Here is a 114,237-nt window from a genome sequence, read left to right on the forward strand (position 1 = left end):
CGCTGCCGGCCTCCTGGACCATGCGCACGGCGCGCTCCATCACTTCGGGGGAATATCGGACTGATTTTTTCATGGTGGCTCCATTTTCTCAAATGTTGGAGCCTCCTTCAAACCCGGGGCGATTCAGGACGCCTTTAAAGTAATTTGACAGTGCTTCGGCGAGTGGTTCAGGTGCCCTTGGGTCCAAATATATGGAGTCAATAAGATGGTGACCATCTACGGGAACCTTGAGCCCGACGTCTTTCTGAGACTTGTCGATATCGGGACAATAGAGTAAGGCTCTCACCTCTTGCTCATGGTCGAATGCCTCCCGCTTGTGGAACAGAAGGTCTGCGGCTAAGGTTGGCTGCCACCCTGCGTTAAGTCCTTCAACTATTTCGCGCGTCTTCTTCCTTACCGCAGGCGTTTTTTCGTATTTCACATCTGCTAGCCGGCGCTTGTGTCCCTTGTTTTCTCTCACGAAGTTCGTCAGCACGCTCTTGAGCTTGTCGCGGGTGGTCTTGATCCGCACACCAAGATGGTCCGGAGAGTAGATTCTCCACATCGCGTCGGACATACTTTTCTTGCCCCAGCACTGAGCAAACATCGCGTACCCCCGCGAGTGCTTGACTCGTGTCTCATATGGATCATCCCATTTCGAAGGGTGGGAGAAGTGCAGTGAGCCATTCAGAATCTCTACGGCATGATGAAATCTAACGATGCGATACAAGCTGCCGCTTTTGGATTCTTTCATGCTGCTTTCCTCGAAGTTGATATGGCGGCAGGACCTGTGGGTCCTGCCCAGTGGGCTTATGGTTTAGCTGTAGAGCATAGCATCTTGCTCAAGTGAAAAATGCACAGATTCTCACCTGGCAATTTGCCAGCGCATAGAAGCGTCGCTTTAAGTGACGCTTCTCCTAATCAAGCTAGTTCGACTGCCTGCGCCAACATGGCATCGTTTACGTCGATGTAGCGCTGGGTTGTTGACATGTGCTTGTGCCCGGCCAGCGTCATCAAGACCTTAGCACTTACGCCTTTGTGGGCAAGGTTCGTGATGAATGTCCTACGTCCACTATGGCTGGTAGCGCCTTCAATGCCAGCAGCTGAATACAGTCGCGCAAATAGCTGGCAAAGCGAGTTGGCTGAAAACGCTGATCCTTTCTGGGATCGCAGCAGCGGCTTGCTTGTTTCGTGCAGTTTGAGTTTTGAAGTGCGCAGGTAGGACTGCAATGAATCTTTCAGCTTGGTGTTTAAAACGATGGTGCGGCCTTGCCGATCTTTGGTCTGCTCCGCTGTGAGCGCCACGAACGACTTCACTTCGCCCGTTGCGGAGTAGACGTCGCCAACAGTAAGCGCCGCGATTTCTTTAACGCGCAGGTGTAATGACCCAGTGAATTCCTGCTCAGGTGATAATATGGAAAGGAAATCACGTGAGCATGGTCATGGAAGAAGAAGTCAAGCGATGGACCGCGAAGCGCAAGGCAGCGCTGGTCACTGAAATCATTCAAGGTAAAACCACGGTCGCCGAGGCGAGTCGTGCCTTCGATATGCCACCTTCGGAAATCGAGGAATGGGTCGATGAAGCGAAGCGCGGCATGGAGAACGCATTGCGGGCCAAGCCATTGGACGTACGCGAGCAGTATGAGCGCCAGATCAAGGAACTCCAGTAGGCATACGGCGAGGCCATGCTTGAGCTGCGTGCGAGAAAAAATGTATGGTCCGCCCCTGATTTGCAAGTCTCGTTTTGATGGACGCGGACAGTTTGCCTAAATGTATCCGGCCTCTTGCAAGTGGGCTGCTGTTGCAGCCAGGGCACGATGAAATGCGCGCACAAGGTTTCTACAGATAAGGCGTCGGGCTCCGCAAGCTGCCTGCATCAAAACCGCCTTCTGTTCTTTGTACTGTCCCCCTTTTGATCACAGGTCGCCATAGTGCGCCGCGTTCTTTTGATTTGTCGCACAATGGCCTCTCTCGCACACGCCATCATGAACGCTCACTCTGACAAAAGGTGCGATCATGTCCACTCCCTTCGACAGTCACAAGTATGCCAAGCGCCTGATGGAGGCTGGCTTATCGCCGGCATTGGCCGATGTGCAGGCTGAAACCACCGCCGAGCTGATGAACGAACTGAGTCGGATTTCCACCAAGCTGGAAGAAGTGGACATCCGCACCAATGCGAGAATCGATCAATCCAGAGTCGAGCTGGAAGCAAAGATTGCAGAGAGCCGGGTTGAACTTGTACGTTGGGTGGTGGGCATCGCCCTTCTGCAATCGTCCTTTTTCACCGGTCTGGTGTTGAAGTTGATGCCTTGAGGAGGTTGATCATGTCCACTCCCCTCGACAGCCACAAGTATGCCAAGCGCTTGATGGAGGCTGGCATGTCGCCGGCCCTGGCAGACATTCAGGCGGAAACCACCGGCGAGCTCATGAACGAGCTAAATCGCATCTCGAGCAAACTGGAAGAAGTCGACGCCAAGAACAACGCGAAGATCGATCTGGTCGAAAGTAAATTGAATACAAAAATCGAGCAAGCCGAACTCCGGCTGGAAGCAAAGATTGCAGAATGCCGGGCCGGGGTCGTGCGTTGGGTGGTCGGCATCGCCATTCTGCAATCATCCTTGCTGACCGGCTTTATGCTGAAGCTGCTGCATTAGCGACTGGCTTGATCAAGTCCTCGCGCTTCACGCCCAGCCACATGGCGACGGCAGCGGCCACGAATACCGACGAGTAGATGCCGAAGCAAATACCGATGGTCAGCGCCATGGCGAAGTAGTGCAGCGTCGGGCCGCCGAGGAACAGCATCGACAGCACCATCATCTGCGTACAGCCGTGGGTGATGATGGTACGCGAGATGGTCGAGGTGATGGCGTTGTCGATCACCTCGTTCACCGAGGCTTTGCGCTGCTTGCGGAAGTTTTCGCGGATACGGTCGAAGATCACCACCGATTCATTCACTGAATATCCCAACACTGCCAGCACGCCCGCCAGCACGGTCAGCGAGAACTCCCACTGGAAGAAGGCAAAGAAACCCAGGATGATCACCACGTCGTGCAGGTTGGCGACAATCGCCGCCACCGCGAACTTCCATTCAAAACGCACGGCCAAGTAGATCATCACGCCGATCACCACCATCACCAGCGCGTTCAGGCCGTTCTGCGCCAGTTCGTCACCCACCTGCGGACCGACGAATTCCACCTTCTGCAAGGACACCAGCGCGGCACCGACGGCATCGTCGCAAGTCTGTGCCAGATGACCGCTCTCGGCTTTGCACAAGGCCTCGAACACCTGCGCCGACGCATCCTTGGGTGTGATGCCCTTCACCACCGGCAGACGCAGCATCACATCATGCGCGGTGCCGAAGCTGGTCGCCTCGGGCGGCTCGTAGCCGATGCCTTCCAGCGTGTGACGTATCCGTTCCAGATTCGCCGGCTGCTGGTAGCGCAGTTCCATCACGGTGCCGCCGGTGAACTCCACCGAATAATGCAGGCCGCGATGCAGCAGGAAGAACACGGCCGCAACAAAGGTCAGCGCCGAGATGAGGTTGAACACCAACGCATGCCGCATGAACGGGATGTCTTTTTTAATGCGGAAAAATTCCATGATCAGTTCCCCTTGCCTGGCGTCCAGACCGTGCCGATCGCAACCGATTGCAGTTTTTTCTTGCGGCCATACCAGAGGTTGACCACGCCGCGCGACACAAATACGGCAGAGAACATCGAGGTCAGAATGCCCAGCGTATGCACCACCGCAAAGCCGCGGATCGGACCGGAACCGAACACCCACAACGCCACACCGACGATCAGCGTGGTGACGTTGGAGTCGATAATCGTCGCCCATGCGCGGTCGAAACCGGCGGCAATCGCGGCCGGCGGTGTGGCGCCGCCGCGCAGCTCTTCGCGGATACGTTCGTTGATCAGCACGTTCGAGTCAATCGCCATCCCCAGCGCCAGCGCAATCGCGGCCATGCCCGGCAGGGTCAGGGTCGCCTGCATCAGTGACAAGATCGCCACCAGCAGCAGCAGGTTGACGGCCAGCGCAAACACGCTGAAGAAGCCGAAGATCATGTAGTAGGCAATCATGAACACGGCGATGGCGGCAAAGCCGTACATGGTCGAGTGCAGACCCTTGCTGATGTTCTCGGCGCCCAGCGCCGGACCGATGGTGCATTCCTCAATCACGTCCATCGGCGCAGACAGCGCACCGGAACGCAGCAGCAGCGCCAGCTCGGCGGCGCTCTCGGCATTGCCCATGCCGGTGATGTTGAAGCGGCTGCCCAGCTCTTCCGATATCACCGGCACCGACAGCACTTCGGGCTTGCCGGTTTTCTCGTACAGCACAATCGCCATGCGCTTGCCAACGTGGCCGGTGGTGACCTCGCGCATGCGCCGTCCACCGTCGCTATTGAGTTCCACGCTGACGGCCGGCTGGTTGTTGCCATCGACGCTGGCAACGGCGCTGGTGATGTAGTCGCCGGTCAGCGCCACCTCCTTGGACACCACGACCGGCGCGCCGCGCCCTACCGTCAGCAATTCGGAGTTGAATGGAATGGCGGATGACAGCTCGGTGCCGGGCGTGACGGCGTCATCAACCAGACGCACTTCCAGCGTCGCGGTACGGCCGATCACGGCGCGCGCGCGGGCCACGTCTTGCACGCCCGGTAGTTGCACCACGATGCGGTCCGGGCCCTGTTGCTGGATCACCGGTTCCGCCACGCCCAGCGCGTTGACGCGCCTGGACAGCGTCGTGATGTTTTGCTTGATGCCGTCGCTGATGGTTTGTGTCAGCGCGTCGGGCTTGAGGCTTACGTTCAGCTTGAGCTCACTGCCTTCGCCCGCGTCGACAAAGCTCAGCTCGCGCATCTGGCCGGACAGCACATCCCTGGCCCGCTGGCGGGTCGCGTCGTCGCGGAATTTGATTTCGATGGCGTTGCCCACACGTTCAATGCCGGCATGACGCACCTCCTTGTCGCGCAGCAGGGTGCGGGCCGCCGCTTGTATGCCCTGTATGCGCTTGTTCAGCACGGCCTTGGTGTCGACCTGCATCAGGAAGTGCACACCGCCACGCAAGTCGAGGCCGAGATACATCGGCAGCGCGCGCAGGTGTTGCATCCATTTCGGTGTATCCGCTTGCAGGTTCAGCGATACCAGATAATCCGGGTTGGCGGGATCGGCGTTCAGGCCCCGCTCCAGTACCGACTTGGCGCGGAACTGGAGGTCCGGCGTGGCAAAGCGGGCATATACCGAGGCGTAGGTGGCGCCGCCGTCAAAGCTCACGCCGTCGTTGGCGATGCCGGCCTGGGTCAGCACATCGGCGACCCTGGCGCTCACCGCCGGCGCCAGCTTGACAGTGGCTTTGCCGCTGGTGATCTGCACCGCAGGCGATTCACCAAAATAATTGGGCGCCGTGTAAAGCGCCCCCAACAGGATTGCGACCACAATCAGAACATACTTCCAGACAGGATAACGATTCATGTATCCCTCTAAATTAAAGGTTGTTTATCGGACGAGCCCGAGTTGTGGGTTGCCCAATCAATAAGCAAGACCTTTACAGAAATATATTTTTGTGGCCGCCAGTAAGCACGCTGCGGCTAATGCGTTAGCAGCACCGCGCCGTCTTTGCCTGCGCGTTCGGCGTGCGTTACTGCTGCTGCAAACTGGTCGAGCTTGTAGTCGGCGGCGACGCGGAACATGTCGGGCGCGGCTTGGGCCAGCGATATCGCTGTGGCGACGTCCGCTACGCGTACGACATCGGGCAGCGCCGGCCAGCGGCCGACGGAGATGCCGCGAATGCTGATGCCGCGCGTGGAGAACGACAGCGCCGGCAGTTCCAGCGGCACGCCTGACAAATCACCGTATGAGATCAGCGTGCCGCCATCTGCCAGCAATGAGGCGAGCGTGCTGGCGACTTTGCCGCCTACCGCGTCCAGTATGACTTTGATGGGCTTGCCCTGTGTGAGCGGGAAGATGCGTTTTTCCCAGTCCCGCTGGTCGGTGCTGACAAATTTCATCGATGACGTTTGTTTGATGGCTTGCTCCGAACGAACCACGCCAACCGGCACGTACCCTTCCACCATCAACAGTTGGGAGGTCAGGCGTGCGACAAGGCCACCTGCTGCGGTGAGTGCGATCACGTCGCCTGGCTTGGCGCCTGCCTCTTGCACTGCTCTCAGCAACAGCACGGCAGTGAGTGGGGCTACGTGCAGTTGCGCCGCCGAAGAGTCGGGCAGGCCGTCGGGGATCGGCGTGACGAAGCGTGCTGGCACCAGCACTTTGTCGCTCCAGGCCCAGCGGGCCGGGAAGAAGGCGACGCGCGTGCCGGGGGCCATATCCACGCCAGCGCCGATCGCCTCAATTACGCCAACGCCTTCAAAGCCTGGACGTGCGCCATCCGGCCCAACCGGCGCGGTGTTGCCTGGCGCGCGGTAGCGGCCGCGAATGCCGAGCAGGTCGCCCGGATGCACTGGCCGGCCTAGCACGCGGATCAGCACTTCGCCTTCGCCAGGCGCTGGCAGTTCAGGCACTTCGGTCAAACGCAGCACCTCCGCCGGTTCGCCGTATTGATGGTAGATGATGCTGCGCATATGCTTTCTCCTTAACGCAGTTTGGCAAAGCCGGCGCGCAATTCGGCGACGAACAAGGCGGGTTGTTCGAAGGCGGCGAAGTGGCCGCCGCGCTCGACTTCGTTCCAGTAAATCATTTGCGGGTAAGTCGCCTCCGCCCACGAACGCGGTGCACGATAAATCTCTTTCGGGAAGACGCTCACCGCCACCGGAAGATCCAGCCTTCCGCCGGAAAAACTGGATGGCGAGTTTTCCCAGTAAATGCGCGCGGACGAGGCGGCGGTGTTGGTCAGCCAGTACAGCGAAATATCGTCCAGCATCTCATCGCGGGTCAGCACGTTTTCGACATCGCCACCGTTGTCGCTCCATGCCTGAAACTTCTCGTAGATCCATGCGGCCTGTCCCACCGGCGTTGAGCTCAGCACTTCGCCCACGGTTTGCGGACGCGTGGCCTGTTCGTTGAAGTAACCATATTCGCTGCTAAGGAAACGGCCCACGCCATCGACCGCACGCTGCTCGTCGGCCGACAAGGTGGCCGGCATTTTTTCCGGAAACACGAACTGCCAGTTCAGGTGAATACCGGCCAAGCCAGCAGGCTTGATGTGGCCCAGCGCCGTGGTTACGCCCGCGCCCCAGTCGCCGCCCTGCGCCACCCATTTGCTGTAGCCCAGACGCGCCATCAGCGTGCCCCAGGCCTTGGCGATGCGCACCACGTTCCAGCCCTTCTCCACCGGCTTGTCGGAGAAGCCGAAGCCCGGCAGCGACGGCACCACCACATGGAAGGCATCCTCGGCCTTACCACCGTGCGCGGTCGGATCGACCAGCGGGCCGATCACTTTCAGGAATTCGAACACCGAGCCCGGCCAGCCATGGGTCAGGATCAGCGGCAGCGCGTTCTCGTGCTTCGAGCGCACATGCAGGAAGTGGATGCCGACCGCATCGATCTCGGTGCGGAATTGCGGGAAGGCGTTCAGTTGGGCCTCGGCACGGCGCCAGTCGTAGCGCTGCTGCCAGTGCTGCGCCACGTCCTTCATGCGCTTGAGCGGTACGCCTTGCGACCAGCCGCTGCCGGTTTCCTGTTCCGGCCAGCGCGTCATCGACAGGCGCAGTTTCAGATCATCCAGCAAAGCCTGCGGCGTCTCGACGCGGAACGGCGTGATGGCGGACGTGGCCGGCGGCAGCACCAGGCCTTGTGGCACAGCGCGGCGCACCGAAGCTGGTTTGCCGGTCAACAGCGCGCGGCGCGCCGGCTGGGTTGGGGATGTTTGCATGATGTTCTCCTCGGCTTAACGAATAGTGGCAAAAGCGCGGCGCAACTCGGCCGTGAACAGCGCAGGCTGCTCGAAGGCGGCGAAGTGGCCGCCGCGCGCCGCTTCGTTCCAGTAGTACAGCCTGGAGTACGCGCGCTCGCCCCACTTGCGCGGCGGGTGATACAGCTCGCCGGGAAACAGGCTGACCGCCACCGGCACGTCCAGCTTCTGGGTCGAGAAATCGCTGGCGAAGCTTTCCGCATACAGGCGTGCCGAGGACGCGCCGCTGCCAGTCAGCCAGTACAGCGTGATGTTGTCGAGGATCTGATCGCGGCCCAGCACCGCTTCCGGATCGTTGCCGCTGTCGGTCCACTCGGCCAGCTTTTCGTAGATCCATGCCGCCTGCGCCACCGGCGAATCGGCCAGCGCGTAGCCGATGGTTTGCGGACGCGTGCCCTGCAATTTGGCGTAGCCGGACTTGCTGCCGTCGAAGGCGATCAGCTGCGCGATGGTGGCTTGCTCTTCCTTGTCCGGTTCGCCTTCGATCGGCGGCGGGAACAGGATAGGCAGGTTCAGATGCACCGCCGCCAGGCCATCCGCATGCTGCTTGGCCAGCCAGGTGGTCACGCCGGCGCCCCAGTCGCCGCCTTGCGCCACCCACTTGCGGTAGCCGAGGCGACGCATCAGCGTGGCCCAGGCACGGGCGATGTGCGGCAGGCCCCAGCCGGCGGCGGTCGGCTTGCCGGAAAAACCGTAGCCCGGCAGCGATGGAATCACCACATGGAAGGCATCTTCCGCCTTGCCGCCGTGCGCGGTAGGGTCGACCAGCGGGCCGATGGTGTTGATAAACTCAAAGATGGAGCCCGGCCAGCCATGCGTCAGCACGATGGGCAGCGCGTTCGCGTGTTTGGAACGCACATGCAGGAAGTGGATATCGAGCCCATCGATGCGCGTGGTGAACTGCGGGAAGGCGTTCAGCCGGGCTTCGGCCTTGCGCCAGTCGTAGTCGTGCTGCCAGTACTCCACCAGCGCTTGCAGACGCGCCAGCGGCACTCCCTGGGACCAGTCCGGCACCGTCGCCTGCTCCGGCCAGCGCGCCAACGACAGGCGCAGCTTGAGGTCGTCCAGCGCGGCGTGGGGAATGGCGACCTTGAAGGGCTGCACACCCGGCACGCTGGCCGGACGTTCGAAGGCCACCGGCGCCGCCTTGGCCGCCGCCGACGCCTGGGCTGGCATCAGGCTGGCGATGCCGCCGGCGGCGGCAACCGCTGCGAAACCGCGCAGCGCTGCCCGGCGCGATGGATCTGGATGCGTGAACTGGTCCATGGAGTACTCCGCTTAAACCTGAGCCAGGCCGCCGTCGACGAACAGCTCGGTGCCGTTGACGAAGCTGGCGTCATCCGAAGCCAGGAACACCACGGCCTTGGCCACCTCTTCCGGCTGGCCAACGCGGCCCAGCGGTACTTGCGAAGCCAGGTAATCCAGCAGGCCTTGCTGCGCGGCGGCGTCATCGCCGGCCAGTTCCACCAGGCCCGGCGTGTGGATCGGACCAGGGCTGACCACGTTGATGCGGATGCCGCGATCCTTCACGTCCAGAATCCAGCTGCGCGCCAGGTTGCGCACGGCGGCCTTGCTGGCGCTGTAGATGCTGAACGCCGGGGTGCCGACCACGCCGGCGGTCGAGCTGGTCAGGATCACGGAAGCGCCTTTTTCCAGCAGCGGCAAGGCGCTTTGCACGGTGAAGGTCAGGCCTTTGACGTTGCGGTCGAAGGCGTCATCGAAGTGTTCTTCGGTGATCGCGCCCAGCGGGGCCATCGAACCGCCGCCGGCGTTCACATACAGCACGTCGATGCGGCCGGCTTTTTCCTTGATGGTTTCGAACAGGCGTTTCAGGTCGGCGCTGCTGGACGAGTCGGCCAGGATGCCGGTGGCGTTCGGGATGCTGGCGGCGGCCTTGTCCAGTTCCGCCTGACGGCGGCCGGTGATGAAGACGCGTGCCCCCTCTGCCGCGAAACGTTGGGCGGTGGCCAGGCCAATGCCGCTGGTGCCACCGGTAACCACTGCTACTTTGCCTTGAAGCTTGCTCATGATTTCACTCCTTCGTGTTGGGTTAGTTGATGGAATGAAGTGTATTTTGTGCAGTCGGCTGTGTAAATTAGGTAAAAGTGGAATCACTATCCATGCACATGTACAATAAATGCTTTCCGACGGGGGAGCATGCATGGATCAACTCTTAGCGCTGCGCACATTTGTCCGGATTGCCGAGGCCGGCAGCTTCGGCAAGGCGGCGGATCAGCTCAACCTGCCGCGCTCGACGGCCAGCAAGCTGCTGCAAGATCTGGAAGAGCACCTCGGCACCAAGCTGATCCACCGCACCACGCGCACCATCACGGTCACGCCGGAAGGCGCGCAGTACTACGAGCGCGCGCGCCGCCTGCTGGGCGATCTGGAGGACATGGACAGCGCCACGCGCCATACGCGCGCGCAGCCCAAGGGCCGCTTGCGCATCGACATCGGCTCCATCCTCGCCAACCAGATCCTGTTGCCGGCGCTGCCGCAATTCCAGGCCGCCTATCCCGACATCGAACTGCGCCTCGGCGTCAGCGACCGGCCGACCGATCTGATCAGCGAGGGCATCGATTGCGTGATACGCGGCGGCGCCCTGGCCGACACCACGCTGATCGCCCGCAAGCTGTGCGAGATGGACTTCGTCACCTGCTGCCACGCCTCCTACATCGAGCAGCATGGCCGGCCCTCGCAGCCGGCCGATATCGAACAGCATCACGCCATCGTCGGCTACTTCTCCTCGCTGACCGGCAAGGTATTCCCGCTGCGCTTCACGCGCGGCGAGGAGCAACTGGAAATCAACGCGCGCACGGCGGTGGCGGTGAACGAAAGCACGGCCCACCTGAGCGCGCTGACCACCGGCATGGGCATCGGCCAGACCTTCGCCTGGTTCGTCAAGGACATGATCGCGCGCGGCGAGATGGTCACGCTGCTGGACGACTGGCAGCCGCCGCGCCACCCGCTGTACATCATGTATCCGCCGAATCGCCACCTGAACGCCACGGTGCGGGTGTTTGTCGACTGGGCGGTGCAGCTGTTCGCCGCCGTCGATAACCGCACGTAACAATTGCTTACTCTAGAAACACTTTTTACGTCACCGCGTTCTCTCCCCGCTTCGTTATAGGAGCAAGCGCCGCTGTTGGCGATACTCAGGAGAGAACAAATGGAAAACACCACCCGCACCCGTATTCATCCCATGATGGCTGTTGCCGCCGCTTCGGTGGCCTTGGTTAGCCTGGTTGGCGCCGCTTCGATTGCCGGCTTGCTGCCGAATTCGAGCGCCAAGAACGCCCCGGCCGAGACGCCTGCCGTGGCCGCCGCGCCAGTGACCGCGCCGGTCGCCGCGCCAGTCGCAGCCCCTGCGCCTGAACCACGCCGCGTGGTGGAACACAAAACGGTGGTGCATCATGTGAATGCGCCGCAGCCTGAGCAGCAAGTAGCTCAAGCCTCGGCCCCCGCACCAGCCCCGGCGCCTGCTCCACAGAACAGCGCGGTCGGCATCGGCATCGGTGCGGTGGTGGGCGGCTTGCTCGGTAATCAGGTGGGCAGCGGCAATGGCCGCAAGCTGGCCACGGTGGCCGGCGCGATCGGCGGCGGTTACGTCGGCAACGAGATCGCCAAGCGCAATCAGCAGCAACAACCGCAGCAGTAATTCAGAAGGCGCGGGCGACGGTGAGGACGATGACGTGCCTCACCTCCCCGCCACCGCCGCTGGTCTTGCCGTAGATGTCGGTGGCCGTCCCGCCGCGCAGCCGCACCAGGTCAAGCGACAGCTGCGCCCGCCAAGCCTGATATGAAGTCGCCAAGCCCAGCCGCGCCTCGCTGCGGTTGGACCTGGCGTTATCGAGCGAGTAGTAGTAGCCGCCGTGCCAGAACGCCTGCAAGCGCTGGGTCAGCACCCAGCCGCCATTCAATTCGCCATACAGCGAGCGTTCGTTCAAGCCAAGGTAGTCGGGGGAGTAATGCAGGCGCGCGCTGAGCGTGTCACCGGCCAGGCCGATAAACGCTTCGCGGAAATTCCAGTTGGGATTCTTGGGAAAGGCATACGCCGTCACGCCCGTCTCCCACGACAGGCCGGACGGCAGGCGCTGCGCATATCCCGCGTAGCCGCTCCATTGCGCGCTGCGGTGCGTCTCCACCGCCAGTTGCCCCGTCACCACCTGCCCGCCCGCGAACCAGCCCGAGGTGCCGTCGTAATTCACGGCCGCGCGCGCCACCGGTTTATCGGCGCTGAGCGAGATACCGCGATACATGTAGTTGGAGACGATGCCGGCACTGCCGCTCAACTGCGCCTGCGCATCCAACGCCAGCAGCCAGGGGAATACGCTCAGGGCGAGCGTGCGAATCGGCTGGTGGAACTGGGTTGACACGCGCATGAACATTTTCCTGTGGTGCGGATGATGGTGGCACAAAGATCGATGCCGGTCAAAGCGGCGGCGCCGTCGCCCAGCACGATGCCATCGCGCAGCCGGGCCGCCGGCAATTGCGGCTTGATTTCCTCGATCAGCGCCATCATACCCGATACATGCGCGGCCGCGTAGGACGATCCGGCCACCACGCCCCAGCGGCCGCCCGGCAAGGTGGTGGGGATGTCACGTCCCGGCGCCAGCAAGGCGCGCACGCCGTTGCGCGGCGCCGCGCCGTCCGCCGCCACCGCGAACACGCCCGGCGTATTGGCCGGGAAGCCGCCGTCGGCGCGCGCCGGATCGACCGCGCCCACCACGCGGATGCCGCGCGCCTGCGCCGCTTCCACCAGTTGTTGCAGCAGCCGGTCCGATGGGCCGGACAGGCTGAGGTTGATCACTTGCGCGCCATTCAGCAGCGCGAAGTTGATGGCCTTGGCCAGCGTGAAGCTGTTGCAGCGCGTGCCGTTGCCGTTTTGCCAGCAGGCGCGCAAGGCCATCAGGCGCGCATCCGGCGCCACGCCCTCGATGCCGACGCCGTTGCCGGCGCGCGCGGCGATCACGCCGGCCACCGCGGTGCCGTGCAGTTCCGCCACGTACTTCTGGCCGTCGACGAAGTTTTCTTCCAGCGCCACCTGCCCCGCCAGGTCGGGATGATTGCTTTCAACGCCGCTATCGACCACCGCCACCGTGACCTTGCGGCCGGTGGCGGCTTTGCGGACCTCGTCCAGTTGCCATGCGCCGGCGGCCGGCTGCATGCGGTAGAGCGGATCGCTGCCGGCTTGCGCCACGAAGTCCTGGATCACTTGCGCCCATTCGACCCGGCCGTCACGCGCCAGTGCCTCCAGCACGGGCGCGGCGGCCTTGCCGGCCGGCAGGCGCATGCGGTAGCAATCGACGCTCAGCACCGGCATGGCCCAGTCTTCCATCAGTTCCAGTTGGTAGTCGTGGGCGACGGCGGCGGCGATGCGCTGGCGCGCGGCGCGGCCGCCGTCGTCGCGGTAGTTGGCGCCGCCATAGTTGTCGGCGCGGTAGTGCGGCGCCGGCAGGTGGAACATCACCAGGATCTCGGCGTTGTCCGGGGCTTGGTGTGTTTCAGCCAGCGGGGCGGATGGCACGATCTGCGGCAAGTCCTGCGCGGCGGCCGCGCCGGCGCACAGGCAGAACAGCAGGGCCAGCAGGCGTTTCATGGCTGGCCCGCGGCGGTGAGGGATTCGGCGCGTTCCACCGCGGGATGGGCACGCAGGGCCGACAGCAGTTGCGCCTGATGGCCGGCGTCCACGTCCAGCATGTAGGCGCCGGTGACGGTCGGGCCGCCGACGATCTGGGCGCGGTTGTCCTGCATCAGGCGCTGCACGTCCTGCAAGCGGGCCTCGGGCTTGAAGACCACCAGCACATCGGGCATGGTGGCGCCGCCGCTGCCCAGCGCACGGTACTCCGGCGCCGGTGCGGGCGCGCGCGGCAGCAGCTGCACCGCCAGCACGGCGATCACGGCGCACTGGGCCGCCAGCGCCCAGCCTTGCCAACCGGCGCCGCCCAGCCAGGCGCGCAGACGTGCCAGCGGCGACGGCTGCCGTTCAGGCGAGGCCGCGACTGCGGACGCGCGGGTGAACGCAGCGGGCTCGGCGTCCAGCTGCGGCATCAGGCGCGCCAGCGCGCGTTCGGGATCGAGGCCGCTGGGCAGCGGCCCTTCGGTTTCCAGCAGTTTGCGCTGCCAGCCCAGTTCCGCGCGGCAGGCGCTGCACGCTTGCAGGTGCTGCTGCACCTGCTCGGCCTCGGCCTCGCTCAACGCACCGGACGCATACCACGGCAGCAAATCCTGCAATGCCTGGTGGGTGGTGTTGGTACTCATTGCATTTCTTCCATATGATCGGACAGCATGTCCTTCAGCTTTTGCCGCGCATGAAACATGCGCGTTTTGACCGTATTCACCGGACAATCCATGGTCTCGGCGATTTCCTGGTAAGCCATGCCATGATAATAGGTCAGGCTGACCACCATGCGCTGCTCCATCGGCAGCTGGTCCAGCGCCCGGCTGACGCCGCGCTGTAACTGCCGCGCCGCCAGCGCGTGCTCCGGCTCCGCGCCTGCTTCGCCCGGCTGATCCTCCTGCGGCTCCAGCGGCACATCCAGCCCGCGTAGCGCCTTCAGCGCCTGGCGGTAGGCGATGGCGAAGATCCACGTCGACAGCTTGCAGCTGCCGTCAAAGGTATCCGCCTTCTGCCACACCACCAGCATGGTGTCGTTGATGATCTCCTCCACCAATGGCACATTGCGCGTCATGCGGTCCAAAAAGCGCGCCAGCCGCGAAAAATAAGCGCGGTACAGCATTTGAAAGGCGAGCCGGTCCCCGCCACGCACGCGCAGCAGCAAGCCACTCTCATCCAATTCATCGGACACGCCTGTCCTCCTGCCTGCTCTCATGCATTTTCTCCCCTGGTGCCGTAAATACGCGGCAGGGGAAAGAAGGTTCAAAACCCGACACAAAAATATTTATCCGCAATTTTGAACCATTTTTGGGTGGGTGGCTATTGACCGCTACAACATTAACAGAATGCTCAGCCCCAGTGTTTGCCTCAACCGCCCTGTGCGGCCCCGCCCTGCTGTCGCCGGACCCGGCCGCCGTGTTTCGTCTGCTCCTCGTGGCGCCCCTGCTCGAAGAATGGATCATGCGCGCGGGGCTGCACCACTGGCTGCTGCAACGGACCACGCCGCTGCCCGCCCTGCTGGGCAGCGCCGCCGCCTTCAGCGCCCTGCACCTGGGCTCGGGGCTGATGGCGGCGACGCTGGTGTTCTGGCCCGCCCTGCTGTTCGGCGCGGCCTACCAGCGCTGGCGTGACTGGCGGCTGTGCGCTCTGTTGCATGGCTTGTGCAATGCCTTTGCCATCAGTGCATGTGGTTATTAACCTCGATTGGAGAACCGATGAAACGAATCCGACCATCCCGCCACGGCGCGCTGTACGCCACCGGCTTGTGGGCCATGCTTGCGCTGGCGCCGTCCGCGCAGGCGGCCGACGCCCTGAACGGCAAGTCGCTCTACCTGAACGGCCCCACCTCCGGCGGCAGCACCTGCGCCGCCTGCCACGGCCCCTCCCCGGCCAATAATGTGAGCGGCATCCTGGCGGCGGCCAACAACCCCAGCGTGATCACCAACGCCTTTGCCGCCAATCGCGGCGGCATGGGCACCCTGTTCAACGGCAAATTCACCACGGCGGAAATCGCCGACCTGGCGGCCTTCATCGGCAATCCCAACGTGACGGCCGCGCCGGCCGCCTCGCTGGCCCCGGCCAGCCTGTCCTTCACCGGCACCACCGTCGGCCAGAGCAGCGCCGCGCTCAGCACCACCCTGACCAACACCGGCAACGCCGCGCTGAATATCAGCGCCATCGGCGTGGCCGGCGCCAATTCTGGCGATTTCGCCATCACCGGCGGCAGCTGCGCGGCAGGTGCTTCGGTGGCGGCGGGCGCCAACTGCAATGTGCAAGTGGTGTTCACCCCGGCGGCGGCCGGCGCGCGCAGCGCCTCGCTCAATTTCAGCCACAACGCCACCGGCGGCGGCAGCAGCGTGGCGCTGGGCGGCACCGGCAATGCCGTGCCGGCGGCGACCATTTCGTTGTCGGCCAACGCGCTGAACTTCGGCGCGCTGGTGACCGGCAGCGCCTCGCCGGCGCAGACCATCACCGTGAATAACGCCGGCCAGGCGCCGCTGACCTTCAGCGGCATCGCCCTGTCCGGCGCCAACGCGTCCATCTTCACGCTGGGCGGTAGCTGCGCCACCTCGACGCCACTGGCGGCCGGCGCCAGCTGCACCGTGACCGTGCTGGCCACGCCAACGGCGGCCGGCGCGTTTGCCGCCAGCCTGAATCTGAACTCCAACGCCAGCAACGGCAACGCGGCGATCGGCCTGAGCGGCAGCGCCAGCGCGCCGGCGCCGTCGCTGTCCGCCAATCCTGGCGCCGTGGCGTTCGGATCGCAGACCGTGGGCGCGGGCGCCCTCACCCAGAACGTGACTGTCACCAACCGCGGCAACGTGCCGGTGACCTTCACCAGCGTGGCGGTCAGCGGCGCGGCCTCGGTCACCATCGGCAGTGGCGCCTGCGGCGGCACGCTGGCGGTGGCGGCCAGCTGCAATGTGCCGCTGGCCTTCGCGCCGACGGCGGAAGGCAGCGTCAGCGCCACCTTGCTGCTGCGCTCCAACGCGCCGGACGTCTCGGTCGGCGTGACCGGCACCGGCACCTCGTCCGCCGTCGCCCGCCCCGCGCTGGACGACAGCGCGCCATTCGCCTTCGCCGATACGCAAGTCGGCCAGCAGGCGGCCATCCACCGCATCACCTTGAGCAACACCGGCACCGCCGCGCTCAAGATCACCTCGCTGGTACTGGGCGGCAGCAATCCGGGCGACTTCGCGCTGGCCGGCACCTGCGCCATGAACGGCACCGTGAGCCCAAGCGCCAACTGCACCGTCGATGCCAGCTTCAAGCCCACCGCCGCAGGCGCGCGTACCGCCGACCTGCTGCTGATGACCGACGGCGGCGCCCAGTTCACCGTGCGCCTGAGCGGCAACGGCATGGCCGTGCCCACCACCACGCCTAGCCTGACCGCCGCGCCGCAGTCCTTCGATTTTGGCAGCGCCATCGTCGGCGACACCGGCCCGGTCAAGCGCTTCACGCTGACCAATACCGGCAGCGCGGCACTGACCATCAACAGCGCCACCTTCAGCGGTCCTTACGCGGCCGCCACCGACGCCAACTCCTGCGCCGCCTTCCCGCTGACGCTGGCCGCCGGCGCCTCGTGCGAACTGCCGGTGCGCTTCACCCCTACCACCACCGGCAACGCCGCCGGCGGCATCGCCCTGCAAGCGACCGGCGCCAGCTGGAACATCGCGCTGAGCGGCCAGGGCGCGGCCTCCACGGCAGGCACGGGCGGCTCCGCCCAGAACCACGGCGGCGGCGGTTGCTCGTCGGTGAAAGATGGTAACGATCCAATGCTGGCCTTGCTGGTGGTGCTGGCGGCGGCCGTGCTGCTGTGGCGCCGTCGCCAGGCGCGCGCCGCCGCTGCCGCCGGCACGCTGGCCGCATGCGCGGTGCTGTCGCTGTCGTCGCTGCCCTCGCCGGCCTCCGCGCTGGAACCGGGCAAGCCGGCGCCGGCCTTCGCGCTGAGCGGCCCGGATGGCGCGGTGAAGCTGGATCAGTATCAAGGCAAGTTGGTGTACATCGACTTCTGGGCCTCGTGGTGCGGCCCGTGCCGCCAGTCCTTCCCGTGGATGAACGAGATGCAGGCACGCTACGGCAAACAGGGCTTGCAGATCGTCGGCATCAACGTCGACGCCAAATCCGACGACGCGCGCAACTTCCTGGCCGCCACGCCGGCGCAGTTTGTGATCGCCTTCGATCCGAGCGGCACGGCGCCGCGCACCTACGGCATCAAGGGCATGCCGAGCAGTGTGCTGATCGGGCCGGACGGCAAGGTGCTGTATGAGCACAGCGGCTTCCGTCCCGCCGACCGCGAAGCGCTGGAAAGCCGCATCAAGGCCGCGCTGGGAGCCGCCAAATGAAGGCGCGCACCGTGATCGCACTGTGCGCCGCCATGGCCGGCCTGTCCGGCTGTGCGCTGCCGCCGGTGCAGGCCTGGGAAAAAGGCCAGGTGGCGCGCGCCGACATGCTGATGCAGGGCGACCCGCTCGGCACCCGCTTCAATGAGCACATCTACACCAGCAAGGAAGCGGCTTCCGGCGGCAGCGCCGTCGGTGGTGGCGGCTGCGGCTGCAACTGACAAGGAACACCATGGATAAAGACAAACAGCCATCCGTAGGACAAGCGCTGCTGGCGGCGGCCATGCTGCTGCCAGGCCTGGCGCACGCCGAGGCGGCGCCAGAACGCGGCGCCATCAGCGTCAAATACCTGTATTACAAGGAGGACCAGCCGGGACTCGACCGCGTGCAGGTGCACGCGCCATCGGTCTCGGTGATGGCGCCGATCGCCGGCGAATGGTCGGTGTCCGCCAGCGCCACCATGGACGACGTCTCCGGCGCTTCGCCGCGCTATCACACGGCGGTGTCGGGCGCCTCGCGCATGGAGGACCAGCGCAAGGCCGGCGACCTCTCGGTGACGCGCTATCTGCCGCACGGCACGGTCAGCGTCGGCGCGGCCTTCTCCACCGAGCATGACTACCGCTCGCGCGCCCTGTCGCTGCAAGCGACCTTCGACAGCGACGACAAGAACACCACCTGGGCATTGGGCCTGGGCGGTTCGGACGACGCCATCAATCCGGTCAACCGCATCGTCCAGAACGAAGGCCGCCAGACCGTGAGCGTGCTGGCCGGCGTGACCCGCATCTTCACACCGGTCGATGTCGGCCAGCTGACCTACACCCACAGCAAGGGCCATGGCTATTACTCCGACCCGTACAAGATGGTGGACAACCGCCCGCGCAATCGCGACCAGGACACCCTGCTGGCGCAGTGGAACCACCGCTTCGTCGATGCCGACGCCACCAGCCGCCTGAGTTACCGCTACTACCGCGACAGCTTCGGCGTCAGTGCGCATACGCTGAGCGGGGAGTGGGTGCAGTCGCTGGCCAATGGCTGGACGCTGACGCCGAACCTGCGCCTGTATTCGCAGCGCGCGGCCGACTTCTACTTCGATCCGGTCTACGACAGCAGGACCGGCGCGCCCTTCCCGCCCGGCTATGTGTTCGGCGGTACCGCCTTCACCTCGGCCGACCAGCGCCTGTCGGCGTTTGGTGCGGTGACGGCGGGCCTCAAGGTGGCCAGGCAGATCGACCGCGACTGGAGCGTGGACGTGAAGCTGGAGCGCTACGAGCAGCGCGGCGCATGGCGCGTGTTTGGCGCCGGCAGTCCGGGCCTGGCGCCGATGCGGGCCAACAGCCTGCAAGTGGGCTTCACACGGCTATGGTAGCAAGCATCTACGGCGTCGCTTTCGCCGCCATGGGCAGCCGCTGCGAAGTACGCATCGCAGCGGCCAACGATGACACGGCACGGCACATCGCCACGCACGCCATCGGCGAAGTACGCCGCATAGAGCACAAGTATTCGCGCTATCGCCGCGACAGTGTGATCAGCCGCATCAATGCCGCCGCCGGCCGCTGCGAGATCGAATGCGACAAGGAGACGGTGGCGCTGCTGACCTACGCAGACGCGCTGCACAGCAGCAGCAACGGCCGCTTCGACATCACTTCCGGCGTGCTGCGCAAGGCCTGGGATTTCCGCGCCGGCGTGGTGCCGGAACAGCGGGCCTTGCAGGCGTTGCTGCCGCTGGTCGGCTGGCAGCAGGTGGTGCGCGACAAGTCGACGGTGTTCCTGCCGCACCAGGGCATGGAGCTGGACTTTGGCGGTTTCGGCAAGGAGTACGCCGCCGACCGCGCGGCGGAAGTGCTGGCGGAACGCGGCGTGGCGCACGCTTACGTCAACCTGGGCGGCGACATCCGCTTTCTCGGCCCCCGTCCCGACGGCAAGGCGTGGGATATCGGCATACAGGACCCGCGCGACATGGATGCCACGGTGGCCAGCATTCCGGTCAGCCGTGGCGCCCTGACCACCAGCGGCGACTATGAACGGTTTATTGAAGTCGATGGAAGGCGCTACTGCCATGTGCTCGATCCGCGCAGCGGCATGCCGGTATCGTACTGGCGTTCGGTCAGCGTGGTGGCGCCGTTGGCCATCACGGCCGGCAGTTGCACCACCATCGCCATGCTGCTGGAGGAGGAAGGCATCGACTTCCTCGAACGTTCGGGCATGAGTTATCTGGCGATCGACCATCAAGGGCAAATTTTTCGGAGAACATGATGAAGTCCATTTTTAACTGGCTGTGCGCGCTGATCCTGGCGGCATGGCTTCCCGCCGCGTTGGCGGACGATTTCCTGCCGCCGGAGCAGGCCTTTGTGCTCAAGGCGGAACTGCGCGATGCGCACACGGTGAGCCTGCGCTGGAGCATGCCGGACGGGTATCACTTGTATCGTGAGCGGCTGTCGTTCACCGGGCCGGGCGTGGCGCAGCCGCAGCTGCCGGCCGGTAAGCGCAAGTTCGATGAGAACTTCGGCAAGGAGATGGAGACGTATTACGGCACGCTGGAATTGCAGGTGCCGGTGAGCGGCAACGCGCCATTCGATCTGACCATCGGCTATCAGGGCTGCGCGGATGCGGGCTTGTGCTATCCACCGGTGGCGCTGACCTATACGGTCAACCCGGCGGCGCCGGGCGTGCTGACCGCGAAGGGCACGGGCGACGGCGGTGCCGTGGTGGCGGACGCGCAGGCGGCGCCGGGCGATGGTGGCGCCAAGGGCGGCGCGCCCGCGGCACAGGGCGCTCCGGCTGCCGCCGCCGAGGATGACACCTCGCTGGCCCAGCGCACGCTGCAAAGCGGCAGCGTGTGGCGCATCGGCGGCGCCTTCCTGGTGTTTGGCCTGCTGCTGTCGTTCACGCCCTGCGTGCTGCCGATGGTGCCTATCCTGTCCTCGATCATCGTCGGCGAAGGCAGCGTGACGCGCAAGCGCGGCTTGCTGCTGGCGGGCGCCTACAGCATCGGCATGGCGCTGGTCTACACCTCGCTGGGCGTGGCGGCGGGCCTGGCCGGCGAAGGCCTGGCCGGCGCGCTGCAAAAACCGTGGGTGCTGCTGACCTTTGGCGCACTGCTATTCGCGCTGGCGCTGTCGATGTTCGACGTCTATCAGCTGCAACTGCCAAGCGCCCTGCAAAGCCGCCTGACCGAGTCGAGCGGACGCCAGAGCGGCGGCAAGATGATCGGCGTCTTCATCATGGGCGCACTGTCCGCGTTGATCGTCGGTCCATGCGTGGCCGGCCCGCTGGCTGGCGCCCTGCTCTACATCAGCCAGACCGGCAACGCCGTCACCGGCGGCTGGGCGCTGTTCGCCATGGCCACCGGCATGAGCGTGCCGCTGCTGCTGACCGGCCTGTCGGCCGGCAGCCTGCTGCCGCGCGCCGGCGGCTGGATGAACGGCGTGAAGAAAGTCTTCGGCCTGCTGCTGATCGCCGTGGCCATCTGGATGATCAGCCCTGTGCTGCCGGTGACCGCCAACATGGCGCTGTGGGGCGCGTTCGCCATCCTGTGCGCGGTGTTCCTGCGCATCGGCGACAGCCTGCCGCAAGGCGCGGGCATCGGCGCGTACGCCGGCAAGGCGCTGGGCGTGGTGATGCTGCTGGGCGGCCTGTTTGAACTGGTGGGCGCGGCCAGCTCCGGCACCGACGTGCTGCAACCGCTGGCGCACCTGCGCGGCGGCGTCGCGACGACCGCCAACGCGGGCGGCGCGCAAGCGGCCCACGAAGGCCCGCGCTTCAAGCGCATCCGCACGGTGGCGGAACTGGATCAGGTGCTGGCCGCCACCAACAAGCCGGTGATGCTGGACTTCTACGCCGACTGGTGCGTGGCCTGCAAGGAGATGGAGCGCATGACCTTTTCCGAAGGCCGCGTGGCCGCCGCCATGCAGGACATGCTGCTGATTCAGGTGGACGTCACCGCCAACAACGCCGACGACCGCGCGCTGATGAAGCGCTTCCAGCTGTTCGGCCCACCGGGCATCATCATGTTCGACGCCCGCGGCAAGGAAGTGCCGCAGGCGCGCGTGATCGGCTTCATGCCGCCGGAATCCTTCGTGCGCCAGCTACAACGGACTAGCGAACAAAGCTAGGACGCTTGGGCGAGTACACAAAGTCCGGTACCAGGTAGCGCATCGCCATCGCGTCATCGCGCGCGGTGGTGGCCACCTTCTTGTAGAGGTCATGCGCGGCCTGGATGCGGTCCATATCCGGCTCGATGCCCAGGCCCGGTTTTTGCGGCACCTGCACCGCGCCGCCGACGATCTGCAACGGATCGCGCGTCAGGCGCTCCTGCCCTTCCTGCCAGATCCAATGCGTATCGATGGCGGTGATCTGGCCGGGCGCTGCTGCGGCGGCGTGGGTGAACATCGCCAGCGACACGTCGAAGTGGTTGTTCGAGTGCGAGCCCCAGGTCAAGCCCCATTGCTCGCACAGCTGCGCCAGCCGCACCGAACCTTGCATGGTCCAGAAATGCGGATCGGCCAGCGGAATATCGACAGCGCCCAGCAGATGCGAGTGCGCCATCTGGCGCCAGTCGGTGGCCACCATATTGGTGGCGGTCGGAATGCCGGTGGCGCGACGGAATTCCGCCATGATCTCGCGGCCCGAATAGCCGTTCTCCGGACCGCACGGGTCTTCCGCATAAGCCAGCACGTCACCCCGGCCCTTGCACAGCGCAATCGCCTCGCGCAACGACCAGGCGCCGTTCGGGTCCAGCGTCACACGCGAATCCGGGAAGCGTTTCTTGATCGCGGTGACGGCTTCCATCTCCTCCGCGCCGCTCATCACGCCGCCCTTCAACTTGAAATCGCGGAAGCCGTATTTGTCCACCGTGGCTTCGGCCAGCTCTACAATCTGGGCCGGCGTCATCGCTTCCTGATGGCGGCGCGCGTACCAGCCGGAAGCGCCATCGCCCGTCAGGTAAGGCAGATCGGTGCGGCGACGGTCGCCGATGTAGAACAGGTAGGCCAGCATCGGCACGCTGTCGCGCTGCTGGCCGGCGCCCAGTAGTTCGCATACCGGCACGCCGAGGTGCTGGCCCAGCAAATCGAGCAGCGCCGCCTCCACCGCCGTCACCACATTCTCCAGGCGCAGATTGATTTCGTGCGGCTGCTTCAACACCGCGGCCTCCGCATCCGACGTCACCTGATACTGCTGGCCGGCCGTATCCTGGCCGGCGATGGCGGCGCGCAGCGCGTTCAGCGTGCGGTTGTAGCGGCCGATCTGCGTGCCCACCACCAGCGGCACGGCGCGTTCCAGCGCGGCGAGAATGCCAGCGCCGCCGGGCACCTCGCCCATGCCGGTATTGCCGGCGCTGTCGGTCAGCAGCACCAGGTTACGCGTGAAGAAAGGCGCGTGAGCGCCGCACAGGTTCAGCAACATGCTGTCGTAACCGGCCACCGGGATGACCTGCATTGCAGTGATTACAGGGCTTGCATTGTTCATGAATTCGTTCCAGATAAAATCAATCAGCGATAGCGGTAAAGCTTGACCCGCTGGATTGTAAACGCATTGCCATCAAGGCCGATATGGCGGCCCTGGTGAGTTTGATCGCCGTTCATCCAACGGCCTTCGGCCCAGCGGCCGTTCACATACGTGCCTTCCAAGGCTTGTTCGATGCCGACCTGCGCGCCGTCGTCGCTGCCGAAGACAATGGTCAGGCCTTTGCCCGCCACGACGAACTCGTCGTCGCCGGTCTGTATCACCAGACCGCCGCGATTCTGCACCTCCGACGGTTGCAGCTTCTCCCAAGGCGCGTTGAAGCTGACGTTGAGCGTGTAGCCGCCCATCCGCACCTGCTGCGGCGCGGCGTCCACCACGCCTTCATACGACATCGGCGCCTTGAAGCCGCGCACCTTGCCGCTGCCCTGATGCTGGTTGATCACCGGCGCCAGCTGCTTCAATACGCGGTAGGCCTGCGGCAGCGAGGAATCGCCGTTCTTGATATCGTCGATGGCGAATGGCGAGAAGCCGAATGCGTCATGCTCGCCAATGGCGTAGAAGGCATCGGCGCCGGCATCCGGACGTTCGGCGTGATTCGCTTCCGGCACGAACAGCGGATTGTCCGGGCGTTTGAACTGCTTGGCCCAGTGGATAAAGTTGGGGAAGTAGGTATCGATGGCCAGCACGTCGATCGACGGCGCGCCCGGCTTCCAGATATCGAACAGATGCGGCAGCGGCCCGGCGCTTGGATATTCGCCCGGACGCTTGCCAGGGCGGTTCAGCGCCACGTTCACATACATCGGCAGCGCATAGGCGGCCTTGCCGGCGGAAGCCAGGGCCTCCACAAAGCTGGCGTAATGCCAGGCCTGGAACATCTCTTCGGTTTCGATGGTGTCGCCAAACAACTCGGCCCAGGTGCCGCCGCTGCGCGCGCCGCGCGACTCCCACGCGGCTTTCACGCCCGGCTGCAAAGTTTCTCTGTGCGCCGCCAGATATGCGGTCAGCGCGGCCGGCACCTGCGCACGCCACGCGGCGTTGGCGGCGGCGCTGTAGTCGCGCACTTCCGGCAGCATGCCGATTTCATTCTCGACCTGGATCATCAGCGCGGTGTGCTGGGTGTCGGTTTGCCTGAGGTGGGCCAGCAGCGCGCGGAAGGCTGCGGTATCGGCTTTCAGCGTCTCGGCGCCGAATGGCGTCAAAATGTCCTGCGCCACGCCGGCGCGGGTGATGGCGCGCGGGAAGCGCCGCGCATCCTTCTTCACCCATGCCGGCACATAGGTCGACATGGAATTCTTCCATGCGCCAAACCACAGCAGCACCACACGGGTGTTGTGCGCGCGCGCCTGTTTCAGCACGCCGTCCAGCACTGTGAAATCGAAGCGCCCTTCCACCGGCTCGATCTGGTCCCACTCCACCGGCGCCAGCACGGTATTGAGTTCCGCCGCCTTCAGCGTCGGCCACAATTTGTCCAGATAGGCCAGACTGGAGGCGGACGAATTATGCAGCTCGCCACCCAGCAGCAGGAAAGGCTGGTCGTCGACGATCAATTGCGTGGCGCTGCCCTGCTTGCGCAAATGCGGCGGCGACGCCGCCTGCGCCGCCGTGCCGAGTAGAGCCAGCATCAACGCACATGCTGCCGCCCGGATCGATGAAGACATGGCTGTCCTTATAAAAAAAAACCGCCCCGGCGGGGGCGGGTAAAGGCCCCGTTGGAGAACGGGGGCCAGACGATCAAACTCAATCAGAACTTGGCGCGCAGACCCAGCGAGTAGGTACGGCCCGGCGAGTATTGCGAGAAGTTCGCGTTACTGAACTGGTAGTACGTACGGCGCGAATCGTTGTTCAAGTTGACGATGTCAAAGCTCAGGCTTGGCCAGCCGTCCTTGTCGAACACTTCACCCAGGTCGATACTCGACGAGAAGTCCAGCTGCTTGTAGTTGTCCGAGAACAGCGCGGCATTGGTGATGCCGTTCTGGTTCGCGCCAGCCACCTGGCTGCCCTTGGAGAAGGTGTGCGACAGGCGCGCCATGTAGCCGTGGTTCTCATAGTAGACCGAGAAGTTGTTGGTACGCTTAGGCACGCCCAGCGCCACAAAGCCATTCGAACCTTCGCCGCTGGCGCGCTGCGTGATGAAGGTCGCGGTTTCGTTGAAGCCAAAGCCGCGGATCGGCAGGATCTTGTCCAGCGGTTGCACCCAGCCCAGTTCCAGGCCGCGAATACGCAGGTCGCCGTCGGCGTTGCGGGCACGGGTCAGCACCACGGTGGCCACATCCGGACCGCCACGCGAGTTGATCGCGGTCTGCTGATTCGGCGTCAGCGTGTTGTAGTTGATGCCGTACGCGGCCAGCGAGCTGAATGGCGAGGTGATGTTCTCGTTGATGGTGAAGCCGTCCACCTTCTTCTGGAAACCGGTCAGGCTGACATAGCCTTCGCGGCCGGTGTACCAGTCCAGGCCCAGGTCGATGTTGTCCGACAGGTAGGGTTTCAGGGCTGGATTGCCGACCGAGCCCACGTCCGCCGACACCGACGAGAAGTTCACGCCAGGACGCAGCGCGTTCGGGTCGGCGCGGGTCATGCTGCGCGACAGGGCGGCGCGGGCCACCAGGTCGTTGCGCAGATTGATCGCGATAGTGCCCGATGGCAGGGTGTTGTTGTAGGTGGTATCCAGGTAGACCCACTGGTCGATGTTCGGGTACTTGCTGCCGTTCAGCGTCAGGGTGGCGTTGCGTGGATCGCTGATCGAATTCAGCGAACCTACCGACTGCTTGGTGCGGACATAACGTACGCCAGCGTTGTAGCGGGTCGGGAAGCCTGCCAGTTCGGTCTTGCCATTGGCTTCGAAATACAGGCCGGTGGTTTTCTCGCCGATGAAGCCCGAGCTGGCGCCGGTCGACGACGAACCGCTGGCCGGCGCGTTGTTGTAGTACTGCTGGTAATTCGAGTCGGCCGCGAAGCGGTCCCACGCGATGATCGGCTTGCCGTACGGGCCAGGCACGATGTAGCTGGCCAGTTTGCTTTGCGGGATCAGCGAGCCGCCATAGGTCAGCGGCGTGGTGGCGCCGGCGGTGTAGCCGGTGCCATAGCCTGGGTACAGCGCGGCGGCGCTGGCGCCCGGCGTCGAAGCGCCGTCGCAAGCAGGCGCGCCGTTGGGGCCGAGCAGGAACACGCTAGGATTGTTACCGCAGACGGCGGCCTGCCATGCGGCCGAGTTGTCGGTCGCGCGGATGCGGCGCTGGATGTCGTCGTAAGCGATACCGCCCTTCAGGTTGAACTTCTCGTCACCCCAGGTCAAATCGCTGTGGAAGCCCTTGGTTTCGGTGGTGCGGAATTCGTTCTGTACGTTGACGCGGCCGGTGTTCCAGACATAGCTGGCCGGGTTGTTCAGGTCCGTGCTGGCCACCACCGACGGGATGCCGCCGTTATTGTTGTTGAAGGTGACGGTGTTGCCGCTGTTCGGCGGCGTGATCACGTACACGGTCGGCGCTTCGTGGGTGAAGTTGCTCTTGGTGTAATTGAGCTGGGCGTCCAGTTTCAGGGTCGGGGTGATCTTCCATTCCATGCCAGGGTTGATGCCCTTCATGTCCACCTGGTCGTGGCGGTAGCCGTGCTCGAAGAAGTTCTGGGTGTTGGCGAAGGTGCCGCCGGTGACAGTGCAACCGTTGCTGCAATCGCTCTTATCGACCGTCATGTTCAGCGGGATCATGCCGCCGTTACGGACCGACCAGTCATAGTCCATGCGCGTCATCTTGTCATCGCGCTTGCTGTACATGGTGTCCAGGTAGAAGTGCAGATTGTCCGACGGCCGGTATTCGGCGGCGAAGATGGCCGAGCCCTTGTCCTTGGTGCCGAAGTAATCCATGGTGCGGCCCAGGCGCGGGACGATGGCGTTGTCGATCTGCTGGATGGTCAGGCCCGGGTTGTGCGCCAGCAGCCACGCCTGGTCGATCACCTGGCCGGTGACCAGGCCATTGCCAGCGCCGACCGGCACGGTGGCCGGGATGGTGAAGTTGCCGCCGCCGGTGTTGTTGCGGGTCGAGGCAGGGTTCTGCGCCGCCGACAGGTTGGCGTTGGTGTAGCCCACGGTTTCCCAGCCGGTGGTGTGCACTTGCTGGCGCGAGAAGGTCACGCCGCCGAGGATACCCCAGTTGCCGAAGGTCTGGCTGGCCAGGAAGGAACCGCGGCCGCCGGTCTTGTCGGCGATCTGCTGGTTGGTGGCGGTGATGCTGGCCGAGATGGTGCGGCCTTCCTTGTCGAACGGACGCGCGCTGCGCATGTTGACCACGCCGGCCGCGCCGCCTTCGATCATTTCGGCGGTCGGGCTCTTGCTGACGGTCAGCTTGGTGAACAGGTCGGTCGGCAGCAGGTCGAGGTCAACCTCGCGGTTGGTGTTGGCGCCGTCGATCGGGCCGGACGAAGCCACCGCGATCGGCGCGCCGTTCAGCAGGATCTTGGTAAAGCTGGAGCCCAGGCCGCGGATCTGGATGGTCGAGCCTTCGCCGGTGATGTCGCGCGACACGCCCACGCCCGGAATGCGGCTCAGCGATTCGGCGATGTTCTTGTCCGGGAATTTACCGAAGTCCTCGGAGTTGATCGAGTCCTGGAAGCCGACCGCTTCCTTCTTGTCCTTGGCCGACGACAGCAGCGAGTTGCGATAGCCATTGACCTGCACCACGGTCATCGGCGCGGCGTCTGCCTGCGCGGATGCGGCCGGGGCGGTGTCTTGTGCGTATGATTGCGCAATCAAACCTGCCATGACGGTCAGGCCGAAAGCCATTTGGCGGCGCGATTGCCGACTTTTCTGTTGTTTCAGTTTCATTTCCAGTCTCCTACGGCGGATTGCCGGGGTTATTGTTATAAGCCACGCAACAGAAACATGAAATGGTTGCGCGATCATTTGAGTGTAAAAGCGTTGAAAAGTCGTTGTCAACAGAATTTACACAGAAAATGTTATACGCAACCATTTTGCCACGGCCGCAGAGAGAGACGGTGTGGCGGGATTGATACGCCGGCGGCAGGACGCCGCCGGCGGAGGGTTCGGATCAGTACCTGGCCGGCGCGTTCGGCGCCGGGGTGGAGGACTTGATGAAGTTGCGCAGGTCGTCGTTGGCGGTCGCCAGGTCTTCCGAACGCAGATACATCATGTGGCCGCTGCGGTAGCCGGCAAAACTCAGGCGGTCCTTCATCTTGCCGCTCGGGTCCAGCTGCCACATGGTGTACTTGGCGTCGAAGTAGGTGCAGGCACCGTCGTAGTAGCCGGACTGGATGAACACTTTCAGATACGGGTTGGCCGCCATCGCCAGACGTAGATTCTCGCCGGTCTTCTCGTTCTTGAAGTCCCACGGATGCACATCGCCGAACAGGTTGTACTTGATGTCGGTCTTGTAGCCGAGGTCATTGCGCAGGTACTGGTTGATGGCTGGCGTGAACGAGTGCAGCCACGAGGTCAGCTCGGCGTTGTAATCCACCTTGTCGCCGGCATCGGTCTTGTCGATGCCGAGGTAGCGCGAGTCCAGACGGCCGACGGTCCTGCCCTGCTTGCGCAACAGCTCCTTCCAGAACTGCTGCGGTTGCACCGCCAGATTGTTCTGCACCACGTACTCCAGCGACAAGCCGGAATAGCGCGCCACCTTGGCGGCGATTTGCGCCTTTTGCTGGGCGTCGAGGAAACCGCCCTTGGCCAGCGCCGGCAGCAGTTCATCGGTGGTGAAGGCTTCCACTTCCGGCAACACGTCCTTCAAGTCCCTGGCTTGCAGATCGGCCGGCAGCACCTTCTGATACCAGGCGGTGGCCGCGTAGTACGGCAGCTTTAAAGCGTCATCCACCGCGCCATCGCGCTTGATGCCCAGCTCCGTCGGCGACACCAGCACCACGCCGTTCAGATACATCCACTGGGCGTTTTGCAGCTCCAGCGCCAGGCCGGCCACGCGCGAGGTGCCGTAGCTTTCGCCGATCAGGTACTTGGGCGAAGTCCAGCGGCCTTCGCGCGACACGAAGGTGCTGACCCACTCGGCCAGATACTGGATGTCCGCATTCACGCCAAAGAAGCGCGCGCGGTCGGCCTTGCCGTCCAAAATGCGCGAGAAGCCGGTGTTGACCGGATCGATATAAACGATATCCGCCACGTCGAGAATGGAGTGCGGATTGTCCTTCACGCCGTAAGGCTGGATTGGATAACCTTCCGCGTCCAGGTTGAGGACTTTGGGGCCGGTGTAGGCGATGTGCATCCACACCGAGGCCGAACCGGGGCCGCCGTTAAAGGAGATCACCAGCGGGCGTTTGCCCTTGTCGCTGACATCGCTGCGCTGGTAGTAGGTGTAGAACAGCGAGGCCTGCACCTTGCCATCCTTGTCCCACACCGGCTGCGTGCCGGCCGTGACTTTGTACGGCACCACCTTGCCCTTGATGGTGACCTGGCCGGTTTTGCTGACTTGCGAGTCCGGCTTGAGCAGGCGCTCGCTGGCCTGCAATTCGGCGGCGCGTTCTTTGCTGAGGGCGGGCGCCTTGTCGGCGTCCTGAGCGTAGGCGGCTGTGCTTATGGCCAGCAGCACTGCAAGGGCAAGCTTGGATTTCATGGCATCTCTCAGGGTTGAAAGAGCCTATGGTAGTGAGGAAGCGCTACGGCGTCCAGTCCAGTACCGTCACCGGCGACGGCGGCACAAAAGCCTGTCCTTCGCCATCAACTTGTTGAACATTCTGGACAAATAAACTGAGAATTCCGCTGCGGCGCCACAACTCGGTATCGTAGCTTGGCTCCCATGCGCCGACCGATGCCGCGCTCAGATCCTGCACCTGCCATGCGCCATGCGCGATGTCCTGCGTGCGCGCCAGCGAGACTTTGCCGCCGCGCTCCTCATCGCGGAACACCAGCAGCGCACCGGCCGCGCCGACCATGATCTGCGGGCGCGCAATCGGAATCCGCTTGGTGCCCTGCCCGCCCAGAGAGAACGGCGTCTTGCGGAAATCCAGCGAGCGCACCTGCCACGCCGATCCGGTGTGATAGATGACGTGATACTGCGGCACGCTGGAACCGGCATCGCGCCAGTAGCTGGCGATGTAAGGCCGGCCCTCGCCGTCGGCCGCCATCGAAGTCTGGTTGATCAACTCGGAATGCTGCGGGATGCGCAGCGCGTATTCGGCGCTGGCGGCGTTGATCGGCAGCGCGTATGGCGTGCCGTCGGAACGCTCCCATGTCACGCCGCCATCGCGTGAGCGCGCATACGCCATGTCATGGTTGCTGGCCACGTCCGGCGACTCGCGCCACACCCACGACACATGCAGCGTGCCGCGCGCGTCGAGGAAAGCCTGCCAGTAGGCGTTGCGCCTGCCCTCGCCGCTGATCAGGTTGGTGTGCAGGCGTGTCCAGCGCTGGGTGGCGACGTCGTAGCGGTTGATGATCAGATCACCGCGTCCCGACCCGCCAAGGCGGTAGAAGAACAGCAGGTTCCCGTTCGGCAGGCGGTGGAACTCTGGATACGACACCTCGTTCTCATCGGCGCCGGTCATGGCCTGTTTCGGCCCCAGCTCCAGCGATCCGGGCGCCACGCCGCGCGCGTAACGGAGCGGATTGTTGTGATGGTCCCAGGAGACATGCAGATAGCCCGCGCCGTCCACCATGATGCTGATGCTGTTGTGCGCATCGGCCGCATTGCCCTGCCATGGCGTGCGGCGCGTGGTCCACCGCGTGCTGCCCAGCGCGCGCTTGCCCAGCACGAGGTAGCGCTCGGCGTCGTAGTAGGCCACGTACTGCGTGTCGCCCTGCGTCACCAGCGAATTCTTGCGGAACACCACCGCGTTGACGGAGTTGTTGGCCCAGCCGTCGCCCACCACCGACACAATCGGAGCGGCCACGGCGTGCAGCGATGCGGCAGCGACGGCCGCGATGAGTAATCGTTTAATCATGCAATCCATGCTACGCAAACCGGCGCGCCCCAGCCAATACATTTTGCGTCCCCAACCATATGCAAAAAGCATAGCGTAGATCAATACCAACATAGTTTCCCAGTGGCAAACTATGCGATAATTCCTGCCGCATTATCGGCGTCCTAAAATATTGTCGCTATGACCACGCAACACGACCATACCCCCTATCTCGACCAGCTGCACGACGATCCGCACACCTTCTGGGAGTCGCGCATCAAGGCCAGCCGCTGGATGATCGCCAAGACGCTCGCGCTGGGCGCGGCGGCGGCCACGCTCGGCGTGCTGGGACAGGGCTGGCTGGAGGACGGCGCGCCGCTGCTGCCCATCATCAGCCAGAACTACGGCATCTGGCAGACCATTTACGTACTGGCGCTGCTGGTGATCTTTTTGCTGTGGGCCGCCGCCATGCGGCAGAAAATCGGCCTGCTCCAGAACAGCAAGCGGGGCCTGGCCACGCAATACCGCATCGACGAGCAGAACGCCCGCCGCGAGGAACGCGCGCGCGCCACCCGCGAACGCCGCGAACAGCTGCGCGAGGAGCGCGCCGAGCACACCATCTACCACAAGGCCGGCGGCCGCAGTAACAAGTTCGATTACTGATTATTCGTAGCGCAGGCAATCCACCGGCAGCAGGCGCGACGCGCGCCGCGCCGGGTAGAAGCCGAAGAACACGCCCACCAGACTGGAAAAGCCGCACGCCACAATCACCGCGCGCAAGGTGATGATCACATCGAACTTGCCGGTCGCGGTAATCCCCGCCGCCGCGCCGCTGGCCAGCAGGATGCCGAAGATGCCGCCCACCAGGCAGATCACCACCGCCTCGGTCAAAAACTGCAACAGCACATCGCGCGGCTTGGCGCCGATCGCCATGCGGATGCCGATTTCGCGCGTGCGCTCGGTGACCGACACCAGCATGATGTTCATGATGCCGATGCCGCCCACCACCAGCGATATCGCGCCGATCAGGCCTAGCAGCAGCGCGATGCCGGCGCTGATCTTCTGCGCCGTCTCGGCGAACGACGCCAGGTTATCGATGCGGAAGTCGTCCGGCTGGTCGATCTTGATGTGGTGGCGGTCGCGCAAGGTTTCGTTGATGTCCTGGATGGCGTCCCGCAAATTGCCGCCGGACCTGCCCTGCGCCACCACGTAGTGCACATTGCCGGGGAACTGCACCTTCACCAGATTGGCCGCGGCCGCCGTAATCGGCACGATCACATACTCGCTCAAGTCGCCGCCGTCGACCTGCTTGCCTTCGCCGTACAACACGCCCACCACCTGGAACGCGACGTTCTCGATGCGGATGAATTTACCCAGCGGGTCCTGCTTGTAGAAGAACTGGTCGGCGATCTTGCGGCCGATGACCACCATCCGCGCCGAGGCCCGCACGTCGGCATCGCTGAAGGCGCTGCCCTTGTCGACCTTCCAGCCACGGATCTTGAACATGGCCGGCGTCACGCCGTGCACCGTCTTGGAGGCATTCTCGTTGCCGACCGCCAGATTGAAACCGCCTTGCAGCACCGGCGCCGCACCGGCCAGCGATGGCAATTCGTTCAGCGCCGCCGCATCGCGGATGGTCAGCGCCGGCTGGGCGCCGTTGCGCAGGCGCTGTTGCTGCGCGCGGTCGCCGCCGGGAGAGATGAACAGCATATTGGTGCCCAGCTGCTCCAGCTCCTTGGCGATGAAGCGCTTCATGCTGTCGCCCACCGCCAGCAGCAACACTACCGAGGTGATGCCGATGATGATGCCCAACATGGTCAGCAAGGTGCGCAGCCGGTTCGCCAGCATGGAACGGAACGATTCGACGACGATCTGTATAAAGTTCATATTATTTATACGGTTATGGCGTTCATTTGCTGCAAGCCTTCGGCGGACGGGCCGTCGTACAGCACGCGGCCATCCTTCAGGCGCACCAGCCGCTTGCTATAGGCGGCGATATCCGGCTCGTGCGTCACCAGCAGGATGGTGATGCCGCGTTCCTCGTTCAGCTGCTGGAAGGAGCGCATGATTTCCTCACTGGTGTGCGTATCGAGATTGCCGGTCGGTTCGTCGGCCAGGATCAGCGGCGGATCGCCCACCAGCGCGCGCGCGATCGCCACGCGCTGCTGCTGGCCGCCGGACAGCTGGTTGGGGGTGCGTTTGGCCATGTCCTTCAGGCCGACCCGCTCCAGCTCCAGCAAGGCCTTGGCGTGCGCCTTGGCGCGCGACACGCCGGCATAGATCAGCGGCAGCGCCACGTTCTCCGCCACGCTCATGCGCTTGATCAGGTTAAAGCTCTGGAACACAAAGCCGATGGTGCGGTTGCGGATGCTGGCCAGTTCGTTGCGCGACAGCGTGAGCGTGTCGACGCCGTTGAGGAAGTAGCTGCCGCCGGTGGCTTGATCGAGACAGCCGAAGATATTCATCAGCGTCGACTTGCCGGAGCCGGATTGGCCCATCACCGCCAGGAAGTCGCCACGCGGCACGGCCAGGTCGACGCCGAACAGCACCTGCGTTTCCACGCTGCCGGAGAAGTAGCTCTTGGTGACCTGCCGGATATCGATCAGCAGCGCATTTTCCCGTGTCGTCACATGCCACCTTCCTTCTCATTGCCGATGGCGCGGGTGATGACCTGATCGCCCTTCTTCAGATCGCCGCCGACGATTTCGGTGTAGCGGAAGTTGGACAGGCCGATTTTCACTTCCTGTGCCTTCGGCTGGTTCTTCGCGTCCAGCGTGTAGATGCGGAACAGGCGCGCCAGGTCGGCCTTGCTGCGGAAGCCGGCGTCGTCGTCCTGCGCGGCGGCGGTGGCCGAAGCGGACGCCGAAGCCGAGGCGGAAGCGGAAGCGGAAGCCGAGGCGGCCGCCAGCTTCTTCTGCTTCTCGATCTCCTCATCGCTCAAGCGGAAGCGCAATGCGGCGGTGGGCACGCGCAGCACGTTCTGGCGGTTCCCCACCAGCAGCCGCACCTGCGCCGTCATGCCCGGCTTGAGCAGCTCGTCCTGGTTATCCACGTCCAGCACCACGTTATACGTCACCACGTTCTGCACCACGTTGGCGGCCAGGCGGAACTGGCGCATGCGCGCGCTGAATTCCTTGTCCGGATAGGCATCCACCACGAAGCGCGCCTCCTGCCCCTCCTTGAGCGAGCCGACGTCCGCCTCGGAGACGCTGGTGTCGATCTGCATCTTGGTCAGGTCGCGCGCGATCTGGAACAGCTGCGGCGTGGTGAAGGATGCCGCCACCGTCTGCCCCAGATCCACGGTGCGCTTGATGATCACGCCGTCGATCGGCGCGCGGATCACCGAGTTGTTGAGGTCCGCCTGCGCGCGCGCCAGCTGCGCTTCCGCCAGCTGGATATTGGCCTGCGCCACATCCACCTCGCGTTTGGACTGGTCCAGCGCCAGCGGCGAGATGAAGCTCTGCGTCACCAGTGTCTGATTGCGCGAGTGCGTGGCCTGCGCCAGCCGCAGCGACGCGCGCGCCGACGCCAGTTGCGCCTCGGCCTGGCGGATCTGCGCGTTGAAGATGGTCGGATCCAGTTTCAGCAGCACCTGGCCCTTGGTCACGTGATCGTTGAAATCCGCCTTCAACTCGCTGACCGTGCCCGATACCTGCGAGCCGATATTGATCAGCGCAACCGGGTTAATGGTGCCGGTCGCCGTCACCGACTGCGTGATATTGCCCGTATCGGCGGGCGCGGTGCGGAATCGTGGCGCTTCCACCACAGGGGTCTTGCTTTTGGAATAGAACGCGCCGGCGCCGCCGACAATCACCAACAAACCAACTGCGAGCACGAGCTTCTTTTTGGTCAGGAAAGCCATTGTTTTCAATATGTTCCGTAGTGAGACCCGGCGACGTGCGGATCGGCCCGGCAAGTATCAGACAGATTTATATTTAAAGCAACTCACCGTTTTTCTACCTCTTCCGGGTCACGCCGTTCTACCTGCGTGGTGGGATATGCAAAATTGCAATTCGGCTTTGCAGGAATCTCCGTTCTCAAGCCGGGGAATCGTCCCTAAGATGAGCACTCCAATCAACGGAGGACATCATGCCAGAAACCCTCACCATCAAGGTCGCCGACGGCAGTTTCAACTGCTACGTAGCGCGGCCGGGCAACCTCGCCAGCGCGCCAGTGATCGTGGTGTTGCAGGAGATCTTCGGCGTCAACGCCGGCATCCGCAGCATCGCCGACGACTATGCCGCCAAAGGCTATATCGCGGTCGCACCGGACTTGTTCTGGCGCGCCGATCCGGGCCTCGACATGTCCGAGGCCGAACCGGGCGACTGGGCGCGCGGCTTCGCGCTGTACAGCGCCTATGACTTCGACGGCGGCGTCGGCGACATCGCCGCCACCGTGGCCGCCGCGCGCACGCTGCACGGCGCCAGCGGCAAGGTCGGCGTCACCGGTTACTGCCTCGGCGGTTTGATGACCTACCTGACCGCGGCGCGCGCCGACGCCGACGTCTTCGTGTCCTACTACGGCGGCGGCACCGAGAAGTACGCGGCCGAAGCGGGCAGCGTGAGCAAGCCGTTGCTGTATCACCTGGCCGAAGAGGACGAGTACATCGGCAAGGAAGCGCAGGCCATCATCGGCGCCGCCTTCAAGGCCAATCCGAACATCGAGCTGCATAGCTACCCCGGTTGCAACCACGCCTTCGCGCGCCCCGGCGGCAACCACTACGACAGCGCCGCCGCCACGCTGGCCAATGCCCGCACCGACGCCTTCTTCAAACACCATTTGTCTTAACCTCAGGAGAAAACCATGTCTGACCAAATCAATCCATCCCGCCGTTCCGCCATGGTTGGCAGTGCTGTCGCCGCAGCCGCCACCGCCATGGCCGCGGTCAGCACCGAAGCCGTCGCTGCGCCGGCCGGCAAAGTGACCAGGACCGTCGCCACCATCACCACCCGCGATGGCGTCGACATCTATTACAAGGACTGGGGCCCACGCAACGGCCAGCCAGTGATCCTCAGCCACGGTTGGCCACTGAGCTCGGACAGCTGGGAATCGGCGGCGTTCTTCCTGGCCAATAACGGCTTCCGCGTCATCACCCACGACCGCCGTGGCCACGGCCGTTCCAGCCAACCCTGGGATGGCAACGACATGGACCACTACGCCGACGACCTGGCGCAGCTGATCGAGGCGCTGGATTTGAAAAACATCATCCTGGCCGGCTTCTCCACCGGCGGCGGTGAAGTGGCGCGCTACGTCGGCCGTCACGGCACCAGGCGCATCGCCAAGCTGGGCCTGATCTCGGCGGTGCCGCCGCTGATGCTGAAGACCGACACCAACCCGGACGGGCTGCCGATCGCGGTGTTCGACGGCATCCGCGCCGGCCAGGTGGCGGACCGCGGCCAGCTGTACCTCGATATCGCCTCCGGCCCGTTCTACAACTACAACCGTCCGGGCGCCAAGCCATCGCAGGGCATCATCCAGGCCTGGTACTCGCAGGGCATGCAGGGTGGTTTCAAAAACACCTACGACTCGATCAAGGCCTTCTCGGAAACCGACTTCCGCGACGACCTGAAAAAGTTCGACAAGCCGACCCTGATCATCCACGGCGACGACGACCAGATCGTGCCGATCAAGGCGGCCGGCATCGCCTCGGCCAAGATTGTGAAGAACGCAAAATTGATCGTGTATCCAGGCGCGCCGCATGGCCTGACCGATACACATAAAGATAAATTCAATAACGATTTCCTGGCTTTCGCCAAGTCGTAAATCGTAAAAGCCAAAAACCGCCTCCGGGCGGTTTTTTTCTGTGATATGGTTTCCCTCATCATGATGGAAATCTTCTCCCCGCCGGACAATCCCGCCCTGCTCCACTATGGCACTTACGCGCCGTGGCTGGTGATACTCTCGATACTGATTGCCATATTCTCATCGTGGATGGGATTGCAAGTCGCGGCACAGGCACGCCTGGCCGGCACGCGCGGACTGCGTGCCATCATGCTAGCCACCGGCAGCCTGGCGCTGGGCAGCGGCGTGTGGGCTATGCACTTCATCGGCATGCTGGCCTTCAACCTGTGCACCGACGTCGATTACGACCATGGCCTGACGCTGTTGTCCGGCATCCCCAGCCTGGCCGCGTCCTACGTCGCGCTGATCCTCATCAGCCGCCAGCGCTTGACCGCCGGCTCGCTGATCGTCGGCGGCGTGCTGGTGGGCGCGGGCATCGGCGCCATGCACTACACCGGCATGGCGGCCATGCAGACGGCGCTGGACCTGCGCTACGATCCCTTCATGTTCGGCCTGTCCATCGTGGTGGCGGTGGTGCTGGCCACGCTGGCGTTGTGGATACGCTTTGGCCTGCGCACGCTCAAGCTGCCGCGCGCTGTGCTGGGCGGAGCCAGCGCCACCGTCATGGGCTGCGCCATCGCCGGCATGCACTACACCGGCATGGCCGCCGCGCGCTTCGTCGGCGTGTTGCCGGTGGACGCCTCGCCGCAGCATAGCTCCACCTTCCTGGCGCTGGCCATCACCCTGATCACCGTCGCCTTCACCGTGTTCGTGATGGCCGCCAACGGCATGCTGCGCTACCGCGAAATGTATCGCCAGCTGGCCGAGAGCGAAGCGTGGATGCGCGCCCTGCTGACCACCACCGTGGACGGCGTGATCACGGTGGACCGTGCCGGCGTGATCCACGAATTCAACGCCTCGGCCGAGCGCATTTTCGGCTGGACGCGCGATGAGATCGTTGGCCGCAATATCCGCGTCCTGATGGCCGATCCGGAACGTTCGGAACACGACGGCCTGCTGAATTACCTGCGCACCGGCGATGTCAACGTCACCGGCAGGGGCAGCGAGGTGGTGGCGGTGCGCAAGGACGGCAGCCAGGTGCCGATCCGCCGCGCGCTGGGCCACGCCCGGCTGGGTCAGCGCGACCTGTTTGTGCTGTTCATTACCGACATCACCGAGCGCCGCGCCATCATGCAGGCGCTGCGCGACAGCGAGCAGCAATTCCGCTCGCTGATCGGGAATATCCCCGGCATCGCCTTCCGCAGCAGCATGGCCTTCGATGCGCCGCCGCTGTTCATCAGCGATAACATCTGGCGCCTGGCCGGCTACCCGGCCAGCGATTTCGTCGGCGCCGGCCGGGTGCGCACGCTGGGTTCCCTGATCTGCGAGGAAGACCGCGCGCGCGTGGCGGCCGCGATCTCGCGCAGCATCGACCATCTGGCCACCTACCAGGTCGAGTACTGCCTGCTGCACGCGGACGGTTCGCGCCGTTTCATGTGGGAGCACGGCGCGGTGACCCAGGATGAAACCCATCCCGGCATCCGCTGGATCGATGGCGTGATCCTCGACATCAGCGAACGGCGCGAGATGGAGCAGCAACTGCGCGCCGCCAAGGAAACCGCCGAGCAGGCTGCGGCCGCGCGCGCCAGCTTTGTCGCCAACATGAGCCACGAGATCCGCACGCCGATGAACGCCATCCTTGGTTTCACCGACGTACTGCTCGACACCAACCTCGATGCCGACCAGCGCCGCCACCTCGACACTGTGCGCAAGGAAGGCCGCTCGCTGCTACGCCTGCTGAATGAGATCCTCGACACCGCCAAGCTGGACAAGGGCGCGATGGAGCTGGAGCTGGACGATTACAGCCTGCTTGGCCTGATCGACGAACTGGCCTCCACCTTCGGCAGCAATGCGCGCAGCAAGGGCCTGAACATCGACATCGTGTACGACCCCGCGCTGCCGGCATGGCTGCATGGCGACGAGCTGCGCATGCGCCAGGTGCTCGGCAACCTGCTGGACAACGCCATCAAATTCACCTCGGCCGGCAAGGTGGCGCTGCGCGCCTGCGAGCAGCAGGGCCAGTTGCATATCGCCGTGCAGGACACCGGCATCGGCATCGCACCGGAACGCATCAGCGCCATCTTCGATCCGTTCACGCAGGCCGACGCCTCGATGACGCGCCGCTTCGGCGGCACCGGTCTGGGCACCACCATCAGCCGCCAGCTGGTGGCCCTGATGGGCGGCAAGATCTGGGTCGAGAGCACGCCGGGCGAAGGCAGCACCTTCCATGTGCTGCTGCCGCTGACGGCGACGCGCAATGGCGAAGCACAGAGCAGTGAACGCAGCGACTATCCGCTGCCGCCGCTGCGCATCCTGGCGGCGGACGACGTGCCGCAGAACCTGGAGCTGCTGTCGCTGCTGGTGGCCAAGCGCGGTCACACCCTGGACCGCGCGCAGGATGGCGCGCAGGCGGTGCGGATGACGGCCGAACGCCGCTACGACGTGCTGCTGATGGACATGCAAATGCCGGTGATGGATGGCCTGGCCGCCACCCGCGCCATCCGCGAGCGCGAACGCGCGGCTGCGGACGGCGCCCCGGCCCTGCCCATCATCGCGATGACGGCCAGCGTGCTGACGGCGCACCGCGAGGCCAGTGCGGCGGCGGGCATGGATGGTTTTGCCTCCAAGCCGGTCGACTGGCATGCGCTGTCGCACGAAATCGCGAAGGTGCTGAAACTGGCGCCGCTGCCGTCCGCACCGCCGCCATCGGAGGCGCCGCGTCATAGGGTGTTGAATCACAAGGCGGGCTTGCAGCGCTGGGGCGACAGCGAGACGGCGTATCATCAGGCGCTGCAACGCTTCGTGGCCGACTACAGCACGGCGGCGGCCACGCTGGTGCAGCTGCTGGCCAGCGGCAGCGAGGGCCGGCTGGACAAGGCGCAAGCCTGGTGCCACAAGGTGCGCGGCGTGGCCGCCAACGTCGGCCTGGAACAATTGAGCGCCACGCTGGCGCAGCTGGAAAAGCTGTGCGGATCGCCGCAACGCGACGGCGATGCCGTTGGCGAGTTGTCGGTGCCGCTGCAAGTGGAGCTGGCACAGGCGCAGCGCACCCTGGCGACGCAGCTGGACGCGGCATTGAGCGCCATCCATGCGCTGGCGCCGCCACGCGGCTCGGCCTCTCGGCTTGAATCGGGGCTGGAATCGCCGCCACCGCCGGCCGCCTTCGACCCGGCAGCCGCGCGCCAGAAATCCGCAGCACTGTTACCATCCCTCCAGCGCGGCGCCCTGAACGACGCCGCCCTGACCGCGCTGACCAATGCCCTCACCGGCGCCCCGCCCGCCCTGGCGCAGCAACTGAGCGCCGTGCAGGACGCATTGAACGATTTCGATTTCCCGCAGGCGCAAGCCGCACTTGAGGCTTTGTTGGCAAGCCTGACCACGGAGTACCCATGAGAACCACGCATCAACCGCACCAGCCGCAGATCCTCGTCGTCGACGACGAAGCCAGCAATCTGCAACTGCTGCGCCACATCCTGCAAGACCAATATCGCCTGCTGTTCGCCAAGGACGGCCCGCGCGCGCTGGAACTGGCGCGCACCGAACATCCGCAACTGATCCTGCTGGACGTGATGATGCCGGGGATGACCGGCTACGAAACCTGCAAGCTGCTGAAAGCGGATCCCAACACCGCCGGCATCCCGGTCATCTTCGTCACCGCCCTGAGCGACACCGACGACGAAGTGATCGGTTTCGAGGCCGGCGCGGTGGACTACATCACCAAGCCGGTCAGCCCGCCCATCGTGCGGGCGCGGGTGCGCACCCACCTGTCGCTGGTGGGCGTGGACGAGTTGAAGAAGACGCGCCTGGAGATCGTCCAGCGCCTCGGGCTGGCCGCCGAATACAAGGACAATGAAACCGGCCTGCACGTGATCCGCATGAGCCATTACGCGCGCATCCTCGGGCTGGCGCTGGGCATGACCGAGGCCGAGGCGGACGACCTGCTGCACGCCGCGCCGATGCACGATGTCGGCAAGATCGGCATCCCCGACAACATCCTGCGCAAGCCGGGCGCGCTGGACGAGGATGAATGGAAGATCATGCAGTCGCATCCCGCCATCGGCGGCGACATCATCGGCAAGCACCCCAGCGGCATGATGGCCATGGCCTACGACGTCGCCGTCAGCCACCACGAAAAATGGGATGGCAGCGGCTATCCCAAGGGCCTGAAGGGCGAAGAGATTCCGCTGGTCGGCCGCATCGTGGCGATCGCCGACGTGTTCGACGCGCTGACCTCCGCCCGCCCCTACAAGGCGGCGTGGCCGCTGGAGAAAGCCGTCGCGCACATGGAGTCGCAGCGCGACCGGCATTTCGAGGGCCGGCTGGTGGACCTCTTCTTCAAACAGATGCCCGCGCTGCTTGAGGTCAAGGAGCGCTGGGCAGAGCGATAGTTAGTTCAGGCGTTCACCGCGCCCCGCAAGGCGCGCCATCACGCTCACCGCGTGATCGATCTGCTCCCTGGTGTGCGCGGCGTTCATCATGAAGCGCAGGCGCGCCTGCCCCACCGGCGCGGCCGGGAACTGGATGGAATCCACGTGCACGCCCTCGGCGCGCAGCTCCGTCGCATAGCGCTGACAAGTCTCGGCATCGCCGATCAGCACCGGCAGGATCGGCGTGGCGGTCGAGATGATGGTGTAGCCCAGCGGCCGCATGCGCTCGATGAAGTAGCGCTGGTTGTCCCACAGGCGCTGGCGACGCTGCGGTTCCTCTTCCAGGATGTCCAGCGCGGCCAGCAGCGCCGCCGCCTGATCCGGTGGCGGCGGGCAGGTGAAGCCATAGGCGGAACTGGTCAGACGGATCACGTCCGCCACTTCCTTCTCCACCGCGACAAAGCCGCCGATGGAACCGAGCGCCTTGCTCAGGGTCCCCATCTGCATGATGTTGGTGCTGTAGCAGTTGAAGTGCTCCGAGGTGCCGCCGCCGTTGGCGCCCAGGATGCCGGTGGCGTGCGCATCGTCGATGTACAGCAGCGCGCCAAAACGCTCGGCCAGCGCCACCAGCTGCGGCAGCGGCGCGATGGTGCCCTCCATGCTGAACACGCCGTCGCTGACGATGATGGGCGTGGTGCCGTCGGCGGCGCCGGCTTGCAGCAGCGACTCCAGATGGTTCATGTCGCAGTGGCGGTAGTTGTAGCGCAGCGCGCCGGACATCTGTATGCCCTCGCGGATCGAGATGTGATTGAACTCGTCCGAGTAGTAGGCGTACTTGTGGCGCTTGCGCGAGCGGAAGCCATGCAGGCGCGCCAGCGTGGCCGCCTTGACGATGGACGACAGCACGCCGATGTTGGCCATGTAGCCGGTGACGAACAGCACCGCGTCGCCCTTGTGCTTCAAGGCGCCGAGGCGGCGTTCCAGTTCACGGTATACCTCCAGGTCGCCGCCCAGCAGGCGCGATTCGCAATTGCCCACGCCGTAACGGTCCAGCCCCTGCTTGGCCGCCGCCACCAGCCGCGGATGGTTGGCCAACGCCAGATAGTTATTGGTACTGAACGACACCACCGTCTCACCGTCGGTGACGAAGGTGGGGTCGGGCAGCGTGCTGTGCACCGACGAGTCGTGGTAGATGGGATGATGCTGGAGCCAGCTGGCGATGTCGCTTAAATCGTGCATGATGTGGGAAGCCAATTTCGATCGGGCCATCATAGGGCCGCCCGGCTTACCACAAGCTTGCGGTCACATTACGAATTGGTTAGCCAGTTGGCGCCAGCGGCAGCACGATGCGCGCCACCAGCCCCGGCGCCCCGTCCTCCAGCACCAGCCGGCCGCCGTGCGAGGTGGCGGTGGCGCTGACGATGGACAGCCCCAGTCCATTGCCCGGCATGTGGCGGCTTTTGTCTAGGCGATAAAAGCGCTGCGTGACCTTGTCGCGCTCTCCATCCGGAATGCCGGGACCATTGTCGTGCACCGAGATCGAGGCGTCGCCGTGATGCAGGCCGGCGCGCACGCGGATGGTGGAGCCGGGGCCGGCGTACTTGATGGCGTTGTCCAGCAGGCTGGCGACGGCGCTGGCCAGCAGGTTGCGGTCGCCGTCCACGTACAGCGAATCCGGCGCATCCACGGTCAGCTTGATGTCGCTGTCTTCGGCGATGGCTTCGTACATCTCGCCGATGTCGGCCACCACGCGGCCCAGGTCCAGCCGTTCGAACAGGCGGCCGCGCATGCCCGATTCGGCTTCGGCGATTTGCAGCAGGCGTTCGAACAGGCGTATCAGGTCGTCGATATCGTCGATGGCGTCGTGCGCGGCGGTGGACAGGCGCGGCACCGTCATCTCGTGGCGCAGCGCGTCGTCCAGCCTGCCGCGAATGCGGCTCAGCGGCGTACGCAGGTCGTGGGCGATGGCGTTGGAGACATGGCGTATGCCTTCCATCAGCAGTTCGATGCGGTCCAGCATGCGGTTGATGTCGCGGTTGAGCAGCGCGAATTCGTCATTGCCGGTGACCGGAATGCGCGGACTCAGGTCGCCCGCCTCGATCTGCGCGGCGGTGCGGCGGATCTCGCCCAGGCGCGCCTCGATGGTGCGGCGGAACAACAGCGCGCCGGCCACGGTCAGCATCAGCGACACGCAGGCGCCGGCCGCCAGCGCGCGCCAGATCACTTCGCGCACCGCCTCCTCCTCGCTCAGGTCACGGCCGACGATCAGCGTGCCGCCTTGCACCAAAGGCCGCAGGTACAGGCGCGCCGGCGCGCGGCGGCCCTTGCGCAGCACTTCGGAGGTCACCATGTCCGGCGCATCGGCCACGCTGGGCCAGGAACCGAGATTGCCGGCCAGCGGCGTGCCGTCGGCGTCGAGGATCTGGAAGATTTCGCGGTCGCTGTCGACGCCGTCGCTCAGCAGGCGCTGTACTTCGGCCTTGAGCGAGGTGCGGCCGCCTTCGGCCACGTTGTCCAGCAGGCGCTCGGTCTGCGCCGTGATCTTGCCGTCGATATTCTGGTCGATCACGCCGATGGTGCCGCTGTAGAACACCAGCGATACCGCCGCGATCGAAGCGATGCCCAGCAGGCCGTAGCCCAGCACCAGCTTGGCGGCGATCGAGGTGCGCAGCAAGGTAGGAATCCCGGGCAAACTACAGCTCCGACTCGTCCGGCGGCGTCACGCCCATGCGGTAGCCGACGCCGCGCAGGGTGTGGATCAGCATCACCGGGAAGTCCTTGTCGACCTTGGCGCGCAGGCGCGAGATCTGCACGTCGATCACATTGGTCTGCGGATCGAAGTGGTAGTCCCACACCGATTCCAGCAGCATGGTGCGGGTCACCACCTGGTTCTCGTTGCGCATCAGGTATTCGAGCAGGCGGTATTCGCGCGGTTGCAGCGTGATGACCTTGTTGCCGCGCGTGACGCGCAGCGTGCGCAGGTCCAGCCGCAGGTCGGCCACTTGCAGCTGGGTGCTGTCGGCACCGGGGGCGCTGCGGCGCAGCAGCGCCTCCACGCGCGCCAGCAATTCCGAGAACGCGAACGGTTTGGAGAGATAGTCGTCGGCGCCGCCGCGCAAGCCGCTGACGCGGGCGTCGATGGTGGTCATGGCGCTGACGATGATGACCGGCGTCTGCTTGCCCAGCGCGCGCAGCTTGTCGACGATGGACAGGCCGTCGATGCGGCCCGGCAGCATGCGGTCGAGGATGATGATGTCCCACTCCTCGCTGGTGGCGAAATCGAGTCCGTCCGGGCCGGTGGCGGCGGCGGTCACGATGTAGCCGGCCTCGCGCAAACCCTTGCAGATGTAGTTGGAGGTTTCGGCTTCGTCTTCAATAACCAGGCAGCGCACGCGATTCTCCGGGATTCAATGGTAAGGGGATATTCTACCTTGGCCGGCCCGCCAGCTCGCGGTAGAGCGCATGGTAGTTCTGCGCCATCTTCTCGGCGGTGAACAGCTCCCAGTAGCGCGCCTCGGCGCGGCGGCCCATTTGCGCCGCCAGCTCCGGGTTCTCCCACAGCGTGCGCATGGCCGCGCCCAGCGCGGCCGGATCGTCCGGCGGCACCACCAGGCCGGTATCGTTGTCGATGTTGATGTAGGTGGTGCCGGTGCCGATTTCGCTGGAGATCATCGGCTTGCCGTACATGGCGCCCTCCAGCAGCGAGATGCCAAAGGCTTCCGAGCGCAGGTGCGACGGGAACACCATGGCGTAGCTCAGTTCCAGCAGCGCCGCCTTGTCTTCCTCCGCCACCGCGCCGATGAACTGCACGTGGGTCAGGCCGAGGCGTTGCGCATGCCGTTTCAGTTCCTGCTCGATCGGGCCGGCGCCGACGATCACCACCGGGTAATCCACATTCGCCATCGCGTCCAGCAGGATGTGCAGGCCCTTGTAGTAGCGCAGCACGCCGACGAACAGGAAGAAACGCTCGCCGCACTGGGCGCGCCATCTGGCCTTCAATGCCTCGGACGCCACCGGATAGATCGACTTGTCCAGCCCATAGGTGATGGTGCGGGTCTTGTGCGCAAAGCGCTTGAGCACCGGCGACGAGGCCATGTAGTTGGGCGAGGTCGCCACCACCGTATCGACGCTGCGCAGGAAGCGGCGCTTGAGCGGGCCGTACACGCGCAACAGGTTCTTCTGGCGCACGATGTCCGAGTGGTAGGTCACCACGCTCGGCTTGTCGATGCGCGCCATGAAGTGGGCCAGATCCATGAAGGGCCACGGGAAATGGTAGTGGATCACGTCCGCGTTGCGCGCCAGGCGCGCCAGCTTGCGAATGGCGGCAAACGAGAAACCGGTCGACGCCACTTCAAAGTCGAGCGGCACGCGATGCACGATGTGGCCGTCGATTTCAATCTCGGACGGGCCGCCGCGGCTCAGGGTCAGTACCTCGTTGGTCACGCCCAGGCGTCCGGTGCCGACGCACAGCTGACGTATCACTTGCTCGATGCCGCCCCAGGTGTCGGGATAATAGGTCTTGTAGAAATGGAGGACGCGCATGGTATTTAATGAGACAGTACTTGGTGATAAACGGCGACGGTACGGCGTGCCGCTTCATCCCAGGTCAGCTCCAGCGCGCGGCGCTTGCCGGCGGCGATGCAGCGCGCGCGCGCCGCGTCGTCGCGCGCCAGCGTGGTCATGGCCGCGGTGATGTCACCCACCGACAACGGATCGAATTCGACCGCCGCGCCGTTGGCCACTTCAGGCAGCGAGGTGGTGTTGGAACAGGCCACCGGCACGCCGGCGGCAAAGGCTTCCACCAGCGGCAGGCCGAAACCTTCGTGCAGCGATGGGAAGATGAAGGCGCCGGCGCCAGCGTACAGATGGCGCAGGTGACGGTCGTCGGTCAGCTGGTCCAGCCACACCACGTTCTCGCCGCGCTGCTGCGCGGCCTTGATGCGGCTGACCAGTTCCTCGCTGCGCCAGCCCGGCTGTCCGACAATCACCAGCTGGCGCGCGGAGCGCAGCACCGGCGGCAAGGCCAGATAAGCTTCCAGCAGGCGCTCGACGTTCTTGCGCGGCTGGAGCGTGCCGACGAACAGGAAGTAGCCTTCGCGCACACCGTGCAGGCCGAGCGTGACGTCGCGCTCATCGGCCGAAGGCGGGTCGAACCAGTGCGCGGCCACACCGTGGTGGACCACGCTGATCCTGTTTTCATCGACGCCGAAGTACTCGACCAGTTCGCGGATCGAATAATGCGAGCCGGTGATCACATGCTGCGCCTTGCGCGCCGCCTTGGCCTGCAACCAGTTCTTCAGCTTGCGCATTTTGGGGCGGGTCCACTCGGGATGCGAAATCGGCAGCGCGTCGTGCAACGTGGCCACCACCGGGCAGTCCATGCGCACGATGCGATAATCGGTGGCGTGGAAGATGTCCAGCGGCTTGGCGTCCTTGCCCAGGGCCGCCTGGGTGCTCAGGTGCACCGACGATGGCAGGATCAAGTCGCCCAGCGTCGCCAGCGGAAAGGACAACGGCAGCGCGCGGCCCAGTTGCAGTTTGCGGGCGTCGCCGTGCGGCGCGAACGACAGCGGCAACACTTCCACGCCAGCCCGCGGCAGATGCGCCAGCAAGGCGCGGCTGTAAACGCCCAGGCCATCGAGGCGGCCGCCGGTCAGCACCGGTTCGGCCGTGGTCACGGACAGGCCGGTGCGCAAGGTGGCTTGCGTGTTCACGCCGAATACATCCAGCGCAGCGTGTCGGCCAGCGGCACCGTGTCCAGCGGGCCGCTGGCGGCCACCAGGCGGCGGTTGTCGCCCACCAGCCGTACCACTTCATTGGCGCGCACGAAGGCCGGATTGACGTGCACATTGATCTTGTAGCCGGCGATGTCGGCCATCATGTCCAGCGCCTCGCCCAGTGAATACGCGCTGCCCGAACAAATGTTGAAGGTGCCGCCGATGGCCGCCGGCGCGGCCAGCAGCTTGCGATAGCTGGCCGCGACCATGCGCACGTCGGAGAAATCGCGCCACACGTGCAGGTTGCCCAGTTCGATGTCGGCGGCTTTGCGGCGGAAGTGCGAAACGATTTTCGGCAGCAGGAAGTTTTCGTGCTGACCGACGCCGGTGTAGTTGAAGGGACGAACGATCATCAACGGCAGCTTGTCCTGCCACAGGCGCGCCATGTATTCCATCGACAGCTTGCTGACGGCGTAATCATTGGCCGGCGCGGCCGGCACTTCTTCATGGATCACGCCGACGTCGGTATTGCCGTAGATATTGGCGCTGGACGCCAGCAACACGGCCGACGGCTTGCGCGCCAGGCCGGCCAGCGCCTCCAGCAGATTGCGGGTGCCGACCACGTTGACGCGGTAGATTTGTTCGACGTCACCGTGCGCCACGAAAGCGATGGCCGCCAGGTGGGCCACCACGTCCGGCTGCACCTGCCGCACCACCTCGGCCAGGCCGGCGCGGTCCAGCAGGTCGACGGCGAACTGGCGCTCGCCCGGCGCCTGGCCCGGCGTGACGGTGCCATACACTTCATAGCCGGCGGCGGCCAGCGCCTGCTCGACATAGCGGCCGGTGAAGCCGGACAAACCGGTAATCAGGGCGCGTTTGCCCAAACCTTCAGCGGCCATGAGGACTCCTTAGAAAGAGAAGCCGGCTTTGTTGCGGCGCAGGTCAGCCTCCACCATCATCTGGCACAGCTCTTCCAGCGTGGTCGACGGCTTCCAGCCCAGTTCCTTCGTGGCTTTGGCCGGATCGCCGATCAGCAGTTCCACTTCCGCAGGACGGTAGAACTTCGGATTGACGCGCACCAGCACCTTGCCGGTTTTCTTGCAGGTGCCGATTTCATGGTCGGCCGAGCCGCTCCACTCCAGCGCCACGTCGACCGCCTTGAACGCCATCGAGACGAAGTCGCGCACGGTCTCGGTGCGGTTGGTGGCCAGCACGTAGGTGTCCGGATGGTCGGCTTGCAGGATGCGCCACATGCCTTCCACGTATTCCTTGGCAAAGCCCCAGTCGCGCTTGGCGTCCAGGTTGCCCAGTTCCAGCACGTCCAGCTTGCCGAGGTGGATCTTGGCGACCGAATCGGTGATCTTGCGGGTGACGAACTCGCGGCCGCGCAGCGGCGACTCGTGGTTGAACAGGATGCCGGAGGAGCCGAAGATGCCGTAGGACTCGCGGTAGTTCACGGTCATCCAGTGGGCGTACAGCTTGGCCACGCCATACGGGCTGCGCGGGTAGAACGGGGTGTCTTCCTTTTGCGGCACGGCTTGCACCTTGCCGAACATTTCCGAGGTCGACGCTTGGTAGAAGCGGATCTTCGGATTGACGATGCGGATGGCTTCCAGCAGATTGACCGGGCCGACGCCGGTGATTTCGGCCGTGGTGACCGGCTGCTCGAACGACACGCCGACAAAGCTCTGCGCCGCCAGGTTGTACACCTCGTCCGGCTGCACGGTTTGCATCAGACGGATGCTGGAGCTGAGATCGGTCAGGTCGTACTCGACCAGCTTGAGGTTCGGGTGGGACTGGATGCCCAGTTCCTCGATACGCCAGAAATTGACCGAGCTGGTGCGGCGATAAGTGCCGGTGACTTCATAACCTTTTTCCAGCAGCAATTCCGCCAGATAGGCACCGTCTTGACCGGTGATGCCCGTAACCAGAGCTTTTTTTGTTTTCTGCATGGTGCAATCCAAATCATGGGTAATCTTAGTAGCCCGACATTGTAACAGACCGCTACCTGCGCATTTCTAACGAAAATCCGCGTTTTACATCACTTACATCTTGTTACAGGGGAAATAAAAAAGCCGGTCACCGCCCGTGGGCGGCAACCGGCCTGATAAAACCAGTTTAAGCCTTGTTGCGCTGGGCGACGGCGTCCACCACGCACAGGGCGGTCATGTTGACGATGCGGCGCACGGTGGCCGACGGCGTCAGGATGTGCACCGGCTTGGCGCAGCCCAGCAGGATAGGACCGACCGCGATGCCGTTGCCGGCCGCCGTCTTCACCAGGTTGTAGGCGATGTTGGCCGACTCGATGTTCGGCATCACCAGCAGGTTGGCGTCGCCGGTCAGGGTCGAGCCCGGCATGATCTGGTTGCGCAGCTTGGAGTCCAGCGCGGTGTCGCCGTGCATCTCGCCATCCACTTCCAGCGACGGATCGCGCTGCTTGACCAGTTCCAGCGCCGCGCGCATTTTCTGCGCCGAGGCGTTGTTGTTCGAGCCGAAGTTGGAGTGCGACAGCAGCGCGGCGCGCGGCGACAGGCCGAAGCGGCGCATTTCATCCGCCGCCATGACGGTGATGGCGGCCAGTTCGTTGGCATCCGGATTCTCGTTGACGTGGGTGTCCACCATCACCAGCTGGCGCTGCGGCAGCACCAGCACGTTCATGGCGGCGTACACGCAGGCGCCCTCGCGGCGGCCCAGCACCTGGTCGATGTAGTGCAGGTGCAGCTGGGTGGTGCCGAAGGTGCCGCAGATCATGCCGTCGGCGTCGCCCTTCTTGATCATCATGGCGCCGATCAGGGTGTGGCGGCGGCGCATTTCCAGCTTGGCGTACTCCTGCGTCACGCCCTTGCGGGCGGTCAGCTCGTAGTAATCCTGCCAGTAGTCGCGGTAGCGCTCGTCGTGATCCGGGTTGATGACGTCGAAGTCCACGCCCTGCTTCAGGCGCAGGCCGAATTTGGTGATGCGCGACTCCAGCACGGCCGGACGGCCCACCAGGATAGGACGCGCCAGTTTTTCATCGCACACCACTTGCACCGCGCGCAGCACGCGCTCTTCCTCGCCTTCGGCGTAGACGATGCGCTTGACGTCCAGCGGCGCTTTCTTGGCCACCGCGAACAGCGGCTTCATGAAGGTGCCCGAGCGGTAGACGAACTGTTGCAGGCTTTCCTCGTAGGCTTGCAAGTCCTTGATCGGACGGGTGGCGACGCCGGAATCCTCGGCCGCCTTGGCCACGGCCGGAGCGATCTTGGTCAGCAGGCGCGGATCGAACGGCATCGGGATCAGGTATTCCGGGCCGAACGACAGGTTGGTGAAGCCGTAGGTGGTGGCGACGATGTCCGACTGCTCGGCGTGCGCCAGTTCGGCGATCGCGTGCACCACGGCGATTTCCATCTCGCGCGTGATGGTGGTGGCGCCGCAGTCCAGCGCGCCGCGGAAGATGTACGGGAAGCACAGCACGTTGTTGACCTGGTTCGGATAGTCCGAACGGCCGGTGCAGATGACGGCGTCGCCGCGCACGGCGCGCACGTCTTCCGGCAGGATTTCCGGATTCGGGTTGGCCAGCGCCAGGATCAGCGGATTCGGCGCCATGGCCTTGACCATGTCCTGCTTCAGCACGCCGCCGGCCGAGACGCCGAGGAAGATGTCGGCGTCCGGAATCACTTCGGCCAGGGTGCGGGCCGAGGTTTCGCGGGCGAAGCGTTCCTTGTCCGGGTCCATCAGCTCGGTGCGGCCCTTGTAGACCACGCCGGCCAGGTCGGTCACGTAGATGTTTTCCAGCGGGAAGCCGAGGTCGACGATCAGGTCCAGGCAGGCCAGCGCGGCGGCGCCGGCGCCGGACACCACCAGCTTGCACTTCTTGATGTCCTTGCCGACCAGCGAGATGCCGTTCAGGATGGCCGCGCCAACGATGATGGCGGTGCCGTGCTGGTCGTCGTGGAACACCGGAATCTTCATGCGCTCGCGCAGCTTGCGCTCGATGGTGAAGCATTCCGGCGCCTTGATGTCTTCCAGGTTGATGCCGCCGAAGGTCGGTTCCAGCGCGGCGATCACTTCCACCAGCTTGTCCGGGTCCGATTCATTGATTTCGATGTCGAACACATCGATGCCGGCGAACTTCTTGAACAGCACGCCCTTGCCTTCCATCACCGGCTTGGCGGCCAGCGGGCCGATGTTGCCCAGGCCCAGCACGGCGGTGCCGTTGGTGATCACCGCCACCAGGTTGCCGCGGGCGGTGTATTTATAGGCGTTGGCCGGGTCGATGACGATTTCTTCGCAGGGCGCCGCGACACCCGGGGAGTAGGCCAGCGCCAGGTCGCGCTGGTTGGTCAGTTGCTTGGTGGGCGTAACGCTGATCTTGCCTGGTGTCGGAAACTCGTGGTATTCCAGCGCCGAAGCGCGCAGTTGTTGACGAATTGCTTCTTTTTTCTCAGGTGACGAATCCATGCTTTACTGCCTTCCCATATTTGTGCGATCGAAGGCCTATGATTTTATCAGACCAATTCTTTCATTTAAGTAGGTATTTTCACCAAGTGGCATGGCGGTTTGGGCCATTTTTCCTGAACATCGCGGACGTTAGCCGAATTTTTGCCACAATAAACCATGGATAGGCTCAACATAATCAATTTTCACGAATCATTATGTTTGGCTATCAATCGATGAAATTTGATTGATATTGCAAATATTTCACCATGCGAAGCGTGCCTGTCCGTAATTCGACTAAGCTGAAGCCATCAACCGTTCATCAGGAGAATTCCATGTCCGCCTTGATTGTGTCCAAACGCCTTCCCGAACCGGCCGGTGCCTCGCCGCAGGGCGCCGCCTGGCAACAATTGCTGCGCTGGCAGGAAAATGCCCGGCAACTGGCGTTTGTCTACAGCCGTTCGCTCGGCGGACTGATCCACACCGGCCAGGGCAAGCTGGACCAGCTGACGCTGGACGCGGCCACCATCGAGGCCGGCGCCAGCAAGCTGTACATCGTGCTGGCCGGGGCCTCGTACGAAGCCGGGCCGCAGCTGTTCTTCACGCCCAATCTGCTGAGCCGCTTCCACGTCAACGGGGTGGCGGTGCGGCTGGCCAACCATGACTGGCTGTTCCTGTCCGATGAAAGCCTGCCCGCGCTGGGCGTGGAGCAACTGGTCAAGCGGCTACAATAGCGCATGCTCTCCGAATTTGACCTCATCAAGGAATACTTCCAGCGTCCCCGGCATGCCGCCGCCCCCCCGGTGGCGCTCGGCATCGGCGACGATTGCGCCCTGCTGGCGCCCACGCCCGGCATGCAGACCGCCATTTCCTCCGACATGCTGGTGGAAGGCCGCCATTTCTTTGCCGGCGCCGATGCCCTGAAGCTGGGCCACAAGTCGCTGGCGGTCAACCTGTCCGACCTGGCGGCCATGGGCGCGCGCCCGGTCGGCTTCACGCTGGCGCTGGCCCTGCCCGCCGCCGAGCGCGACTGGCTGCAAGGCTTTTCGCAGGGCCTGTTCGCGCTGGCCGACGCCTTCAATATCGAACTGATCGGCGGCGACACCACCAGGGGCCCGCTCAACATCTGCATCACCGTGTTTGGCGAAGTGGCGCCGGGCCGCGCCCTGCGCCGCGGCGCCGCCCTGGCCGGCGACGATATCTGGATTTCCGGCACGCTGGGCGACGCCCGCCTGGCGCTGGCCGATCTGCGCGGCGAGTTGGCGCAGCCGCTGGACGCGGCCAGCCAGCGCAGCGCCGCCGCGCGCCTGCACACGCCGGTGCCGCGCGTGGAGCTGGGCATGCTGCTGGCCGGGCAAGGCATCGCCCATGCGGCCATCGATATTTCGGATGGCCTGATCGGCGACCTCGGCCACATTCTGAAGCTGTCGCACGTGGGCGCCACGCTGGACGTCGATGCGTTGCCGGCCGGCGACATCCTGGCCACGCGCGACACCGCCCTGCGGCGCGCCTACAGCGCCGCCGGCGGCGACGATTACGAACTGTGCTTCACCGCGCCGGCCTCGGCGCGCGAGGCCGTCCTCGCGCTAGCGGGCAGCGTGGCCACGCCGGTCACGCGGGTCGGCCGCATCGAGGCGCAGGCGGGCCTGCGGCTGGTGGACGCCGGCGGCGCGCCGCTCGAGCTCCAGCTGGCCGGCTTCGATCACTTCACGTCCTGAAGCGCGGGGAGCGCCGTCACATCCTCGCCCGGCTCGCCGGCGCGCCTGCCGCTGCCTTGCATCAGCCAGTAGTGATGGAAGGCCAGGCGGATGTTGTCGCGCAGCTGGGTGTCGTCCCACGGCTTGGTGTAGAAGCGGTAGATGGCGCCGCGGTTGATGGAGTCGAGCACCGCCTCCAGCCCGGTGTAGCCGGACAGGATGATGCGTATGGTCTCCGGATACATTTCCTTGACCTTGCTGAGGAACTCGGTGCCGCTCATCACCGGCATGCGCTGGTCGCACATCACCACCTGCACCGCGTGCATGGCCAGCAGTTCAAACGCCTCGGTGGGCGTGGCGGCGGTCAGGATCTGGTAGCCGTCGCGCCGGAACAGGCGGTGCAGCGAGGCCAGCACATTCACATCGTCATCGACGATCAACAGCGTCCGGGCCGGTTCGCCGCGCGTGTCGGGCGCGGGCGGCACACTGTGGCCAGCCTGCACCATGCGGCCCAGCTCCTCCGGCGGCAGGGGCGGGCTGAAGAAATAGCCCTGGATCTCGTCGCAGCGGCTGCGCCTTAAATATTCAAGCTGCGCCCGCGTCTCCACCCCTTCCGCGATCACTTGCAGCTTGAGGCTGTGCGCCATGTTGATGATGGCCAGCGCGATGGCCGCGTCGTTGGGGTTGGTGGTGATCTCGCGCACGAAGGCGATGTCGATCTTCAGCTTGTCGATCGGGAAGCGCTGCAAGTAGGCCAGCGAGGAATAGCCGGTGCCGAAGTCGTCAATCGCCGCCTTGACGCCGATGGCCTTCAGGTTTTTCAGCACGGTGATGGTGCGCTCGGCATTGGACATCAGCGCGGTCTCGGTCAGCTCCAGTTCCAGCAGCTCGGCCGGCGCCTGGTGGCGCGCCAGCGCCTCGCGCACCACCTGCTCCAGATCGCCCTCGACGAACTGGCGGCTGGCAACGTTGACCGCCACCCGCACTGGCCCGGTGCCGTCGGCCAGCCAGGCGGCGATCTGCCGGCAGGCGGTATCGATGATCCAGTTGCCGACGCGCACCACCAGGCCGGTGTCCTCCAGCACCGGCACGAACTCGGCCGGATACACCAGCCCGAAGCCCGGCCGCTGCCAGCGCAGCAGCGACTCGACGCCGGCGATGGCGCCGGTGTGCAGATTGACCTTGGGCTGGTAGTGCAGCAGCAGTTCGCGGTTGTCGAAGGCGCGCCGCAGCGCCAGCTCCATGTCCAGCCGCGCCAGCACTTGCACATTCATGCCGGCGGTGAAGAAACGGTAGCCATCGCGCCCGGCCTGCTTGGCGCGCGACATGGCGGCGTCGGCATACTTGACCAGGGTTTCCGGATCGGTGGCGTCGTCCGGATACATGGCGATGCCGATGCTGGCGCTGAGCGCGGCCTGCTGGCCGTCCAGCTCGAACGGCTGGCGCAGCGCCTCGCGCACTTCGTTGGCGGCGTTGACGGCGTCCTGCTGGTCGCGGCCCATGGTGAGGATCAGCGCGAACTCGTCGCCGCCGAGGCGGCCGGCGGTGTCGCGGATGCGCACGCACTGCACCAGGCGGTTGCTGAACTGGCGCAGCAAATCGTCGCCGCGCCCGGTGCCGAGCGAGTCGTTGATGCCCTTGAAGCGGTCCAGGCCGATGAACAGCACGGCGATGCGCCAGGCCTTGTCCTGCGCCAGCGCGATGGTGTCGCCCAGGGTCTTGAAGAACAGCGTGCGGTTGGGCAGGCCGGTCAGGCTGTCGTAGTGGGCCATGCGCTGCAGCAGCTCCTCGGCCTGGCGGCGCTCGCTGATGTCGCGCGCCACGCCCAGCAGCACCGACGGCTGGCCGGGCCGCTGCAACAGCTGCCAGTACAGCTCGACCGGCACGGCGATCAGGTCGCGCCGCATCAGCTCCACCTCGGCCAGCTCGGGCGAGCGCGCCGGGCCGACGGCGGCGGCGTAATCGGCCAGCCGCTCGGCCTGCTTGCGCAAGGCGTCCGGCGCGCCGAGGCCGATGCGGCTGGCGTTCGGCCCCAGCATCTCGGCGCGCGGATAGGCCAGCATGCGGCAGGCGCCGTCGTTGACGTCGACCAGTTCGGCGCTGGCGGTATCGAGCAGGAAGATGGCGTCGGCGGTGGCGTCCATGGCGCTGCGGAAGCGCTGCAATTCGGCGGTGCGCTCGCGCACGGTCTGTTCGAGCCGGGCGTTGTAGCTGCGCTCGCGCGCGTGCAGCAGGCGCATCTCCAGCATGTTACGGATGCGCATCAGGGTCTCGACGGGATCGAAGGGCTTGCTGATGAAGTCGCGCGCGCCGGTCTCGAAGGCGCGCATCTTGTGGTCGGGCTGGGCCGTGACCACCAGCACCGGCAGCCAGCCATCCGGCTCCAGCGGCTTGAGCGCCTCCATCACCTCGAAGCCGCTCATGCCCGGCATTTGCAGGTCGAGGATGATGAGATCGTAGCGGTGTTCGGCGTGCCAGCCGGCCACCACGCGCGGATCGGTGGTGGAGCTGACCGCCTTGTAGCCGGTGGAGTTGAGCAGGTACTCCAGCAATTCCACGTTCACCGGCTGATCGTCGACGATCAGGATGCGGGCATGCGAAATGTCATTCTGACCGATCATGGCGCCTCCGGTGGCAACGTGCTCGACAGTAGATTAACAGTCCCGACAAATGGTGGCGCACGAATGGGTATTTTTGCAACAGGTTGCCACTATAACAAATTTCAGTGCGCCACTGGCATCGATTGCGAAGTGCATGGTACAGTGACATCACGCCCTATAGCACGACTCAGAGAAGGAGCAGCCATGAGCAACAGCGACACCATCCTCGATCTCGCCGCGCAAGTCGGCAAAGCGTTACAAGACAAAGGGCTGCTACTGGCCACCGCCGAATCCTGCACCGGCGGCGGGGTGGCCCAGGCCATCACGGAAATCGCCGGTTCGACCGGCTGGTTCGATTGCGGCTTCATCACCTACTCGAACGCCTCCAAGACCGAGATGCTGGACGTGTCGGCCGCGCTGATCGCGCAGATGGGCAGCGTGTCGGAGGAAGTGGCGGGCGCCATGGCGACTGGCGCGCTGGGCTCCAGCAACGCGCACGTCGCGGTCTCGACCACCGGCATCGCCGGTCCGACCGGCGCGGTGCCGGGCAAGCCGGTGGGCACGGTGTGCTTCGGCTGGGCCAATGCCGACACCGTCCACACCGAGCGCCTGGTGTTTGCCGGCGACCGCCGCGCGGTGCGCGAGCAGACCGTGATCCACGCCCTGCAAGGGCTGCTACGCTTCATTAACTAGGCGGTTGCCTTCGTGCGGCAAAACAATTACTCTCGACGCATTCACATGCGTTTCGGGAGTGGTTGATGCAAAACACGGTACATTTTATTCTCCAGGGTAAAGGCGGCATCGGCAAGACGCTGGTCTCGACCATCCTTGCGCAATGGATCGCCAGCAAGGACGTGGCCGAAGGCCAGCAGCCGCTGCGCTGCTACGACACCGACCAGGAGAATGCGACCTTCTCGCGCTACAAGGCGATGAACGTCAAGCATGTGCCGGTGATGACCGACAGCCGCACCATCGACAACAAGCGTTTCGACGCGCTGATGATCGACATCCTGGAGGAAGACGGCAACTGCGTGATCGACAACGGCGCCAACACCTTCTCGCCGCTGATGGGCTACCTGATCGAGAACGATTGCTTCGCGCTGTTGCAGGATTCCGGCCGCAAGGTCTACATCCACACCATCGTCGGCGGCGGCGACACGCTGCACGACACCGCCATGGGCTTCGTCTCCACCGCCAAGGCCACCAACGTGCCGCTGGTGCTGTGGGAGAACGAACACTTCGGGCTGCTGCAATCGGCGGCCGGCAAGCAATTCATCGAATCGCAGACCTATGCCGACCATGCCGCGCGCGTGATCGGGCGGGTGGTGCTGTCGGCGCGCAACGCCGACACCTTTGGCGCCGACATCAAGAAAATGAACACCGCGCGCCTGACGGCGGCCGAGGTGCGCGAGAGCGACAAATTCAACGTGATGGAAAAGCAGCGCATCAAGGTCGTGTTCCGCGACCTGTTCGAGCAACTCGACAACGTGCGGTGGTAAGCGGCCATGGATCAGCAAAAGCTGCGCGCGCTGGTATTTGAAAAGACCGGCGTCAAGATCGACGTCGACGACCCGGTGTTCGCGCTGGTGGCCCTGAACGAAGCGGTGCTGGAGGAAGCGGTGCAGCGCCACGTCGCCTTGATCGACGCCGCCTCGCTGGAGCTGGCGCAGCAGGCGCGGCTGGCCGGCGGCCTGCCGCCGGTGCACGAAGGCCACAGCCAGGGCCACCCGCCCGGCTACGTGCCGACGCCCGCCGCCGGCCCGGTGCGCCCGATCGCCACCCAATCGGCGCCGGTCACGCCGCGCGAGCTGCGGCTGCTGGGCGCGGCGGCGTGCATCGCCATCGCGACCGCGCTGATCGTGCTGGGCGGCCAGGCCGCCTTCCACCAATCCGGCCTCAGCGCCGAGCAAGCCCAGGCGCTGCAAAAAGCCGAGCGCATCGAACGCGCCCTGCAACAACTCGATCCCAAGTTGCGCGCCCAACTGCCCGCCGACCTGCAAAAATAATCCGGGGTCAGGTCCTCCATTTCTACACGAGCACAACCGTAGGCGTAGCTACGGTTGTGCTCGTGTAGAAATGGAGGACCTGACCCCGGAGTTTGTGCTAACATATGAACACCTATTCATTTGTTAGCAATCATGAGCTGCCAACACGATTATTCCCATTGCGATCCGCAGATCGCGCAGCTGGCCGACCTGTTCCATCTGCTCGGCGATCCGACCCGGCTGCGCATCGTGCTGGCCTGCATGCCCAAGCCGATTGCCGTCAGCGAGATCGCCGCTACACTGGAATTGAGCGGCTCGCTGGTGAGCCACCACCTGCGCCTGCTGCGCGCCGCCCGCATCGTCAAGTCCGAGCGCCAGGGCAAGCAGGTTTTCTACTCCGCCGCCGACGCCCATATCAGCGGCGTACTCAACGATATGCTGGAACATATCGCCGAACCTTCCACCGGGACCGAAGCATGAGCAAGCACCACGATCACCACCACCATGATCACGACCACGATCATCACCACGGACACGATCATGGTCACAGCCATGCCCACGGCCATCACCACCATCACGGCGATCCCAACACCATGGGCCGCGCCTTCGCCATCGCCATCGTGCTCAACACGGCTTTCGTGGCGATCGAGTTCTTCTACGGTTTCCTGGCCAACTCCACCGCGCTGATGGCCGACGCCGGCCACAATCTGTCCGACGTGCTGGGCCTGATGCTGGCCTGGGGCGCCGCCATCCTGGCCAGACGCGCGCCCAACCACCGCTATACCTACGGCCTGCGCAGCACTTCCATGCTGGCCGCGCTGTTCAACGCCATGCTGCTGATGGCGGCCTGCGGCGGCATCGCCTTTGAGGCCGTGCAGCAGCTGCTGCATCCCGATCCGGTGGCCGGCCTGACGGTGTCGGTGGTGGCCGGTATCGGCATTCTGGTGAATGGCTTCTCGGCCTGGCTGTTCATGGCCGGCAGCAAGGACGACATCAATATCCGCGGCGCCTACCTGCACATGGCGGCCGACGCCGCCATCTCGCTGGGCGTGCTGGTGGCCGGCGTGATCGTGCGCTACACCGCGTGGAACTGGCTGGACCCGCTGGTCAGCATGATCATCGTGGCCTTCATCGTGAGCAGCACCTGGTCGCTGCTCACGCAATCGCTGCGCATGATGATGGCCGCCGTGCCGGACAATGTGGACCGCGCCGAGATCGAGCGATTCCTGCGCAATCAGCCGGGCGTGGCCAAGGTGTGCGACCTGCACATCTGGGCCATGAGCACCACCGAGAACGCGCTGACCGCGCAACTGGTGACGCCGGCCGGCTACCCGGGCGACAGCGCCATCGACGCCATCAGCAAGGAGTTGCGCGAGGCATTCTCGATCCAGCACTGCACCCTGCAAGTGCGCACCGGCGCCAGCGAGCAGGAATGCTGTTTAAAGCCGGCAGCGCACGCGCACTAATCGGCCAGATTGGCGTACAGGGCGGTACTCAGGTAGCGCTCGCCATACGACGGGATCACGGTGACGATGAGCTTGTTGGCGCTCTCCGGCCGCCGCGCCACTTGCAGCGCGGCCCACAGCGCGGCGCCGGAGGAGATCCCCACCAGCAGCCCCTCCTCGCTGGCCGCGCGGCGCGCGGTGGCAAACGCGTCCTCGTTCGACACGCAGACGATCTCGTCGTAGACCTGGGTGTTCAGCACGGCCGGCACGAAGCCCGCGCCTATGCCCTGGATCGGGTGCGGACCCTTGGTGCCTTTCGACAGAATCGGCGACGCCTCCGGTTCCACCGCCACCACCCGGAAGTCCGGCTTGCGCGCCTTGATCACCTCGCCCACGCCGGTGATGGTGCCGCCGGTGCCGATGCCGGACACCAGGATGTCGACGCGGCCGTCGGTGTCGTTCCAGATCTCCTCGGCCGTGGTGCGGCGGTGCACCTCCGGATTGGCGGGGTTGTTGAATTGCTGCGGCATCAGATAGCGCGGGTCGGACGCGGCCAGCTGGTCGGCGCGGCGGATCGCGCCCAGCATACCCTCGCCCCCGGGCGTGAGGATCAGCTCGGCGCCGTAGGCGCGCAGCAGCATGCGCCGTTCGCGGCTCATGGTGTCCGGCATCACCAGCGTGCAGCGGTAGCCGCGCGCCGCGCACACCATGGCCAGCGCGATGCCGGTGTTGCCGCTGGTGGGTTCAAGGATGATGGTGTCGGGACCGATCTGCCCGGCGGCCTCGGCCGCCTCGATCATGGACAGGCCGATGCGGTCTTTCACGCTGTGGCCGGGGTTGTAGTACTCCAGCTTGACCAGGATCTGGGCGGTGCCGCCCTGGGTCAGCCGGTTCAGCCGCACCAGCGGGGTGTGGCCGATCAGTTCGGTAACGTCGTTGGCAATTTTCATACAGAACCTCCGAGGTGGGACGGAGGTTCCAGTCTACGCCTTTATTTGACGTCCACCAGCTCGACGTCGAAGATCAGGGCGGAATTCGGCGGAATGTTGCTGCCCGGGGTAGAACGCGAACCGTAGGCCAGCTCGGCCGGGATGATCAGGGTGCGCTTGCCGCCCACCTTCATGCCCTTGATGCCCTGGTCCCAGCCCTTGATCACGCGGCCGGCGCCCAGCACGAAGTCCAGCGGCTCGCCGCGCGGGATGGAGGAATCGAACAGCTTGCCGTGCATATTCTTGGCCAGCGGGCGGTACAGCCAGCCCGAATAGTGCATGAACACGGTGGCGCCCACGGTGGCTTCCTTGCCGGTGCCGATCTTGGTGTCGGTGATGATCAGCTGTTCGGCGGACGGACCGGGCGTGGCCGAGCCGACCACCACCGGTTCCGCGGCTGGGGCAGCCGGTGCGACTTCGGGTTGCGGCGCTTGCGCGCGGGCGACGGCGGCGGCCAACAGCATGGCGGCGAAAACGGAACTACGCTTCATGTGGTTTCTTTCGATGAGTTCTGTAGACAGCTCGGAATGATAGCAAACTAGCCGGCGTCCGGGGACGTTGCCGGCAGTGCGCCATCGGCCAGCTTGCGCAGCGCGTGGCCGGCGCACACCATGCCGAAGGTGGCGGTGACCACCATGGCCGAGCCAAAGCCGGCGCAGTTCAGGCCGGTGACGCCGCCGCGGTCGTCGCCATCGACCGTGCAGACCTCGCCGGTTTCGGGGAACTTCAGCGGCTCGGTGGAGAACACGGCGTCGATGTGGAACTTGGTTTTCTCGCCGCGCGGGAAGCCGTACTGGGCGCGCATGATCTTGCGCACTTTTTTCAGCAGCGGTTCCTGCTCGGTCCTGGCCAGGTCGCGCACCGAGATTTGCGCGGCGTCGGTCTTGCCGCCGGCGCTGCCGATGGTGATCACCGGCAGATCGTGCCGGCGCGCCCAGGCCAGCATGGCGGCCTTGGCTTTGACGGCATCGGTGGCGTCGATCAGGTAATCGTATTTGCCGATGCCGATCATCTGTTCGATATTGTCCGGATCGACGAATTCCTCGATCTGGTGGACCTTGCAGAACGGGTTGATCTGGGCGATGCGCTCGGCCAGCGCGGTGATCTTGGCCATGCCGACGGTGCTGCTGAGGGCCTGGATCTGGCGGTTGATATTCGACTCGGCCACGTTGTCGAGGTCGATCAGGGTCAGCTGGCCGATGGCGCTGCGCGCCAGCGCTTCCACGATCCACGAGCCGACGCCGCCGACGCCGACCACGCAGATGTGGGCGGTGCGGAAACGCGCCAGCGCGTGCGCGCCATACAGGCGCGCGATACCGCCAAAGCGGCGCTCAAAGTCGACATCGTCGAAGTCAGGGGGTGAGATGCTGTTCATCCCGTCATTTTAACGGACTGCGGCCAAATCAATGTTAATATCATTTTTGATAACATTCATTTGAAAAGGTCTGCCATGCGCCGTCTATGCCTGCTGTTGCTTGTGTGCTGCGCCACCGCCACAGCCGCGCCGGATCAGCAAGAGCAAGAAATGGCGCTCAGCCTGAGCAACGATCTGGCACGCTCGTTCGTGCTGGCGCCGGAGTTGGCGCTGGACGCCGGGCTGCGCGCCGCCGCCGAACAAATCAGCGCCGCCCACCTGGCCCGCGGCAAGGCTCTGATCAGCGGCTGGATCGCCGAGGAGCGCCAGCTGCGCGCGGCCGCCGGCCAGTCAACCGAAGGCCGCTACCTCTACTTCGCGGTCTGGGCCCGCGTGCTGAATGAACTGGCGCTGTGGCAGCTGGAGCCCGGCGACGCCGCTTACGAAAGCGCGACGCTGGCGGCACTGCGCGGCTCGCCGCAACTTTGCAAGCTGGGCGGCGACAGCCGCTTTGGCGATTACGCCGCCCGCATCGTCCGCATCCAGCAATTGCCGGCGGCGCAGCGGGCCGCCATGCTGGCCAGCGAACGCGCGCTGCTGGCGCACTGGGGCCAGCAGCGTCCGGCGCCCGCCGCCTGGCCAGCGCCGTTGCCGCAAGACGCCGCACTGGCGCTGCTCAAGTCAGGCCAGGCACGGCCGGCGTTGCCGCCCACCCTGGCGGTGCAACTGTTAAGCGAGAAGCAAAGCTATGCCGCCATGGGACGCGAAGACCAATGCCTGCTGCAACTGTGGTGGTTCAATCATCAGCTGCAACAGGGCGTGGCGCCGGCGACCGCCTTGAATGCCTTCCGCTACGGCACGCTGATCCATGCCAGCGATCGCTTCGTCGGCATGTTCGAACCGCTGGCCGCCACCCAGCCGACGCCGGGCCGGCAGACCTATCCCGGCCTCGCCACCCGCTTCCAGGCCGAGGGCGCCACTGTCCTGCAATTCCAGCGCGATGGCGACGGCAAGCCGCAACAGGTCAGCGTCATCGGCCGCAAGGTGGAAGTGCCCGGCATCCGCGGCGTGCGGCCGGTGGCGTTTGAAAACGTGTTCGATGCGCAGGCCATCAAATACCTGACGGACAACAAACCGCCGAGCGGCACACCGCTCAAGCTACAACTGGTGTGGAAACTGGAAGGAGCACAGCCATGACGTCCCCGATACGCAAACTCTTGCCGGCGCTGTGCTTGTGCGCCGCCGGCTTGGCAGGCGCGGCCGAGGATGCGCCCATCACCACCCAATCCATGCAGGCATTCTGGTGGGGCGACTTTGCCACGCTGGAGCAACAAAACGCCGTGCTGCGCCAGCCCGGTCATATCGGCAAGGACGGCGTGGTGGAGGTCGAATGGTTCCGCATCGGCGTGGGCAAGGTCATCAACGCCAGCAGCAGCGAGGCGTATCTGCAAGAGCTGGAAAAGCTGACGCTGCAATGGACCCGTGAACATCCGACATCGGCGCTGGCCCACATCCTGTACGCGCGGGTGCTGGTGGCGCATGGCTGGGCGTATCGTGGCGGCGGCTACGCCAAGGACGTGCCGCCGCAAGCCTGGCAGGATTTCGAGGACTATCTGCACCGGGCCGCCCAGCACCTGCTGGACCATGCCGAGGTGGCGCTGAGCGACAGCGAGGGCCACAACGTCCTGCTCGGCATCGCCAAGACCATGGACTGGGAAGACCAGCATATCTGGAACATCATCAACGACGGCTTAAAGCGCAATCCGGACGACGTCACCCTCTACTTCACCGCCCTGAGCAGCCTGCTGCCGAAATGGGGCGGCGACGCCCGGCGGCTGGACAACTTCATCCGCAAGGCGACCGAGCAGACCAAGGCGCAATTCGGCACCGGCATGTATGCGCGCCTGTACTCGGCGGCGGCGGACGAAGACTACGGCCACACGCTGTTCCAGGACAGCAAGGCCGACTGGCCGACCTTCAAGCGCAGCTACGAAGACATGCTGGCGCGCTACCCCAGCGCGGGCCGGCGCAACCGCTATGCCTATATGGCTTGCCTGGCCAAGGACAAAGCCACGCTGCTGGCGCAGCTTCAACTGCTGGGCGATCAGGTCGCACCCGACTCCTGGGGCCCGAACGCGCAACGCAGCCTGGAAAGCTGCCAGCGCTGGGCGCAGCAAGGATAAGCTGCGATGGCGCGTGGCCTGCTACTCGCGCTGTGCCGCCACAGCCAGCAGCACAGTTACCGCTGATCACCGGGAGTTCGGATGAATTGCGGCGGCTCCGGAAATACCGGCATCCCATCAGGTCCGAGCTTGACGGGTGCGGACTGTGGTTCGTCCGTGCGAGCAGGAATGGATTTTGGAATAGACGATGCCAGTGCGAAAAGCTGCGTTTTCCTCTTTTCCAACACCACGTTCGCATCCAGCCACAACTCATAACTACGCCGACTCTCAACCCAGCTGATGAAAGAGACCGCCTTGCCACCCGGCGCTTGCAGCACGTCCAACCGGGCAGGCAAGCCATTCACACGCTCGGGCTCATCTTCTGGCTTGCGATAGACATGCGTACCGTCGGCCGACATATCGTCTTCAAACAGGGTGAGGATATGGCCGTCGGGCATTTTAAAGCTGCGGTACAAGCGCGACCTTACCCCCGATACAGTTTCGGCAACCGTCGCTACACTGGGGAAGGAGTTAAAAGGCGTCGCGGCCAAATCAACCGGACGGAAATCCAGGCTCGACAAGACCACGGCCGCCGGCAACAGGCCGAGACCGATATCGTATCGCGCCAGGTTAGCCTCGCAGACCGTTTCATACCCAACACGCTGCACCTCGGCATCCCGACGTGCATTAAACGCCGCAAATTCGCTGGTTCCCGGAGGCGGTCCAAGCCCGCACCTTACAGTTTGGAACTCCTCCTGCGATGACAGCGCTGCATACATGCACGCCGCGACTGCCACAAAGCCAAACGACACCAAGCGAATTGTTCGCATCACAGCCACCCGCTGATCAATTTTACAAGCTTTTTATTGCAAACATTATAATCGGACGACGACGAGGCTACATAGCTATTCGCAGAGTGCAAGTTCTATGGAATGATCCAGATACGTTCAGTCAGGGAAAGCTATGAAACATCTCATTAAGCCGCTGCTGATCTTAGTCCCAATATTGCTGGCTGCTTGTTCGCCACCGAAAGACTCTAGAGTGCTGAAGGTAACGGTGAAGGCAGATACATTTATCGTCAACAGCCAAACTTATTTAAGTTCCAAGGATTTAACAGCTGCTCTAAGGAAGATGCCCCATCCTGACGCAATCGCTGTTATCCAAGAGCATGGCATTTCTCCAGAACGCCATGATGAAGCAATGTCGGCGATCCAAAGTGCTGACCTCAAAGTGCCAATCGGCTTTGTTGGAAACGAAGTCTTTTACTAAGTGAGAGGTGCGCCTTTATACAGGTACGGCTTCAACGGCGACTTGTGAACGGAATTCTTCAGGTACGGCGTTAGTCGTGAGCACGTCCACTGGCACGCCTAACAACTCAAGCAATTCGTGGCGGATGGCGCCGATGTCGAACAGTGTGGTTTCCGGCGTCGGTTCGACCAAGAGGTCGAGGTCGCTGCCCTCTTCGTCTTCGCCGCGCGCGGTCGAGCCGAACACGCGCACGTTCCTGGCCCGGTGCGATTCCACGATCTTCCGGATGGCGTGACGATGCAGGCGCAGGGCTTCCGAGGGCTTCACTAAAGTCTCCCTTGTGCGATTTACTCTAGAATACTCCTGTTACCAAGCCAAAGCCCTCACGCCATGAGCAATTCTTTGTATGACACCGCCCCGGATTTCAGCCAGCCGATCGCTGTGCTGAAGCATTGCCACGACCGCATCCGCAAGCAGCTGACCACCCTGCAAAACCTGTTGGCGCACCTGCCCAAGCATGGCGCCGATGCCGACGCCCAAAGGGCCGCGCAGGCGGTGCTGAAATACTTTAATAACGCCGCCCATCTGCACCATGAGGACGAGGAGCAAAACCTGCTGCCCATGCTGCACGCCACCGCGCGCGACGCCGACGCCGCCCTGCTGGCCGAGCTGACGCCCGGCATTCTGGCCGGTCACCAGCAAATGGATAGAGACTGGTCTATAATCAAATCGCAACTTGAGCAGATTGCCAATGGCGCCGGTTCCGCCCTCTCGGCCAGCGATGTCGCCCGTTTCTGCGACACTTACGCGGCCCACATGGTGGTGGAGGAATCGCATATCGCGCCCATGGCCAAGCGCCTCTTCAGCGCCGAGCAAATGGCGCAACTGGGCAGCGCGATGCAGGTGCGGCGCGGGATCACCCCCGACCTGCCAGTCAGCCAGGTGCCCGAACAACAGGCCGCGCCGGTCCACAACACGGTGGCCGACGGCGTGGTGCTGGCTGACCTGCGCCTTGACTACGGCCGCGCCAGCCTGACGGAACACGATGTGCTGGACGATCCGATCGCCCAGTTCGGCAAGTGGTTTGAGGAAGCCCTGCACGCCAAGGTCAATGAACCGAACGCGATGAGCGTGGCCACCGTCGATGCCGACGGCAAGCCCAGTTCGCGCATTGTCCTGATCAAGCAATACGACCAGCGTGGCTTCACCTGGTACACCAATTACGAGAGCCTTAAAGGCCGGCAACTGCGCGCCAACCCGCACGCCGCGTTGCTATTCTTTTGGAGTGAACTTGAACGCCAGGTGCGGATCGAAGGCAAGGTGGTGCAAACCGCCGCCGAGGAAAGCGACACCTATTTTTACAGCCGGCCGGTGAAGAGCCAGATCGCCGCGATCGCTTCGCGGCAGAGCGCGCCCATCGCCAACCGGGAACAGATGGAAGCCAATTACGAGGCGGCGGCCGCGCTCAGCGGCGAGCATCCGGTGCGGCCGGCACATTGGGGCGGTTATCGCCTCGACCCGGAACGCATCGAGTTCTGGCAGGGCCGCCGCTCGCGCTTCCATGACCGGATTGTGTATGTCAAGCAAGCAGATGGCAACTGGTTAAAGGAGCGTTTGCAGCCGTAAGCATGGCGCCTCCTTTTTATTGAGGAGGTTATCTTGTTCGTAAAGAATCAACTCAGCAACTGGATCGACGGCATGCGCGCGCAGCTCACGCTGCCGCTGCGCATCGAATTGTGGAACGGCCAGCAGGTCGACCTGTCCAGCGAGGCGCCGCGCGTCACCATCAGGCTGCCCAATGTGGCGTCGGCGCGCTACCTGCTGACACCGTCGCTGTCCAACCTCGGCGCCGCCTACGTGGAGGGCGCCATCGAGGTCAAGGGCAAGGCGCGCGACATGATTGCCGTGGTCAACGCGCTGGCGCGCACCTCGCTCAAGGCCGAGGGCAAGTTCGCGCGGCTGGCGCGCAGCTTCCACCACAGCAAGCAGAAGGACGCCGAGGCGATCCGCTATCACTACGACGTCTCCAACGAGTTCTACCAGCAGTTCCTCGATCCGCACATGGTGTATTCCTGCGCCTATTTTGAAAACGGCGACGAGGACCTGGCCAGCGCGCAGCTCAAGAAGATCGACCACATCCTGCGCAAGATCGCGCTGCAACCCGGCCAGACCCTGCTCGACATCGGCTGCGGCTGGGGCGCGCTGGTGATCCGCGCGGCGCAGCGCTACAACGCGCGCTGCGTCGGCGTCACGCTGTCGGAAAATCAGTACGCGCTGGCGCGGCAGCGCGTGCGCGAGGCCGGGCTGGAACACCTGATCGAGATCCGCCTGCAAGACTACCGCGACGTGCGCGGCCAGTTCGACCGCATCACCAGCGTCGGCATGTTCGAGCACGTGGGCCTGCGCCACTTGCCGGAGTATTTCACCGCCATCCACAACCTGCTGGCGCCCGACGGCGTGGTGATGAACCACGGCATCACCACCACCGATCCCGACAACGGCGAGACGCCCTACGGCGGCGGCGAGTTCATTGAAAAATATGTGTTCCCGCACGGCGAGCTGGCCCACATCGGCCATGTGCTGCGCGCCATGCAGCAGGGCGCGCTGGAGGTGAGCGACGTGGAAAACCTGCGCCGCCACTACGCCCGCACCTGCGCCATCTGGACCGACAATTTCGAGGCGCACGGCGACCAGGTGCGCGCGCTGGCCGGCGACAAGCGCTACCGCATCTGGCACGTGTATCTGGCCGGCTGCGCCTACGCGTTTGAACAGGACTGGATCAGCCTGTACCAGATCGTCGGCCGCAAGGCGGGCCAGCGTTCGGCCGCGCTGCCGTGGTCACGCCAGCATATGTACCCGGCCGCTACCTGAGGCGGTTGGCGTAGGTCTTGCGGAATTTTTCCAGCTTGGGCGCCACCACAAAGGCGCAATAGCCTTGCAGGGGATGCTGGCGGAAGTAGTCCTGGTGGTAGTCCTCGGCCTTGTAGAACACCCCGGCCGGGGCCAGTTCCGTCACGATGGGGGCGTCCCACACATGCGCCATTTCCGCCACTACCTGGCGCGCCATGGCCTCCTGCTGCGGCGACTGGTAGAAGATCACGGAACGGTACTGGGTGCCGACGTCGTTGCCCTGGCGGTTGAGAGTGGTCGGGTCGTGGATGGTGAAGAAGATTTCCAGCAAATCGCGGTAGCTGATCACGGCCGGATCGAATGCCAGCCTGACCACTTCCGCGTGGCCGGTCTCGCCGGCGCACACTTGTTCATAGGTGGGGTGCTCGACGTGGCCGCCGGCATAGCCGGATTCGACCGACGTCACGCCTTTGACTTCCATGTACACCGCCTCGGTGCACCAGAAGCAGCCGCCGCCCAGTATCGCCGTTTCCGTCATGACGCACTCCTCCTTTCGGACCATGGTGTCACTGTAACGCAAACGTGGGCAATTCGCTACGGCAGCGCAAACTTTGGCATAATGGCAGACCATGAACACCACTTCACCACGCGCCGAAGAGCGCAGCTTCGACACCGCCCACTTCCGCCAGGCGCTGGGCCAGTTTGCCACGGGCGTGACCATTATTACCACCCGGCTGGCCGACGGCAGCTTCCGCGGCCTGACCGCGAGTTCCTTCAATTCGGTGTCGCTGGAGCCGCCGCTGGTGTTGTGGAGCCTGTCCAACGGCGCCAACAGCATGCCCATCTTCACCGGCAACTCGCACTATGTGATCAATGTGCTCAATGCCGAGCAGGCCCATCTGGCCAAGAAGTTCGCCACCCGCGGCATCGACCCGTGGCAAGGACTGGAATACGAGCTGTCGCGCACCGGCCAGCCCATCATCAAGGGCGTGTCGGCCTGGTTCGAATGCCATAACCGCAGCCGCTACCCGGAGGGCGACCACGTGATTTTCGTCGGCGAAGTGGAATTCTGCGCGTTTTCGCCCTCCCCGCCGCTGATTTTCCACAGCGGCCAGTTCGCCGGCCTCGGTTAAGCCACGTCGAAAAACGGAAATTGGTGTCGCTCTTTGAAAAGCCGGCACCGGGGCGGCGGCATAGAATGCTGGCAGCATTCATCATCATAATGAGAGACTATCCATGAGCCAAGCCCGCGCCCAATTCCACTGGGATGACCCCCTGCTGCTGGACCAGCAACTGACCGACGACGAACGCATGGTGCGCGACGCCGCCGCCGCCTACTGCCAGGACAAGCTGCAACCGCGCATTCTGGAAGCCTTCCGCCACGAGCGGATGGACACCTCCATCTTCCGTGAAATGGGCGAACTGGGCCTGCTGGGCCCGACCATTCCCGAGCAATACGGCGGTCCCGGCCTGAACTACGTGGCCTACGGCCTGATCGCGCGCGAAGTCGAGCGCGTCGACTCCGGCTACCGCTCGATGATGAGCGTGCAATCGTCGCTGGTGATGGTGCCGATCTACGAGTTCGGCACCGAGGCGCAAAAACAGAAATACCTGCCCAGGCTGGCCAGCGGCGAGTGGATCGGCTGCTTCGGCCTGACCGAGCCCAATCACGGTTCCGACCCGGGCTCGATGATCACCCGCGCCAAAAAAGTGGCCGGCGGCTACGCCCTGAGCGGCGCCAAGATGTGGATCACCAATTCGCCGGTGGCCGATGTGTTCGTGGTGTGGGCCAAGGACGATGAAGGCGCGATCCGCGGCTTCGTGCTGGAAAAAGGCATGGCGGGCCTGAGCGCCCCGGCCATCCACGGCAAGTTCGGCCTGCGCGCCTCGATCACCGGCGAAATCGTCATGGATAATGTGTTTGTGCCGGAAGAGAACGCCTTCCCGGAGGTGCGCGGCCTGAAGGGGCCGTTCACCTGCCTGAACTCGGCACGCTACGGCATCGCCTGGGGCGCGCTGGGCGCGGCCGAGTCGTGCTGGCACACCGCGCGCCAGTATGTGATGGACCGCGTGCAGTTTGGCCGTCCGTTGGCCGCCAATCAGCTGATCCAGAAGAAGCTGGCCGACATGCAGACCGAGATCACCATGGGCTTGCAGGGCTGCCTGCGCCTGGGCCGCATGAAGGATGAGGGCACGGCGGCGGTGGAAATCACCTCGATGATGAAGCGCAACTCGTGCGGCAAGTCGCTGGACGTGGCGCGCATGGCGCGCGACATGCTGGGCGGGAATGGTATTTCGGACGAGTTCGGCATCATCCGCCACATGGTGAATCTGGAAGTCGTGAATACCTATGAAGGCACCCACGACATCCACGCCCTGATCCTGGGCCGGGCGCAAACCGGCATCCAGGCGTTTCAGTAAGGTTTAGCGCAGGGCGATCGCGCCGGGGTAGCCCAGCGCGGGGGCCGAGCCGCCGAGCTTGAACACCGAGACCATCTGCGCCAGCCTGCTGGCCTGCTGCTTCATCGCCTCGGACGCGGCGGCCGATTCCTCCACCAGCGCCGCGTTCTGCTGCGTCACCTGATCCATCTCGATCACGGCCTGGTTGATCTGCTCGATGCCGGTGGTCTGTTCCTGGCTGGCGTCCGTGATCTCGTCCATGATGTCGGTCACGCGGCGGATGCTGTCCACCACTTCCTGCATGGTGGTGCCGGCCTGCTCCACCAGCCGGCTGCCGGCATCGACCTTTTGCACCGAATTGTCGATCAGCGCCTTGATTTCCTTGGCGGCCGCCGCGCTGCGCTGGGCCAGCGTGCGCACCTCCGACGCCACCACCGCGAAGCCGCGCCCCTGCTCGCCGGCGCGGGCCGCCTCCACCGCCGCGTTGAGCGCCAGGATGTTGGTCTGGAAGGCGATGCCGTCGATCACGCCGATGATGTCGACAATCTGTTTGGCCGAGTCGTTGATCGACCCCATGGTGCCCACCACTTCCGACACCACGGTGCCGCCCTTGACCGCCACCTTGGCGGCGGCCAGCGCCAGCCGATTGGCCTGGCGCGCGTGGTCGGCGTTTTGCCGGACGGTCGAGGTCAACTCCTCCATCGACGAGGCGGTTTCCTCCAGCGAGCTGGCCTGCTCCTCGGTGCGCGAGGACAGGTCGGCCGCGCCGGACGCGATCTGCTGCGACGCCGAGGCGATCATGTCGGTGCCGCCGCGCACCTCGCCCACCATGACCACCAGGCCGGCGTTCATGTCCTTCAAGGCCTGCAGCAGTTGGCCGGTCTCGTCGCGGCTGGTGACCTCGATGTGGCTGGTCAGATCGCCGGCGGCCACGGTCTGCGCCACCCTGACCGCCGCGCCCACCGGACGCACGATGGAGCGCGTGATCAGCCAGGCGATGAGCGCCCCCAGCACCACCGCACTCAGGGCGAACAGGGCCACCTGCAAGCGGGTGCCGCGGTAAATCGCGCGCGCGTCGTCCACCGAGATGGCGGTGATCTCGTTCTGGAACTGGGTCAGCGCGTCCAGCGCCGCGTACCAGCGGTCCTGCGCCGGCCGTACTTCCGTCAGCAGCATGCTGGTGGCCTCGGCGTCCTTGTCCAGCACGGCCAGGGCCACCACCTTGTCCATCAACACCGTGGTTTCCGCGCGCCGGGCGTCGATCAGGTCGAGCAATTCCTTGCCCTTGGCCCGCGTCACCAGCGGCCTCAGCTTTTGAAAGTTTTGGTCATAGCGCTCGCGCTGGCTGACGATCCGCTTGACCTCCGGTGCCCGCTGGGCGTCGTCGGAAAACAGGATCACGTTGCGCACCGCGATCGAGTTGGTTTGCACCGCGTCGCCCATGTCCGTCAGCAAGGCGATCTTCACCATATTGCCGTTCACGATCTCCTCGAACTGATCCTCGATTTTCGCCATGCTCGACAAGCCGACCAGCGCCAGCGCCAGCATCAGTACCAGCACCACGGAAAAACCCAGCGCCAGACGTCCCCCAATTTTTATATTTTTCATTTCGTCCCAGTTTAGTTTTTTTTGGATAGCCCAACGCTAACCGTAGCCGATTTAGGGACAAATCCCTACCAGCATTTCCTGATAGCTTTGTAGGGAAATCCTGCATTTCACATCCTGTCCGCGCATAAAAAAACCCCGCCTTCGAAAAGACGGGGTTTAGCGTTCAGGCCGCCTCAATCGGCGGCGTCAACGGTGTCAGAAGCCTTTGAAGTTGTAGCCGATGCTGACGTTGACCGCCAGCGGGTCCAGGCGCACGTCCTGGGTCTGGCCGGTCGAGTAATGCGCCTTGGTCTTCAGCTTGGTCTTGATGACCGAGGCGTCCAGGAACCACTTCTCGTTGATCTTCACCGTGCCGCCGAGCTGGACGCTGGCGGTCAGCTTGTCGTCCAGCTTGAACGTGGCCGGCGCGCCGCCGGTGTTCAGCACGGCGGTCAGCTGGCCCGAACCGCGCTCCTTCTGGAACATGGCGTAGGTCACGCCCAGGCCGACGTAGGGACGCACCACCGCGTCCGGCTTCAGGAAGCGGTACTGGATGAAGGCGGTCGGCGGCAGCACCTCGGCCGACGCCAGCTTGCCGGTGCCGGCGATCGAACCGGCGCCGTACAGGTCGTGCTTGTACGGCAGGCCCAGGTCCAGCTCGGCCGAGATGTTATCGGTCAGCATGTAGGCGATGGTGAAGCGCGGCTTGGTGTCGGTGCCGACGTCGGTCTTGGTGTTCGGCAGCGCCGGCGCCGACACGTTGCCCGACTCCACTTTCGGGGTGATCTTGTTGGCGCCCAGCGTACCGATCCAGGTGCCCGCTCCCTGTTGTGCCGATGCAGCCGAAGCTACCGTCATGGCGGCGGCCAGCGCCAGCAGTTTTACCGTGTTTTTCATAGTGTCTCCGTATGATGATGTGTGATTACAGCCAGCCCTTGGTCACCAGCGCCATGGACACATAGCGTGCCAGCAGCAGGTGGTTGTACGGAGTTGGGTGCACATCGTCGGCGAAGGACCAGTGGCTGACGTCGCCCGATTTCAGGTTGCCGCCATTGCAGACCAGCGAGCTGCTCAATGCATTCTTGGTGGTGTCGGTGATAATGCACGCCGGCTCGGCCACGTTGGTCAGGCCGTATGGGCCAGGGTTGGTGGCCTGGTCGTGGCTGACGGCAAACACGTCCACCAGCACCACTTTCGACTCGCCGGACAGGCCGGAAGCCAGGGCGGTGTTGAAGGCGGAAACGGCGGCGTTGATCAGCGCCTGGGTCGAGGCATCCTTGGTGCGGCCGGACGGGGTGGTCGCCACGTCAGGCAGGTTGTTCACCACCACATAATTGGCGCCGTTGGCGAGGATCTGGTTTTTCACCAGGCCCACCAGCTCGACGGCGGCCTTGCCCATGTTGGTCACCACGGCAGGACCGTTGGCGGCAGCGTAGTCGGCGCCGGCCTTGGTGCCCGCGGCGGTGCCGGCGGCGGTGGCGTCAGCCCCGGCCTTCAGGGTGATCGGACCATAGACGGCTTTGTCGGCCACGCTGGCGGCGCCCGGCTGCACGGCGGCGGCGCCGATGGCGGCCAAGGTGATGCTTTCGCGGGTGCTGCCGGCACGCGCGCTCTCGGTGGCGACGGCGGCCGTGATGGCGGCGGCGGCGGTGGCCGGATCGGTGGCCTTGGCGGCCAGTTGGCTGACCAGGCTTTGCACGTAGGTTTGCGCACCGGCGGCGGCGCCGGCCGCGTTGCCGGCGGCGGTGGCCGCCGCGCTCAGTTCGGCCAGCTGGGCCAGGATTTCACCGCCGCCGCCGAATACCAGCACCAGCTCGTCACCCTTGAATTTGCCGCCGACGGCTTTCAGGTGGTTGGCGATCTGGGTGGTGATCGGATAGGTCAGCGCGCCGACCGGGCTGCCGGTGGCCTTGTGGCCAGAACCGACCGGGTTGCTGATGCGCGAACCGCCCATGGCGTAGTTGTAGCAGCCGGCGTGCGCGGTGGCGGGCACCGAGAAACCTTTGGTGGCGTCGCCATCCAGGCCGGTGACGGCGGCGCAAGGCGCGGACAGGCCGATCTGGGCGGCCAGCAACTCGGTCCAGGTTTTGCCGGTGAGCGTTGAGTTGATCGAAGTATTATCGCCGTTGATGGTGAACTTGCCGCCCTTAAGCGCGGCAACGGTACCCACGGCGTAGGAGCCGACGTCGGACAGGCTGTCGCCGAACGTCACCTCTGCGCTGTATTTGATTTTGACGGATTGATTGCCCGGCGCCGGATCGGTGCCGCCGCAACCCGCAAGGACGGCCAGGGCCATTGCAGCAAGTGCAAATTTGGTTTGACGCATGTTGTCTCCTCTGAATATCTTTTTGTCTGGTGATGCGAACGGCCGTGCTATTCGCATCCCAACTAATATGCCAGTCCTGACCACGCTTGTATAGAGCAACGCCACTAAAAACAGCGGTTTGTGAGCAAAAAAGAACGCTTGCTCGGTGGACCTTAACCTATATCAAATAGCAACTCACCGAGATGGTGCAGAATCGAAGAAGGCGCGCGCCTCGCGCAGGCAGAACGGCGCCACCAGACCCGCGTGATAGGCGTCTTTGACCGCCTGGTCGGCGGCCGCCGCGCTGCCGGTCTGATCCAGCGTGGCGCGCCGCACCAGCGCCTTGGCGGCGGCGAATTCCACCCGCGTGGTGCGGTAAGGTCCCAGCACCGCGTTGTCGTCCACATCCAGCACGGTCAGCGGCAAGCTGGCGCTGGCCTGGGCGCGGAAGTAGGCTTCGGCGGCGCTGGTGTTGGCGTACGGGACCACCGGATCGTTCGCGCCGCCGCACAGGAACATCGGCAGGTTGGGCGTGTAGGTGCGCAGATCGTTTTTCAGCAGCCACTTACGCAAGGACTGCGCCGGCGCGCAGTTGAGCGGCGCGGCGCTGCTGGCGTTGCATGGATGGTCCTTGAGGTCGGCCAGGTAGGCGTTGCGGTAGCTGGTCTTGATCAGATGGTCGGGACCGAAGAAGCTGCCGTAGCCGGCCGCCTGCGGCAGCGAATCGGATGCAAACAGCACATCGTTCGGCAGCTTGCCGGCCGCCACCAGATCGCCCAGGCTTTGCGTGCCCGGCAACAGGTCGGCGATGGCGGCCGCGTACGGATTTTCGTAGATGTCGCCGGTGCTGGTGTACAGCGCGGCGCCGGCATGCTGGCCAGCGTTGATCAGCATGGGAATGAAGGCGGCCGAACCGGTGGTGGGCGCGCCGCCGAAGATGGCGTCGCCGAACTGGCTCAGCGCGTACGGGCCGGACAGCGGCGCCGCCGCCGTGACCGTGAATTCCGTCACGTATTTGGTCTGCATGGCGCGCTGGGTGGCCATGGCCACGAAGCCGCCCTGAGAGTAACCGCTCACCATCAGGCGCGCGGAAGCGCTGGCGTTGACGCTGCCGAACGCGCTGCGGGCGGCGCGCAAGGCGTCGATCATGTCGGCCGCTTGCTGCTCGGCGTCCAGGTAGGGATGGTAGCCGGCGGTGGAGCCGGTGTAGCCGACGTAGTTGGGCGCCACCACAATGTAGCCCTGCGCCGCGAACAGGGCGGCGATCAGGCGCGGCTCGCTGGACGACAGGTCGGCCATGTCGGTGCTCTTCCTGACCGAGGTGCCGTGCGCGTACAGCAGCACCGGGCGGCCGCCCTGGCAGGCGGCGTTGCCGCCGGACGGCACGTAGATGGCGCCGCCGGCCGGGGTGTCGGCGGCCAGGGAGTCCACGGTATGGTAGGTGTAGCGGTAAGCCGTGACGGCACAGGTCGGGTTGCCGGTGATGCTGCTGCCGAAATCGGTTTGCGCATCGACCAGGGCCTTGAGCGTGGCCGGCTCGACCGTGTTGACCACCACGCCGGCGCTGACGGTGACCGGCGCCACCGTGGCGCTGCCGATCAGCTGGCCGCGCAGCGATACCGGCGGTGATGGCGGCGTGACCACCACGCCGCCGCTCTGGTTGCCGGCGTTGCCGCCGCCACCACCGCAGGAGGCCAGCAGCAGAACCAGGGGAAGCAGTGCCAAACGAGCGTCGCGCATAGTACATCCTTGCAAGATGGCCGGGCGAGTTTTTCGGCCGACAACAAAAACATCTTAGCAGGGAAGCAATGCGCGAGCGACACGCCGCAGGGCAACAATGACGTCCTATTTTTGCAGCAGCGCCTCGATCACGCCGGCCGAGCCGAACACCGAGCGGCGCAGGCGGTCGTTGACGCCCAGCCAGGCGTTGTCTTGCGGCGGGGTTTCGACCAGGATCAGATCGGAACCGGTCTGGTCCATGTCGCGCAGCGCCGCGTACAGGCCATAGGCGTAGCCGGCCGGATCGGCCGGCAGCTTGCGCTGGGCCGCCACCAGCGACGGCAAGGCGTGGCCGATCAGCGCCACCTTGACGCCCTTGGCTTGCAGATTGCCCAACGCGGTGCGCAAGGCATCGGCCGCCAGCATGGTGACCGGGGTGCGCGGCGCGTAGTGCGATTCCAGCGTGCCGGAGGCGCGCGGCGCGGCCTGATCGGGCGCGGCCGGCAGCATGCCGATCACGTCGGCGATCTGCTGCGCGCTGATGTGGCCGGGACGCAGCAACACCGGGCCGTGCGTCGCCAGGCGCGACATGTCGACGATGGTGGATTCGATGCCGACCTGGCTCGGGCCGCCTTCCAGCACCACGCTGAGCGCGGATGCCGAACAAGCGGCGTCGCCGTTGAGGGCGCCGTCGTCGTGCGCGTCGAGGCCGAACTCATCGCGCACGTGCTGGGCGGTGGTCGGGCTGACGTTGCCGAACTTGTTGGCCGATGGCGCGGCCACGCCGCCCTTGCCGCCCTTGAAGGCGCTCAGCAAGGCGATCGCCACCGGGTGCGACGGGCAGCGGATGCCAACCGAGTCCTGCCCGGCCGAGACGGCGTCCGGAATTCGCGGATGGCGTTTCAGGATCAGCGTCAGCGGGCCGGGCCAGAAGGCTTGCACCAGCTTGCGCGCCTCTTCCGGCACATCGGTGGTCCAGTAATCCAGATCGGCGCCGGGCGCGACGTGCACGATCACCGGATGGTCGTGCGGGCGGCCCTTGGCTTCGTAAATGCGCGCCACGGCGGCCGGGTTTTCCGCATCCGCGCCGAGGCCGTAGACGGTCTCGGTCGGGAAAGCGACCAGGCCGCCCTCTTCCAGCACGGCCGCCGCGTCGGCGATGGCGGCCTGGCCGGCAACGGTGGCGGACAGCTGCTTCACGGCGCGATTCCCAGGATAGCGCAGGCGGCGTTGAGCTGCTGCTGCGCTTGCTCCAAGGTCGGCGCGATGAAGGTCAGGTGCCCCATCTTGCGCGCGCGGCGCGGATCGTCCTTGCCGTACAGGTGCAGATTGGCGCCGGGCAGCGCCAGCACTTCATCCCACGCCGGTTCGCGCGGCTCGTTGCTGTCGCCTTCGAACCAGACGTCGCCCAGAATGTTGAGCATGACGGCCGGCGAATGCTGGCGCACATCGCCCAGCGGCAGGCGCGCCATGGCGCGCACTTGCTGCGCGAACTGGCTGGTGACGCAAGCGTCGATGGTGTAGTGGCCGCTGTTGTGCGGACGCGGCGCCATCTCGTTGACCACCAGCGAACCGTCGGTCAGCACGAAGAATTCGATGCACAGCACGCCCACGTAGCCGAGCTCGGCCACGATGGCTTGCGCCGCCTGCTGCGCTTTCAACGCGCTCTCGTCCGACACGTTCGGGCCGGGCACGGTGGTGGTGAACAGGATGCCGTCGCGGTGCACGTTTTCCGCGATCGGGTAGACCACCGACTCGCCGTCATGGCCGCGCGCGGTCAGCACCGACACTTCGTAGGCCAGCGGCAGCATCTTCTCCAGCAGGCAAGTCACCTTGCCCATGGATTCAAACGCCGCCTGCACCTCGGCGCGCGACTTCACGCGCACCTGGCCCTTGCCGTCGTAACCCATGCGCACGGTTTTCAGGATGCCCGGCAGCAGATTGTCATCGATGGCGTCGATGTCCGCCTGCGAGGCGATCACCTTGTGCGGCGCCGGCATCACACCCGACTTGCCGGCGCAGCTGACGAAGAACGATTTCTCGGCAATGCGGTCCTGCGCCACCGACACGCCATGCGCATCCGGCGCCACAAACACCGACTGCGCCAGGCGCGACAGGCTGTCGGCCGGGACGTTTTCAAACTCGGTGGTGACGGCGGCGCATTGCGCGGCCAGCGCGTCGAGACCGGCGGCATCGCTGTAGCCAGCGTTGACCAGGCGCTGCGCGACCTGGCCGGCCGGGCAACTGGCGGCCGGCTCCGGCACAGGTTCGAGAACCGCGACCTGATAGCCCATGGCTTGCGCAGCCTGGGCAAACATGCGGCCCAGCTGGCCGCCGCCCATCACGCCCAGCCAGGCTGGCGGATGGGCTTGCGGCAGGATGGGTTTCAACTTCGTATCACTCATTATTCAAGCGGCAGGGTCATGGCCTTGGCGGCCTCGGTTTGCGTAAGGCGGAAGGCTTCCAGCTTGGCGGCCAGCGCGTCGTCGGTCGATGCGATCATGGCCACGGCGGTCAGCGCCGCATTGGCGGCGCCCGCTTCGCCGATGGCGAAGGTCGACACCGGCACGCCTTTCGGCATTTGCAGGATGGACAGCATGGAGTCTTCGCCGCGCAGGTACTTGGACGGCACCGGCACGCCCAGCACCGGCACGATGGTCATCGCCGCCACCATGCCCGGCAGGTGCGCCGCACCGCCGGCGCCGGCGATGATGGCGCGCAGGCCGCACGCACGGGCGCTCTTGGCGTAGGCGTACATCTCGTCCGGCATGCGGTGGGCCGAGATCACTTGCGCCTCGAACGGCACGCCGAATTGCTTGAGGATGTTGACCGCGTTCTGCATCACGTCCCAGTCCGAGGACGAGCCCATGATGACGCCAACCAGTGGTTTGTTCTGATCGCTCATCGCTCAGGCCTTCAGCTTTTCGCCGGTCAGGCGTTCGATGGCTTCGAAGTACTTGGCCTGGGTTTTGTTGATGACGTCGGCCGGCAGCGCTGGCGCCGGCGCGGTCTTGCCCCAGTCCAGGGTTTCCAGGTAGTCGCGCACGAACTGCTTGTCGAACGATGGCGGCGAGATGCCGGTGGCGTACGAGTCGGCAGGCCAGAAGCGCGAGGAGTCGGCAGTCAGCACTTCGTCCATCAGGTGCATGACGCCGTTTTCGTCCAGGCCGAATTCGAACTTGGTGTCGGCGATGATGATGCCGCGGGTGGCGGCGTATTCGGAGGCCTCGGTGTACAGCTGGATGGCGACGTCGCGCATCCTGGCGGCCAGTTCGGCGCCGATGCGGCTTTCCATTTCCTCGTAGCTGATGTTCTCGTCGTGCTCGCCGAGGTCGGCCTTGGCGGCCGGCGTGAAGATCGGCTGTGGCAGCTTCTCGGCCTGCTTCAGGCCTTCCGGCAGCTTGATGCCGCAGACCGAGCCGGTGTCCTGGTAGTCTTTCCAGCCCGAGCCGATGATGTAGCCGCGCACCACCGCCTCCACCATGATGGGCTTCAGGCGCTTGGCCACCACGGCGCGGCCTTTCACTTGCTCCACTTCGTCAGCGGCCACCACCGACTCCGGCGCCACGCCGGTCAGGTGGTTGGGGACGATGTGGCCCAGTTTCGAGAACCAGAAATCGGTCATCTGGTTCAGCACCATGCCCTTGCCGGGAATCGGTTCATTCATGACGACATCGAAAGCCGACAGGCGGTCGGTGGTGACGATCAGGATCTTGTCGTCGCCAACTGCGTAGTTGTCGCGGACTTTGCCGTGGCCGAGGAGTGGCAGGGACTTGATGGAGGACTGGTAGAGGCTGTTCATAGCAAGGAATGTAATGAAAAAGCAAAAACCGGCAAAGGAGGCATCCCTCGTTCGCCGGTTGAAAGAGGTTAATCCAAAGGGACTAACCCGTTATTTTACTTCACAATCTGGGCCAGCTCGCCGGCGGCGTAGCGCGCGGCCATTTTTTCCAGCGGAATTGGCTTGATTTTCGACGCCTGGCCTTCGCAGCCGAACGCCTGGAAGCGCGCGCGCACCACTTGCTCGGCGGCGGCGCGGGCTGGCTTGAGGAAGTCGCGCGGGTCGAACTTCGACGGGTTCTGGAACATGAATTGACGCACGGCGGCGGTCATGGCCAGGCGGATGTCGGTGTCGATGTTGATCTTGCGGACGCCGTGACGGATGCCTTCCTGGATTTCCTCCACCGGCACGCCATAGGTTTCCTTCATGTCGCCGCCGAATTCGCGGATGATGGCCAGCAGTTCCTGCGGCACCGACGACGAGCCGTGCATCACCAGGTGGGTGTTCGGGATGCGGGCGTGGATTTCCTTGATGCGGTCGATGGCCAGGATGTCGCCGGTCGGCTTGCGGGTGAACTTGTAGGCGCCGTGCGAGGTGCCGATGGCGATCGCCAGGGCGTCGCACTGGGTCTTCTGCACGAAGTCGGCGGCTTGCGCGACGTCGGTCAGCAGCTGTTCGCGGGTCATGGTGCCGTCGGCGCCGTGGCCGTCTTCCTTGTCGCCCTTCATGGTTTCCAGCGAACCGAGCACGCCCAGTTCGGCTTCCACCGTCACGCCGATGGCGTGCGAGAACTTCACCACTTCTTTCGACACTTCCACGTTGTACTCGTAGGAGGCCACCGACTTGCCGTCGGCTTCCAGCGAGCCGTCCATCATCACCGAGCTGAAGCCGGAGCGGATGGCGGCCATGCAGACCGCCGGCGACTGGCCATGGTCCTGGTGCATCACGACCGGGATGTGCGGGTAAGCTTCGATGGCGGCGTCGATCAGGTGGCGCAGGAAGGCTTCGCCGGCGTACTTGCGGGCGCCGGCCGAAGCCTGCATGATCACCGGCGCGTTGAGGGCGTCGGCGGCAGCCATGATGGCCTGCACTTGCTCCAGATTGTTGACGTTGAACGCAGGGATGCCATAGCCGTTTTCAGCGGCATGGTCCAGCAGTTGACGCATGGATACGAGGGACATGGTGATACTCCAATAACAATAAAAAAACCTGTCACACCGCCCGTCGTCATCCCCGACGGACAGTCAATTAACTAAATTCGCCGACCTTGACGATCCGCAGCGCGTTGGTGCCGCCCACCTGGCCCATCGGCGAGCCCCAGGTGACCACGATGGTGTCGCCCTTCTTGACCACGCCATTGGCCACCAGCAGTTCCTCGGCCTTCTTCAGCACGGCGGTGCTGCCGCCTTCCTGCGCCAGATTGTAGGCCTTGACGTTGCGGTACAGCGCCACCTTGCGCAGCGTCGTGGTCGACGGCGTCAGCGCGAAAATCGGCGTATCGATGTTGTGGCGGCTCATCCAGAGCGCGGTCGAGCCGGACTCGGTCAACGCCACGATCGCCTTCACGTCCAGGTGGTGCGCGGTGAACAGCGCCGCGTAGGCGATCGACTGGTCGATACGGGTGAAGGTCGCATTCACGAAGTCGGCGTCGAGCTTGTTGTACTCGGACTGCTCGGCTTCCACGCAAATGGCGGCCATCATTTCAACGGTTTCAATCGGGTAGCGGCCCGATGCGGTTTCGGCCGACGTCATCACGGCGTCGGTGCCGTCCAGCACGGCGTTGGCCACGTCCGACACTTCGGCGCGGGTCGGCACGGCGTTGAAGATCATCGACTCCATCATCTGGGTCGCGGTGATCGCCAGCTTGTTCGACTCGCGCGCCATGCGGATCATGCGTTTTTGCAGGGCCGGCACGGCGGCGTTGCCCACTTCCACCGCCAGGTCGCCACGGGCCACCATGATGCCGTCGGACGCGTCGAGGATCTCCTGCAACAGCGGGATCGCTTCGGCACGCTCGATCTTGGCGATCATCATCGGCTTGTGGCCGAATGGCTCGCCGGCGATGTTGGCCAGCTGGCGCGCCATTTCCATATCGGTTGCGCTTTTCGGGAACGAGATCGCCAGGTAGTCGCACTGGAAACTCATTGCCGTCTTGATGTCTTCCATGTCCTTGGCGGTCAGCGCCGGCGCGGTCAGGCCGCCGCCCAGGCGGTTGATGCCCTTGTTGTTGGACAGCTCGCCGCCGATTTTCACGACGGTGTAAATCTCGCTGCCGATCACCTTGTCGACCACCAGCACGATCAGGCCGTCGTTCAGCAGCAGCTGGTCGTTCGGACGCACGTCCTGCGGCAGCGCCTTGTAGTCCAGGCCGACGCGTTCCTGGTTGCCCAGTTCGCCGTTCTCGCCCCACTTGGCGTCGAGGATGAACTTGTCGCCCTTGGCCAGTTCAATCTTACCATTCTCGAATTTGCCGACGCGGATTTTCGGGCCCTGCATGTCCGCCATGATGGCGACTTCACGGCCGCACTCGGCGGCTGCCTCGCGCACCAGGCGAGCGCGGTCGATATGATCCTGCGCCTTGCCATGCGAGAAATTCAGGCGCACGACATCCACGCCCGCACGGATCATCTTGACCAGTACGTTGAAGTCGGTGGAGGCTGGGCCGATCGTTGCGACAATTTTGGTGCTACGAGACATAGTATTCCTTAGCGGTAGGTCATGCGAATAGTTTCCGCGCGGCGGAAACCAGGAAGCTGCGCTTTGTTGCGGCGCGGACATCAAATCTGTAGATTTGCTACATATTTGATGCCCGCCGCAGGCATTAACTCGATTCTACTGTTAATTTGCTACAAAGCACGACCGTGCTATTTACTACCCTTTACTTCGCTGCCGCGCGCTGGGTCAGGATCTCGACCGCAGGCAGGGTTTTACCCTCCAGGAACTCCAGGAAAGCGCCACCGCCGGTGGAGATGTAGCCCACTTGCTCGCTGATGTTGTACTTGGCGATAGCGGCCAGGGTGTCGCCACCGCCGGCGATCGAGAACGCCTTCGATTGGGCGATGGCCAGCGCCAGCGTCCTGGTGCCTTCGGCGAACTGGTCGAACTCGAACACGCCAACCGGGCCGTTCCACACGATGGTGCCGGCGGCGCCGATTTGCTGCGCCAGCTGGGCGGCGGTTTTAGGGCCGATATCCAGGATCATATCGTCATCTGCCACATCTTTGACGTCTTTTACGGTGGCGGCGGCGCCAGGCGAGAATTCCTTGGCGCACACCACATCCACCGGAATAGGCACTTGCGCGCCGCGCTTGGCCATTTTGTCGATGATCGTTTGTGCGGCGCCCACCAGATCCGGTTCGGCCAGCGATTTGCCGATCTTCAGGCCGGCGGCCAGCATGAAGGTGTTGGCGATGCCACCGCCGACGATCAGGTTGTCCACCTTGTCCGCCAGCGACTCCAGGATCGACAGCTTGGTCGACACTTTCGAGCCGGCCACGATGGCCAGCAGCGGACGGGCCGGGGCGCCCAGCGCCTTGCCCAGCGCGTCCAGTTCGGCGGCCAGCAGCGGGCCGGCGGCGGCCACCGGTGCGAATTTGGCGATGCCATGCGTCGACGCTTCGGCGCGGTGGGCGGTACCAAAGGCGTCATTCACGTAGATGTCGCACAAAGCGGCCATTTTCTGCGCCAGTTCGTCGCTGTTCTTCTTTTCGCCCTTGTTCACGCGGACGTTTTCCAGCAAGACCACCTGGCCGGCTTGCAGGCCTTCCAGGCCGGCGCCGTCCACCCAGTTCTGTTTCAGCTCGACCGGCTGGCCCAGCAGTTCCGACAGGCGCTTGGCGACCGGCGCCAGGCTGTCTTCCGGTTTGAACTCGCCTTCGGTCGGACGGCCCAGGTGGGACGTGACCATGACCTTGGCGCCGGCGGCAACTGCTGCCTTAATGGCGGGAACAGAGGCGCGAATACGGGTATCTTCGGTGATATTGCCAGCATCATCCTGCGGCACGTTCAGGTCGGCGCGGATGAAAACGCGTTTGCCTTGCAGTGCGTTTTGATCGATGAGGTCTTGCAGACGAATGAAGTTCAGAACAGCGGACATGGCTACCCAAGGTCGAGTTGAAGGAAGAGCGCTATTTTACCGCAAGCCCGCTGTGATTTTTCTGTTATTAAGTTACATCTATCAACCGTAATGCCGTGAAGAAAGCCATGCCAAAGATGATGGTTTCCAGCATATTGCGTCGCAGCAAATAATAAATCGTGGCGACAATCCCGGACACCAGTTTCAGGTTGCTGGCGTCCAGCACCGGCTGGCCGTTGGCGGCCAAAATGAGGTCGGGCGCGACGATGGCGGCCAGCGCGCAGGCCGGCGCATAGCGCAGCATGTCCTGCACCCGCTTGGGGATGGTGATGTGATGGCCGACCAGCCAGAACGAGCTGCGCGTGCAGGCGGTGGCCAGCGCCAGCACCAGGATCACCAGCCAGATTTCCCAGTCAGCCACGTTTGCTACTCCATTCTTCAATGACCATCGCCGTCAGCATGCCGACCAGCACGGCGGCCAGCAGACCCAGTTTGTACGGCAGACCATGCGCCAGCACCGACACCGTGCCCGCCACCAGCACGCCGCACAGCGCCGGACGGCCCGCCATCAGCGGGATCATCACGCAAATGATGGCCAGCGTCCCGGCAAAGCCCAGCCCCCACTCCGGCGGCACCGCGCTGCCGACAAAAATGCCGGCGATCGAACCGATCTGCCACGAGGCCCAGTTCGGGTACAGCAGTCCCTTCAGATACGACAGCTTGCCGACCTGCGGCGCTTCGGACGGGTATTTTTGCAGGAACAGCGCCACCGTCATATCGCCGGCCACGTAACCCAGCGTCAGCCGCTGGCGCCACGGCAGGTGGGCAAAGTGCGGCGCCAGCAGGGCGGAAAAGATCACAAAACGCAGGTTCACCACCAAGGCGGTGGCGAAAATCACCCAAATCGGCGCATTGGACGCGATCAGCGGCAACGCCGCCAACTGTGCCGAACCGGCGAACACCACCAGCGTCATACCCAGCGCCTGCGGTATGGTAAGCCCGGACTTGACCATGGCGATGCCAACCACCAGTCCCCACGCGCCAATGCCGAACAGCGCCGGCATGCCGGTTTTGACGCCTTCGCGCCAAGAGGGTTCGTGGTGGGCCGCGACGCAGGGAACGCTGGCTGTGCTGCTGATATCAGTCATGGAATCGTTGTGGCATTCCTGCCACAGGATAGGCTCTGCCGGGATTGTGGAGGCGCTATTTTACCGACGATTTTTGCTCGCTGCGCGAATCCGTTAGAATCGTGCTTTTCTCTCAGCCATCTGGAGCCACAAGAAATGACCACCCCAAACGCCGCCAACGCCGTAGAACTCGATGGCAAGGATCTGCCGGCCCACTGCCCCAACCCAGCCATGCCGCTGTGGTCGTCGCACCCGCGCGTGTTCCTGGAATTCATCCACGGCGAAGCCAAATGCCCGTATTGCGGCACCGCCTACCGCCTGAAGCCGGGCACGGTTGTCGGCCATCACTAATCAACCAGCGCCCACCATGCCAGCCAAGAAAACGCACAACGGCAGCGCCGCCGAAACCGAAGCGGCCTTCTACGATGCCCTCAACCGTGCTGACCTGGAGGCGCTGATGGCCCTGTGGGCCGAGGACGACGAGATCGTCTGCGTGCATCCCGGCGGGCCGCGCCTGATCGGGCACGCGGCGATCCGCAACTCGTGGGCCGCCATCCTTGAGCATGGCGGCCTGCACATCATGCCGTCGCAGCTGCATGAGACGCACACCTTGATGAGTTCGGTGCACACGGTGGTGGAAGGCAGCACCGCCGCCACCGGCGAGCCGGCCCACTTGCTGGCCACCAATGTGTACGCGAAAACGCCGCGCGGCTGGCGCATCGTGCTGCACCATGTGTCGATTGCCCCCGGCCCGGCGCCGGTCGATACACATAGCCAAATCCTGCACTGATTGCCGCCGTGAAGTACACCGCGCCGTTCTGGCTGCCCAGCGGCCATCTGCAAACCATTTATCCGGCGATCGCCATCGCCAAACCCGCCATCCAGTTCCGCCGCGAGCGCTGGGATACGCCGGACGGCGACTTCATCGACGTGGATTTTGTCGACGGCCAGCCCGGCCATCCCTTCGTGGTGCTGTTCCACGGACTGGAAGGCTCGTCCGACAGCCACTACGCGCGCGCCCTGATGGCGGACGTGCAGGCACGCGGCTGGTCCGGCGCCGTGCCGCACTTCCGCGGTTGCTCGGGTGAAGCCAATCGCGCACCGCGCTTCTACCACTCCGGCGACGCCGCCGAGATCGACTGGATCATCCGCCGCCTGCACGCCCGGCGCGGCAAGGACAGCGGCAAGTTTTACGCCACCGGCGTCTCGCTGGGCGGCAACGCCCTGCTGCGCTGGCTGGGCGAATCGCAGCACCAGGCCGACTTTATCGACGCCGCCTGCGCCGTCTCGGCGCCGCTGGACCTGGCACAAGGCGGCGTGTCGCTGTCGAGCGGCTTCAACATGCTCTACACGCGCATGTTCCTGCAAACGCTGAAGCCCAAGTGCGTAGCCAAACTACAGCAGTTCCCCGGCCTGTTCGATCTGGACGCCCTGCACGCCGCGCGCGACCTGTATGCTTTCGACAACGTGGTGACCGCGCCGCTGCATGGCTACCGCGACACCGACGACTACTGGCACCGCGCCAGCGCCAAGCACGTGCTGACCGACATCACGCTGCCCACGCTGGTGCTGAACGCCAGGAACGATCCCTTCCTGCCCGGCCGCCACCTGCCGCAACGTGCGTCGCCGCGCGTGGTATTGGACTATCCTGAGCATGGCGGCCATGTCGGCTTTGCCGTCGGCGGGCCGCCGGGCCGCATCAACTGGCTGCCCAAGAAGCTGATTCACTTCCTCGAACAACATGGATGACATCGTCAAACAGGCACTGGCCAAGTGGCCCAACGTGCCGCATTGCTATGGCTGGCTGGCGCTGGACGCGCGCGGCAACTGGCGCATGCGCGACGAGCGCGCCCAGCACTTCAACCTGCCCGGCGACAAGTTGACCAATGCCGCGCTGGTCGGCTTTATCACGCGCAATTACGCGGTGGATGAGCGCGGCTGCTGGTATTTCCAGAACGGCCCGCAGCGGGTCTATGTGCAGCTGGAAGCCACGCCCTTCATCGTGCGCACCGATCCGGCGGCCGGCTGGCTGCTGCACACCGGCGCCCCGCTGGGCCCGCTCGACGCGGCATTGCTGACCGAGGCCGGCGCGCTGGTGCTGCGCCGCGGCGACATCATCGCGCAACTGGACGACCGCGACTTCGCCGACGTCCTGCCGCGTTTGCTCATCAACGAGGCGCCGGTGGCGGATGAAGTCTTGCTGGCATGGATGGAAGGGCGCGACGAGAGCGCGCTCAGCCTGGACGGTATCCTGGTCGAGCGCATCGCCGCCGACCGGCTGGCGGCGCGCTACGGCTACGTCAGCGTACCGTCGGCCCCGGCTGCATAGGGTCGGTCAGCTTGCGTAGGCGGTCGAACGGACTGGCGTAGGGATTGTTGCTGTTGTCCTTGTCGTCCTTGCCGGACTTGAGCTCGGCCTTGAAGGCCGGGCGCGCTTCCGCCATATCCTTCTTACCCTTGTCGCCCAGTTCCTCGCGGCGGCGCGCCTGCCATTCGCGCTCACGCGCATCGATCAGCGACTGATCGTAGAACGAGGCGTCGGGCGCCTTGCGCGCATAGCCCAGCTGATCCAGCGCCGACAAGGTGCCGCCTTGCAGGAAGTACGACTCGGCCAGGGCGATGTGCTGCAAGGCCAGCTTGCCCTGCTTGGAATACACGCGCGCCAAGATGTCATAGACCTCGATATCGTCACGATACAGCTGCGCCTGGTCGCGCAGGTAGACGGCGGCCTCCTCCAGCTTGCCGGCCGCCAGCAGCGCCTCGCCATACTGATGGGCAATGCCGCGTGACAGCGGGAATTTCTGATGCGCCGCGTCCGCCTCCAGCACCGCCTTGGCCAGCACCGGCTGATTCTCGGTCTGCGCCAGCTTGATTTCGATGGAGGTTGCGGTGAAGATGGCCTCGGCCTTGCTGCGCGGCGAGGCGCCGAACACGCCGGTCGGCGGCGGCCGGTTGACCGTCTCCTGCGCCTTCTCCAGCCAGGTCTGCGCGGCCGTGAAATCGCCCTGTTTCATGCTGAGGAACGCCATGCCGTACTGGCCGGCGGCCTTTTGCTGCCAGCTATCCTGCTGGAGCTGCGCCTGGAAGAACTGCCGGGTTTCGTTGTAGCCGTTGGCGGTCTGGTCTTGCAGCACGCGGGCGCGCGAGCGCACCAGATAAAAGTCCAGGCTGTCGACGCGCTGCTTGTAAGGCTGCTCGCGGATGCGCGCCTGAATATCGGCGATGCGCTCGCTGGTCAGCGGGTGGGTCAGCAGCCAGGCCGGCACCAGATCGCTGTAATTGCGGGTCGAGTTCTGCATCTGCTGGAAGAAGGCCACCATGCCCGAGGTATCGAAACCGGCCTCGCCCATGATCTGGAAACCGATGCGGTCGGCCTCGCGCTCTGCCTCGCGGCCGAAGTTGAGCTGACGCTGGATGGCCAGGCCCTGGCCGCCGAGGAACACGCCCATGGCCGCATCGCCGCCCTGGCGCGACGCCAGCGCCGCCAGGATCATGGCGGCCAGCGGGATCAGGGCATCCTGCTTCTGCTGGCCGATGGAGCGGGCGATGTGCCGCTGCACCACGTGGCCGATCTCGTGGCCCAGCACCGAGGCCAGCTCGGACTCATTCTGCGCCTGCAACAGCAGCGCCGAGTGCACGGCGATGAAGCCGCCCGGCAGCGCGAACGCATTCAGCTGCGGATCGCGCACCACGAAGAAAAAGTAATCGTACTTGGCCTCGCCGCGCGCGCCGGGACGGGCGTCCACCAGCGCGTTGCCGAAGTTATTCATGTATTCGAGGATGGGGGCATCGTCGAGATAATCGCGGTCGCGGCGGATGTCGCGCATGATCTCCTCGCCCAGCTTGCGTTCCATCAGCGGCGAGAGATCCTGATTCTCGGTGCCGCCGAGTGCCGGCAGATTGGGGATCTTGGCCGGCGCGAGCACGTTCTGCGCCATCGCCATCGGCATGGCCACCAGCAGGGCCGCGGCGACGGTGCGCAGGCGGCCGGAGTAAGAGGAGCGTTTTGCTTTCACGGTGATATGATACCCGCAAAATCACTACCGTATCCGCCATGACCACCGATCACCTGACCCACTTCGACGCCACCGGACAAGCCCATATGGTGGACGTTGGCGCCAAGGCGGAAACCCACCGCGTCGCGCTGGCGACCGGCTCCATCCGCATGAAGCCGGAAACCCTGGCCATCATCATGAGCGGCACCGCCAAGAAAGGCGACGTGCTGGGCATCGCGCGCATCGCCGCCATCATGGCCTCCAAGCGCACCAGCGACCTGATCCCACTGTGCCATCCGCTGGCTCTGACCAAAGTGGCGGTCGATTTCGACACCGACGTCGAGCATTCCAGCGTCCACTGCAAGGCGCAAGTGGAGACTTACGGCAAAACCGGCGTCGAAATGGAAGCGCTGACCGCAGTGCAAGTCGGCCTGCTTACCATCTACGACATGTGCAAGGCGGTCGACCGCGGCATGGTCATGTCCAACATCCGCGTCACCGAAAAACACGGCGGCAAATCCGGCGACTGGAGCGCGACAAGCTAGTCATATTGTCTGATTGTTACCCAAACTTGGCGGGTATATAATTAATGCGCAGGGACAATTTTTCATAAGAAAGAGCTGAATGAGTAGCAACCCTCCGCCACGTGAAGCCAAGACTCAGGAGTACGAGTTTGAGCAGATGAACCTGCAAGTGGGCGGCAGGATTCAGTTCATCACCCACCGCACCATCAAGCCGATTCAGCACTTTTCCACTCTCATCGGCTGGGTCAAGGATGAGTACATGATCGTCAAGGTGCCGTTCGAGAATGGCGCGCCGATCGCGCTCAACGATGGCGACAAACTGACCATCCGTGTCTTCTCCGGCGTGAACGTGTGTTCGTTCTCCTGCGTGGTCCAGCGCGTGTTCCCGCGGCCCTTGTTCTACGCCCATCTGAGCTTCCCGGTCTCGATCCAGGGCACCAGCCTGCGCGCGGCGATGCGGGTTAAGGTCGATATCCCGGCCCAGGTGAGCACCGCTTCCGGCGCCAGCACGTCGGTGTTCCTGGTCAATCTCAGCGTGTCGGGCGCCCTGATCGAATCGCCCAAGCAGTTGACCGATGGCGACGCGCAAGTGGCGCTGTCGTTCTATCTGATCGCCCAGCCCGGCAACCGCCAGGTGCGCGTCAATCCCAATGCCACCATCCGCAATATCAATGTGGTCAAGCCGGCCACCGGCGACAAGCCCGAGGTGTTCACCTACGGCGTGCAGTTCCTCGACCTCGACCCGGTCCACTACACCATGCTGCAAAACCTCACCTACGAAGCCCTGATCGCCGATCGCCAGAAGATCGTCTGAGCAACCGCCGGAGTAAACGCAAAAGCCCGCCGGCATGCCGGCGGGCTTTCACGTGGTCACAACATTAGTTGTTCTTGATCAGCGCAGCTTTGGCGGCGGCATTGGTTACCGCATCCGCATTCACTGTCCAGCGTACGTTGGTGGCGCCTGCGGCGACGGTTGGGGTCAGGGTGACAACTATGCCATCGACACCAGTGCCAACACCGGTGGCCGCGAAGGTCATGGTGATCACGCCGGCTGCGACGTTAGCCGACTGAACTTCCTTGGTTGGGGTGAACGCGGCGGGGATGCCGTTGGAACCCATATTGCAATCGGTCAGCGTGCCGCCAGCTTCCTGGGCGCACAGGGCCACCGCGGTTTTCAGCGAATCGACCGCGCCCTGGGCGTTCGCGACCTTGGCCTTGACGGTGTAGTCGCTGTAGGCAGGAATCGCCACAGCGGCCAGGATGCCGATAATCGCGACGACGATCATCAGTTCGATCAGGGTAAAGCCGGCCTGGGCTTGTTTCTTCATCATTTGCATGGATTTCATTTTGCGACTCCTTCGGTTAAAACACATTGTTGGGTGGTACACCTTCCTTAGTGCAATTGGTGTGCCAGCGTGTTTTTGCCTGAAATTTCAGCAAATCGACCCGAATAGTGCCGTTTTTTGTCAGTCCGGACCGCCGCAATTTGTCATGCCCGGCCCGATTGACAATTATTGTCAGGCGATGCGGAAGGCCAGCGTCGTGCCGCTGAGGTCGATCACGTCGCCATGGCTGAGGCGCTCGGCGCTGCGCGGATCGAGCGCGGTACCGTTCAGCAGTGGCGCCACCTCGCCCTCGGTGTGGGTGATGGTGTAAAAGTCCGGATGGCGGTGGATCACCACCACCTGCACGCCGGCCCGGCCCAGCGTGGTCTGCGGCTTGGTCAGGGCCACATGCTTGCCGGCGTTGGCGCCATTCAGGATCGAGATCTCGGCCAGCACCGGCTGCGCCGCCGCCAGCGGGCGGATGCCGTCGGCCACGAAGTCCAGCTGGAACTTGGCCATGGCGATCACATCCTGATGTTGCAGGAAATGCTTGCCGATGCGGTGGCCGTTCACAAACGTGCCGTTGGTGCTGTGCAGATCCTCGAGGAAGGAATCGTCCAGGATGGTGACGATGGCCGCATGCTCGGCGCTCACGGCCGGATGGGTCAGCACGATGTCGTTGCGCGGGTGACGGCCCAGCGTCATGCGCTCTTTGCTCAGTTGAATTTGCTGCTCTACTTGTCCGTTGCGCGAGATGATGAGCTTGGCCAAACCGCAATCTCCAAAAAATAAAGGGGAGCACGAGGCTCCCCTTTATTATTCCACAACCGAAATTACAGCATGGCTTTCAGCAGGCGTGCCATTTCCGATGGGTTCTTGGTGGCTTTGATGCCGCACTCTTCCATGATGTCCAGCTTGGCTTGCGCGGTGTCGGCGCCGCCCGAGATCAGCGCGCCGGCGTGGCCCATGCGCTTGCCCGGAGGAGCGGTAACGCCGGCGATGAAGCCCACCACCGGTTTCTTCATGTTGTCCTTGACCCAACGTGCGGCGTTGGCTTCGTCCGGACCGCCGATTTCGCCGATCATGATGACCGCGTCGGTATCAGGATCGTCGTTGAACATGCGCATCACGTCGATGTGCTTCAGACCATTGATCGGGTCGCCGCCGATACCCACTGCCGACGATTGGCCCAGGCCCAGGGCGGTCAGCTGACCCACCGCTTCATAGGTCAGGGTGCCCGAACGCGACACCACGCCGATACGGCCTTTCTTGTGGATGTGGCCTGGCATGATGCCGATCTTGATCTCGTCAGGGGTGATCAGGCCTGGGCAGTTAGGGCCCAGCAGCAGGGTTTTCGAACCGGCTTTGGCCATGCGATCCTTGATTTCCATCATGTCGCGGACTGGGATGCCTTCGGTGATGCAAATCGCCAGTTCCAGTTCAGCTTCCACGGCTTCCCAGATCGCGGCGGCCGCGCCTGCTGGTGGCACGTAGATCACCGACACGGTGGCGCCGGTGTTCGATGCGGCTTCTTTCACCGAACCGAAAATTGGAATGCCTTCGAAGTCTTCGCCGGCTTTCTTCGGGTTCACGCCAGCGACGAAGGCGTTTTTGCCGTTCGCGTATTCGCGGCACATGCGGGTATGGAACTGGCCGGTTTTACCGGTGATACCCTGGGTGATGACTTTGGTGTCTTTGTTGATCAGAATAGACATATCGGTTCCTTAATTATTTACCAGCAGCGGCTGCAACAACGCTCTTCGCTGCGTCTTCCATCGTGTCGGCGGAGATGATCGGCAGGCCGGAGTCAGCCAGCATCTTCTTGCCCAGATCTTCGTTGGTGCCCTTCATGCGGACCACCAGCGGTACTTGCAGCGAAACGGCTTTCGATGCGGTGATCACGCCTTCGGCGATCACGTCGCAACGCATGATGCCGCCGAAGATGTTCACCAGGATGGCTTTCAGGCCTGGGTTCTTCAGCATGATCTTGAATGCTTCGGTCACTTTCTCCGCCGTGGCGCCACCGCCCACGTCCAGGAAGTTGGCAGGCTCGCCGCCGAACAGCTTGATGGTGTCCATGGTCGCCATGGCCAGGCCGGCGCCGTTCACCAGGCAGCCGATATTGCCGTCCAGCGAGATGTAGGCCAGGTCGAATTTCGACGCTTCAACTTCAGCTGGATCTTCTTCGTCCAGATCGCGGTAGGCGACGATTTCCGGGTGACGGAACAGGGCGTTGGCGTCGAAGTTGAACTTGGCGTCCAGGGCGATGACTTTGCCCGAACCGGTCAGGATCAGCGGGTTGATTTCGGCCAGCGAGGCGTCGGTTTCCCAGTAAGCCTGGTACAGGCCTTTCAGGTTGGTGACGGCGTCGGCGATCGAGCCTTCCGGTACGCCGATTTTCGCGGCGATGCCAGCGGCTTCAGCGTCGGTCAGGCCCACGGCCGGGTCGATAGCGATCGAGTGGATTTTTTCCGGGTGGGACTCGGCAACTTCTTCGATGTCCATGCCGCCTTCCGACGAGGCCATCAGCACAACGCGCTGGGTCACGCGGTCGGTCACCAGCGATACGTACAGTTCTTTCTTGATGTCCGCGCCTTCTTCGATCAGCAGGCGGCGTACTTTCTGGCCTTCAGCGCCGGTCTGGTGGGTCACCAGCTGCATGCCCATGATCTGGTCAGCGTATTCTTTAACTTGTTCCAGCGATTTGGCAACTTTAACGCCGCCGCCTTTACCACGGCCACCGGCGTGGATCTGTGCTTTCACAACCCAGACTGGGCCGCCCAAGGTTTCAGCAGCTTTCACTGCCTCTTCTACGGTCATGCACGGAATACCGCGCGGTACCGTCACTCCGTATTTCCGGAGAATTTCTTTGCCTTGATACTCATGGATCTTCATGCTGGCTTCCCTTCTGATGCTGATGTGTATAAATCGGTTGAATGATTAAGCAGATGATGTTGCTACGCGCTACCCGGTGCTGCTTTGTCCACCCAGCGCGGGTAAAACTTCGCCGCTGCGCCGTCAACTGGGCACAGGACTTGGAATAGGGGGTGTTTGATGCAGAGGGGGCCGCCAATATCCCGCGCGCCATCCTCGCTGGGGATAGCACTTGCGCGCGTGAGCCGCGGCGCACGTCGGATAACTGGAGTTAACAGAGACATAAGATCGATACCGCTCTCGCGGCATTTATATTAGTTAGCAGCCTGGCGCATTTCTCTTATTAAAAACGCACGTTGCCGCAGCTTCTACGGACAACCACCGCACCCGCGGTGCTGCAAAAACCCGTAGAGTGTAGCACACCGCGCAGCTTAGGGAAATTACTCGTCGAGGTCCGCGCCTTTGATGACTTTCTGCACAACACGTTGCGAAAAGCCACGTTGCAGCAGGAAGCGGATCTGTTTATGGCGGTCCTGGGGATCGGTGGCGACGACGCCGAATTTGCGCTGCCAGATTTCCTGTGCGCGTACGAGTTCGGTATCGGCGAGATGGGATTTGAGTTCTTGCAGCGCCTCGCCCTGCACGCCGTGGCTTTGCAGCTCGGCGACGATGCGGCCGTTGCCGTAGCGCGATGCACGGCGATGGATGAGGGATTCGGAGAAGCGTTCCTGCGACAGCCAGTTGTTTTTTTCCAGCAGGTCGAGCAGGGCGTCGACATCGTCGCCCTCCCCGGCATATTTGGCCAGCTTGCGGCCCAGCTCCAGCCGGCTGTGCTCACGCAGGGACAGAAAGCGCAATGCCCGCGCTTTCAGACTCAGTTGTGGCGCAGCCATGATGCGATCAATTAAGCGGCGTCGGCTTCAGGCTTGGCCGGCTTGAGCTTGACCACGGTGTTGTCGGTGGCCAGTGGCGGCAGCGCGCGCACGCCCAGCGATTCGCGCACCTTGTTTTCGATTTCCCACGCCAGCTCCGGACGTTCTTGCAGGAACAGGCGCGCATTGTCCTTGCCCTGGCCGACGCGCTCGCTGTTGTAGCTGTACCACGAACCCGACTTCTCGACGATCTTGGCTTCCACGCCCAGATCGAGGATTTCGCCTTCGCGCGAGGTGCCGGCGCCGTACAGGATGTCGAAGTGCGCTTCCTTGAACGGTGGCGCGATCTTGTTCTTGACCACCTTGACCTTGGTTTCGTTGCCGATCACCTCGTCGCCCGACTTGATCGAGCCGGTGCGGCGGATGTCCAGACGCACCGAGGCGTAGAACTTCAGCGCGTTGCCGCCGGTGGTGGTTTCCGGCGAGCCGAACATCACACCGATCTTCATGCGGATCTGGTTGATGAAGATGACCAGGGTGTTGGTGCGGTTGATCGAGCCGGTCAGCTTGCGCAGCGCTTGCGACATCAGGCGCGCCTGCAGGCCTGGCAGGGCGTCGCCCATGTCGCCTTCGATTTCAGCGCGCGGGGTCAGGGCGGCCACCGAGTCGACCACCACCAGGTCCACCGAACCGGAGCGCACCAGCGCATCACAGATTTCCAGGGCCTGTTCGCCGGTGTCCGGCTGCGAGATCAGCAGCTCGTGCAGGTTGACGCCCAGTTTTTGCGCATAGCCGACGTCCAGCGCGTGTTCGGCGTCGATGAAGGCGCAGGTGCCGCCCAGTTTTTGCATCTCGGCGATGGTTTGCAGGGTCAGCGTGGTTTTACCCGACGATTCCGGGCCGTAGATTTCCACCACGCGGCCGCGCGGCAGGCCGCCGACGCCCAGCGCCACGTCCAGGCCCAGCGAGCCGGTCGACACCACCTGCACTTCCTCGATAGGGGCACTGGCGTCCATGCGCATGACGGAACCTTTGCCGAACTGCTTCTCGATCTGGGCCAGCGCCGCTGCCAGCGCCTTGGCTTTTTCAGATGCGGGTACTACGCCTTTTTTCTCGTCCATAATGTGCTTTCAGCCAGTGGGGTTGTTCAATACAGGTGGCACTGTATAAAAAAACAGTGCTTAATGCAAGCGGGTTTTTGTATTTCTTTGAGATTGCACAAAAACTCGCCAAAATAGGGGCTTGTGCAGCCGGAGTGTTTTTCAATGCGTATTTTACTTGCCGAAGACGATAGCGTACTGGCCGACGGCCTCACCCGTTCCCTGCGCCAGTCCGGCTACGCCATCGATTGCGTCAGAAACGGGCAGGAGGCCGATACCGCCCTGTCGACCCAGGAATTCGATCTGCTGATCCTCGACCTCGGCCTGCCCAAGCTGTCCGGGCTGGAAGTGCTGCGCCGCCTGCGCTCGCGCGGCTCGCTGCTGCCGGTGCTGATCTTAACGGCGGCCGACTCCATCGAGCAGCGCGTCAACGGCCTCGACCTCGGCGCCGACGATTACATGGCCAAGCCCTTCGCCCTGTCCGAGCTGGAGGCGCGCGTGCGCGCCCTGACCCGGCGCGGCGCCGGCGGCGGCGCCACCGTCATCAAGCACGGCCCGCTGAGCTACGACCAGGTCGGCCGCAGCGCCTACATCAACGAGCAGATGCTGGACTTGTCGGCGCGCGAGCTGGGCCTGCTGGAAATCCTGCTGGCCCGCACCGGCCGCCTGGTCTCCAAGGAGCAGCTGGTCGACCACCTGTGCGAATGGGGCGAGGAAGTCAGCAACAACGCCATTGAAGTCTACGTCCACCGCCTGCGCAAGAAGATCGAGGTGGGCGGCGTGCGCATCGCCACCGTGCGCGGCCTCGGCTACTGCCTGGAGAAATTCAACCCCGCCAACGCCGAAGCCGGGGACGGCCACAAGTGAACCAGCCGGAAGCCGCCGAACTGGAGTATCAACCGCCGCCGCCCGACGCGGACGAAGACATACAACACTCCCTGTTCGGCGAAATCCTCGACTGGATGCTGGCCCCGCTGCTGCTGCTGTGGCCGATGAGCATCGCCATCACCTATCTGGTGGCCAAATCGATCGCCAACCAACCGTTCGACCATGCGCTGGAGGACAGCGTGACCGTGCTGGCGCAGCAGGTGCGCTCGGTGGACGGCAAGATCATCAAGAGCCTGTCCGGCTCGGCGCGCGATATCTTGCGGGCCGACGATGTCGACAACGTCTATTTCCAGATCCAGGGCCCGCGCGGCGAGCACATCGACGGCGACCGCGACATGCCGCAGCCGGTGCTGGACGACGAGGACAAGACCAGCGCCGGCGGCGTGCGCTTCCGCAACGACAATATGCACGGCACGCCGGTGCGCATCGCCTTCGCCTACGTGCAGCTGGAGCGCAACGATGGCCGCGTGCCGCAGGTGGCGCTGGTGCAGGTGGCGGAGACGCTGGCAAAGCGGGCCCAGCTGGCCAACGCCATCATCAAGGGGGTGATCCTGCCGCAATTCATCGTGCTGCCGATTGTGCTGGCCCTGGTGTGGTTTGCCCTGGCGCGCGGGCTGTCGCCGCTGGCGCAATTGCAGGAGCGCATACGCGCGCGCAGCTCGGAAGACCTGAGTCCGATTTCCTCCAGCCAGGTGCCGGAGGAAATCACGCCGCTGGTGCGCTCGCTGAACGAGATGCTGTCGCGGCTGTCGCTCACCATCGACCAGCAAAAGCGCTTCATCGCCGACGCCGCGCACCAGATGCGCACGCCGCTGGCCGGCATGCGCATGCAGTCCGAGCTGGCGCTGCGCCAGACCGACAAGGATGAAATCCACCGCTCGCTGGAACAGCTGGCCAAAAGCTCGGAGGCGGCCACCCGGCTGGTCAATCAGCTGCTGGCGTTGGCGCGCGCGGAGAACCAGCAACCGGCCGGCAGCGCCATGCAGCCGCTGGATCTGGGCGAGCTGGCGCGCAACGTGGTGCAGGACTGGGTGCAGGCCTCGTTCTCGCATCGTATCGATCTGGGGTTTGAGGCGCCGCGCCAGCCGCTGACCATCACCGGCAATCCGACCATGTTGCGCGAACTGCTGTCCAACCTGATCGACAACGCGCTGCGCTACACGCCGGCCGGCGGCAGCGTCACCGTGCGGGTGCGCAGCGATGAGCTGGAGCACGGTTATCTGGAAGTGGAGGATACCGGACCGGGCATCGCGCCGGCCGAGCGCGCGCGGGTGTTCGAGCGTTTCTACCGGATTCTGGGCAATACCGCCGAAGGCAGCGGCCTCGGGCTGGCCATCGTGCGCGAGATCGCGCAGCAGCATGGCGCCGAGGTCGACATCTTCAGCAACCCGCGCGCCACCCAGCCCAGGCTGCCGGGCGCCCTGTTCCGCCTGACCTTCCCGCTGCCGCCGGCGCCGCCGCAAGCCGAGGACGAACCACCACACTATGGATAAGCCAATCACGCCCACCGACGCCGCGCCACAGCCGGCCCTCGCCAGCGATGCCGGCGCCGGCGCGGGCGCGGGATCGCCGCCAGACCGGCCGCGCCTGTCGCGCGCGGCGCACTGGCGGCGCACGCGCCGCCTGACCACCGTGCTGCTCTCGCTCTGGCTGCTGACCGGCTTCTGCGCCGCCTTCTTCGCGCGCGAGCTGGCCGGGCTGAGCGTGTTCGGCTGGCCGCTGTCCTTCTACCTGGCGGCGCAAGGCGCGTCGCTGGTCTACCTGGTCATCCTGGCCTGCTACGCCTGGCGCATGCGCAAACTCGACAAGGAGCGCGCTTGAAGCCGCAACGCACCTACTTCCAGCGCCTGCGCTATTACTACAGCCTGTTCACCGCCGGCTTCGGCTGCTTCCTGATCGCGCTGGCCGCGCTGGAACAGGAAGGCATGCCGCGCGTGTGGATCGGCTATCTGTTCATGTTCGCCACCATCGTGCTGTACGCCCTGATCGGCGTCATCAGCCGCACCTCCAACGTGCTGGAATACTACGTGGCCGGCCGCCGCGTGCCGGCCATGTTCAACGGCATGGCCACCGCCGCCGACTGGATCTCGGCCGCCAGCTTCATCAGCCTGGCGGGCGGCCTCTACCTGCACGGCTTCGACGGCCTGGCCTACATCATGGGCTGGACCGGCGGCTACTGCCTGGTGGCGCTCCTGATCGCGCCCTACCTGCGCAAGTTCGCCCAATACACCATCCCCGACTTCCTGGCCGCGCGCTACGACGGCCGCACCGTGCGCATCCTGGCCGTGATCGCCACCATCTCGGTCTCCTTCACCTACGTGGTGGCGCAGATCTACGCCGTCGGCCTGATCGCCTCGCGCTTCACCGGCGTCGACTTCTCGGTCGGCATCTTCCTCGGCCTGGCCAGCATCCTGGTGTGCTCCTTCCTCGGCGGCATGCGCGCCATCACCTGGACCCAGGTGGCGCAGTACATCATCATCCTGGTGGCGTTCCTGATCCCGGCCATCTGGCTGTCGGCCAAGCACAGCGACAACCCCATCCCGCAAGTGGCCTACGGCAAACTGCTGCCCAAGCTGAGCGCGCGCGAACATGTGCTGCAAGAAGATCCGAAAGAGGCCGAGGTGCGCGCCATCTTCCGCCAGCGCGCCGCCGACTACGACGCGCGCCTCAAGACCCTGCCGGCCTCGTGGGAAGCCGGCCGCATCGACGCCCAGCGCAAGCTCGACAGCGTAAAGGCCCGCAACGCCTCGCTGCTGGAAATCCGCAGCGCCGAGCGCGAGCTGGTGGCCTATCCCAAGAACGCCGACGAGGCCGAACGCATGTGGACCGAGGCGCGCGAGCAAAACCTGCTGCACGCCGAACCCATCACGCCGCACGCCACGCCCTACCCCGGCGACAAGACCACCTCCGACATCAAGCGCAACAACTTCCTGGCGTTGGTGTTCTGCCTGATGCTGGGCACGGCCGCGCTGCCGCACATCCTGATGCGCTCCTACACCACGCCCTCGGTGCATGAAACGCGGGTATCGGTGTTCTGGACCCTGTTCTTCATCCTGCTGATCTACCTGACCATCCCGGCGCTGGCGGTGCTGGTCAAGTACGACATCTACAACTCGCTGGTCGGCCTCGACTACACCCACCTGCCCAACTGGGTGTCCTACTGGACCAACGTCGACAAGATCAACCCGCTGTTCAGCATCAGCGACATCAACCGCGACGGCGTGGTGCAACTGGCCGAAATCACCATCGACGCCGACGTGCTGGTGCTGGCCACGCCGGAAATCGCCGGCCTGCCCTACGTGATCTCCGGACTGGTGGCGGCCGGCGGCCTGGCGGCCGCGCTGTCCACCGCCGACGGCCTGCTGCTGGCCATCTCCAACGCCCTGTCGCACGACGTCTACTACAAGCTGGTCGACCGCGGCGCCTCGACCCAGAAGCGCGTGACCATCTCCAAGCTGCTGCTGCTGGCGGTGGCCTTCATCGCCGCCTACGCCGCCTCGACCAAGCCGGGCGACATCCTGTCGCTGGTGGGCGCGGCCTTCTCGCTGGCCGGCTCGACCCTGTTCCCGGCGCTGGCGCTGGGCGTGTTCTGGAAGCGCGCCAACCACCACGGCGCGATTGCCGGCATGACCGTCGGCTTTTTAGTCTGTATCTACTACATGCTGCACACCAATCCGATCCTGGGCGGCAACGCGGCCCATCAATGGTTCCACATCGCCCCCATCTCGGCCGGCATTTTCGGCGTGCCGGCCGGCCTCCTGACGATTATCGCGGTCAGTCTGCTGACGCCGGCCCCGGCGCCGCACACCGCCGCGCTGGTCGATTACATCCGGGCGCCGGAACAATAAAATACATTTGCCAAGTGGCGGATTTGATAACTTGATGCTATTGTGCACTAGTTACCGATTTCGCAACCAGGCATATGCGCTTACACCATCTTTTGCGCGCCACGGCATTGGCCGGCGCGTTCCTCTGCGGCCCGCTCCTCGCGGCCGAGGCCGGCAAACCCCTGCCCGCCATCGAAGATTTCTTCAACAACCCGGATTTCAGCGACGCCGTGCTGTCCCCCAGCGGCAAATACTTGGCCGTGCGGCTGGGCAGCAAGACCAAGCGCGACATGTTGGGCGTGGTGGAGCTCGACACCAACGCGGTCAAGGTGGTGGGCAACTTCTCCGACGCCGACATCGGCCGCTATGCCTGGGTCAACGACAACCGGCTGGTGTTCACCGCCACCGACAAGGACCTGGCCCAGGGCGATATGCGCTATGCGCCCGGCCTGTACGCCATCAACCGCGACGGCACCGGCTTCCGCCAATTGGCCATGCGCAACGGCAAACCCTTCATCACCAGCGGCAGCACCCTCGGCCAGCGCGAACTGCTGCCCTGGCACACCTACCTGATGAATCAGGATGGCGCCCAGGATTCCGAGTTCCTGTACGTGCTGGACCGCGACCTCAGCGGTCCCGGCCAGCTCAACCACGTCGACCTGGTGCGCCTGAACACCGCCAACGGCCGCATCGCCGCCGTCGCCGACCGTCCGGGCAATAGCTACTACTGGCTGCTCGACTACAACGGCGAGCCGCGCCTGACGGTCACTTCCGACAAGGGCACGGCCAGCATGTATTACCGCGACCCGGCCACCAAGGCCTGGCGCAAGCTGGGCGACTACGAACGCTACACCGGCAGGGGCGCCAATTTCCGCCCGCTGGCCTTCGGCCCGGACGGCACGCTGTACGTGGTGTCCTGGCACAAAAGCGACGTGGCGGCGGTCTACACCTACGACGTCAACACCAATAAGCTGTCGGACCAGCCGCTGGTCAAGCTGGACGGCTATGACTTCCACGGCGAGCTCATCATGGGCAAGGGCAAGCTGCTGGGCGTGCGCCACCTGACCGACGCCATGGGCACCACCTGGCTGGACGCCGACATGAAGGCCATGCAGCAGAAAATCGACGACATGCTGCCCAACACCGTCAACCTGATCACCCTGCCGAAGCGGGCGGAATCGCCGTGGGTGCTGGTGACCGCCTACGCCGACATCTGGCCCCGGCGCATCATGCTGTACAACAGCCAGACGCAGAAGCTGACGCTGGTGGGTTCCTCCCATCCGGCCATCAATCCCAACCAGATGGCGCGCACCACCCTGGTCCACTACAAGGCGCGCGACGGCCTCTCCATCCCGGCCTGGCTGACGGTGCCGCAAGGCAGCGGCAAGAACCTGCCGATGGTGGTGCTGGTGCATGGCGGCCCCTATGTGCGCGGCAACGAATGGGACTGGATGCCGGACGCGCAATTCCTGGCCTCGCGCGGCTACGCCGTGCTGCAACCGGAATACCGCGGCAGCACCGGCTTCGGCACGCGTCACTTTGTAGCCGGCTGGAAGCAGTGGGGCCTCAAGATGCAGGACGATATCGCCGACGGCACCCGCTGGGCCATCGAGCAAGGCTATGCCGACAGCAAGCGCGTGTGCATCGCCGGCGCCAGCTACGGCGGCTACGCCACCCTGATGGGCCTGGTCAACGATCCCGATCTCTACAAGTGCGGCGTGGAATGGGCCGGCGTCACCGACATCAACCTGATGTACGACGGCAGCTGGAACTTCACCTCCGACCTGCCGGAAGCCTACAAGCAGTACGGCATGCCGCAGCTGGTGGGCGACCAGGTCAAGGATGCGGAACAGCTGCAAGCCACCTCGCCGCTGGTGCAGGCGGCACGCATCAAGCAGCCGCTGCTGATGGCCTACGGCACCGCCGACATGCGCGTGCCGCTGCCGCACGGCACCAAGTTCTACAAGGCCGTCAAGCAGACCAACCCGAACGTCGAATGGATCGAATACGACGAGGAAGGCCACGGCTGGAAACTGCCGAAGAACCGCATCGACTGGTGGGGCAAGGTGGAGAAATTCCTCGACAAAAATATCGGAACCGCCGCGCCATGAACACCGCCCGCGTCCTGGCGGCCGGTGCGCTGGTGGCCGTCAGCCTGTGGCCGCTGGCCCCCGTGCACGCGGCCACGCCGCCGCCGGCCAGCGCCTTCTTTGCCAACGGCCATTTCGCCAGTCCCAAGCTCTCGCCCAACGGCCGCTACCTGGCGGCGCGGGTGTCCAAGCCGGGCGAGCGCACGCGCTTGTCGGTGATCGACCTCAGCGACATGAGCGTGAAGGTGGCCGCCATGTTTGGGGACGCCGACGTCGCCTACTTCGACTGGGTCAACGACAACCGCCTGGTGTTCCAGGGCACCGATTACCGCCAGACCTACAGCGACGACGCCCATCCGGCCGGCATCTTCGCCGTCAACCGCGACGGCAGCAATTACCGCCAGCTGAGCAAGACCAGCTACGAGCAGGGCGACAGCGGCGCCGTCGGCAGCCTGATGAAGGACCGCATGCTGGACTGGAACCACTCCCTGCTGGGCCAGCCGGGCCGGCAGGACAGCGACGAGGTGTACGCCGTCAGGCATCAGATCAACAGCAGCCACACCGAATTCACCCACCATGTACTGCTGCGCCTGAACACCGTCACCGGCCGCGCCGTGCCGCTCAGCGGTCCCGGCCAGGTCAGCAGCTGGCTGCTGGACCGGCAGGGCGAGCCGCGCCTGGCCATCAACGACCTCGGCAAGCAACACGTGGTCTATCTGCGCGAGGGCGAGCAGTGGAACAAGCTGCTGGAGAGCGAGGCCTATGGCACCAGCACCTTCGACCCGGTCGGCTTCGGCCCGGACGGCGCGCTGTACGTGGCGGCCCGCCGCGACAGCGACAAGAATGCCCTGTACCGCTATGACGTGGCCAAGCGGCAAACCGTGGCCGACGCGCTGGTGGAGATGGCGGACTACGACTTCCTGCCCGACTTCGCCGACGCCGATGAGGAAACCCTGGTGGTGCGAGACAACCAGCTGGTCGGCGTGCGCTACCGCGCCGACGTGCGCGGCGTGGCCTGGCTGGACGCCAACGGCAAGACCTTGCAGGCCACGATCGATCAGTTACTGCCGGGACTGGTCAATCTCATCACCCTGCCACGCCGGCCGGAAACGCCGTGGGTGCTGGTGGAAAGCTATTCCGACGTGCCGCCGCGCATTTACGTGGTGTACAACACCGAGACCGGCAAGTTGATCAAGGTCGGCGGCAGCCGCGACGCCATCCGTCCCGAACAGATGGGGCGGCAGCAACTGGTGCGCTACCAGGCGCGCGACGGCCTCAGCATTCCGGCGCTGGTCACCTACCCGCACGGCGCCACCAGAAAAAACCTGCCGCTGGTGGTGCTGGTGCATGGCGGCCCGTACGTGCACGGCAGCGACTGGGGCTGGAACGCCGAGGCCCAGTTCCTCGCCTCGCGCGGCTACATGGTGATGGAGCCGGCCTACCGCGGCACCACCGGCTACGGCTGGCGCCACTTCCATTCCGGCTGGAAGCAATGGGGCCTCAAGATGCAGGACGATATCGCCGACGGCACCCGCTGGGCGGTGGCGCAAGGCCTGGCCGACGGCCAGCGCGTGTGCATCGCCGGCGCCAGCTACGGCGGCTATGCCACGCTGATGGGCCTGGTGAACGATCCCGCACTGTACAAGTGCGGCGTGGAATGGGCCGGCGTCACCGACATCAAGCTGATGTACACCGGCGCGTGGAGCGCCACCTCCGACCTCAGCGACCGCTGGAAAACCCTGGGCATGCCGGTGATGGTCGGCGACCTGCAAAAAGACGCCGCGCAACTGGAGGCCACCTCGCCGCTGGCGCAGGCGGCCCGCATCAAACAGCCGCTGCTGCTGGCCTACGGTGGCGACGATCATCGCGTGCCGCTGTATCACGGCGAAAAATTCCTCGCCGCCGTCAAGGCGGTCAACCCCAATGTAGAGTGGATCGTGTACGAAAAAGAAGGCCACGGCTGGCGCTTGCCGCAGAATCGCATCGATTTCTGGAACCGCGTTGAAAAATTCCTCGACAAACAAATTGGAGCCGCACCTTGAATCTGACCGCCCCCCGCCAACTGCTGGTGGCGCTGCTGCTGGCCGCCGCCGCCCACGCCCATGCCGCGCCGCCGCCGATCGCCGCCTTCTTCGGCAACTCCGCCTTCAATGGCGCCATGCTGTCGCCGGACGGCCGCTACCTGGCCGCCTTCATCGGCGCCGATGACCGGCGCGACGGCCTGGCCGTGGTCGAGCTGGACACGCTGAAAGCCACCATGGTGGCGCAATTTTCCGACACCGACATCGGCCGCGCGCAATGGGTCAACAACGAACGCCTGATGTTCAGCACCGTGGACAAGGCCAGCGGCCAGCGCGATCAGCGCTATGCGCCCGGCCTGTACGTGGTGGACCGCGACGGCAAGCACTTCCGCCAACTGGCGCTGCGCCGCAACGAGTTCATCCGCAGCAGCGACGACAACCGCGAGAAGCTGCCCTGGCACACCTATATGCTGGACCAGGCCGGCGCCCAGGACAGCGACTACGTCTACGTGATCGACGCCGGCTTCAGCAACAGCGGCTCGGTCGAGTCGGAAGACTTGCTGCGCCTGAACACGCGCACCGGCAAGGCCGAGCCGGTCGCGCATCCCGGCACCGCGCGCGGCTGGGTGCTGGACCAGCACGGCGAACCGCGCCTGCTGCAAACGCTGGACAAGAACCAGGCCAGCTTGCGCTACCTCGACCCGGCCACCAAGGAATGGCGCACCCTGCTGACCTTCGATGGCTACACCGGCGAAGGCGGCACCTTCCGTCCGCTGGCCTTCGATCCGGACGGCGCGCTGTACGTGGTCAGCAGCGACAAGCGCGACAAGAGCGCCCTGTACCGCTACGACCTGAAGAACAACCGCCTGCCGGCCCAGCACATGGTGGAGCTGGACGGCTTTGATTTCCGCGGCCATCTCATCGTCAGCAAGCAGCGCCTGCTGGGCGTGCGCGTCCATGGCGACGCCGAAGGCACGGCGTGGTTCGATCCGGCCATGAAGGAACTGCAAGCGCAAGTCGACCAGCGCCTGCCCGGCACCGTCAACCTGATCACCCCGCCAACCCGGCCGGAGAGCGCCTGGGTGCTGGTGGAATCCTACTCCGACAAGCAGCCGCGCCGCGTCCTGGTGTACAACACCGAGAGCAAGCGCCTGAGCGACGTGGGCCGCACGGCGCCGCAGATCAAGAGCGCCGACATGGGCCCGCGCGAGCTGGTCTATTACAAGGCGCGCGACGGCATGCAAATCCCCGCGTGGCTGACCTTGCCGCCGGGCGGCGCGCAGAAAAACCTGCCGATGGTGGTGCTGGTGCACGGCGGTCCGTGGGTGCGCGGCGGCAGCTGGCACTGGGACGCCGAGGCGGAATTCCTCGCCACCCGCGGCTATGCCGTGCTGGAGCCGGAATTCCGCGGCAGCACCGGCTATGGCGCCCAGCACTTCAAGGCCGGCTGGAAGCAATGGGGCCTGGCCATGCAGGACGACATCGCCGACGGCACCCGCTGGGCGGTGGCGCAGGGTTATGCCGACGCCAATCGCGTCTGCATCGCCGGCGCCAGCTATGGCGGCTACGCTACGCTGATGGGGCTGATCAAGGACCCGGAGTTGTACAAATGCGGCGTCGAATGGGTAGGCGTCACCGACATCAACCTGATGTACGACGGCGGCTGGTTCTACAACTCCGACCTGTCGAGCGACTGGAAGCAGTACGGCATGCCGCACCTGATCGGCGACCAGGTCAAGGACGCGGCGCAGTTGCAAGCCACCTCGCCGCTGGCGCAGGCGGCCCGCCTCAAGCAACCGCTGCTGATGGCCTACGGCGGCGCCGACCGGCGCGTGCCGCTCAACCACGGTCTCAAGTTCCGCGACGCCGTCACCCAGGCCGGCAACCGGCATGTCGAATGGGTCGAGTACAGCGAGGAAGGCCACGGCTGGCACTTGCCGAAAAACCGCATCGACTTCTGGGGCCGGGTGGAACGCTTCCTCGACAAGAATATCGGCAAGCCCTGAAGTTCGCGCTATAGTTGACGGATCACTTCACCTGAGGAGGAGCGGGCATGTCGTCGGGAAAAATTTTGGTGGCACAGGGAGGCGGGCCGACCGCCGTCATCAACCAGTCGCTGGCGGGCGTGGTGCTGGAGGCGCGCCGCTTCCGCGACGTCACGCGGGTGTACGGCGCGCTGCACGGCGTGCGCGGCATCGTCAACGAGGACCTGGTCGACCTCACCCGCGAGACCAGCCAGAATCTGGAACTGGTGGCGGCCACGCCCTCCTCCGCGCTCGGCTCCACCCGCGACAAGCCGGACGAGGCGTATTGCAAGGAGATCTTCAAAGTCCTGCAAGCGCACGACATTGAGCAGTTCTACTACATCGGCGGCAACGATTCATCGGACACCGTGCGCATCGTCAGCGAACAGGCGCAGGCGGCCAACTACGCGCTGCGCTGCATGCACATTCCCAAGACCATCGACAACGACCTGGTCGGCAACGACCACACGCCGGGCTTCCCGTCGGCGGCGCGCTTCGTGGCGCAGGCCTTTGCCGGCGCCAACCTGGACAACGCCTCGCTGCCGGGTGTGTACGTGGGCGTGGTGATGGGCCGCCACGCCGGCTTCCTGACCGCCGCCGCCGCGCTGGGCAAGAAATTCCCGGACGACGGCCCGCACCTGATCTACCTGCCCGAGCGCGTGTTCTCGCTGGAGCAGTTCCTGGCGGACGTGAAAGCGGTGTATGAACGCTACGGCCGCTGCGTGATCGCCGTGTCCGAAGGCATCCACGACGCCAGCGGCGAAGCCATCGCCACACTGCTGGCCAAGGAAGTGGAGCGCGACGCCCACGGCAATGTGCAGCTGTCCGGCACCGGCGCGCTGGCCGATCTGCTGTGCGACGAAATCAAGGCCAGGCTCGGCATCAAGCGCGTGCGCGGCGATACCTTCGGCTACTTGCAGCGCTCCTTCATCGGCTGCGTGTCGGACGTGGACCAGCGCGAAGCGCGCGAGGTGGGCGAGAAGGCGGTGCAGTTCGCCATGTGGGGCGGGCGCGACGGCTCGGTCGCCATCCAGCGCACCGGCTTCTACTCGGTCGACTACGAACTGCTGCCGCTCAGCGCCGTGGCCGGCAAGACGCGCGTGATGGAGGACGAATTCATCGCCGCCAGCGGCACCGACGTGACCGACGCCTTCCGCATGTATTTACGTCCCCTGCTCGGCTCCGGCCTGCCCGACGCCTTCCGCCTGCGCCCGGCGCCGGTGGCGAAAATCCTCAAGCGCTAGGCCGCGTTCTCGCGGGCTGGAAACACAAAAGGTCGAACCGTCGCGGGATCGACCTTTTTTCTTGCCTGCTTCAAACTATGAGCGGTCTGCAAAGCCAGCCAGGATTCGGCTGAACGGCCAAGAGCCAGCTCAAACCGCACCGCCATCTCCGCCGTCAGCTCGACCTCTTCCGCGAGCAGTCCATCAATGATCTGCTCAGACAATCCCAATCGCTCCGCCAATTCCGCCGCACTAAGTTTATAAGGTCCGACATAGGACAGAGACAGATATTCGCCAGGGTGCATAGTGATCATAGTTCCTCCTACGAGGTAGCGGTCATGCTTCATCGTAGGAGCAAACACTCACCCCGTCAACGATTCAGGACAATGTCATGAGCCTCCACAGCACGGATATCATGCATAAAGGCATGCGGCGTTTCTGGCAATCCGGCGGTAGCGACAAGCGTGGCATTTCTACCTCTTGGGCCAAACCCTTGCGCGATATCTTGCTGCATCTGCATTCAGCCCAGAGTCTGGATGATATACGCGCTGGCCTGGGCGTCATCAAAAACGTCAAGCAATTGAGCGGACATGCTCACCGTTACAGCATTGAGGTCAACGCTAACTGGCGCGTCACATTCGATTGTGCTGATCCAGATACTGGCATCGTCACCGCCATAGATCTGGAAGACCTACATCGTCCTGGAGGCGCCCGACGGCATTAAGATTTACCGGGCTTTACAGCGCCTTGACCGCGGCTAACAGACGGGTGCAAGATAATGGTGGTTCTTTGTTATCGGGAGTTTTCATGAAGTTGATTCAGCACTGGATGTTGTGCGCGGCGCTGGCCGCTTGCACGCTGAGCGCGTCGGCGCAGAACAATCCGCCGCCGCCACCGGACGGCCAGCCGCCTGGCCCACCGCCGGAAGCCATCGCCGCCTGCAAGGGCAAGGCCGAGGGCGCCAAGGTCGAGTTCAAGGGCCGCCGCGGCGAAACCGTCAAAGGCACCTGCAAGAAAATGCGCGACCTGATCGTCGCCGTGCCGGAAGGCGGCCGGCCGCCACCGCCGCCACGCGACTGATCATCCGCGCCGGCTGGAAGCCGGCGTCGCGGGCGCGCCTGGCTTTCGCCCGCCTGGCCTTCGCCAGGCGCATCTTTACCTGCATTTACACTTGTTAACCTCGTCTGACACATTCCCGAAACAAAATGGCGCTACCGCTACCGGCGCGACATTGCGGGCGCCAACGTCAGAAAGGTTCTCATGCTGCCCACCAAAGATACCAAGGTTTCGTTACCGCTGCCATCGCGCCGCCGCGCCGCGCTGGGCGCGCTGAGCGCTGTCAGCGCCCTGTCCCTGATCGCCTGCGGCGGTGGGGGCGACAGCGCCGCCAGCGCCACCACCACGGCGCCGGTGCTGAGCGGCTTAAGCCTGTCGGCCGGCACGCTGGTGCCCGCGTTCGCGTCCGGCACCAGCAGCTACACCTCGACCGTGGCTTACGCCACCACCAGCATCAGCTTCAGCCCGACCCTGGCCGAGAGCGGCGCCACCCTGACCATCAATGGCGTCAGCGTCACCAGCGGCGGCAGTTCCGCTGCGTTTGCGCTGAACGTGGGCGACAACGCCTTCACCATCGTCGCCGCCAGGAGCGGTGTCTCCACCACCTATACGCTGACCGTCAAGCGGATCGCGCTCGGCGTCTCGGCCGACGCCAGCCTGAGTGCGCTGACCCTGTCCACCGGCACCCTGTCGCCGGCATTCGCCGCGTCGACCACCAGTTACGCGGTCACCGTGGCCAACGCCATCACCTCGGTGACGCTGACGCCGACCGCCAGCAACGCCGGCGCCACCATCACCGTCAACGGCGCAGCGGTGGGCAACGGCAGCGCCTCCGGCGCGCTGGCGCTCAATGTCGGCAACAACACCCTGAGCGTCGCGGTGCTGGCCGCCGACGGCGTCACCGCCCGCGCCTACACGGTGACGGTGGTGCGCAGCGTGGCGACCTCCAGCGCGTCGGCCGATGCGACACTGAGCGCGCTGGCCATCTCGGCCGGCAGCCTGGCGCCGGCTTTCGCCTCCGGCACCATCGCCTATACGGCCACGGTGGCCAACAGCGTCAGTTCAGTGACGCTGACGCCGACGGCGACCAACAGCGGCGCCAGCATCAAGGTCGGCGACGCCATCGTGGCCAGCGGCAGCGCCTCGGCCGCGCAGGCGCTGAGCGTGGGCGGCAACACCCTGTCGGTGGTGGTCAGCGCCGAAGACGGCACCCACGTCACCACCTACAGCGTGGCGGTGACGCGCGCGGCGGCCGTCTCCACCGACGCCAGCCTGAGCGGTCTGACGCTGTCGGCCGGCAGCCTGTCGCCAACGTTCGCGGCCGCCACCACCAGCTACACCACGGCCGTGGCCAACAGCGTGTCGGCGTTGACGCTGACGCCGACCGCCAGCGCCAGCGGCGCCACCATCAAAGTCAATGGCGCCAGCACCGGCAGCGGCGCGGCGTCGGCCGCGGTGGCGCTGGCGGTGGGGAGCAATACGCTGACGGTGGTGGTCACGGCGGCGGACGGCGCCACCACCCGGACCTATACGGTGATCGCCACGCGCGCCGCGGCCAGCGCCTCGGCCGACGCCACCCTGAGCGGGCTGACGATCTCGTCGGGCACCCTGTCGCCGGCGTTTGCCGCCGCCACCACCGGCTACACCGCCAGCGTGCTGAACGCCGTGGGCACGGTAACGCTGACGCCGACCGTCGCCAGCAGCGGCGCCACCATCAAGATCAACAGCGCGACGGTGGCCAGCGGCAGCGCCTCGGCCGCGCTGGCGCTGAACGTGGGCAGCAATACGCTGAGCGTGGTGGTGACGGCGCAGGATGGCGCCACCAGCAAGACGTATTCGGTGGTGGTGACGCGCGCGGCGTCCAGCGCATGTTCGGTGGTGCCGGAGGAAACCGCCGGCCCGTATCCGGCCGACGGCTCGACCGCCAGCAGTCACAACTACAACGTGCTGGCCTTGTCAGGCATCGTGCGTTCGGACATCCGCAGCACCATCGGCAGCTCGACCCAGGTGGGCGGGGTGCCGCTGACGGTGAACATCACGCTGCAAAACGTCAACGCCGCTTGCGCGCCGCTGGCGGGGTATGCGATCTACCTGTGGCATTGCACGCGCGAAGGCGTGTATTCGGTGTACACGGAATCGAGCGTGACCTCGAACTACCTGCGCGGCGTGCAGGAGACCGACGCCAACGGCGTGGCCAGCTTCACGACCATCTTCCCGGGCTGCTATTCGGGCCGCATGCCGCATATGCACATGGAGATCTTCCCCAGCGTGGCCAAGGCCACCACGGCCAGCAACAAGGTCAAGACCACGCAACTGGCTTTCCCCACCGATGTGTGCAACACCGTGTACAACAACGCCAGCGGCTACAGCGCCAGCGTCAGCAACTTCGCCCGCATCAGCTTCGCCTCGGACAATGTGTTCAGCGACGGCTACTCGCTGGAGATGACGTCGCTGAGCGGCAGCGTGGCGGACGGCTACGTCGCCAACGTGACCATCTCGATCGCGGTCTGAGACCGGCGGGCACTCAGACCACGATGGTCTGGTGCTCGCCGCCCACGCGGGCGCGGATCTTGCCGATGGTGTAGACGGTTTCGCCGGCCGCTTCCAGCTGGGCCTTGGCCGCCGCCGCATTCTCGGCCGAGACGATCACGGTCATGCCGATGCCGCAGTTGAACACGCGGTGCATTTCGGCGTCGGCCACGCCGCCGTGCTGTTGCAGCCACTGGAACAGCGGCGGCAGGGTCCACGCTTTCGAGTCCAGCTCGGCCACCAGGCCGGGTTGCAGCACGCGCGGGATGTTTTCCACCAGACCGCCGCCGGTGATGTGCACCATGCCCTTCACTTCCAGCTTCTCCATCAGCGCCAGCAGCGGCTTGACGTAGATGCGGGTCGGCGCCATCAGCACGTCGGCCAGCGGACGGCCGTGGAAGTCGCCTTGCAGGTCCGGCTTGGACACTTCAATGATCTTGCGCACCAGCGAATAGCCGTTCGAGTGCACGCCCGACGAGGCCAGGCCCAGCACCACGTCGCCCGGGGCGATTTTGGTGCCGTCGATGATCTTCGATTTTTCCACCGCGCCCACCGCGAAACCGGCCAGGTCGTACTCGCCGTCCGGGTACATCGATGGCATCTCGGCGGTTTCGCCGCCGATCAGCGCGCAGCCGGCCTGTTCGCAACCCTGGGCGATGCCCTTGATCACGTTGGCCGCGGTCGCCACGTCCAGCTTGCCGCAGGCGAAGTAGTCGAGGAAGAACAGCGGCTCGGCGCCCTGCACCAGGATGTCGTTCACGCTCATGGCCACCAGGTCGATGCCGACGGTGTCGTGGCGGTTCAGCTCAAACGCCAGTTTCAGCTTGGTGCCCACGCCGTCCGTGCCGGACACCAGCACCGGCTCCTTGTACTTTTTGCTGATCTCGAACATCGCACCGAAACCGCCCAAGCCGGCCAGCACGCCCTCGCGCATGGTGCGCTTGGCATAAGGCTTGATCGCTTCGACTAAGGCGTCACCCGCGTCGATATCGACGCCGGCGTCACGGTAGGACAGGGAAACATTAGTAGTTTGGCTCATGGTGTATTTCGCAGCGGAGGCGGTAAAATAGAAGGCGAAGACCGATTTCGTGACAAAATCACACGAAAATGTGCAATAAAACCCGGTCAATCCGCTATTTTATCAAAATTGCCCCGTCCAACCGCCTTTTTAACCATCAAATACATCCTCCATGCCATTTCCCCTCACGGTAGAGCAAAAGCAAACGGCATTCTGGTTGGCGGTGTGGGCTGCGTTCTTCTTCCTGCTGGTGACGCTGGGCCCGGTGCTGACGCCCTTCCTGGCCGCCGCCATCTTCGCCTACGCCCTCAATCCCGGGGTTGACCGCCTCGACCGCATCCGCCTGGGCCGCCGCCTGAGCATGCCGCGCGCGCTGTCTGTGCTGATCGTGGTGACGCTGTTCTTCAGCGCCATCACGGCGCTGGTGCTGATCGTGGTGCCGGTGCTGCAAAAGGAAATCCCGCTGCTGCAAGCGCAGATCCCGGCCTTCCTGGCCAAGGCCAACGACCTGCTGGCGCCGAAGCTGCGCGATCTCGGCCTGAACGTGCGCCTGGACAGCGCCGGCATCAAGCAGCTGGCCTCGGAACAGCTGGCCGCCTCCGGCGACGCCATCTGGGCCGCCGTGCTGAATTCCGCCCGCGTCGGCGGCACCGCCGTGCTGGGCTGGCTGGCCGCCGTGGTGCTGGTGCCGGTGGTGCTGTTCTACCTGCTGCTGGACTGGCACGCCATGCTGGCGCGCATCGCCAACTGCGTGCCGCGCCGCTACATCGCCGCCACCATGGGCATGGCCAACGAGGTCGATACCCTGCTGGCCCAGTACCTGCGCGGCCAGCTGCTGGTGATGGTGGTGCTGGCCATCTACTACTCGGTGGCGCTGGCGATCGCCGGTTTCGACGTCGCCCTGCCGGTCGGCATCATCACCGGCCTGCTGGTGTTCATCCCCTACCTGGGCTTCGGCCTCGGGCTGGTGCTGGCGCTGATCTCGGCCGTGCTGCAATTTGCCGATTTCAGCGGCCTGATCGCGGTGGCCGTGATCTACGGCTTCGGCCAGGTGCTGGAGGGCTTCTTCCTGACCCCGCGCCTGGTGGGCGAACGGATCGGCCTCAATCCGCTGGCCGTGATCTTCGCTTTGCTGGCCTTCGGCCAGCTGTTCGGCTTTGTCGGCGTGCTGCTGGCCCTGCCCGCGTCGGCGGTGCTGATGGTGGCCTTTAAGCACCTGCGCCGCCACTATCTGAGCAGCAGCTTTTATAATGCATGATGTGAAACACAAAAACGTTATGCAAAAGACCACAGGGCGAACGCCATGAAACAGCTGGTGCTCGATTTGGGCGCGGAACCGACGCACAGCCTCGCATCCTTCGAGGTAGGACAGAATGCCGAAGCGGCAGCGCTGATGAAGCAGTTCGCCAGCCGCACCTCGCGCGAGCATTTCGCCTACCTGTGGGGCGCGGTCGGCGTCGGCAAATCGCACTTGCTCAAGGCGCTGGCCAGCGCCGGCAGCGAGGAGGAACAGCTGCGCGCGCGCTATATCTCGCCATTCTCGATCGAGTCGGAATTCGTGTATTCGCCCGACGTGGACCTGTACCTGCTGGACGATTGCGAAAAGCTGTCGCCGCTGGCGCAGATCGACGCCTTCGCCCTGTTCAACGAAATCCGCGCCAACCACGCCTTCATGGTTTGCAGCGGCAACGTGGCGCCGGCCGTGCTGCCGGTGCGCGAAGACCTGCGCACGCGCATGGGCTGGGGCCTGATCTACCAGATCCACGGCCTGACCGACGAGGAAAAGAGCGCCGCCCTGGCGGCGGCGGCGGCGGCGCGCGGCTTGACGCTGTCGGCCGGCGTGATACCCTATTTGCTGTCTCACTTCCAGCGCGACATGCGGTCGCTGTCGACCATCCTCGATTCGCTGGACCAGTATTCCCTTGAAACCCAACGCCCCATCACTCTGCCGCTGCTGCGCGAGTGGCTACAGGCGGAAGCGAAAGAATAATGAAACTCGCCCTTTTTGACCTCGACCACACCCTGCTGCCGATCGACTCCGACTTCGAATGGGGCCAGTTTTTGGTGCGCATCGGCGC

107 protein-coding genes (1 of these 107 only partly in view) are annotated in these 114,237 nt (G+C 64.6%); 50 read left to right on the top strand and 57 right to left on the bottom strand.

The features are described from left to right. Positions 1 to 88: 88 nt before the first annotated feature. Positions 89 to 733: a DUF2971 domain-containing protein gene (locus GM676_RS07215; RefSeq protein WP_155462767.1), complete on the bottom strand. Its 645-nt coding sequence runs from the start codon at positions 731 to 733 to the stop codon at positions 89 to 91. Between the two features lie 167 nt (positions 734 to 900). Continuing rightward, positions 901 to 1,395: a tyrosine-type recombinase/integrase gene (locus GM676_RS07220; RefSeq protein ID WP_371866152.1), complete on the bottom strand. Its 495-nt coding sequence runs from the start codon at positions 1,393 to 1,395 to the stop codon at positions 901 to 903. A 20-nt stretch (positions 1,396 to 1,415) separates the two neighbouring features. Between GM676_RS07220 and GM676_RS07225 the strand changes: the two genes are divergently transcribed. From GM676_RS07225 to GM676_RS31780, 3 genes are all read left to right on the top strand, one after another. Then, positions 1,416 to 1,649 (top strand): DUF1153 domain-containing protein, encoded by a 234-nt coding sequence (locus GM676_RS07225; protein WP_155463009.1) that lies wholly within the window; start codon positions 1,416 to 1,418, stop codon positions 1,647 to 1,649. A 346-nt stretch (positions 1,650 to 1,995) separates the two neighbouring features. Beyond that, positions 1,996 to 2,292, top strand: a complete 297-nt coding sequence (locus GM676_RS07230) for a hypothetical protein (RefSeq protein WP_155462769.1) — start codon at positions 1,996 to 1,998, stop codon at positions 2,290 to 2,292. A gap of 11 nt (positions 2,293 to 2,303) precedes the next feature. Further along, complete coding sequence (locus GM676_RS31780; protein WP_211923176.1) at positions 2,304 to 2,633, top strand: hypothetical protein; 330 nt, start codon at positions 2,304 to 2,306, stop codon at positions 2,631 to 2,633. Here the strand turns inward: GM676_RS31780 and secF are convergent. The 6 genes from secF to GM676_RS07265 all read right to left on the bottom strand — a co-directional run bounded on the left by secF (position 2,611) and on the right by GM676_RS07265 (position 9,876). Then, positions 2,611 to 3,579 carry a protein translocase subunit SecF gene (secF, locus tag GM676_RS07240; RefSeq protein WP_155462771.1) on the bottom strand — a complete coding sequence of 323 codons (969 nt, stop codon included), beginning with the start codon at positions 3,577 to 3,579 and terminating at the stop codon, positions 2,611 to 2,613. The two genes, GM676_RS31780 and secF, sit on opposite strands and share 23 nt — an antisense overlap. Before the next feature lie 2 nt (positions 3,580 to 3,581). Next, complete coding sequence (gene secD / locus GM676_RS07245; protein WP_155462773.1) at positions 3,582 to 5,450, bottom strand: protein translocase subunit SecD; 1,869 nt, start codon at positions 5,448 to 5,450, stop codon at positions 3,582 to 3,584. A gap of 116 nt (positions 5,451 to 5,566) precedes the next feature. Beyond that, the gene (locus GM676_RS07250) at positions 5,567 to 6,559 is read right to left on the bottom strand and encodes a zinc-binding dehydrogenase (RefSeq protein ID WP_155462775.1); all 993 of its coding nucleotides are present in this window, start codon (positions 6,557 to 6,559) and stop codon (positions 5,567 to 5,569) included. Positions 6,560 to 6,570: 11 nt separating this feature from the next. Continuing rightward, a complete protein-coding gene (locus GM676_RS07255) occupies positions 6,571 to 7,809 on the bottom strand; it encodes an epoxide hydrolase family protein (protein WP_155462777.1) in 1,239 nt (412 codons plus the stop codon). Between the two features lie 15 nt (positions 7,810 to 7,824). Continuing rightward, positions 7,825 to 9,114: an epoxide hydrolase family protein gene (locus tag GM676_RS07260; RefSeq protein WP_155462779.1), complete on the bottom strand. Its 1,290-nt coding sequence runs from the start codon at positions 9,112 to 9,114 to the stop codon at positions 7,825 to 7,827. A 12-nt stretch (positions 9,115 to 9,126) separates the two neighbouring features. Further along, positions 9,127 to 9,876 (bottom strand): SDR family oxidoreductase, encoded by a 750-nt coding sequence (locus GM676_RS07265; protein ID WP_155462781.1) that lies wholly within the window; start codon positions 9,874 to 9,876, stop codon positions 9,127 to 9,129. 133 nt (positions 9,877 to 10,009) lie between these two features. Between GM676_RS07265 and GM676_RS07270 the strand changes: the two genes are divergently transcribed. Together GM676_RS07270 and GM676_RS07275 are read left to right on the top strand one after the other, a co-directional pair. Then, positions 10,010 to 10,918: a LysR family transcriptional regulator gene (locus GM676_RS07270; protein WP_155462783.1), complete on the top strand. Its 909-nt coding sequence runs from the start codon at positions 10,010 to 10,012 to the stop codon at positions 10,916 to 10,918. A gap of 99 nt (positions 10,919 to 11,017) precedes the next feature. Then, positions 11,018 to 11,506, top strand: coding sequence for a glycine zipper 2TM domain-containing protein (locus tag GM676_RS07275; protein ID WP_155462785.1), 489 nt, complete (start codon positions 11,018 to 11,020; stop codon positions 11,504 to 11,506). Between the two features lies 1 nt (position 11,507). Here the strand turns inward: GM676_RS07275 and GM676_RS07280 are convergent, their stop codons facing one another. From GM676_RS07280 to GM676_RS07295, 4 genes are read right to left on the bottom strand one after another with little or no spacing between them, the layout of a single operon-like run. After that, positions 11,508 to 12,230 carry a TorF family putative porin gene (locus GM676_RS07280; RefSeq protein WP_170304243.1) on the bottom strand — a complete coding sequence of 241 codons (723 nt, stop codon included), beginning with the start codon at positions 12,228 to 12,230 and terminating at the stop codon, positions 11,508 to 11,510. Continuing rightward, positions 12,182 to 13,447, bottom strand: a complete 1,266-nt coding sequence (locus GM676_RS07285; RefSeq protein ID WP_155462789.1) for a S8 family peptidase — start codon at positions 13,445 to 13,447, stop codon at positions 12,182 to 12,184. Before GM676_RS07285 ends, GM676_RS07280 begins: the two co-directional genes overlap by 49 nt. After that, entirely contained in the window at positions 13,444 to 14,109 is a 666-nt protein-coding gene (locus GM676_RS07290; RefSeq protein ID WP_155462791.1) for a zf-HC2 domain-containing protein, read from the bottom strand. Before GM676_RS07290 ends, GM676_RS07285 begins: the two co-directional genes overlap by 4 nt. Continuing rightward, entirely contained in the window at positions 14,106 to 14,657 is a 552-nt protein-coding gene (locus GM676_RS07295) for an RNA polymerase sigma factor (RefSeq protein WP_371866141.1), read from the bottom strand. The genes GM676_RS07290 and GM676_RS07295 overlap by 4 nt, the downstream gene beginning before the upstream one ends. Positions 14,658 to 14,824: 167 nt before the next feature. On the opposite strand from GM676_RS07295, the gene mrtJ reads away from it, so the two are divergent. The 6 genes from mrtJ to dsbD are packed head-to-tail and all read left to right on the top strand — an operon-like array spanning position 14,825 to position 21,920. Further along, positions 14,825 to 15,163 carry a JDVT-CTERM system glutamic-type intramembrane protease MrtJ gene (gene mrtJ, locus GM676_RS32920; RefSeq protein ID WP_170304244.1) on the top strand — a complete coding sequence of 113 codons (339 nt, stop codon included), beginning with the start codon at positions 14,825 to 14,827 and terminating at the stop codon, positions 15,161 to 15,163. Positions 15,164 to 15,180: 17 nt separating this feature from the next. Next, positions 15,181 to 17,811 (top strand): choice-of-anchor D domain-containing protein, encoded by a 2,631-nt coding sequence (locus GM676_RS07305; protein ID WP_308936681.1) that lies wholly within the window; start codon positions 15,181 to 15,183, stop codon positions 17,809 to 17,811. Then, positions 17,808 to 18,029: a DUF4266 domain-containing protein gene (locus GM676_RS07310; RefSeq protein WP_155462797.1), complete on the top strand. Its 222-nt coding sequence runs from the start codon at positions 17,808 to 17,810 to the stop codon at positions 18,027 to 18,029. Before GM676_RS07305 ends, GM676_RS07310 begins: the two co-directional genes overlap by 4 nt. A gap of 11 nt (positions 18,030 to 18,040) precedes the next feature. Beyond that, positions 18,041 to 19,174, top strand: coding sequence for a DUF3570 domain-containing protein (locus tag GM676_RS07315; RefSeq protein ID WP_155462799.1), 1,134 nt, complete (start codon positions 18,041 to 18,043; stop codon positions 19,172 to 19,174). After that, the gene (locus GM676_RS07320) at positions 19,168 to 20,061 is read left to right on the top strand and encodes an FAD:protein FMN transferase (protein ID WP_155462801.1); all 894 of its coding nucleotides are present in this window, start codon (positions 19,168 to 19,170) and stop codon (positions 20,059 to 20,061) included. Before GM676_RS07315 ends, GM676_RS07320 begins: the two co-directional genes overlap by 7 nt. Further along, positions 20,058 to 21,920 carry a protein-disulfide reductase DsbD gene (dsbD, locus tag GM676_RS07325; protein WP_170304245.1) on the top strand — a complete coding sequence of 621 codons (1,863 nt, stop codon included), beginning with the start codon at positions 20,058 to 20,060 and terminating at the stop codon, positions 21,918 to 21,920. Before GM676_RS07320 ends, dsbD begins: the two co-directional genes overlap by 4 nt. On the opposite strand, the gene GM676_RS07330 is transcribed toward dsbD, so the two are convergent. The 5 genes from GM676_RS07330 to GM676_RS07350 form a co-directional block, all read right to left on the bottom strand. After that, positions 21,904 to 23,274, bottom strand: a complete 1,371-nt coding sequence (locus GM676_RS07330) for an enolase C-terminal domain-like protein (RefSeq protein ID WP_155462805.1) — start codon at positions 23,272 to 23,274, stop codon at positions 21,904 to 21,906. The genes dsbD and GM676_RS07330 overlap by 17 nt on opposite strands. 23 nt (positions 23,275 to 23,297) lie before the next feature. After that, a complete protein-coding gene (locus GM676_RS07335; protein ID WP_229262573.1) occupies positions 23,298 to 24,893 on the bottom strand; it encodes a GH35 family beta-galactosidase in 1,596 nt (531 codons plus the stop codon). Positions 24,894 to 25,012: 119 nt separating this feature from the next. Further along, entirely contained in the window at positions 25,013 to 28,087 is a 3,075-nt protein-coding gene (locus GM676_RS07340; protein ID WP_155462809.1) for a TonB-dependent receptor, read from the bottom strand. A gap of 223 nt (positions 28,088 to 28,310) precedes the next feature. Continuing rightward, positions 28,311 to 29,843, bottom strand: a complete 1,533-nt coding sequence (locus GM676_RS07345) for a S10 family peptidase (RefSeq protein ID WP_155462811.1) — start codon at positions 29,841 to 29,843, stop codon at positions 28,311 to 28,313. 43 nt (positions 29,844 to 29,886) lie between these two features. Then, positions 29,887 to 31,170: a BNR repeat-containing protein gene (locus GM676_RS07350; protein WP_155462813.1), complete on the bottom strand. Its 1,284-nt coding sequence runs from the start codon at positions 31,168 to 31,170 to the stop codon at positions 29,887 to 29,889. A 159-nt stretch (positions 31,171 to 31,329) separates the two neighbouring features. Here GM676_RS07350 and GM676_RS07355 point away from each other — a divergent pair, with 159 nt between their 5' ends. Continuing rightward, on the top strand, positions 31,330 to 31,791 hold the full coding sequence (locus GM676_RS07355) for a hypothetical protein (protein WP_155462815.1): 462 nt from the start codon (positions 31,330 to 31,332) through the stop codon (positions 31,789 to 31,791). Here the strand turns inward: GM676_RS07355 and GM676_RS07360 are convergent, their stop codons facing one another. Genes GM676_RS07360 through GM676_RS07370 form a run of 3 tightly spaced genes read right to left on the bottom strand, consistent with a single transcriptional unit; the run spans position 31,792 to position 34,963 of the window. Continuing rightward, positions 31,792 to 33,015: an ABC transporter permease gene (locus GM676_RS07360; RefSeq protein WP_229262574.1), complete on the bottom strand. Its 1,224-nt coding sequence runs from the start codon at positions 33,013 to 33,015 to the stop codon at positions 31,792 to 31,794. A 5-nt stretch (positions 33,016 to 33,020) separates the two neighbouring features. Continuing rightward, positions 33,021 to 33,758 (bottom strand): ABC transporter ATP-binding protein, encoded by a 738-nt coding sequence (locus GM676_RS07365; protein WP_371866142.1) that lies wholly within the window; start codon positions 33,756 to 33,758, stop codon positions 33,021 to 33,023. After that, positions 33,755 to 34,963: an efflux RND transporter periplasmic adaptor subunit gene (locus GM676_RS07370; protein ID WP_371866143.1), complete on the bottom strand. Its 1,209-nt coding sequence runs from the start codon at positions 34,961 to 34,963 to the stop codon at positions 33,755 to 33,757. The genes GM676_RS07365 and GM676_RS07370 overlap by 4 nt, the downstream gene beginning before the upstream one ends. A 254-nt stretch (positions 34,964 to 35,217) precedes the next feature. On the opposite strand from GM676_RS07370, the gene GM676_RS07375 reads away from it, so the two are divergent. Genes GM676_RS07375 through GM676_RS07390 form a run of 4 tightly spaced genes read left to right on the top strand, consistent with a single transcriptional unit; the run spans position 35,218 to position 41,357 of the window. Next, positions 35,218 to 35,916: a dienelactone hydrolase family protein gene (locus GM676_RS07375; protein ID WP_155462819.1), complete on the top strand. Its 699-nt coding sequence runs from the start codon at positions 35,218 to 35,220 to the stop codon at positions 35,914 to 35,916. Positions 35,917 to 35,931: 15 nt separating this feature from the next. Further along, positions 35,932 to 36,891 (top strand): alpha/beta fold hydrolase, encoded by a 960-nt coding sequence (locus GM676_RS07380; protein WP_155462821.1) that lies wholly within the window; start codon positions 35,932 to 35,934, stop codon positions 36,889 to 36,891. Between the two features lie 45 nt (positions 36,892 to 36,936). After that, positions 36,937 to 40,362 (top strand): MHYT domain-containing protein, encoded by a 3,426-nt coding sequence (locus tag GM676_RS07385; protein ID WP_155462823.1) that lies wholly within the window; start codon positions 36,937 to 36,939, stop codon positions 40,360 to 40,362. Next, positions 40,359 to 41,357 carry a response regulator gene (locus GM676_RS07390; RefSeq protein ID WP_155462825.1) on the top strand — a complete coding sequence of 333 codons (999 nt, stop codon included), beginning with the start codon at positions 40,359 to 40,361 and terminating at the stop codon, positions 41,355 to 41,357. Before GM676_RS07385 ends, GM676_RS07390 begins: the two co-directional genes overlap by 4 nt. Here GM676_RS07390 and GM676_RS07395 read toward each other — a convergent pair whose 3' ends face one another. From GM676_RS07395 to GM676_RS07430, 8 genes are all read right to left on the bottom strand, one after another. Beyond that, positions 41,358 to 42,575: an aminotransferase class I/II-fold pyridoxal phosphate-dependent enzyme gene (locus tag GM676_RS07395; protein WP_155462827.1), complete on the bottom strand. Its 1,218-nt coding sequence runs from the start codon at positions 42,573 to 42,575 to the stop codon at positions 41,358 to 41,360. A gap of 79 nt (positions 42,576 to 42,654) precedes the next feature. After that, positions 42,655 to 44,028 (bottom strand): HAMP domain-containing sensor histidine kinase, encoded by a 1,374-nt coding sequence (locus tag GM676_RS07400; RefSeq protein ID WP_229262575.1) that lies wholly within the window; start codon positions 44,026 to 44,028, stop codon positions 42,655 to 42,657. A 1-nt stretch (position 44,029) separates the two neighbouring features. Beyond that, positions 44,030 to 44,728 (bottom strand): winged helix-turn-helix domain-containing protein, encoded by a 699-nt coding sequence (locus GM676_RS07405; protein WP_371866144.1) that lies wholly within the window; start codon positions 44,726 to 44,728, stop codon positions 44,030 to 44,032. 34 nt (positions 44,729 to 44,762) lie between these two features. Further along, positions 44,763 to 45,878 carry a glycosyltransferase family 4 protein gene (locus GM676_RS07410; protein WP_155462829.1) on the bottom strand — a complete coding sequence of 372 codons (1,116 nt, stop codon included), beginning with the start codon at positions 45,876 to 45,878 and terminating at the stop codon, positions 44,763 to 44,765. A 5-nt stretch (positions 45,879 to 45,883) separates the two neighbouring features. After that, entirely contained in the window at positions 45,884 to 47,050 is a 1,167-nt protein-coding gene (locus GM676_RS07415; RefSeq protein ID WP_371866145.1) for a glycosyltransferase family 4 protein, read from the bottom strand. After that, positions 47,047 to 47,952 carry a GDP-mannose 4,6-dehydratase gene (locus tag GM676_RS07420; protein ID WP_155462833.1) on the bottom strand — a complete coding sequence of 302 codons (906 nt, stop codon included), beginning with the start codon at positions 47,950 to 47,952 and terminating at the stop codon, positions 47,047 to 47,049. The genes GM676_RS07415 and GM676_RS07420 overlap by 4 nt, the downstream gene beginning before the upstream one ends. A 9-nt stretch (positions 47,953 to 47,961) precedes the next feature. Continuing rightward, entirely contained in the window at positions 47,962 to 49,005 is a 1,044-nt protein-coding gene (gene gmd, locus GM676_RS07425) for a GDP-mannose 4,6-dehydratase (protein ID WP_155462835.1), read from the bottom strand. Between the two features lie 166 nt (positions 49,006 to 49,171). Then, entirely contained in the window at positions 49,172 to 51,493 is a 2,322-nt protein-coding gene (locus GM676_RS07430; RefSeq protein WP_155462837.1) for an NADP-dependent malic enzyme, read from the bottom strand. Positions 51,494 to 51,804: 311 nt separating this feature from the next. Between GM676_RS07430 and GM676_RS07435 the strand changes: the two genes are divergently transcribed. Together GM676_RS07435 and thiL are read left to right on the top strand one after the other, a co-directional pair. Beyond that, positions 51,805 to 52,203 carry a hypothetical protein gene (locus GM676_RS07435; protein WP_155462839.1) on the top strand — a complete coding sequence of 133 codons (399 nt, stop codon included), beginning with the start codon at positions 51,805 to 51,807 and terminating at the stop codon, positions 52,201 to 52,203. Positions 52,204 to 52,206: 3 nt separating this feature from the next. Continuing rightward, positions 52,207 to 53,187 (top strand): thiamine-phosphate kinase, encoded by a 981-nt coding sequence (gene thiL, locus GM676_RS07440; RefSeq protein WP_155462841.1) that lies wholly within the window; start codon positions 52,207 to 52,209, stop codon positions 53,185 to 53,187. Here the strand turns inward: thiL and GM676_RS07445 are convergent. Continuing rightward, positions 53,172 to 55,787, bottom strand: a complete 2,616-nt coding sequence (locus GM676_RS07445) for an EAL domain-containing protein (protein ID WP_155462843.1) — start codon at positions 55,785 to 55,787, stop codon at positions 53,172 to 53,174. The genes thiL and GM676_RS07445 overlap by 16 nt on opposite strands. A 183-nt stretch (positions 55,788 to 55,970) precedes the next feature. On the opposite strand from GM676_RS07445, the gene GM676_RS07450 reads away from it, so the two are divergent. From GM676_RS07450 to GM676_RS07470, 5 genes are all read left to right on the top strand, one after another. Next, the gene (locus tag GM676_RS07450) at positions 55,971 to 56,459 is read left to right on the top strand and encodes a CinA family protein (RefSeq protein WP_155462845.1); all 489 of its coding nucleotides are present in this window, start codon (positions 55,971 to 55,973) and stop codon (positions 56,457 to 56,459) included. A gap of 65 nt (positions 56,460 to 56,524) precedes the next feature. After that, positions 56,525 to 57,265 carry a P-loop NTPase family protein gene (locus GM676_RS07455; protein WP_155462847.1) on the top strand — a complete coding sequence of 247 codons (741 nt, stop codon included), beginning with the start codon at positions 56,525 to 56,527 and terminating at the stop codon, positions 57,263 to 57,265. 6 nt (positions 57,266 to 57,271) lie between these two features. Then, positions 57,272 to 57,772, top strand: a complete 501-nt coding sequence (locus GM676_RS07460) for a hypothetical protein (RefSeq protein WP_155462849.1) — start codon at positions 57,272 to 57,274, stop codon at positions 57,770 to 57,772. 132 nt (positions 57,773 to 57,904) lie between these two features. After that, positions 57,905 to 58,231 (top strand): ArsR/SmtB family transcription factor, encoded by a 327-nt coding sequence (locus GM676_RS07465; RefSeq protein ID WP_155462851.1) that lies wholly within the window; start codon positions 57,905 to 57,907, stop codon positions 58,229 to 58,231. Further along, entirely contained in the window at positions 58,228 to 59,217 is a 990-nt protein-coding gene (locus GM676_RS07470; RefSeq protein WP_155462853.1) for a cation diffusion facilitator family transporter, read from the top strand. The genes GM676_RS07465 and GM676_RS07470 overlap by 4 nt, the downstream gene beginning before the upstream one ends. Here GM676_RS07470 and cysK read toward each other — a convergent pair. From cysK to GM676_RS07485, 3 genes are read right to left on the bottom strand one after another with little or no spacing between them, the layout of a single operon-like run. Next, the gene (gene cysK / locus GM676_RS07475; RefSeq protein WP_155462855.1) at positions 59,214 to 60,146 is read right to left on the bottom strand and encodes a cysteine synthase A; all 933 of its coding nucleotides are present in this window, start codon (positions 60,144 to 60,146) and stop codon (positions 59,214 to 59,216) included. The two genes, GM676_RS07470 and cysK, sit on opposite strands and share 4 nt — an antisense overlap. 41 nt (positions 60,147 to 60,187) lie before the next feature. Then, the gene (locus tag GM676_RS07480) at positions 60,188 to 60,676 is read right to left on the bottom strand and encodes an FKBP-type peptidyl-prolyl cis-trans isomerase (protein ID WP_229262576.1); all 489 of its coding nucleotides are present in this window, start codon (positions 60,674 to 60,676) and stop codon (positions 60,188 to 60,190) included. Between the two features lie 47 nt (positions 60,677 to 60,723). After that, complete coding sequence (locus GM676_RS07485; RefSeq protein WP_155462857.1) at positions 60,724 to 61,560, bottom strand: tRNA threonylcarbamoyladenosine dehydratase; 837 nt, start codon at positions 61,558 to 61,560, stop codon at positions 60,724 to 60,726. 75 nt (positions 61,561 to 61,635) lie between these two features. Between GM676_RS07485 and GM676_RS07490 the strand changes: the two genes are divergently transcribed. Then, positions 61,636 to 62,736 carry a hypothetical protein gene (locus GM676_RS07490; protein ID WP_155462859.1) on the top strand — a complete coding sequence of 367 codons (1,101 nt, stop codon included), beginning with the start codon at positions 61,636 to 61,638 and terminating at the stop codon, positions 62,734 to 62,736. Further along, positions 62,733 to 63,722 carry a DUF4034 domain-containing protein gene (locus GM676_RS07495; RefSeq protein ID WP_155462861.1) on the top strand — a complete coding sequence of 330 codons (990 nt, stop codon included), beginning with the start codon at positions 62,733 to 62,735 and terminating at the stop codon, positions 63,720 to 63,722. Before GM676_RS07490 ends, GM676_RS07495 begins: the two co-directional genes overlap by 4 nt. Positions 63,723 to 63,778: 56 nt before the next feature. Here the strand turns inward: GM676_RS07495 and GM676_RS07500 are convergent, their stop codons facing one another. Further along, positions 63,779 to 64,480: a hypothetical protein gene (locus tag GM676_RS07500; RefSeq protein WP_170304246.1), complete on the bottom strand. Its 702-nt coding sequence runs from the start codon at positions 64,478 to 64,480 to the stop codon at positions 63,779 to 63,781. Between the two features lie 184 nt (positions 64,481 to 64,664). Between GM676_RS07500 and GM676_RS07505 the strand changes: the two genes are divergently transcribed. Beyond that, positions 64,665 to 64,970 (top strand): hypothetical protein, encoded by a 306-nt coding sequence (locus tag GM676_RS07505; RefSeq protein WP_155462865.1) that lies wholly within the window; start codon positions 64,665 to 64,667, stop codon positions 64,968 to 64,970. 15 nt (positions 64,971 to 64,985) lie between these two features. On the opposite strand, the gene GM676_RS07510 is transcribed toward GM676_RS07505, so the two are convergent. Beyond that, the gene (locus tag GM676_RS07510; RefSeq protein ID WP_371866147.1) at positions 64,986 to 65,276 is read right to left on the bottom strand and encodes a nucleotidyltransferase family protein; all 291 of its coding nucleotides are present in this window, start codon (positions 65,274 to 65,276) and stop codon (positions 64,986 to 64,988) included. A gap of 63 nt (positions 65,277 to 65,339) precedes the next feature. On the opposite strand from GM676_RS07510, the gene pdxH reads away from it, so the two are divergent. Together pdxH and GM676_RS07520 are read left to right on the top strand one after the other, a co-directional pair. Beyond that, positions 65,340 to 66,575 (top strand): pyridoxamine 5'-phosphate oxidase, encoded by a 1,236-nt coding sequence (pdxH, locus tag GM676_RS07515; protein WP_155462867.1) that lies wholly within the window; start codon positions 65,340 to 65,342, stop codon positions 66,573 to 66,575. A 33-nt stretch (positions 66,576 to 66,608) separates the two neighbouring features. Then, a complete protein-coding gene (locus GM676_RS07520) occupies positions 66,609 to 67,820 on the top strand; it encodes a class I SAM-dependent methyltransferase (protein WP_155462869.1) in 1,212 nt (403 codons plus the stop codon). Here the strand turns inward: GM676_RS07520 and msrA are convergent. Next, positions 67,813 to 68,337, bottom strand: a complete 525-nt coding sequence (gene msrA / locus GM676_RS07525) for a peptide-methionine (S)-S-oxide reductase MsrA (protein WP_229262577.1) — start codon at positions 68,335 to 68,337, stop codon at positions 67,813 to 67,815. The genes GM676_RS07520 and msrA overlap by 8 nt on opposite strands. 91 nt (positions 68,338 to 68,428) lie before the next feature. Between msrA and GM676_RS07530 the strand changes: the two genes are divergently transcribed. Continuing rightward, positions 68,429 to 68,932, top strand: a complete 504-nt coding sequence (locus GM676_RS07530) for a flavin reductase family protein (RefSeq protein ID WP_155462873.1) — start codon at positions 68,429 to 68,431, stop codon at positions 68,930 to 68,932. A gap of 103 nt (positions 68,933 to 69,035) precedes the next feature. Beyond that, entirely contained in the window at positions 69,036 to 70,220 is a 1,185-nt protein-coding gene (locus GM676_RS07535; protein WP_155462875.1) for an acyl-CoA dehydrogenase, read from the top strand. Positions 70,221 to 70,223: 3 nt separating this feature from the next. On the opposite strand, the gene GM676_RS07540 is transcribed toward GM676_RS07535, so the two are convergent. The 13 genes from GM676_RS07540 to GM676_RS07600 form a co-directional block, all read right to left on the bottom strand. Further along, complete coding sequence (locus GM676_RS07540) at positions 70,224 to 71,807, bottom strand: methyl-accepting chemotaxis protein (RefSeq protein WP_211923177.1); 1,584 nt, start codon at positions 71,805 to 71,807, stop codon at positions 70,224 to 70,226. 195 nt (positions 71,808 to 72,002) lie between these two features. Continuing rightward, the gene (locus GM676_RS07545; RefSeq protein ID WP_155462877.1) at positions 72,003 to 72,683 is read right to left on the bottom strand and encodes an OmpW/AlkL family protein; all 681 of its coding nucleotides are present in this window, start codon (positions 72,681 to 72,683) and stop codon (positions 72,003 to 72,005) included. A gap of 25 nt (positions 72,684 to 72,708) precedes the next feature. Beyond that, entirely contained in the window at positions 72,709 to 74,112 is a 1,404-nt protein-coding gene (locus GM676_RS07550) for an SGNH/GDSL hydrolase family protein (RefSeq protein WP_155462879.1), read from the bottom strand. A gap of 174 nt (positions 74,113 to 74,286) precedes the next feature. Then, the gene (locus GM676_RS07555) at positions 74,287 to 75,831 is read right to left on the bottom strand and encodes an alpha/beta hydrolase family protein (protein WP_155462881.1); all 1,545 of its coding nucleotides are present in this window, start codon (positions 75,829 to 75,831) and stop codon (positions 74,287 to 74,289) included. Positions 75,832 to 75,936: 105 nt separating this feature from the next. Then, positions 75,937 to 77,010 carry an L-threonylcarbamoyladenylate synthase gene (locus tag GM676_RS07560; RefSeq protein ID WP_371866148.1) on the bottom strand — a complete coding sequence of 358 codons (1,074 nt, stop codon included), beginning with the start codon at positions 77,008 to 77,010 and terminating at the stop codon, positions 75,937 to 75,939. Further along, complete coding sequence (locus GM676_RS07565; RefSeq protein WP_155462883.1) at positions 77,007 to 78,215, bottom strand: 5-(carboxyamino)imidazole ribonucleotide synthase; 1,209 nt, start codon at positions 78,213 to 78,215, stop codon at positions 77,007 to 77,009. The genes GM676_RS07560 and GM676_RS07565 overlap by 4 nt, the downstream gene beginning before the upstream one ends. Continuing rightward, positions 78,215 to 78,715, bottom strand: coding sequence for a 5-(carboxyamino)imidazole ribonucleotide mutase (gene purE, locus GM676_RS07570; protein ID WP_155462885.1), 501 nt, complete (start codon positions 78,713 to 78,715; stop codon positions 78,215 to 78,217). Before purE ends, GM676_RS07565 begins: the two co-directional genes overlap by 1 nt. A 3-nt stretch (positions 78,716 to 78,718) precedes the next feature. After that, complete coding sequence (locus GM676_RS07575) at positions 78,719 to 79,612, bottom strand: phosphoribosylaminoimidazolesuccinocarboxamide synthase (RefSeq protein WP_155462887.1); 894 nt, start codon at positions 79,610 to 79,612, stop codon at positions 78,719 to 78,721. A 95-nt stretch (positions 79,613 to 79,707) separates the two neighbouring features. Next, a complete protein-coding gene (gene fba / locus GM676_RS07580) occupies positions 79,708 to 80,772 on the bottom strand; it encodes a class II fructose-bisphosphate aldolase (protein WP_155462889.1) in 1,065 nt (354 codons plus the stop codon). Between the two features lie 67 nt (positions 80,773 to 80,839). Then, positions 80,840 to 82,288 carry a pyruvate kinase gene (pyk, locus tag GM676_RS07585; RefSeq protein WP_155462891.1) on the bottom strand — a complete coding sequence of 483 codons (1,449 nt, stop codon included), beginning with the start codon at positions 82,286 to 82,288 and terminating at the stop codon, positions 80,840 to 80,842. 181 nt (positions 82,289 to 82,469) lie between these two features. After that, positions 82,470 to 83,687, bottom strand: coding sequence for a phosphoglycerate kinase (locus GM676_RS07590; RefSeq protein ID WP_155462893.1), 1,218 nt, complete (start codon positions 83,685 to 83,687; stop codon positions 82,470 to 82,472). A 67-nt stretch (positions 83,688 to 83,754) separates the two neighbouring features. Beyond that, on the bottom strand, positions 83,755 to 84,087 hold the full coding sequence (locus tag GM676_RS07595; protein WP_371866149.1) for an AzlD domain-containing protein: 333 nt from the start codon (positions 84,085 to 84,087) through the stop codon (positions 83,755 to 83,757). After that, entirely contained in the window at positions 84,080 to 84,814 is a 735-nt protein-coding gene (locus GM676_RS07600; protein ID WP_155462897.1) for an AzlC family ABC transporter permease, read from the bottom strand. The genes GM676_RS07595 and GM676_RS07600 overlap by 8 nt, the downstream gene beginning before the upstream one ends. 135 nt (positions 84,815 to 84,949) lie before the next feature. Between GM676_RS07600 and GM676_RS07605 the strand changes: the two genes are divergently transcribed. From GM676_RS07605 to GM676_RS07620, 4 genes are read left to right on the top strand one after another with little or no spacing between them, the layout of a single operon-like run. Then, positions 84,950 to 85,144 carry a zinc-finger domain-containing protein gene (locus tag GM676_RS07605; protein WP_155462899.1) on the top strand — a complete coding sequence of 65 codons (195 nt, stop codon included), beginning with the start codon at positions 84,950 to 84,952 and terminating at the stop codon, positions 85,142 to 85,144. 16 nt (positions 85,145 to 85,160) lie between these two features. Next, positions 85,161 to 85,583, top strand: a complete 423-nt coding sequence (locus GM676_RS07610) for a YybH family protein (protein WP_155462901.1) — start codon at positions 85,161 to 85,163, stop codon at positions 85,581 to 85,583. A gap of 8 nt (positions 85,584 to 85,591) precedes the next feature. Next, positions 85,592 to 86,542 carry a YheT family hydrolase gene (locus tag GM676_RS07615; protein WP_371866150.1) on the top strand — a complete coding sequence of 317 codons (951 nt, stop codon included), beginning with the start codon at positions 85,592 to 85,594 and terminating at the stop codon, positions 86,540 to 86,542. Beyond that, the gene (locus GM676_RS07620; RefSeq protein ID WP_155462905.1) at positions 86,535 to 87,122 is read left to right on the top strand and encodes a DUF2946 family protein; all 588 of its coding nucleotides are present in this window, start codon (positions 86,535 to 86,537) and stop codon (positions 87,120 to 87,122) included. Before GM676_RS07615 ends, GM676_RS07620 begins: the two co-directional genes overlap by 8 nt. Here GM676_RS07620 and GM676_RS07625 read toward each other — a convergent pair. Continuing rightward, positions 87,094 to 88,743, bottom strand: a complete 1,650-nt coding sequence (locus tag GM676_RS07625) for a M48 family metalloprotease (protein ID WP_170304254.1) — start codon at positions 88,741 to 88,743, stop codon at positions 87,094 to 87,096. The two genes, GM676_RS07620 and GM676_RS07625, sit on opposite strands and share 29 nt — an antisense overlap. Positions 88,744 to 88,847: 104 nt before the next feature. On the opposite strand from GM676_RS07625, the gene moaC reads away from it, so the two are divergent. Beyond that, positions 88,848 to 89,333 (top strand): cyclic pyranopterin monophosphate synthase MoaC, encoded by a 486-nt coding sequence (gene moaC / locus GM676_RS07630; protein WP_155462907.1) that lies wholly within the window; start codon positions 88,848 to 88,850, stop codon positions 89,331 to 89,333. A 79-nt stretch (positions 89,334 to 89,412) separates the two neighbouring features. Beyond that, complete coding sequence (locus tag GM676_RS07635; protein WP_155462909.1) at positions 89,413 to 90,126, top strand: flagellar brake protein; 714 nt, start codon at positions 89,413 to 89,415, stop codon at positions 90,124 to 90,126. 64 nt (positions 90,127 to 90,190) lie between these two features. On the opposite strand, the gene GM676_RS07640 is transcribed toward GM676_RS07635, so the two are convergent. The 6 genes from GM676_RS07640 to recA all read right to left on the bottom strand — a co-directional run bounded on the left by GM676_RS07640 (position 90,191) and on the right by recA (position 95,504). Beyond that, positions 90,191 to 90,658 (bottom strand): pilin, encoded by a 468-nt coding sequence (locus GM676_RS07640; RefSeq protein ID WP_155462911.1) that lies wholly within the window; start codon positions 90,656 to 90,658, stop codon positions 90,191 to 90,193. Between the two features lie 171 nt (positions 90,659 to 90,829). Then, complete coding sequence (locus GM676_RS07645) at positions 90,830 to 91,408, bottom strand: FHA domain-containing protein (RefSeq protein WP_155462913.1); 579 nt, start codon at positions 91,406 to 91,408, stop codon at positions 90,830 to 90,832. Positions 91,409 to 91,470: 62 nt separating this feature from the next. Beyond that, positions 91,471 to 92,352 (bottom strand): succinate--CoA ligase subunit alpha, encoded by an 882-nt coding sequence (gene sucD, locus GM676_RS07650; protein ID WP_155462915.1) that lies wholly within the window; start codon positions 92,350 to 92,352, stop codon positions 91,471 to 91,473. Between the two features lie 13 nt (positions 92,353 to 92,365). Then, a complete protein-coding gene (sucC, locus tag GM676_RS07655) occupies positions 92,366 to 93,532 on the bottom strand; it encodes an ADP-forming succinate--CoA ligase subunit beta (protein WP_155462917.1) in 1,167 nt (388 codons plus the stop codon). A gap of 419 nt (positions 93,533 to 93,951) precedes the next feature. Then, on the bottom strand, positions 93,952 to 94,404 hold the full coding sequence (recX, locus tag GM676_RS07660) for a recombination regulator RecX (RefSeq protein WP_155462919.1): 453 nt from the start codon (positions 94,402 to 94,404) through the stop codon (positions 93,952 to 93,954). An 11-nt stretch (positions 94,405 to 94,415) separates the two neighbouring features. Beyond that, complete coding sequence (gene recA, locus GM676_RS07665; protein WP_155462921.1) at positions 94,416 to 95,504, bottom strand: recombinase RecA; 1,089 nt, start codon at positions 95,502 to 95,504, stop codon at positions 94,416 to 94,418. 144 nt (positions 95,505 to 95,648) lie between these two features. Between recA and GM676_RS07670 the strand changes: the two genes are divergently transcribed. The 8 genes from GM676_RS07670 to GM676_RS07705 all read left to right on the top strand — a co-directional run bounded on the left by GM676_RS07670 (position 95,649) and on the right by GM676_RS07705 (position 107,577). Then, on the top strand, positions 95,649 to 96,350 hold the full coding sequence (locus GM676_RS07670; RefSeq protein WP_155462923.1) for a response regulator: 702 nt from the start codon (positions 95,649 to 95,651) through the stop codon (positions 96,348 to 96,350). Then, on the top strand, positions 96,347 to 97,864 hold the full coding sequence (locus GM676_RS07675; RefSeq protein ID WP_371866151.1) for a sensor histidine kinase: 1,518 nt from the start codon (positions 96,347 to 96,349) through the stop codon (positions 97,862 to 97,864). The genes GM676_RS07670 and GM676_RS07675 overlap by 4 nt, the downstream gene beginning before the upstream one ends. Then, positions 97,857 to 98,192 carry a DUF4212 domain-containing protein gene (locus tag GM676_RS07680; RefSeq protein ID WP_155462927.1) on the top strand — a complete coding sequence of 112 codons (336 nt, stop codon included), beginning with the start codon at positions 97,857 to 97,859 and terminating at the stop codon, positions 98,190 to 98,192. The genes GM676_RS07675 and GM676_RS07680 overlap by 8 nt, the downstream gene beginning before the upstream one ends. Continuing rightward, positions 98,189 to 100,219, top strand: coding sequence for a sodium:solute symporter family protein (locus GM676_RS07685; RefSeq protein ID WP_155462929.1), 2,031 nt, complete (start codon positions 98,189 to 98,191; stop codon positions 100,217 to 100,219). Before GM676_RS07680 ends, GM676_RS07685 begins: the two co-directional genes overlap by 4 nt. Before the next feature lie 74 nt (positions 100,220 to 100,293). Next, positions 100,294 to 102,309, top strand: coding sequence for an alpha/beta hydrolase family protein (locus tag GM676_RS07690; RefSeq protein WP_155462931.1), 2,016 nt, complete (start codon positions 100,294 to 100,296; stop codon positions 102,307 to 102,309). Next, on the top strand, positions 102,306 to 104,330 hold the full coding sequence (locus GM676_RS07695) for an alpha/beta hydrolase family protein (RefSeq protein WP_155462933.1): 2,025 nt from the start codon (positions 102,306 to 102,308) through the stop codon (positions 104,328 to 104,330). The genes GM676_RS07690 and GM676_RS07695 overlap by 4 nt, the downstream gene beginning before the upstream one ends. Continuing rightward, positions 104,327 to 106,315 (top strand): alpha/beta hydrolase family protein, encoded by a 1,989-nt coding sequence (locus tag GM676_RS07700; RefSeq protein WP_229262578.1) that lies wholly within the window; start codon positions 104,327 to 104,329, stop codon positions 106,313 to 106,315. Before GM676_RS07695 ends, GM676_RS07700 begins: the two co-directional genes overlap by 4 nt. 47 nt (positions 106,316 to 106,362) lie before the next feature. After that, positions 106,363 to 107,577 (top strand): 6-phosphofructokinase, encoded by a 1,215-nt coding sequence (locus tag GM676_RS07705; protein WP_155462935.1) that lies wholly within the window; start codon positions 106,363 to 106,365, stop codon positions 107,575 to 107,577. On the opposite strand, the gene GM676_RS07710 is transcribed toward GM676_RS07705, so the two are convergent. After that, a complete protein-coding gene (locus GM676_RS07710) occupies positions 107,574 to 107,870 on the bottom strand; it encodes a HigA family addiction module antitoxin (RefSeq protein ID WP_170304247.1) in 297 nt (98 codons plus the stop codon). The two genes, GM676_RS07705 and GM676_RS07710, sit on opposite strands and share 4 nt — an antisense overlap. A 77-nt stretch (positions 107,871 to 107,947) precedes the next feature. Here GM676_RS07710 and GM676_RS07715 point away from each other — a divergent pair, with 77 nt between their 5' ends. The 3 genes from GM676_RS07715 (at position 107,948) to GM676_RS07725 (ending at position 111,123) form a co-directional block, all read left to right on the top strand. After that, positions 107,948 to 108,280, top strand: a complete 333-nt coding sequence (locus tag GM676_RS07715; protein ID WP_155462939.1) for a type II toxin-antitoxin system RelE/ParE family toxin — start codon at positions 107,948 to 107,950, stop codon at positions 108,278 to 108,280. A gap of 83 nt (positions 108,281 to 108,363) precedes the next feature. After that, on the top strand, positions 108,364 to 108,636 hold the full coding sequence (locus GM676_RS07720; RefSeq protein WP_155462941.1) for a hypothetical protein: 273 nt from the start codon (positions 108,364 to 108,366) through the stop codon (positions 108,634 to 108,636). A gap of 180 nt (positions 108,637 to 108,816) precedes the next feature. Next, positions 108,817 to 111,123, top strand: coding sequence for a cadherin-like beta sandwich domain-containing protein (locus GM676_RS07725; RefSeq protein WP_155462942.1), 2,307 nt, complete (start codon positions 108,817 to 108,819; stop codon positions 111,121 to 111,123). Positions 111,124 to 111,136: 13 nt separating this feature from the next. Here the strand turns inward: GM676_RS07725 and purM are convergent, their stop codons facing one another. Further along, complete coding sequence (purM, locus tag GM676_RS07730) at positions 111,137 to 112,180, bottom strand: phosphoribosylformylglycinamidine cyclo-ligase (protein WP_155462943.1); 1,044 nt, start codon at positions 112,178 to 112,180, stop codon at positions 111,137 to 111,139. Between the two features lie 151 nt (positions 112,181 to 112,331). Here purM and GM676_RS07735 point away from each other — a divergent pair, with 151 nt between their 5' ends. The 3 genes in view from GM676_RS07735 to GM676_RS07745 are tightly spaced (at most 45 nt apart) and all read left to right on the top strand, a layout consistent with a single transcriptional unit that may run on beyond the window. Next, positions 112,332 to 113,417, top strand: a complete 1,086-nt coding sequence (locus tag GM676_RS07735) for an AI-2E family transporter (protein WP_155462944.1) — start codon at positions 112,332 to 112,334, stop codon at positions 113,415 to 113,417. Positions 113,418 to 113,462: 45 nt separating this feature from the next. Continuing rightward, entirely contained in the window at positions 113,463 to 114,149 is a 687-nt protein-coding gene (gene hda, locus GM676_RS07740) for a DnaA regulatory inactivator Hda (protein ID WP_155462945.1), read from the top strand. Continuing rightward, positions 114,149 to 114,237 carry the start of a histidinol-phosphatase gene (locus GM676_RS07745; RefSeq protein WP_155462946.1) on the top strand. Its footprint extends 583 nt past the window's final position, so 89 of the gene's 672 nt are visible here — the first part of the coding sequence; its start codon is at positions 114,149 to 114,151; its stop codon lies off the right edge, out of view. The genes hda and GM676_RS07745 overlap by 1 nt, the downstream gene beginning before the upstream one ends.

It is taken from the genome of Duganella radicis, from assembly GCF_009720825.1.
Classification (GTDB): domain Bacteria; phylum Pseudomonadota; class Gammaproteobacteria; order Burkholderiales; family Burkholderiaceae_D; genus Rugamonas; species Rugamonas radicis.

Coding starts and splice junctions, on each gene's coding strand:
- hda (WP_155462945.1), top strand. CDS start 113,463: ATGAAACAGCTGGTGCTCGATTTGGGCGCGGAACCGACGCACAGCCTC.
- GM676_RS07720 (WP_155462941.1), top strand. CDS start 108,364: ATGAAGTTGATTCAGCACTGGATGTTGTGCGCGGCGCTGGCCGCTTGC.
- GM676_RS07420 (WP_155462833.1), bottom strand. CDS start 47,952: ATGGCCGCTGAAGGTTTGGGCAAACGCGCCCTGATTACCGGTTTGTCC.
- GM676_RS07495 (WP_155462861.1), top strand. CDS start 62,733: ATGACGTCCCCGATACGCAAACTCTTGCCGGCGCTGTGCTTGTGCGCC.
- GM676_RS07335 (WP_229262573.1), bottom strand. CDS start 24,893: ATGCTGGCTCTACTCGGCACGGCGGCGCAGGCGGCGTCGCCGCCGCAT.
- GM676_RS07600 (WP_155462897.1), bottom strand. CDS start 84,814: ATGACTGATATCAGCAGCACAGCCAGCGTTCCCTGCGTCGCGGCCCAC.
- GM676_RS07290 (WP_155462791.1), bottom strand. CDS start 14,109: ATGAGTACCAACACCACCCACCAGGCATTGCAGGATTTGCTGCCGTGG.
- GM676_RS07310 (WP_155462797.1), top strand. CDS start 17,808: ATGAAGGCGCGCACCGTGATCGCACTGTGCGCCGCCATGGCCGGCCTG.
- GM676_RS07315 (WP_155462799.1), top strand. CDS start 18,041: ATGGATAAAGACAAACAGCCATCCGTAGGACAAGCGCTGCTGGCGGCG.
- cysK (WP_155462855.1), bottom strand. CDS start 60,146: ATGAAAATTGCCAACGACGTTACCGAACTGATCGGCCACACCCCGCTG.
- fba (WP_155462889.1), bottom strand. CDS start 80,772: ATGTCCCTCGTATCCATGCGTCAACTGCTGGACCATGCCGCTGAAAAC.
- GM676_RS07225 (WP_155463009.1), top strand. CDS start 1,416: ATGGTCATGGAAGAAGAAGTCAAGCGATGGACCGCGAAGCGCAAGGCA.
- GM676_RS07485 (WP_155462857.1), bottom strand. CDS start 61,560: ATGAACAGCATCTCACCCCCTGACTTCGACGATGTCGACTTTGAGCGC.
- GM676_RS07350 (WP_155462813.1), bottom strand. CDS start 31,170: ATGATTAAACGATTACTCATCGCGGCCGTCGCTGCCGCATCGCTGCAC.
- GM676_RS07670 (WP_155462923.1), top strand. CDS start 95,649: ATGCGTATTTTACTTGCCGAAGACGATAGCGTACTGGCCGACGGCCTC.
- GM676_RS07430 (WP_155462837.1), bottom strand. CDS start 51,493: ATGGATTCGTCACCTGAGAAAAAAGAAGCAATTCGTCAACAACTGCGC.
- GM676_RS07260 (WP_155462779.1), bottom strand. CDS start 9,114: ATGGACCAGTTCACGCATCCAGATCCATCGCGCCGGGCAGCGCTGCGC.
- secF (WP_155462771.1), bottom strand. CDS start 3,579: ATGGAATTTTTCCGCATTAAAAAAGACATCCCGTTCATGCGGCATGCG.
- GM676_RS07215 (WP_155462767.1), bottom strand. CDS start 733: ATGAAAGAATCCAAAAGCGGCAGCTTGTATCGCATCGTTAGATTTCAT.
- GM676_RS07250 (WP_155462775.1), bottom strand. CDS start 6,559: ATGCGCAGCATCATCTACCATCAATACGGCGAACCGGCGGAGGTGCTG.
- GM676_RS07360 (WP_229262574.1), bottom strand. CDS start 33,015: ATGAACTTTATACAGATCGTCGTCGAATCGTTCCGTTCCATGCTGGCG.
- GM676_RS07610 (WP_155462901.1), top strand. CDS start 85,161: ATGCCAGCCAAGAAAACGCACAACGGCAGCGCCGCCGAAACCGAAGCG.
- GM676_RS07605 (WP_155462899.1), top strand. CDS start 84,950: ATGACCACCCCAAACGCCGCCAACGCCGTAGAACTCGATGGCAAGGAT.
- GM676_RS07480 (WP_229262576.1), bottom strand. CDS start 60,676: ATGAAGCGTAGTTCCGTTTTCGCCGCCATGCTGTTGGCCGCCGCCGTC.
- GM676_RS07390 (WP_155462825.1), top strand. CDS start 40,359: ATGAGAACCACGCATCAACCGCACCAGCCGCAGATCCTCGTCGTCGAC.
- GM676_RS07535 (WP_155462875.1), top strand. CDS start 69,036: ATGAGCCAAGCCCGCGCCCAATTCCACTGGGATGACCCCCTGCTGCTG.
- dsbD (WP_170304245.1), top strand. CDS start 20,058: ATGATGAAGTCCATTTTTAACTGGCTGTGCGCGCTGATCCTGGCGGCA.
- GM676_RS07715 (WP_155462939.1), top strand. CDS start 107,948: ATGAGCCTCCACAGCACGGATATCATGCATAAAGGCATGCGGCGTTTC.
- GM676_RS07690 (WP_155462931.1), top strand. CDS start 100,294: ATGCGCTTACACCATCTTTTGCGCGCCACGGCATTGGCCGGCGCGTTC.
- GM676_RS07620 (WP_155462905.1), top strand. CDS start 86,535: ATGGATGACATCGTCAAACAGGCACTGGCCAAGTGGCCCAACGTGCCG.
- GM676_RS07680 (WP_155462927.1), top strand. CDS start 97,857: ATGGATAAGCCAATCACGCCCACCGACGCCGCGCCACAGCCGGCCCTC.
- GM676_RS07435 (WP_155462839.1), top strand. CDS start 51,805: ATGTCCGCCTTGATTGTGTCCAAACGCCTTCCCGAACCGGCCGGTGCC.
- GM676_RS07625 (WP_170304254.1), bottom strand. CDS start 88,743: ATGCCGATGGCGATGGCGCAGAACGTGCTCGCGCCGGCCAAGATCCCC.
- GM676_RS07340 (WP_155462809.1), bottom strand. CDS start 28,087: ATGAAACTGAAACAACAGAAAAGTCGGCAATCGCGCCGCCAAATGGCT.
- GM676_RS07320 (WP_155462801.1), top strand. CDS start 19,168: ATGGTAGCAAGCATCTACGGCGTCGCTTTCGCCGCCATGGGCAGCCGC.
- GM676_RS07590 (WP_155462893.1), bottom strand. CDS start 83,687: ATGTCCGCTGTTCTGAACTTCATTCGTCTGCAAGACCTCATCGATCAA.
- GM676_RS07450 (WP_155462845.1), top strand. CDS start 55,971: ATGAGCAACAGCGACACCATCCTCGATCTCGCCGCGCAAGTCGGCAAA.
- sucC (WP_155462917.1), bottom strand. CDS start 93,532: ATGAAGATCCATGAGTATCAAGGCAAAGAAATTCTCCGGAAATACGGA.
- GM676_RS07540 (WP_211923177.1), bottom strand. CDS start 71,807: ATGAAAAATATAAAAATTGGGGGACGTCTGGCGCTGGGTTTTTCCGTG.
- GM676_RS31780 (WP_211923176.1), top strand. CDS start 2,304: ATGTCCACTCCCCTCGACAGCCACAAGTATGCCAAGCGCTTGATGGAG.
- GM676_RS07490 (WP_155462859.1), top strand. CDS start 61,636: ATGCGCCGTCTATGCCTGCTGTTGCTTGTGTGCTGCGCCACCGCCACA.
- GM676_RS07385 (WP_155462823.1), top strand. CDS start 36,937: ATGGTTTCCCTCATCATGATGGAAATCTTCTCCCCGCCGGACAATCCC.
- GM676_RS07330 (WP_155462805.1), bottom strand. CDS start 23,274: ATGAACAATGCAAGCCCTGTAATCACTGCAATGCAGGTCATCCCGGTG.
- GM676_RS07280 (WP_170304243.1), bottom strand. CDS start 12,230: ATGCGCGTGTCAACCCAGTTCCACCAGCCGATTCGCACGCTCGCCCTG.
- gmd (WP_155462835.1), bottom strand. CDS start 49,005: ATGCAGAAAACAAAAAAAGCTCTGGTTACGGGCATCACCGGTCAAGAC.
- GM676_RS07545 (WP_155462877.1), bottom strand. CDS start 72,683: ATGAAAAACACGGTAAAACTGCTGGCGCTGGCCGCCGCCATGACGGTA.
- GM676_RS07285 (WP_155462789.1), bottom strand. CDS start 13,447: ATGAAACGCCTGCTGGCCCTGCTGTTCTGCCTGTGCGCCGGCGCGGCC.
- GM676_RS07635 (WP_155462909.1), top strand. CDS start 89,413: ATGAGTAGCAACCCTCCGCCACGTGAAGCCAAGACTCAGGAGTACGAG.
- GM676_RS07255 (WP_155462777.1), bottom strand. CDS start 7,809: ATGCAAACATCCCCAACCCAGCCGGCGCGCCGCGCGCTGTTGACCGGC.
- sucD (WP_155462915.1), bottom strand. CDS start 92,352: ATGTCTATTCTGATCAACAAAGACACCAAAGTCATCACCCAGGGTATC.
- GM676_RS07455 (WP_155462847.1), top strand. CDS start 56,525: ATGCAAAACACGGTACATTTTATTCTCCAGGGTAAAGGCGGCATCGGC.
- secD (WP_155462773.1), bottom strand. CDS start 5,450: ATGAATCGTTATCCTGTCTGGAAGTATGTTCTGATTGTGGTCGCAATC.
- purM (WP_155462943.1), bottom strand. CDS start 112,180: ATGAGCCAAACTACTAATGTTTCCCTGTCCTACCGTGACGCCGGCGTC.
- GM676_RS07305 (WP_308936681.1), top strand. CDS start 15,181: ATGAAACGAATCCGACCATCCCGCCACGGCGCGCTGTACGCCACCGGC.
- GM676_RS07375 (WP_155462819.1), top strand. CDS start 35,218: ATGCCAGAAACCCTCACCATCAAGGTCGCCGACGGCAGTTTCAACTGC.
- GM676_RS07470 (WP_155462853.1), top strand. CDS start 58,228: ATGAGCAAGCACCACGATCACCACCACCATGATCACGACCACGATCAT.
- GM676_RS07565 (WP_155462883.1), bottom strand. CDS start 78,215: ATGAGTGATACGAAGTTGAAACCCATCCTGCCGCAAGCCCATCCGCCA.
- GM676_RS07275 (WP_155462785.1), top strand. CDS start 11,018: ATGGAAAACACCACCCGCACCCGTATTCATCCCATGATGGCTGTTGCC.
- GM676_RS07725 (WP_155462942.1), top strand. CDS start 108,817: ATGCTGCCCACCAAAGATACCAAGGTTTCGTTACCGCTGCCATCGCGC.
- GM676_RS07710 (WP_170304247.1), bottom strand. CDS start 107,870: ATGATCACTATGCACCCTGGCGAATATCTGTCTCTGTCCTATGTCGGA.
- pdxH (WP_155462867.1), top strand. CDS start 65,340: ATGAGCAATTCTTTGTATGACACCGCCCCGGATTTCAGCCAGCCGATC.
- GM676_RS07270 (WP_155462783.1), top strand. CDS start 10,010: ATGGATCAACTCTTAGCGCTGCGCACATTTGTCCGGATTGCCGAGGCC.
- GM676_RS07640 (WP_155462911.1), bottom strand. CDS start 90,658: ATGAAATCCATGCAAATGATGAAGAAACAAGCCCAGGCCGGCTTTACC.
- GM676_RS07230 (WP_155462769.1), top strand. CDS start 1,996: ATGTCCACTCCCTTCGACAGTCACAAGTATGCCAAGCGCCTGATGGAG.
- GM676_RS07735 (WP_155462944.1), top strand. CDS start 112,332: ATGCCATTTCCCCTCACGGTAGAGCAAAAGCAAACGGCATTCTGGTTG.
- GM676_RS07505 (WP_155462865.1), top strand. CDS start 64,665: ATGAAACATCTCATTAAGCCGCTGCTGATCTTAGTCCCAATATTGCTG.
- GM676_RS07550 (WP_155462879.1), bottom strand. CDS start 74,112: ATGCGTCAAACCAAATTTGCACTTGCTGCAATGGCCCTGGCCGTCCTT.
- purE (WP_155462885.1), bottom strand. CDS start 78,715: ATGAGCGATCAGAACAAACCACTGGTTGGCGTCATCATGGGCTCGTCC.
- thiL (WP_155462841.1), top strand. CDS start 52,207: ATGCTCTCCGAATTTGACCTCATCAAGGAATACTTCCAGCGTCCCCGG.
- recX (WP_155462919.1), bottom strand. CDS start 94,404: ATGGCTGCGCCACAACTGAGTCTGAAAGCGCGGGCATTGCGCTTTCTG.
- GM676_RS07530 (WP_155462873.1), top strand. CDS start 68,429: ATGAACACCACTTCACCACGCGCCGAAGAGCGCAGCTTCGACACCGCC.
- GM676_RS07345 (WP_155462811.1), bottom strand. CDS start 29,843: ATGAAATCCAAGCTTGCCCTTGCAGTGCTGCTGGCCATAAGCACAGCC.
- moaC (WP_155462907.1), top strand. CDS start 88,848: ATGACCACCGATCACCTGACCCACTTCGACGCCACCGGACAAGCCCAT.
- GM676_RS07410 (WP_155462829.1), bottom strand. CDS start 45,878: ATGCGCGTCCTCCATTTCTACAAGACCTATTATCCCGACACCTGGGGC.
- GM676_RS07555 (WP_155462881.1), bottom strand. CDS start 75,831: ATGCGCGACGCTCGTTTGGCACTGCTTCCCCTGGTTCTGCTGCTGGCC.
- GM676_RS07500 (WP_170304246.1), bottom strand. CDS start 64,480: ATGTATGCAGCGCTGTCATCGCAGGAGGAGTTCCAAACTGTAAGGTGC.
- GM676_RS07465 (WP_155462851.1), top strand. CDS start 57,905: ATGAGCTGCCAACACGATTATTCCCATTGCGATCCGCAGATCGCGCAG.
- pyk (WP_155462891.1), bottom strand. CDS start 82,288: ATGTCTCGTAGCACCAAAATTGTCGCAACGATCGGCCCAGCCTCCACC.
- GM676_RS07695 (WP_155462933.1), top strand. CDS start 102,306: ATGAACACCGCCCGCGTCCTGGCGGCCGGTGCGCTGGTGGCCGTCAGC.
- GM676_RS07395 (WP_155462827.1), bottom strand. CDS start 42,575: ATGCACGATTTAAGCGACATCGCCAGCTGGCTCCAGCATCATCCCATC.
- GM676_RS07460 (WP_155462849.1), top strand. CDS start 57,272: ATGGATCAGCAAAAGCTGCGCGCGCTGGTATTTGAAAAGACCGGCGTC.
- GM676_RS07445 (WP_155462843.1), bottom strand. CDS start 55,787: ATGATCGGTCAGAATGACATTTCGCATGCCCGCATCCTGATCGTCGAC.
- GM676_RS07355 (WP_155462815.1), top strand. CDS start 31,330: ATGACCACGCAACACGACCATACCCCCTATCTCGACCAGCTGCACGAC.
- recA (WP_155462921.1), bottom strand. CDS start 95,504: ATGGACGAGAAAAAAGGCGTAGTACCCGCATCTGAAAAAGCCAAGGCG.
- msrA (WP_229262577.1), bottom strand. CDS start 68,337: ATGACGGAAACGGCGATACTGGGCGGCGGCTGCTTCTGGTGCACCGAG.
- GM676_RS07265 (WP_155462781.1), bottom strand. CDS start 9,876: ATGAGCAAGCTTCAAGGCAAAGTAGCAGTGGTTACCGGTGGCACCAGC.
- GM676_RS07380 (WP_155462821.1), top strand. CDS start 35,932: ATGTCTGACCAAATCAATCCATCCCGCCGTTCCGCCATGGTTGGCAGT.
- GM676_RS07705 (WP_155462935.1), top strand. CDS start 106,363: ATGTCGTCGGGAAAAATTTTGGTGGCACAGGGAGGCGGGCCGACCGCC.
- GM676_RS07575 (WP_155462887.1), bottom strand. CDS start 79,612: ATGAACAGCCTCTACCAGTCCTCCATCAAGTCCCTGCCACTCCTCGGC.